Source organism: Salinibacter altiplanensis, assembly GCF_002894645.1.
Taxonomy (GTDB): Bacteria; Bacteroidota; Rhodothermia; order Rhodothermales; family Salinibacteraceae; genus Salinibacter; species Salinibacter altiplanensis.
The window spans coordinates 1-115,343 of record NZ_NCQY01000030.1; the positions used below are offsets into that span (position 1 = coordinate 1).

General features: G+C 63.4%; 100 protein-coding genes (1 of these 100 running past the window's edge). 54 read left to right on the forward strand and 46 right to left on the reverse strand.

What is annotated here, in order from left to right; translation table 11 throughout:
- The 7 genes from B7R93_RS12045 to rplI form a co-directional block, all read left to right on the forward strand.
- Positions 1 to 982: hypothetical protein (locus B7R93_RS12045; RefSeq protein WP_232798385.1), on the forward strand; the 982-nt coding region annotated here is incomplete at its 5' end.
- 546 nt (positions 983 to 1,528) lie between these two features.
- Positions 1,529 to 6,385, forward strand: coding sequence for an ATP-binding protein (locus B7R93_RS15365; RefSeq protein ID WP_232798387.1), 4,857 nt, complete (start codon positions 1,529 to 1,531; stop codon positions 6,383 to 6,385).
- Between the two features lie 600 nt (positions 6,386 to 6,985).
- Complete coding sequence (locus tag B7R93_RS16365; protein ID WP_103021539.1) at positions 6,986 to 7,240, forward strand: helix-turn-helix domain-containing protein; 255 nt, start codon at positions 6,986 to 6,988, stop codon at positions 7,238 to 7,240.
- 504 nt (positions 7,241 to 7,744) lie between these two features.
- A complete protein-coding gene (gene prfA, locus B7R93_RS12075; RefSeq protein WP_103021018.1) occupies positions 7,745 to 8,818 on the forward strand; it encodes a peptide chain release factor 1 in 1,074 nt (357 codons plus the stop codon).
- 207 nt (positions 8,819 to 9,025) lie between these two features.
- Entirely contained in the window at positions 9,026 to 9,406 is a 381-nt protein-coding gene (gene rpsF, locus B7R93_RS12080; RefSeq protein WP_103021019.1) for a 30S ribosomal protein S6, read from the forward strand.
- A gap of 54 nt (positions 9,407 to 9,460) precedes the next feature.
- Positions 9,461 to 9,673: a 30S ribosomal protein S18 gene (gene rpsR / locus B7R93_RS12085; RefSeq protein ID WP_103021020.1), complete on the forward strand. Its 213-nt coding sequence runs from the start codon at positions 9,461 to 9,463 to the stop codon at positions 9,671 to 9,673.
- Between the two features lie 54 nt (positions 9,674 to 9,727).
- Positions 9,728 to 10,177 (forward strand): 50S ribosomal protein L9, encoded by a 450-nt coding sequence (gene rplI / locus B7R93_RS12090; protein ID WP_103021021.1) that lies wholly within the window; start codon positions 9,728 to 9,730, stop codon positions 10,175 to 10,177.
- Positions 10,178 to 11,132: 955 nt separating this feature from the next.
- Here the strand turns inward: rplI and B7R93_RS12095 are convergent.
- From B7R93_RS12095 to B7R93_RS12110, 4 genes are all read right to left on the reverse strand, one after another.
- A complete protein-coding gene (locus tag B7R93_RS12095; protein WP_103021022.1) occupies positions 11,133 to 12,281 on the reverse strand; it encodes a trans-sulfuration enzyme family protein in 1,149 nt (382 codons plus the stop codon).
- 21 nt (positions 12,282 to 12,302) lie between these two features.
- On the reverse strand, positions 12,303 to 13,988 hold the full coding sequence (gene dnaA, locus B7R93_RS12100) for a chromosomal replication initiator protein DnaA (protein ID WP_103021023.1): 1,686 nt from the start codon (positions 13,986 to 13,988) through the stop codon (positions 12,303 to 12,305).
- 279 nt (positions 13,989 to 14,267) lie between these two features.
- A complete protein-coding gene (gene hppD, locus B7R93_RS12105; RefSeq protein WP_103021024.1) occupies positions 14,268 to 15,413 on the reverse strand; it encodes a 4-hydroxyphenylpyruvate dioxygenase in 1,146 nt (381 codons plus the stop codon).
- Positions 15,414 to 15,516: 103 nt separating this feature from the next.
- On the reverse strand, positions 15,517 to 16,218 hold the full coding sequence (locus B7R93_RS12110) for an energy transducer TonB (RefSeq protein ID WP_103021025.1): 702 nt from the start codon (positions 16,216 to 16,218) through the stop codon (positions 15,517 to 15,519).
- 346 nt (positions 16,219 to 16,564) lie between these two features.
- On the opposite strand from B7R93_RS12110, the gene B7R93_RS12115 reads away from it, so the two are divergent.
- The 3 genes from B7R93_RS12115 (at position 16,565) to B7R93_RS12125 (ending at position 19,495) form a co-directional block, all read left to right on the forward strand.
- A complete protein-coding gene (locus tag B7R93_RS12115) occupies positions 16,565 to 17,572 on the forward strand; it encodes an MDR family oxidoreductase (RefSeq protein WP_103021026.1) in 1,008 nt (335 codons plus the stop codon).
- Positions 17,573 to 17,695: 123 nt separating this feature from the next.
- Positions 17,696 to 18,901, forward strand: coding sequence for an NAD(P)/FAD-dependent oxidoreductase (locus tag B7R93_RS12120; protein WP_103021027.1), 1,206 nt, complete (start codon positions 17,696 to 17,698; stop codon positions 18,899 to 18,901).
- Between the two features lie 114 nt (positions 18,902 to 19,015).
- Positions 19,016 to 19,495 (forward strand): DUF4174 domain-containing protein, encoded by a 480-nt coding sequence (locus B7R93_RS12125; protein WP_103021028.1) that lies wholly within the window; start codon positions 19,016 to 19,018, stop codon positions 19,493 to 19,495.
- A gap of 3 nt (positions 19,496 to 19,498) precedes the next feature.
- On the opposite strand, the gene B7R93_RS12130 is transcribed toward B7R93_RS12125, so the two are convergent.
- Positions 19,499 to 22,690, reverse strand: a complete 3,192-nt coding sequence (locus B7R93_RS12130; RefSeq protein WP_103021029.1) for a M1 family metallopeptidase — start codon at positions 22,688 to 22,690, stop codon at positions 19,499 to 19,501.
- A 198-nt stretch (positions 22,691 to 22,888) separates the two neighbouring features.
- Between B7R93_RS12130 and B7R93_RS12135 the strand changes: the two genes are divergently transcribed.
- The 3 genes from B7R93_RS12135 (at position 22,889) to B7R93_RS12145 (ending at position 25,328) form a co-directional block, all read left to right on the forward strand.
- Positions 22,889 to 23,191, forward strand: coding sequence for an HU family DNA-binding protein (locus B7R93_RS12135; protein ID WP_103021030.1), 303 nt, complete (start codon positions 22,889 to 22,891; stop codon positions 23,189 to 23,191).
- A gap of 47 nt (positions 23,192 to 23,238) precedes the next feature.
- Positions 23,239 to 24,546 carry a zinc ribbon domain-containing protein gene (locus B7R93_RS12140; protein WP_103021031.1) on the forward strand — a complete coding sequence of 436 codons (1,308 nt, stop codon included), beginning with the start codon at positions 23,239 to 23,241 and terminating at the stop codon, positions 24,544 to 24,546.
- 107 nt (positions 24,547 to 24,653) lie between these two features.
- Entirely contained in the window at positions 24,654 to 25,328 is a 675-nt protein-coding gene (locus B7R93_RS12145) for a TPM domain-containing protein (protein WP_103021032.1), read from the forward strand.
- A 179-nt stretch (positions 25,329 to 25,507) separates the two neighbouring features.
- Here the strand turns inward: B7R93_RS12145 and B7R93_RS12150 are convergent, their stop codons facing one another.
- The 8 genes from B7R93_RS12150 to sufB all read right to left on the reverse strand — a co-directional run bounded on the left by B7R93_RS12150 (position 25,508) and on the right by sufB (position 33,886).
- Entirely contained in the window at positions 25,508 to 25,924 is a 417-nt protein-coding gene (locus B7R93_RS12150) for a VOC family protein (protein ID WP_103021033.1), read from the reverse strand.
- A 29-nt stretch (positions 25,925 to 25,953) separates the two neighbouring features.
- Positions 25,954 to 27,540: a sigma 54-interacting transcriptional regulator gene (locus B7R93_RS12155; protein ID WP_103021034.1), complete on the reverse strand. Its 1,587-nt coding sequence runs from the start codon at positions 27,538 to 27,540 to the stop codon at positions 25,954 to 25,956.
- Between the two features lie 76 nt (positions 27,541 to 27,616).
- Complete coding sequence (locus tag B7R93_RS12160; protein ID WP_423815908.1) at positions 27,617 to 28,027, reverse strand: SUF system Fe-S cluster assembly protein; 411 nt, start codon at positions 28,025 to 28,027, stop codon at positions 27,617 to 27,619.
- A gap of 189 nt (positions 28,028 to 28,216) precedes the next feature.
- Positions 28,217 to 28,642 (reverse strand): SufE family protein, encoded by a 426-nt coding sequence (locus B7R93_RS12165; RefSeq protein ID WP_103021036.1) that lies wholly within the window; start codon positions 28,640 to 28,642, stop codon positions 28,217 to 28,219.
- Between the two features lie 97 nt (positions 28,643 to 28,739).
- Positions 28,740 to 29,996 carry an aminotransferase class V-fold PLP-dependent enzyme gene (locus B7R93_RS12170; RefSeq protein WP_103021037.1) on the reverse strand — a complete coding sequence of 419 codons (1,257 nt, stop codon included), beginning with the start codon at positions 29,994 to 29,996 and terminating at the stop codon, positions 28,740 to 28,742.
- A gap of 79 nt (positions 29,997 to 30,075) precedes the next feature.
- Positions 30,076 to 31,416: a Fe-S cluster assembly protein SufD gene (sufD, locus tag B7R93_RS12175; RefSeq protein WP_103021038.1), complete on the reverse strand. Its 1,341-nt coding sequence runs from the start codon at positions 31,414 to 31,416 to the stop codon at positions 30,076 to 30,078.
- 87 nt (positions 31,417 to 31,503) lie between these two features.
- Positions 31,504 to 32,274 (reverse strand): Fe-S cluster assembly ATPase SufC, encoded by a 771-nt coding sequence (gene sufC / locus B7R93_RS12180; RefSeq protein ID WP_103021039.1) that lies wholly within the window; start codon positions 32,272 to 32,274, stop codon positions 31,504 to 31,506.
- A 148-nt stretch (positions 32,275 to 32,422) separates the two neighbouring features.
- A complete protein-coding gene (gene sufB, locus B7R93_RS12185) occupies positions 32,423 to 33,886 on the reverse strand; it encodes a Fe-S cluster assembly protein SufB (protein WP_103021040.1) in 1,464 nt (487 codons plus the stop codon).
- A 320-nt stretch (positions 33,887 to 34,206) separates the two neighbouring features.
- On the opposite strand from sufB, the gene B7R93_RS12190 reads away from it, so the two are divergent.
- Positions 34,207 to 34,539, forward strand: coding sequence for a HesB/IscA family protein (locus tag B7R93_RS12190; RefSeq protein WP_103021041.1), 333 nt, complete (start codon positions 34,207 to 34,209; stop codon positions 34,537 to 34,539).
- A gap of 121 nt (positions 34,540 to 34,660) precedes the next feature.
- Positions 34,661 to 35,056: a hypothetical protein gene (locus tag B7R93_RS12195; RefSeq protein WP_103021042.1), complete on the forward strand. Its 396-nt coding sequence runs from the start codon at positions 34,661 to 34,663 to the stop codon at positions 35,054 to 35,056.
- A gap of 56 nt (positions 35,057 to 35,112) precedes the next feature.
- On the opposite strand, the gene B7R93_RS12200 is transcribed toward B7R93_RS12195, so the two are convergent.
- From B7R93_RS12200 to B7R93_RS12220, 5 genes are all read right to left on the reverse strand, one after another.
- Positions 35,113 to 35,616: a DUF192 domain-containing protein gene (locus tag B7R93_RS12200; protein WP_103021043.1), complete on the reverse strand. Its 504-nt coding sequence runs from the start codon at positions 35,614 to 35,616 to the stop codon at positions 35,113 to 35,115.
- A 37-nt stretch (positions 35,617 to 35,653) separates the two neighbouring features.
- Complete coding sequence (locus B7R93_RS12205) at positions 35,654 to 36,133, reverse strand: DUF192 domain-containing protein (RefSeq protein WP_103021044.1); 480 nt, start codon at positions 36,131 to 36,133, stop codon at positions 35,654 to 35,656.
- 18 nt (positions 36,134 to 36,151) lie between these two features.
- Entirely contained in the window at positions 36,152 to 36,619 is a 468-nt protein-coding gene (locus B7R93_RS12210; protein ID WP_103021045.1) for a GNAT family N-acetyltransferase, read from the reverse strand.
- A gap of 104 nt (positions 36,620 to 36,723) precedes the next feature.
- On the reverse strand, positions 36,724 to 37,836 hold the full coding sequence (locus B7R93_RS12215; protein ID WP_103021046.1) for a coproporphyrinogen-III oxidase family protein: 1,113 nt from the start codon (positions 37,834 to 37,836) through the stop codon (positions 36,724 to 36,726).
- A gap of 10 nt (positions 37,837 to 37,846) precedes the next feature.
- A complete protein-coding gene (locus B7R93_RS12220) occupies positions 37,847 to 38,857 on the reverse strand; it encodes a hypothetical protein (protein WP_232798388.1) in 1,011 nt (336 codons plus the stop codon).
- A gap of 118 nt (positions 38,858 to 38,975) precedes the next feature.
- Here B7R93_RS12220 and B7R93_RS12225 point away from each other — a divergent pair, with 118 nt between their 5' ends.
- Entirely contained in the window at positions 38,976 to 40,154 is a 1,179-nt protein-coding gene (locus tag B7R93_RS12225; RefSeq protein ID WP_103021047.1) for a DNA double-strand break repair nuclease NurA, read from the forward strand.
- Positions 40,155 to 40,211: 57 nt separating this feature from the next.
- Here B7R93_RS12225 and B7R93_RS12230 read toward each other — a convergent pair whose 3' ends face one another.
- Positions 40,212 to 41,507 (reverse strand): SWIM zinc finger family protein, encoded by a 1,296-nt coding sequence (locus B7R93_RS12230; protein ID WP_157942292.1) that lies wholly within the window; start codon positions 41,505 to 41,507, stop codon positions 40,212 to 40,214.
- A gap of 149 nt (positions 41,508 to 41,656) precedes the next feature.
- On the opposite strand from B7R93_RS12230, the gene B7R93_RS12235 reads away from it, so the two are divergent.
- A complete protein-coding gene (locus B7R93_RS12235; RefSeq protein ID WP_103021049.1) occupies positions 41,657 to 42,772 on the forward strand; it encodes a type III polyketide synthase in 1,116 nt (371 codons plus the stop codon).
- Between the two features lie 33 nt (positions 42,773 to 42,805).
- On the opposite strand, the gene B7R93_RS12240 is transcribed toward B7R93_RS12235, so the two are convergent.
- The 6 genes from B7R93_RS12240 to B7R93_RS12265 form a co-directional block, all read right to left on the reverse strand.
- Complete coding sequence (locus B7R93_RS12240; RefSeq protein WP_103021050.1) at positions 42,806 to 45,328, reverse strand: lamin tail domain-containing protein; 2,523 nt, start codon at positions 45,326 to 45,328, stop codon at positions 42,806 to 42,808.
- A 99-nt stretch (positions 45,329 to 45,427) separates the two neighbouring features.
- Positions 45,428 to 46,723, reverse strand: a complete 1,296-nt coding sequence (locus B7R93_RS12245; RefSeq protein WP_103021051.1) for a M20 family metallopeptidase — start codon at positions 46,721 to 46,723, stop codon at positions 45,428 to 45,430.
- 133 nt (positions 46,724 to 46,856) lie between these two features.
- The gene (locus tag B7R93_RS12250; protein ID WP_103021052.1) at positions 46,857 to 49,013 is read right to left on the reverse strand and encodes a vWA domain-containing protein; all 2,157 of its coding nucleotides are present in this window, start codon (positions 49,011 to 49,013) and stop codon (positions 46,857 to 46,859) included.
- 13 nt (positions 49,014 to 49,026) lie between these two features.
- The gene (locus tag B7R93_RS12255) at positions 49,027 to 50,640 is read right to left on the reverse strand and encodes a S8 family serine peptidase (RefSeq protein WP_232798390.1); all 1,614 of its coding nucleotides are present in this window, start codon (positions 50,638 to 50,640) and stop codon (positions 49,027 to 49,029) included.
- Between the two features lie 43 nt (positions 50,641 to 50,683).
- A complete protein-coding gene (locus B7R93_RS12260) occupies positions 50,684 to 51,637 on the reverse strand; it encodes a calcium/sodium antiporter (protein WP_103021054.1) in 954 nt (317 codons plus the stop codon).
- A 219-nt stretch (positions 51,638 to 51,856) separates the two neighbouring features.
- Entirely contained in the window at positions 51,857 to 52,660 is an 804-nt protein-coding gene (locus B7R93_RS12265; RefSeq protein WP_232798391.1) for a cytidine deaminase, read from the reverse strand.
- 328 nt (positions 52,661 to 52,988) lie between these two features.
- On the opposite strand from B7R93_RS12265, the gene B7R93_RS12270 reads away from it, so the two are divergent.
- The 6 genes from B7R93_RS12270 to B7R93_RS12300 all read left to right on the forward strand — a co-directional run bounded on the left by B7R93_RS12270 (position 52,989) and on the right by B7R93_RS12300 (position 58,445).
- The gene (locus B7R93_RS12270) at positions 52,989 to 53,333 is read left to right on the forward strand and encodes a hypothetical protein (protein ID WP_103021055.1); all 345 of its coding nucleotides are present in this window, start codon (positions 52,989 to 52,991) and stop codon (positions 53,331 to 53,333) included.
- 219 nt (positions 53,334 to 53,552) lie between these two features.
- Complete coding sequence (locus tag B7R93_RS12275; RefSeq protein ID WP_103021056.1) at positions 53,553 to 53,933, forward strand: hypothetical protein; 381 nt, start codon at positions 53,553 to 53,555, stop codon at positions 53,931 to 53,933.
- A gap of 1,342 nt (positions 53,934 to 55,275) precedes the next feature.
- Entirely contained in the window at positions 55,276 to 55,440 is a 165-nt protein-coding gene (locus B7R93_RS12285; protein ID WP_157942294.1) for a hypothetical protein, read from the forward strand.
- 498 nt (positions 55,441 to 55,938) lie between these two features.
- Positions 55,939 to 56,826, forward strand: a complete 888-nt coding sequence (gene panC, locus B7R93_RS12290; RefSeq protein ID WP_103021058.1) for a pantoate--beta-alanine ligase — start codon at positions 55,939 to 55,941, stop codon at positions 56,824 to 56,826.
- A gap of 39 nt (positions 56,827 to 56,865) precedes the next feature.
- The gene (gene panD, locus B7R93_RS12295) at positions 56,866 to 57,306 is read left to right on the forward strand and encodes an aspartate 1-decarboxylase (RefSeq protein ID WP_103021059.1); all 441 of its coding nucleotides are present in this window, start codon (positions 56,866 to 56,868) and stop codon (positions 57,304 to 57,306) included.
- Positions 57,307 to 57,590: 284 nt separating this feature from the next.
- Entirely contained in the window at positions 57,591 to 58,445 is an 855-nt protein-coding gene (locus B7R93_RS12300; RefSeq protein ID WP_103021060.1) for a 3-hydroxyacyl-CoA dehydrogenase family protein, read from the forward strand.
- 87 nt (positions 58,446 to 58,532) lie between these two features.
- On the opposite strand, the gene B7R93_RS12305 is transcribed toward B7R93_RS12300, so the two are convergent.
- Entirely contained in the window at positions 58,533 to 59,495 is a 963-nt protein-coding gene (locus B7R93_RS12305; protein WP_103021061.1) for a PhoH family protein, read from the reverse strand.
- Between the two features lie 127 nt (positions 59,496 to 59,622).
- Between B7R93_RS12305 and dapF the strand changes: the two genes are divergently transcribed.
- Positions 59,623 to 60,459, forward strand: coding sequence for a diaminopimelate epimerase (gene dapF / locus B7R93_RS12310; protein ID WP_232798393.1), 837 nt, complete (start codon positions 59,623 to 59,625; stop codon positions 60,457 to 60,459).
- A 31-nt stretch (positions 60,460 to 60,490) separates the two neighbouring features.
- On the opposite strand, the gene B7R93_RS12315 is transcribed toward dapF, so the two are convergent.
- On the reverse strand, positions 60,491 to 62,566 hold the full coding sequence (locus B7R93_RS12315; RefSeq protein ID WP_103021062.1) for a peptidyl-prolyl cis-trans isomerase: 2,076 nt from the start codon (positions 62,564 to 62,566) through the stop codon (positions 60,491 to 60,493).
- A 248-nt stretch (positions 62,567 to 62,814) separates the two neighbouring features.
- On the opposite strand from B7R93_RS12315, the gene B7R93_RS12320 reads away from it, so the two are divergent.
- The gene (locus B7R93_RS12320) at positions 62,815 to 63,726 is read left to right on the forward strand and encodes a M90 family metallopeptidase (protein ID WP_103021063.1); all 912 of its coding nucleotides are present in this window, start codon (positions 62,815 to 62,817) and stop codon (positions 63,724 to 63,726) included.
- On the opposite strand, the gene B7R93_RS12325 is transcribed toward B7R93_RS12320, so the two are convergent.
- The 3 genes from B7R93_RS12325 to rplU all read right to left on the reverse strand — a co-directional run bounded on the left by B7R93_RS12325 (position 63,719) and on the right by rplU (position 65,784).
- Positions 63,719 to 64,960 carry an aminotransferase class V-fold PLP-dependent enzyme gene (locus B7R93_RS12325; RefSeq protein WP_103021064.1) on the reverse strand — a complete coding sequence of 414 codons (1,242 nt, stop codon included), beginning with the start codon at positions 64,958 to 64,960 and terminating at the stop codon, positions 63,719 to 63,721. The genes B7R93_RS12320 and B7R93_RS12325 overlap by 8 nt on opposite strands.
- A gap of 103 nt (positions 64,961 to 65,063) precedes the next feature.
- Positions 65,064 to 65,324 (reverse strand): 50S ribosomal protein L27, encoded by a 261-nt coding sequence (gene rpmA / locus B7R93_RS12330; protein ID WP_011404169.1) that lies wholly within the window; start codon positions 65,322 to 65,324, stop codon positions 65,064 to 65,066.
- Between the two features lie 49 nt (positions 65,325 to 65,373).
- Complete coding sequence (gene rplU, locus B7R93_RS12335) at positions 65,374 to 65,784, reverse strand: 50S ribosomal protein L21 (protein WP_103021065.1); 411 nt, start codon at positions 65,782 to 65,784, stop codon at positions 65,374 to 65,376.
- Between the two features lie 135 nt (positions 65,785 to 65,919).
- On the opposite strand from rplU, the gene B7R93_RS12340 reads away from it, so the two are divergent.
- Together B7R93_RS12340 and B7R93_RS12345 are read left to right on the forward strand one after the other, a co-directional pair.
- Positions 65,920 to 66,582 (forward strand): fumarylacetoacetate hydrolase family protein, encoded by a 663-nt coding sequence (locus tag B7R93_RS12340; protein ID WP_103021066.1) that lies wholly within the window; start codon positions 65,920 to 65,922, stop codon positions 66,580 to 66,582.
- Positions 66,583 to 66,633: 51 nt separating this feature from the next.
- Positions 66,634 to 67,239, forward strand: a complete 606-nt coding sequence (locus B7R93_RS12345) for a pyridoxamine 5'-phosphate oxidase family protein (protein WP_103021067.1) — start codon at positions 66,634 to 66,636, stop codon at positions 67,237 to 67,239.
- A gap of 9 nt (positions 67,240 to 67,248) precedes the next feature.
- Here B7R93_RS12345 and B7R93_RS12350 read toward each other — a convergent pair whose 3' ends face one another.
- From B7R93_RS12350 to cruF, 9 genes are all read right to left on the reverse strand, one after another.
- Entirely contained in the window at positions 67,249 to 68,295 is a 1,047-nt protein-coding gene (locus B7R93_RS12350; RefSeq protein WP_103021068.1) for a threonine aldolase family protein, read from the reverse strand.
- A gap of 41 nt (positions 68,296 to 68,336) precedes the next feature.
- Entirely contained in the window at positions 68,337 to 68,816 is a 480-nt protein-coding gene (gene greA / locus B7R93_RS12355) for a transcription elongation factor GreA (protein ID WP_103021069.1), read from the reverse strand.
- A 188-nt stretch (positions 68,817 to 69,004) separates the two neighbouring features.
- On the reverse strand, positions 69,005 to 69,934 hold the full coding sequence (locus tag B7R93_RS12360; protein WP_103021070.1) for a S66 peptidase family protein: 930 nt from the start codon (positions 69,932 to 69,934) through the stop codon (positions 69,005 to 69,007).
- 51 nt (positions 69,935 to 69,985) lie between these two features.
- Complete coding sequence (locus B7R93_RS12365) at positions 69,986 to 70,276, reverse strand: LapA family protein (protein ID WP_103021071.1); 291 nt, start codon at positions 70,274 to 70,276, stop codon at positions 69,986 to 69,988.
- Between the two features lie 67 nt (positions 70,277 to 70,343).
- Positions 70,344 to 71,465 carry a glycosyltransferase family 2 protein gene (locus tag B7R93_RS12370; RefSeq protein ID WP_103021072.1) on the reverse strand — a complete coding sequence of 374 codons (1,122 nt, stop codon included), beginning with the start codon at positions 71,463 to 71,465 and terminating at the stop codon, positions 70,344 to 70,346.
- A gap of 30 nt (positions 71,466 to 71,495) precedes the next feature.
- On the reverse strand, positions 71,496 to 72,119 hold the full coding sequence (locus B7R93_RS12375) for a hypothetical protein (RefSeq protein ID WP_103021073.1): 624 nt from the start codon (positions 72,117 to 72,119) through the stop codon (positions 71,496 to 71,498).
- 6 nt (positions 72,120 to 72,125) lie between these two features.
- Positions 72,126 to 72,803 carry an acyltransferase gene (locus tag B7R93_RS12380; RefSeq protein ID WP_103021540.1) on the reverse strand — a complete coding sequence of 226 codons (678 nt, stop codon included), beginning with the start codon at positions 72,801 to 72,803 and terminating at the stop codon, positions 72,126 to 72,128.
- A 26-nt stretch (positions 72,804 to 72,829) separates the two neighbouring features.
- On the reverse strand, positions 72,830 to 73,744 hold the full coding sequence (locus B7R93_RS12385) for a phytoene/squalene synthase family protein (RefSeq protein WP_103021074.1): 915 nt from the start codon (positions 73,742 to 73,744) through the stop codon (positions 72,830 to 72,832).
- A 36-nt stretch (positions 73,745 to 73,780) separates the two neighbouring features.
- Positions 73,781 to 74,650: a bisanhydrobacterioruberin hydratase CruF gene (gene cruF / locus B7R93_RS12390; protein WP_103021075.1), complete on the reverse strand. Its 870-nt coding sequence runs from the start codon at positions 74,648 to 74,650 to the stop codon at positions 73,781 to 73,783.
- 182 nt (positions 74,651 to 74,832) lie between these two features.
- Between cruF and B7R93_RS12395 the strand changes: the two genes are divergently transcribed.
- The 3 genes from B7R93_RS12395 to B7R93_RS12405 all read left to right on the forward strand — a co-directional run bounded on the left by B7R93_RS12395 (position 74,833) and on the right by B7R93_RS12405 (position 76,511).
- Complete coding sequence (locus B7R93_RS12395; RefSeq protein ID WP_232798395.1) at positions 74,833 to 75,522, forward strand: WbqC family protein; 690 nt, start codon at positions 74,833 to 74,835, stop codon at positions 75,520 to 75,522.
- Between the two features lie 92 nt (positions 75,523 to 75,614).
- Positions 75,615 to 76,172, forward strand: a complete 558-nt coding sequence (gene dcd, locus B7R93_RS12400; RefSeq protein WP_103021076.1) for a dCTP deaminase — start codon at positions 75,615 to 75,617, stop codon at positions 76,170 to 76,172.
- Between the two features lie 48 nt (positions 76,173 to 76,220).
- Positions 76,221 to 76,511 carry a hypothetical protein gene (locus tag B7R93_RS12405; RefSeq protein ID WP_103021077.1) on the forward strand — a complete coding sequence of 97 codons (291 nt, stop codon included), beginning with the start codon at positions 76,221 to 76,223 and terminating at the stop codon, positions 76,509 to 76,511.
- A 10-nt stretch (positions 76,512 to 76,521) separates the two neighbouring features.
- Here B7R93_RS12405 and B7R93_RS12410 read toward each other — a convergent pair whose 3' ends face one another.
- Positions 76,522 to 77,448, reverse strand: a complete 927-nt coding sequence (locus B7R93_RS12410; protein WP_103021541.1) for a dihydrodipicolinate synthase family protein — start codon at positions 77,446 to 77,448, stop codon at positions 76,522 to 76,524.
- A gap of 66 nt (positions 77,449 to 77,514) precedes the next feature.
- Entirely contained in the window at positions 77,515 to 78,345 is an 831-nt protein-coding gene (locus B7R93_RS12415) for a ZIP family metal transporter (protein WP_103021078.1), read from the reverse strand.
- A gap of 254 nt (positions 78,346 to 78,599) precedes the next feature.
- Here B7R93_RS12415 and B7R93_RS12420 point away from each other — a divergent pair, with 254 nt between their 5' ends.
- Both B7R93_RS12420 and B7R93_RS12425 read left to right on the forward strand, forming a co-directional pair.
- The gene (locus B7R93_RS12420; RefSeq protein ID WP_232798399.1) at positions 78,600 to 78,944 is read left to right on the forward strand and encodes a hypothetical protein; all 345 of its coding nucleotides are present in this window, start codon (positions 78,600 to 78,602) and stop codon (positions 78,942 to 78,944) included.
- Positions 78,945 to 79,104: 160 nt separating this feature from the next.
- A complete protein-coding gene (locus tag B7R93_RS12425; RefSeq protein WP_103021079.1) occupies positions 79,105 to 79,650 on the forward strand; it encodes a hypothetical protein in 546 nt (181 codons plus the stop codon).
- A gap of 92 nt (positions 79,651 to 79,742) precedes the next feature.
- Here B7R93_RS12425 and B7R93_RS12430 read toward each other — a convergent pair whose 3' ends face one another.
- Entirely contained in the window at positions 79,743 to 80,486 is a 744-nt protein-coding gene (locus B7R93_RS12430; RefSeq protein WP_103021080.1) for an ATP-dependent Clp protease proteolytic subunit, read from the reverse strand.
- 225 nt (positions 80,487 to 80,711) lie between these two features.
- On the opposite strand from B7R93_RS12430, the gene B7R93_RS12435 reads away from it, so the two are divergent.
- From B7R93_RS12435 to B7R93_RS12485, 11 genes are all read left to right on the forward strand, one after another.
- A complete protein-coding gene (locus B7R93_RS12435; RefSeq protein ID WP_232798401.1) occupies positions 80,712 to 81,644 on the forward strand; it encodes a 5'-nucleotidase, lipoprotein e(P4) family in 933 nt (310 codons plus the stop codon).
- Position 81,645: 1 nt separating this feature from the next.
- Positions 81,646 to 83,343 carry a DEDD exonuclease domain-containing protein gene (locus B7R93_RS12440; RefSeq protein ID WP_103021082.1) on the forward strand — a complete coding sequence of 566 codons (1,698 nt, stop codon included), beginning with the start codon at positions 81,646 to 81,648 and terminating at the stop codon, positions 83,341 to 83,343.
- A 548-nt stretch (positions 83,344 to 83,891) separates the two neighbouring features.
- Positions 83,892 to 84,869 carry a tetratricopeptide repeat protein gene (locus tag B7R93_RS12445; RefSeq protein ID WP_198598675.1) on the forward strand — a complete coding sequence of 326 codons (978 nt, stop codon included), beginning with the start codon at positions 83,892 to 83,894 and terminating at the stop codon, positions 84,867 to 84,869.
- Between the two features lie 10 nt (positions 84,870 to 84,879).
- Entirely contained in the window at positions 84,880 to 87,714 is a 2,835-nt protein-coding gene (locus B7R93_RS12450) for an FG-GAP-like repeat-containing protein (RefSeq protein ID WP_198598676.1), read from the forward strand.
- A 97-nt stretch (positions 87,715 to 87,811) separates the two neighbouring features.
- Positions 87,812 to 89,548 carry a hypothetical protein gene (locus B7R93_RS12455; protein ID WP_157942295.1) on the forward strand — a complete coding sequence of 579 codons (1,737 nt, stop codon included), beginning with the start codon at positions 87,812 to 87,814 and terminating at the stop codon, positions 89,546 to 89,548.
- Positions 89,549 to 89,560: 12 nt separating this feature from the next.
- Positions 89,561 to 91,171 (forward strand): MotA/TolQ/ExbB proton channel family protein, encoded by a 1,611-nt coding sequence (locus tag B7R93_RS12460; protein WP_103021086.1) that lies wholly within the window; start codon positions 89,561 to 89,563, stop codon positions 91,169 to 91,171.
- 156 nt (positions 91,172 to 91,327) lie between these two features.
- Complete coding sequence (locus tag B7R93_RS12465; protein ID WP_103021087.1) at positions 91,328 to 91,714, forward strand: ExbD/TolR family protein; 387 nt, start codon at positions 91,328 to 91,330, stop codon at positions 91,712 to 91,714.
- Positions 91,715 to 91,733: 19 nt separating this feature from the next.
- Positions 91,734 to 92,153, forward strand: a complete 420-nt coding sequence (locus B7R93_RS16370; RefSeq protein ID WP_103021088.1) for a biopolymer transporter ExbD — start codon at positions 91,734 to 91,736, stop codon at positions 92,151 to 92,153.
- A 48-nt stretch (positions 92,154 to 92,201) separates the two neighbouring features.
- Positions 92,202 to 93,242 (forward strand): hypothetical protein, encoded by a 1,041-nt coding sequence (locus B7R93_RS12475; RefSeq protein WP_232798402.1) that lies wholly within the window; start codon positions 92,202 to 92,204, stop codon positions 93,240 to 93,242.
- Between the two features lie 21 nt (positions 93,243 to 93,263).
- A complete protein-coding gene (locus B7R93_RS12480; RefSeq protein WP_157942297.1) occupies positions 93,264 to 94,793 on the forward strand; it encodes a tetratricopeptide repeat protein in 1,530 nt (509 codons plus the stop codon).
- A 20-nt stretch (positions 94,794 to 94,813) separates the two neighbouring features.
- Positions 94,814 to 95,647, forward strand: a complete 834-nt coding sequence (locus tag B7R93_RS12485) for a hypothetical protein (RefSeq protein ID WP_157942298.1) — start codon at positions 94,814 to 94,816, stop codon at positions 95,645 to 95,647.
- Positions 95,648 to 95,740: 93 nt separating this feature from the next.
- Here the strand turns inward: B7R93_RS12485 and B7R93_RS12490 are convergent, their stop codons facing one another.
- Complete coding sequence (locus B7R93_RS12490) at positions 95,741 to 97,480, reverse strand: SUMF1/EgtB/PvdO family nonheme iron enzyme (protein ID WP_103021092.1); 1,740 nt, start codon at positions 97,478 to 97,480, stop codon at positions 95,741 to 95,743.
- 503 nt (positions 97,481 to 97,983) lie between these two features.
- Here B7R93_RS12490 and B7R93_RS12495 point away from each other — a divergent pair.
- The 8 genes from B7R93_RS12495 (at position 97,984) to B7R93_RS12530 (ending at position 107,142) form a co-directional block, all read left to right on the forward strand.
- On the forward strand, positions 97,984 to 99,657 hold the full coding sequence (locus B7R93_RS12495; protein WP_103021093.1) for a Ppx/GppA phosphatase family protein: 1,674 nt from the start codon (positions 97,984 to 97,986) through the stop codon (positions 99,655 to 99,657).
- Positions 99,658 to 99,850: 193 nt separating this feature from the next.
- Positions 99,851 to 100,360 carry an NADH-quinone oxidoreductase subunit J gene (locus tag B7R93_RS12500; protein WP_103021094.1) on the forward strand — a complete coding sequence of 170 codons (510 nt, stop codon included), beginning with the start codon at positions 99,851 to 99,853 and terminating at the stop codon, positions 100,358 to 100,360.
- Between the two features lie 92 nt (positions 100,361 to 100,452).
- The gene (nuoK, locus tag B7R93_RS12505; protein WP_103021095.1) at positions 100,453 to 100,758 is read left to right on the forward strand and encodes an NADH-quinone oxidoreductase subunit NuoK; all 306 of its coding nucleotides are present in this window, start codon (positions 100,453 to 100,455) and stop codon (positions 100,756 to 100,758) included.
- A gap of 55 nt (positions 100,759 to 100,813) precedes the next feature.
- The gene (nuoL, locus tag B7R93_RS12510) at positions 100,814 to 102,811 is read left to right on the forward strand and encodes an NADH-quinone oxidoreductase subunit L (protein ID WP_103021096.1); all 1,998 of its coding nucleotides are present in this window, start codon (positions 100,814 to 100,816) and stop codon (positions 102,809 to 102,811) included.
- A gap of 121 nt (positions 102,812 to 102,932) precedes the next feature.
- Positions 102,933 to 104,567 carry a complex I subunit 4 family protein gene (locus B7R93_RS12515; RefSeq protein ID WP_103021097.1) on the forward strand — a complete coding sequence of 545 codons (1,635 nt, stop codon included), beginning with the start codon at positions 102,933 to 102,935 and terminating at the stop codon, positions 104,565 to 104,567.
- A 92-nt stretch (positions 104,568 to 104,659) separates the two neighbouring features.
- Positions 104,660 to 104,950, forward strand: a complete 291-nt coding sequence (locus B7R93_RS12520; RefSeq protein WP_103021542.1) for a 4a-hydroxytetrahydrobiopterin dehydratase — start codon at positions 104,660 to 104,662, stop codon at positions 104,948 to 104,950.
- An 83-nt stretch (positions 104,951 to 105,033) separates the two neighbouring features.
- Entirely contained in the window at positions 105,034 to 106,533 is a 1,500-nt protein-coding gene (locus tag B7R93_RS12525; protein WP_103021098.1) for an NADH-quinone oxidoreductase subunit N, read from the forward strand.
- A gap of 54 nt (positions 106,534 to 106,587) precedes the next feature.
- Positions 106,588 to 107,142, forward strand: a complete 555-nt coding sequence (locus B7R93_RS12530) for a hypothetical protein (protein ID WP_103021099.1) — start codon at positions 106,588 to 106,590, stop codon at positions 107,140 to 107,142.
- A gap of 24 nt (positions 107,143 to 107,166) precedes the next feature.
- Here B7R93_RS12530 and B7R93_RS12535 read toward each other — a convergent pair whose 3' ends face one another.
- Positions 107,167 to 108,846: a sigma 54-interacting transcriptional regulator gene (locus B7R93_RS12535; RefSeq protein WP_103021100.1), complete on the reverse strand. Its 1,680-nt coding sequence runs from the start codon at positions 108,844 to 108,846 to the stop codon at positions 107,167 to 107,169.
- A 3-nt stretch (positions 108,847 to 108,849) separates the two neighbouring features.
- Positions 108,850 to 110,160 carry a sensor histidine kinase gene (locus B7R93_RS12540; protein ID WP_232798403.1) on the reverse strand — a complete coding sequence of 437 codons (1,311 nt, stop codon included), beginning with the start codon at positions 110,158 to 110,160 and terminating at the stop codon, positions 108,850 to 108,852.
- Between the two features lie 410 nt (positions 110,161 to 110,570).
- Here B7R93_RS12540 and B7R93_RS12545 point away from each other — a divergent pair, with 410 nt between their 5' ends.
- From B7R93_RS12545 to B7R93_RS12555, 3 genes are all read left to right on the forward strand, one after another.
- Positions 110,571 to 111,803: a hypothetical protein gene (locus B7R93_RS12545; RefSeq protein ID WP_232798404.1), complete on the forward strand. Its 1,233-nt coding sequence runs from the start codon at positions 110,571 to 110,573 to the stop codon at positions 111,801 to 111,803.
- Positions 111,804 to 112,002: 199 nt separating this feature from the next.
- Positions 112,003 to 112,524: a hypothetical protein gene (locus tag B7R93_RS12550; protein WP_232798405.1), complete on the forward strand. Its 522-nt coding sequence runs from the start codon at positions 112,003 to 112,005 to the stop codon at positions 112,522 to 112,524.
- 44 nt (positions 112,525 to 112,568) lie between these two features.
- Positions 112,569 to 114,596 carry a T9SS type A sorting domain-containing protein gene (locus B7R93_RS12555; protein WP_157942299.1) on the forward strand — a complete coding sequence of 676 codons (2,028 nt, stop codon included), beginning with the start codon at positions 112,569 to 112,571 and terminating at the stop codon, positions 114,594 to 114,596.
- A gap of 19 nt (positions 114,597 to 114,615) precedes the next feature.
- Here the strand turns inward: B7R93_RS12555 and B7R93_RS12560 are convergent, their stop codons facing one another.
- On the reverse strand, positions 114,616 to 115,343 hold the final stretch of the coding sequence (locus B7R93_RS12560) for a serine/threonine-protein kinase (RefSeq protein WP_103021103.1). It continues 1,177 nt past the right edge of the window; 728 of the gene's 1,905 nt are visible here — the last part of the coding sequence; its start codon lies beyond the right edge, outside the window; its stop codon occupies positions 114,616 to 114,618.

A 115,343-nucleotide genomic window follows, 5' to 3' on the forward strand; every position in this document is an offset into this window, starting at 1 on the left:
CCAACGTCAGTTAGTCGACCCACCAGTCCAACTTTTCGGGCGCACCTCACCCGGAAAGTATCGAATTGAACGGGTTGAATTTGAACTTGCGAATCACAAAGCGAATGGAGAAGATTGGGATCCGCTTCCTCCATCTCCCGACCCCATGGTTCAACTGTACCGAAATGGAGAGTTTGTAGCGACAGTGGGTGGGCGGGACAACCGTACCAGCGTCACGTTCGAGTCGGGGCGATCCATTGTGATCAACCCAAATACGGAGCTGTCCTTCCGGGTCGTTGATGAGGATGTGAGTCAGCACGACTTTGCAGGGACGGCATCCACTCGATACGAACAGCTCACACAGAAGAAACCGGGAGAGCGAATTCCGTTGTCTACGGATGATCAGGTACAGTTGGCGTGGGTAACGCTCACTCCGATCAAGCAATTTGGCCCCGACCCTTCTTCGAATGAAGAGCAGACGCCGGCAGAGATTACCGAATTGTATGAGAGTCCGAATGGGGTTTTCCAGATTGGTCAGCCCGAAGGATGGAGGAAACGTTACCGGGCCGACTGGACGGAGGAGGGACGGTATCACGTCCAGTTTATGATGAACCCAGAATCTGCTGAGAAGGCAGAGCTTGATGGATACCTCTCCGAGGGCGTGCGACTCAATCTGTGGATGATGCCTGAAGGGCGGCGCACGAATGTCCAAGTACAGAAGTGGGCTCCCGTCTCAATCCGGGGGTTACTCGATGCGAACAAAGGGTTTACCATGGTGGACTCCTCAACCGTCGAGGTTGGGGAGGGACAGGGCATCGTCTACACGATGACCGGGAATAGTCCTGTGGTTTCAGAACCGGAGAAGACGCAGATCCTCTATCTGGCAACGCCTCGGTATACGGGCAGGATCAGTTTTGTGAGTCCGGAACGGACGTGGGAGGTGAAGAAGCCCCTGTTCGAGGAATTACTGGGGAGCTTCCAGATTGATAGCTTACCTCAATAATAAGTACTACAAGTAGTCTCGTTTTAATTGTAAAAAGTTTAACATATAAGCGAGCATTTTGTGACATTAAAAGCACATATCAATAGTTTAACAAAACATTTTCATATGGTGAGTAAAAATGCAACTCCTAAACAATCGGGAGGGGGCGGATACATCTTTGAGAATGAGGTTGTTGCGTACTTTCTCATTCATCTATTAGCGGGTCGCTCTCCGGTAGAGCACCTTCCTGGTCTTATTGAGCGAGTTGAAGCTCAGAAACCAGCCGAAATATGGCACCTTGACGATCTACTTTTGAAGCTGAAGTCTCGGGGTAGGGCTTACCATGTAGCCTTCTCGATCAAAAGTAATCAGCAATTTAACAGTCAGGGGTTTCCTTCCGACTTTATTCAGAAAGCCTGGAAGCAATTTCTTAGGCACAGTTCCTCGGCGTTTAATCCGCATGACGATTTCCTTGGTCTTATTACATCCCCCCTCGATGCAGACTACAGGGAGGACGTATACGATCTGCTCCGGCGATCTCGCGAGCAATCTCCCCAGCAACTGGCTATGGAGCTTGATCTTGAGGGACGTGCGAATGATCGACTGCGTACACTATTCGAAAGTGCTTCTTGTCCACCCGATTTGGCAGACGAGTACGACATTACTGAAAGCGACATCGGGCGTCTTCTTGCTCGAATCGTTTGGATGCCATTCGACTTCGAGGCAGAACCTTCTAACCGTCGCAAAGAAGGAAAGCAACTGAGCCAAGACGCTATCGAAAGTGGATCACCTGAGGACGGTACGGACCTTTGGAGCGCACTCTGCAGCATTGGGAATGATCTTCGTGCGGCCGCTGGTGTAATTGACCGTGAGGAACTTGTCGGGAGAGTACGGCCCTCGTTCCACTTAACAGATTTCCCTGACCATCAAGCTGACTGGAAGAAACTGGATCGCTTTACAGCCGAAGCGCTCGACCAAATCCCACATACGATTGGTTCGGAGGCGATTGGGGAGGTAAAGCTTCCACGTAAAGAAGAACGAGACGCCATAGCAGAAGGCTTTGAAGAGACATCAATACTTGGACTTGTAGGTGCCTCAGGAACAGGAAAGACCGTAATCGCCCGAGCGGAAGCCGAGGCCACCCTGGAAGACGGGCGGGTACTCTGGTTCAATTCTGAGCACCTCCAAACTGCTGGCATTATTGAATGGGAGTCAAGACTTGACTTGTCACACTCCCTCGGAGAATTGATTCGAGCAAATCCTAACCGTAATGGTCTGCTAGTTCTGGACGGACTTGACCAGTTGTATGGTGACGGTGGATTTGCGCGGGCCGCGCAACTGATCTCCATGACTGCCCCCTCTGATCCAAGCTCCCCATGGAGGGTTTTAATTACTTGCCAGCCCGAGGACTGGAAGCGAGTCTTAGAAAGACTACTGGAGTTCGAAGTACCAGTCCGATCTGTGGAACGCGTGCCGATTCAAAAACCCAGCCTAGAAGAACTCGATTCTGTTTGGGAGACATTCCCATCACTTCGTCCCCTGCGATCCCGACGCCATCTTACTCCAGTATTGCTTCGACCGAAAATTCTCGATTGGCTCACCCGTCGTTCACAGATCGAGGTTGATTTATCGCAGGTTGGAGAGTCTGATCTCGTGCATTGGTTCTGGAAGAAGGAAATTACGAATCCGGAAGGGGGATACGTTCGATCTGCTACGGCCATTCAGTTGGCCATCCTGCAGGCTGACAGACTCAAATCATCAATTGCAGAAGCGACTCTCTCAGAAGAGTTATCAGGCACCCACCTGTCCGCTCTCGAAGATTTGGAATCCGACAGCATCGTTGTAAGAAGAGGTAAAAATATTGCGTTCGAACATGACCTCTACGGGGATTGGGCACGATTTAAAGCTCTGTCCAGCAGAGTTGAGGGAGGAAATCTGGCTTCCTTCCTCGATGGGCGTATAGGACCAATGTGGTATCGGCCGCTCCGGCTCCTGGGACTCTCTCTTCTCGAACAGAACGATGATACTGGACGCTGGAAGGCTGTTTTCGATAGTGTAGGCGAAGAAATACAAGACGGAGGAAGTGCAATCGCCCAGGATTTACTCCTGGAGTCAGTGGCGTTCGTAACGAAGCCCGATAGCTCACTTGATGAGCTCTGGACACTTTTGACTGAGAATGACGGAGAGCTATTGGATCGTCTTATAAAACAGCTGCTGTTCTCAGCTACTATCCCTGATCCAAGATTGATATCCGCCGTTGTTGAGTCGGAAGAAGACCTAGAGATCTTTGCTGCTGTAACCAACCGGATACCATACGCGCCCTATTGGATTCGCATACTCGCACTGTTACATGAACACCGTTTTGAGATTCCAGACGGGGCTCAAGGTTCTGTTGCTCAAGCAATTGGGAAGTGGTTGCAGTACACTCCTGAAGACTTTCCGCTTCGTGACGAAGCCGCTGAGATTGCAGTCATCCTGGGAGAGAAACTACTCCAGGATAAAGAGAAAAAGAAAATCCTATACCAAAGCAGCGAGATGGGGAAATCAATTTATCGAGCTGTTCTGGCGTCGGGTAAAGAGCAACCCGATAAGGTCTGTCAAATTCTCCTTGAAGCAGCAGGTCGACGAGCACAGAGATTTCGTCCTGATCCCCCTTCAGAGGAAGAACTTGAACAACGACGTGAACAGGTATCCAGCTTCCCGGCCACACTCGTTGGGGCTCGCGGACCTCGTCTTCCACCTTGGCCGGACGGTCCCGCATTCCGACCAGATGGAGCCCTGCAGGATGTGGTTTTAGAGACAGACGCCCTTCACTCATTCATCCAGACTCATCCAAAGTACGCCCAAGAGCTTCTACTCGCTCTCTTGATTAAAGAGCCAGAGAAGCAATCTCCGCTATCAGGTAGCACCTCCCCTGTAACAGCTCACAAACTGAAAAATCCCAATAACTGGCACCCAGCCTTCTATCACCATGGTCCCTTTCGATCGTTTCTATACTTATCTGAGAGAAGTGCTGTAGATACAATTCTGCGTCTCGTTGGTCACGCTACGGAAAGGCACGTTGAGTGGCGCACTCGGGACATGGCAGAGCAGTTTGGAGAATCTCAGAAAGAAATTTCTACGCCACGGCTTCCGATTTTAACGGAAGGAGAAGTGCAAGAGTGTCTGGGAAGCACACAGATCGCAAGATGGAATCGTGGAATGGGAATGGGTAGCACTGTCGTCCAGTGTGCTTTGATGGCACTAGAAAAGTACCTTTACGAGCGGATCGAGGCCGGTGAAGATCCCACTCCTCTCATCGAGAAAATTCTGAGCGAGTCAAGATCAGTTCCAGTTCTGGGCTTACTTATCTCGATTGGTCGAAAAAAGCCGGAGTTATTTCGTAACTTGCTACTTCCTCTTCTGACTAATCCAAGCTTGCTTGTAAACTACAGCACTCCCACTCAATCAGCCTGGCAGATTTCGCGATTGAGTCTTTCCGAACACCTACAGCAGGAATTCGAAGAGTGGCATCAGCACGAGCATCGGAACTTCAGTCTTCTTGCTATCGCCCGATACTTGTTTATTTCAGATACGGATGTTCGGACGATGCTCGAAGAGGTGCGTGAGAGATGGGAGAACAGTGATGAGGACTGGAGTGCTTCTGAAGGCCTAGCGGCTCAGTTTGATTGGGACAACTATAGTCGAGTGACTGACGACGAAGGGAACGAAGGATACATGTACGAACCGCCTCAACATCTGGAGGAACGAGCTAAGGAATCAAGAGAAGAGAGTGAGGTCGAAGCTCGGGCAATTTCGATTCCAATGGAATGTAGGTCCTTGCTTGATGGAGAGGAGGCCACTGATGGCGAGACATTAGATGACCTCTGGACGCGACTCCAAGAATTAGAGGAGAAGCAACTCCCGAACGAACACGACCCCATAATCAGTCTCGAAGATAGTCAATGTGGCGTTGCTGCTGTCATGATATGCAGGGGGGAAGAGTGGCTTGAGGATTATCCAGAACGAGAGGAGTGGGCAAAAAGCACTATCCTCTCCACTGGCGAGAGTGTCGAGTTAGAGGACCGTCTATATGGAGGGCCCACTGAAATGGAGTACCAATCTTTCATAGCGGGGACTCTACCAGTGCTTTGGAGTAGAAATCCGTCTGATTCAAGGGTGCGGAATGTCGTTGCCCGTTTCTTAGTTCAGGGTCATTCGCAGATAGTCAAGAAAATGGTCACTTCAGCCAAGTCCCTTCGGGGGCAACTTGGAGAAGATTTTGTTCGGCTCATTCGGGTAATCCAGAGACGTGCTCGATGGATAGAAAAGATGCGCCAGGTCGAAAGGAAGGCTCGTGGTTCCTCCATTACCGGCCAGATCGACGAGGAAACTCAAGCGGAGGTGAAAATGCGTCGGGAGGAGCTGTCGGCAGAGATGGAGACTCTCAAACAAGAGTTCATTGATCAAGAGTTGGAGCCAGATCTCCCTCGCATTCGAGATTTGCTTCTGCCTGTCGAGTCGCGGGAGCAGAAATCTAGTCACTCTGGAAGAGACTATCCGGTCCTCAACCTTGACGATGGCCTACTTACCGCAGCCTATTCTGGTTTACCAATCGACCCACGCAATATAGCTCCAGACGAACGAGACTGGACTGAGGATTGGCTTTACGCAATACAAGACACCGTACGTCCCCTTACACTTCCAGAAGACGAGTCACCTAAGGATATCGGAGATGCCACCCCTGCATGGGATCGACTCGTGATGGAAAGTGCTGCTCTCCTAGTTCTAAAGGCTGATTCCTCATCACAAGCAAAAGAGTTTTGGGAACCAATTCTGAATCTTGGTCCAACTGCCTCAAACCGAGTTTCGTGGTTTCTAAGGGATTGGACTAATTACGGCTTAGCCCAGACAGATCAGACGGACGTCGTTGAGACGTGGCGTGACATGATCTTGTACGCCCTTGACCATCCTCGCTGGTCTTTCAAAATGGACCGCGTAAGATTCAGCCGAGGAGAGGTTTGGCGTGCACTATTCGGTTTTCAACATCTAAGTGCAGATGTCTGGTCTTCCGATCTCCGCTCATTTGTACGAACTCTGAAACCATTCCTTCAATCTTGGTCTGAGTCGCACCTCCGTCTCCCACGCAATGCCCGAAAGCTTGCGGCTTTTCTTAAAATGCCTGCTGCGAAACCGATCATATTGAACGGTATCATTTGGATTGCGGATGTAGACGAAAGCGAAGACGAATGGTTTTGGGAAGACGATACCGACGATCGCATCGCCAGTCTTCTCGTCCATGCTTGGCAAGAAGCTGAGGATCGCCTTCGCTCGCAAGAGGAGGCCTTTTCGGCCTTTAATGATCTTCTGGGCAAACTAACAGCGCGACAACTGCCAGTTGCATTAGAACTCGCGGAACGGGTAGGAGGACATTCAGAATCATGAGGTGCTCAACCTTCTGATCAGTAGCATCAGCTATCGGTTACAGCTCTCTGGAAAGCCTTGTGGGTTTTTCGGAGACGCTAGACAGAGAGTCCGCGAGTAGCTGAACCTCTTTTTGAAGAGGAGGGTCGTTAGGGATAGAATCTCCGGAGTTTGAGGACGATATATTTGAGGAATAATTTTCCTCCTGGGATTGAGGGTTTTGGTGCCACTCGCAGGTATAGGTGTCTATTGACCGGGATTTGCGCACTTCTTTCCGCGCGGTGAACTCCTTCGGCTCTCCGCAAACTTCGCATTCATGAACTGTCGAAAGCGCAACGCAGGAAGCCCGCACGACTGAAAGAATCTGTTTCCACGTGAGTCGATAGTCGGACGCGATGTCGAAGACCGATTCTAGAAAGTGGCCTTGGTCGTCGACAGCGTAGTATCGCTTGCAGAGTTTGCGTAGGTTAACGTTTTCGGTCAGAAATATGAGATTGATCATAACACTCGGTGCGTGCGGGTTGGTGGGAGTAGACCACCAAGATACGCAATAAGCGGCAAAAGTATAACTCATAGTTCGTAGACCCTGACCGGAGGTGTAGGAGATATTGGGGCATGCCCATGTCCCAAAAACACATTGATGGTTCGGGGCAGCCGATAGAGGCCTTTGGAACGGTCCTCCGTCGGCACCGACGTGCCCGTGACCTTTCTCAGCAGAAGCTGGGGGAACGATGCGGGTTGACGCAGGAATATATCAGCGGCATCGAGTGTGGGAAGCGTAATCCCACACTCCAAACCATCTGGCGTCTCGCAGAAGGAATGGAGGAGTCCCCAGGAGTCCTTTTGCTTGAGGCCGAGAAAGAATTGAACGCTTAGTGAGCCCCGAAGACCGATTCCTGCAGATCTGGTGAAAAGCCCCCCTCCCCAAGGCCTCAGTTGTAGACTTTATTGTCTGGCGGATCTGGCGTCCGAACCGGATGCCGTATTCTCAGTTGTGAACTTTGAGAGGTAGGCACCCCTCTGGATCGGCTGGAATCGTTGGTGTGAGTTGTAAGCTTTGTTGTCCGCCCACACCTCGTGTTTCCACCCAACAAAGCCGGCCCGCAGACACAGAGTTTGCACCCGCGATCTCGGATTGGCAATACGGCATCGCGGAAAAGAGACCACAAAAACACTCTCCGGACACAGCCACCGGAGTAGATGTGCACCGGCGATCGGGGTGAGAACAGGCAGAATGAACCACTGCTGCGGTGTACACCGGGGCATTCTTGATGCCTCCGTCGATGAGGACGATGCGCCGCTGGGGACTGCGTCGGACGAACTCGACGCCTGTGCCTCCGTACGGGTCACCGGAATAGCCCAGTCAAATTTCTCTCCTCCATGATCGAACGCGAGAAGCTCGACAAGGTCAAGCATCGTTTTAAAGAGGTCGAGAGCCTCATGGCAGACCCGGAGGTGGCGAACGATCCGGACCGGATGCGCGAGCTGGGGCAGGAGCACAGTCGGCTCGAAGAGGTCGTGGAGGCGATCGACCGGTACGAGCGGCTTCTGGACGAGCGGGGCGAGCTCGAAGAAATGATCCGGGACGAGAGCGGAGACATGGAAGCCCTGGCCAAAGAGGAGCTCGAACAACTCGAAGAGAAGCTGCCAGCGGTGGAGGAGGACCTGAAGCAAAAGCTCATTCCGAAGGACCCGGAGGAAGAAAAGAATGCCATTGTGGAGATCCGCGCCGGGGCTGGGGGGGACGAGGCGTCCCTCTTCGCCGGGGACCTGTTCCGGCTCTACACGCAGTATGCGAAGCAGCAGGGCTGGGCCTACGAGCTCATCGACGCGTCGCCGGGCACCCAAGGGGGATTTCGGGAGGTCATTTTTGCCGTCAAGGGCGAGGACGTGTACGGAACGCTCAAATATGAGGCGGGGGTGCACCGGGTGCAGCGTGTGCCCGAGACCGAGTCGAGTGGCCGCATTCACACGTCCGCGGCTACGGTGGCGGTATTGCCGGAGGCCGAAGAGGTGGACGTGGACATCAACCCGAGCAACCTTACCATCGAGACGTTCAAGGCCACCGGGCCCGGCGGGCAGTCCGTGAACACGACCGACTCGGCGGTGCGCATCAAACATGCACCGTCGGGCGTGGAGGTATCGTGTCAGGACGAAAAGAGCCAGCACAAGAACCGCGCAAAGGCCATGCGGGTCCTGCGCTCCCGGGTCTACGAAAAGAAGCGGGAGGAACAGCGGGCCGAGCGGGAAGAGGCGCGCCGGTCCATGGTGGGCAGTGGGGATCGGTCGGCCAAGATCCGGACCTACAACTTTCCCCAGGACCGCGTGACCGATCATCGACTGGAGGGGGACCAGAAGAACCACTCCCTTCAGCCCATCATCGAAGGAGGAATCGACCCCATCATTGGTGCCCTTCGCGCCGAAGAACACGCAGAGAAGCTGGCAAACCTGTAGGCAGCCGCCGCGTCGAGGCCGCGTGCACGCCTCGTCGAGGCCCGTGCGGAATCCTCACCCTGTTTTCAAGGCGTCTGTGCGACCTCCTCGGGATGCGGTCGTACATACATACTGCGATTTTCCCTGCTCCTCTGCACACCGAAGCTCATGGGGTGTTCTACGAGGGGCATGTTTTAACTCCATCCCAAAGGGACCCAAGCACACGACATGGCACAAAAGTATCAGTACGAGCTTACGTACGTCATCAGTGGGGTCGTCAAGCAAAACCAGGTGGACGACATTGTCCGCAAGGTGAACCACCTCATCGAGAGCAACGACGGAGACGTACTCGAGGTCGATGAGTGGGGCAACCAACGCCTCGCCTATGAGATCGACCGCAAGCGTAGCGGCTACTACGTGAACATGTATTTCCAGGCTCCGGGCGAGCTCATTTCGCGCCTCGAACGGGAGCTGGACATCAACGACGACGTGCTACGCTACCTCACCCTGCGCATGGACGCGAAGATGCAGCGTCACTACGAGCAGCGCAAGAAGCGCCGCGCGCAGGAGGCCGCCGAAGAAGAAGCGGCAGACGAGTCCGACGAGTAACGTCTTCTCCCCCTTGCCTTCCCGAGTTTCTCGAATTTGAGCTTTCGATGACCCATGGCTGATCAAAACGACGTCGACTACGAGCACCTCGAATACGTGGACTACAAGGACACCGAGTTCCTGGAGCAGTTCATCAACAACCAGGGCAAGATTTTGCCACGCCGCGTGACGGGAGTGCCCGCTCGTGTGCAGCGCCAGATCACGAAGGCGGTCAAGCGTGCCCGACACCTCTCCCTCATGCCGTACGTGTCCGAGTCGGTTCGGTAACTGACCCGGACGAACTGTCTCCACCATTTCCGACCGACTTGACCCGATTGCATCATGCAGATTATTCTCCTCAACGATGTGGACCACCTTGGCGAAAAAGGAGAGGTCCACGACGTCGCCGACGGATACGGCCGAAACTATTTGATTCCACAAGGGCTCGCCCGGGTCGCCACCGACGGGGCCATTCGCCAGTTGCGCGACGAGCAGCAGCAACAGGCCCGGAAAGAGGCCGCTAAGCAGGAGCAGGTCGAAGAGCTCAAGGACGAGCTCGAAGACATGCAGGTGGTCTTTACCGCGAAAGTGGGCGAGGACAACCGCATCTTTGGGACCGTCACGACTCAGCAGATTGCGGTGGAGCTCTCCAACCGAGGCTTTGACATCGACCGCCGCGACATCGAACTCGACGAAGACATCCGATTCGTCGGGGCCTACACGGCCTCCATCGATCTGGGCCACGGGGTTGAAGCAACTCTGGACATCCAGGTCATTCCGGAGTCCGGATGACTGAATTCGAGACAGGGCCTTGCAGGGAGGGACGCCCCCACTGGCATGAGCGTGGGGGCTTCCTTCCACTGCCCTCGTAGACGCTTCGTTGCCCTGGTCCCTGGGGCAATTCCTGCATTTGGCGTGGTGAGGCGCCCCTCGCGCCGAAACGCCTCGTCCAACAGCTCTCTGCCGCGACTGCTCATCCGTCGCTCAAATCCATCACCAGGGGAGTCCTGCGTCTGCATTTAGGAACATGGGCGAATTGCACTTGGTCATGCACACCGTCTGCTCCACGCCTTGAGAGTGCCGTTCGGCGTCGAGCACGAGGCTCTCGTTGGTCCAGTGCGTTGGTCCAGTGCGTTGGTCAAGTGGGTGATCCCGATGGCTTGGGAGGCCCTCACCAGGCGGCGCAAATGATCCTCATCAGTTGTCCCCCGCCTCTTGTAGTCGCTACGGTTCCCGGACGCCCCCAAAGTCGCAGAGCCAGAAGTAATGGCGGGGAGCGTAGTTCTCAACATTGGGGAAAACGCCTTACTGGGAGGCACGCAGGTGCTAAGCCTTTCTGCCCGATGGTCGCGCTACACTCTCGGTGACAAGGGGTGTTTATTCCGTTATTGCACTTTCTAAACCATCGACACGTCGTGGGTCGTCCAAAAGACATCCTCGGTCGGAGAACTAGGGAGGGCGAGACACGCGTGTCGGTCCACGAAGTCAACCTGGACACGCATCCTGGTGCAGTTCGTCATCGCCCACCGTGGGCCGTGTCTCATTGGAAAATGAGCCCGTCGGGAGCGTCGACAATCGGATGAGAGGGATCATCGGGGCCTTCTCGCTCAGGATGTCGACCGAGCCATGGGCAGAACATCGCCGGACTGACTGAGTGCGGCGCCGCTGAGCCCGGGTGTGAGAACAGCGAAAGCACGCCCGTGACGCCTCGTGGCACGAGAGATCGGGAAAGTGACGGAAGGATAATCTACCCGCTCAGACTGGCATCGAGGGCCGCGACGAAGTCCGCCACGAGGTCGTCGGTGCCTTCAAGCCCCACGGACACCCGCACAAACTGCTCAGTGATGCCCATGGCCCGCCGATCCGCCGGGTCTACGTCCTTGTGGGACGTGTGTATGGGCTGAGTCACGAGCGTTTCGACGCCGCCGAGGCTCGGGGCACGAAGGGGAAGAGAGAGCGTGTCGAAGAACTGGTTGACATCAGCCTGTGGGGCAAGCACGAGGCTGACCATGCCCCCATAGCCATCAAGCAGGGCCTGGGCCCGACCGTGATTGGTGTGAGAGGCAAGACTGGGATGGTGCACCTGCCCGACGCCGTTGTGATCCGCCAACGCCGACGCGAGGGCCTGGGCCGTCGCATTTTGCTTGCGTACTCGCACCCCCAGTGTCTTGAGACTCCGGTGCAGAAGAGCACAGGCATGGGGATCGAGCATTCCCCCAAGCAACTTCGTTGTCTGACGCACGTCCTGCAGGTGCTCCGACGACCCAGCCACCACGCCCGCGGCCAAGTCCGAGTGCCCCCCAAGGTATTTGGTGGCCGAGTGGACGACCACATCGAAGCCCAAAGAAGCCGGACGAAGGTTTACCGGAGAGGCGAACGTGTTGTCGAGAATCGTCGTGAGCTCGTGCTTCTCCGCGAGGTCGACCATTCCCCTCAAGTCCGGAATCCCAAGACAGGGATTGGTGATGGATTCTCCGTAGAGCACCTTCGTGTTTGGCTGCACGGCCGCCCTCCACGCATCGGGGGAGTCCGTGGAGACGAGTGTGTGGGTGATCCCGAATTGGGGAAGCAGGTCGCTAAAAAGAGCGAGCGTGCCACCGTAGAGACTGTGCGGGGCAACGAGGTGATCGCCTGCCTCCAGCACACTCAAGAGAGCAGACGAAATGGCGGCCATCCCGCTTGCTGTTACGAGGGCCTTCTCCGTCTGGGTGAGGGCCGCAAGCTTGCCGTGAAGGGCCTCGTGGTTCGGCGAGTTGTTGTACCGGACGTATCGGGGCGGGGCGTCCGGATCGGGGTGGGTGTACGTGGCCGTCTGGAAGACCGGCATTGACACCGCCCCCTCAATTCGCGGGGTCGGCTCGCCGGCGTGAATGGACTGAGTGTCAAGCGTAGACATGGCCGGGAGAACACGACGCCGTTAGAGACTCGAAGACAGCGACCGATTCTGAAGGCTGGACTGCAACGCCGAAATGTCGTCCTGCAACTCGGGATCGGATTCCAGGGCCTCTTCAATCTTTCGGTAGGCGTGGATCACGGTGGAGTGATCGCGTCCGCCGAAGCGGGAGCCGATGTGGTCGTACGACTCGTCGGTCAGTTCGCGGCAAAGATACATGGCAATCTGACGGGCCTGCGCCACGGTCTGCTTGCGGGATCGGGAGAGCAGATCGCCCTTCTCGAGACGAAAGTGCTCGGCTACTTGCTCGAGAATGTCATCTGCGTTCAACGAGTCCGCGCCCTCGTCGGTGTGCTCGCGCAGGAAGCGACGGGCCGTATCGAGGTCGAGCTTCTGATCGTCGAGCTGAACGAGGGCCGTGAGGCGGGTAAGGGCCCCTTCCAGTTGACGCACGTTCGAGTCGATGCGCTGGGCGATCAGCTCCAGCACGTCGGGGGACACGGCGATGTCTTGTCGGGCAGCCTTCCGCTGGAGGATGGCAATCCGGGTCTCAAGGTCGGGGCGCTGGATGTCGGCACTCAGGCCCCACTGGAAGCGGGACAGCAGCCGCTCCTCAATGCCCGGAATTTCTGCGGGGGGACGGTCGGCACAGAGAAAGATCTGCTTGCCGTTCTGGTGAAGATCGTTGAAGATGTGAAAGAACTCCTCCTGGGTCTTTTCCTTCTCGCCGAAGAATTGAACGTCGTCGACGATGAGCAGGTCGGCCTGCCGGTAGTAGCTCGAAAACGCGGCGATTCGATTCTCGCGGACCGACTGCACGAATTGGCTCGTGAAGCGGTCGCTGGACACGTAGAGCACCCGCTTGGCGGTATTGTGCTCCAGGGCGTAATTGGCGACGGCCTGGGCCAGGTGTGTTTTGCCGAGGCCCACACCGCCGTACACCAAGAGCGGGTTGTAGTTGGTACTGCCGGGCTCCTGGGCGACGGCGAAGGCGGCGCTCCGGGCAAGGCGGTTCCCATCGCCCTCCACAAACTCGTCGAACGTGTACTCGGGACGAAGGTGCTGCTTCGCCTGCTCGTAAAGGGCCGACCGCTCGTCTGGAGACCCTGCGTCGGCCTGAGGCGGAGGGGCGGACGGGGCCTCCGTGGCGGAGCCCTCCGAGGCGCCTGTGATGTTTGAAGACGACGAGCGGGACGTGGCCGAGTCGGGAGGGGACGAAGTCGTGCCCGACGTTGGGGCGTCCGGAGACGCGGACGGATTGGCCGATTCTCTTCCCGCGGGCTCAGAGGTCGAGACCGGCTCCGACGGAGGGGGAGAAGGCCGGGTGCTTTGATCGTCGGGTGGTGCGGAGGAGGGCCGGTCCTCCAGGGACGAACGCGCGTTCGGATCGTCATCAGAAGGTGCAGAAGAGTCGGCCCCGGTGGAGATCTCGTCGGGACGCTCCTCCTTCGGAACCACCTGATAGGCCACGTCCGTCGGCTCCCCAACGGCCTCGCTCACCGCCTGTCGGATGGAGCGCTGAAACCGACTGCGGAGGTACTGAATCCCAAACGGCGTGGGGACCTGCAAGGTCAAGGTGGGAGAACCTTCATCCGTGGCCAGGTCGAGCGGCTGGATCGGGTCCAGCCAGTTCTGAACCGTCCGCTCCGGAAGCGTTTCGCGGAGATCGCGAAGCGCAGTGCGCCAGGCATCGGAGGCGGACGGGACCATAGGGTGAGAAGAGGACCGTGCGTTAGCGGCGACAGAGAAGCGGCGCCGGAGGAGGCTTAAATCGGCACTTGCACAACGTAGACCTCAGCTGCTCAGAACGCAAACGGGTGCTGAGAAAATTTAAAGAGCTGCGGTCTCGCGCCGCTAACGGTCCCTCCGAAAAATTTGCCCCGAATGGTCTTCGATCGGGCCCCCCTGATGGGAGATGGGCCAGCCTGCACGACCATGAACGTGAGGAAGGCAGGCAAAGAATTCTGGGGCCAGGAGCCCCTGACGAAACTACAGATTGCCCCGACGCTCCTGCTCCCGCTCCATCGCCTTGAACAAGGCCTTGAAGTTGCCGGCCCCGAACGAACGGGCCCCCTCCCGCTGAATAATCTCGAAGAACACGGTGGGACGGTCCTGGACCGGCTTGGTAAAGATCTGGAGCAGGTAGCCGTCCGGGTCGCGGTCCACGAGGATGCCGAGTTCTTCGAGGTCGTCGATGGACTCGTCGATGGCCCCCACGCGCTCGGTGAGCACCTCCCGGTCGTAGTACGTATCTGGGACGTGCAGAAACTCAACGCCGCGGCGACGAAGCTCGTGCACGGACGCGATGATGTCGTCGGCCGCGAGGGCAATGTGCTGCACGCCGGCCCCCCGATAGAACTCGAGGTACTCTTCGATCTGGCTCTTCTTTTTGCCCTCCGCGGGTTCGTTGATTGGAAATTTGATCTTTTCGTCTCCGTTGGCCATCACCTTTGACATCAGGGCCGAGTACTCGGTCGAGATGTCTTGGTCGGTGAAGTGGAGCATGTTGTAAAAGCCCATCGTCTCGGCGTAGTAGTCCACGTACGTGTCCATATCTCCCTCGTGGACGTTGCCCACGCAGTGGTCTACGTACTGCAATCCCGCCGGGGCCGGCGAAGTCCAGAACGCGTTCTCCCAACGTTCGAAGCCAGGGAGGAAGAGGCCGTCGTAGTCCGACCGCTCGACGAAAGTATGCACCGTGTCCCCGTACGTGGCAATCGTGGCGGTAATGACACGCCCGTGTTCGCTCTCGTGGACCGTAGGCTCCTGGACGGGTGGGGCCCCCCGCTTCGTCGTTTCTTCGAATGAGGAGGCCGCGTCGTCGACCCCGAGTGCGATGTTTTTCACGCCGTCCCCGTGCCGGCGGACGTGCTCGCTGATGTGCGAGTCCGGCCCGAGGGGGGACGTCATGACGAACCGAATGTCGTTCTGAGTCAGCAGGTAGCTGACCCGGTCCTCGTGCCCTGTCTCGGGGCCCAGGTAGCCCTGAATCTGAAACCCGAACAGATGCGCATAGTAGTGAGCCGCCTGTTTGGCGTTGCCGACGTAGAACTCAATGTGGTCGGTGCCATTGATCGGGAGAAAATCCTCGGGGGTTTCAACGTCGGGGCGAGGAGCAGCGGTCGAGTCGGCCATGGTACACGGGAAAGTTGTAGAGGGGTAGGTCCGGAAGCGCTTTCGAGCAGGGAGGATTGTCGTTACTTTTTCGTAGAACAAACGTTTCGAGGGATCGCATGGATTAAGGGGAGGTCGAAGAGGTCTGGGCCGTAGTGGTGGGGGCGGAAATTCTAAAACGAACGGGAAGACGCAGTCGAATCGGAACGGGGTCCCCGTCGACCTTCGCCGGAATGAATTCAACCGATCGAACTCCGTCCACAGCGGCAGAGTCGCACAGCGGATGGAGGGACTTTGCCACCTCAATGTCCGTCACACTCCCACTGGGCTCAACGAGAAACTCGAGTTCCAATCGCCCCTCAATGCCCTGTGTCCGGGCCTTCTTCGGGTACGTGATGTTGAGATACAAGCTGCCCTTCCCCCCGACGATCTGTGGGGGACGATCCGTAGCGCCGAGCGTGGTCGCATACCGTGCCTCTCTCCGATCCGCTTTCGGGGCCGACGTGTCGGGTCCGGCATTATCGTCGTCCGGGGAGGTCTTCGGGCTAGATTGAGCGCCCGGCGTCGCGCTGGTGGATGGAGCGGTGCCGGTGGGTGGGGGAGGATGCTCAAGAGACTCCTCTATGTCCGTGTCGGAAGAGGTCTCCGAGGCCACGTCACCAAGCACAATTCGGTCGGCGGATGCGTTGGTCGTCCATCCAACCTGCGAAGCGGGATGCTGGAGCGGAAGGTGAACCAGGGCAATCAAGAGGGAGAGGCTGGCCACCAGCCCAAGCATACACCGGATCGGATAAGCAATGCCCCCAACGTCCGTGGTCGTGTCCATGGCGGGCGCGGCGACTACACGAAAGCGTACACTGTATATTCATACGAACAAAAAGAAAATTGATTCCTTCTGGTCGATGAATTGGTTCTGTGGAAGACGTAGAATTTGCTTCGGTCTTGCGTCGAATAGGGGAGGCAAACATCAAGGAGCTCAATACTCGCGTGAAGGTGGGGGCTCTGGGGAGGCGTCCGTGGAACCCAACCGTCGATTTGCCGCCCGTCGCGGCTGGTCGTGGGCGCCGTGAGCCCCCACTCGGAACAGGTTCGGGGGGCGGCGGGACCAAATCAGAGCGTTCGGTGTGGCATGAGGGGCGTCGATCTCTCATCTGACCACGTATTTTGTTCTTATGTTTTCGGCCCTCGTGCTCGACGACACACCGGGAGAAGTTCAGGCCCAGGTCCGGCGGCTCCATCCCGATGACCTTCCGGAGGCTGAATCCGAGGAGGTGCACCTCGAAGTCCTGTACTCAAGCCTGAATTACAAGGACGGGCTGGCGGTGACGGGCAGCGGGCAGGTGATCCGTGGAGACTATCCCATCGTGCCGGGCATCGACCTCGTCGGGCGTGTTCTCGACACGGCCCACGATGAATTCGAAGAAGGGGATTGCGTCATTGGAACCGGGTGGCAGTTGGGCGAGGTGGACTGGGGGGGATACAGTCAGGAAGCCAGGGTATCGGGGCGCAAGCTCGTCCCGCTTCCCGATGGGCTGTCCCCGCCCCAGGCCATGATTGCCGGCACGGCCGGCTTCACCGCGATGCTCTCGGTCATGGCGCTTGAGGAGCACGGCGTATCCCCAGGGGGGGGAGAGGTGCTCGTAACGGGGGCGTCGGGCGGGGCGGGCAGCATTGCCGTTGCGCTGCTGGGGGCCCTTGGGCACGAGGTCGTCGCTTCTACGGGAAGTGAGGGGGCGCACGCCTACCTCCGCTCGCTCGGGGCGACCCGAATTGTGCACCGTCGTGCGTTCGAGGAGGGCCCGAGCCGTCCCGTGGAGTCGGGGGAGTGGGCGGGGGCGATCGACGCGGTGGGCGGGGACACGCTCGCGACCCTCATCGCTCAGTTGAAGCGGCATGGCAGTGTGGCGTCGTTCGGAAATGCGGGGGGGCACGAACTGCGGACAACGGTCCTCCCGTTTATCCTCCGGGGGGTCAACCTCCTGGGGATTGATTCGAATACGTGTCCCAACGACCGTCGTCGGACGGCCTGGAACCGGCTCACAGATCTGCTTTCCGACGCACACTTTGACCGCATCCACGCCCGCACGATTGCGCTCGACGACATCCCGGCGGCCAGTCGATCCCTTCTTGCCGGGGAGGTGCAGGGACGAATTCTCGTGGATGTGCAGAGGGACGAATAGACGAGAGCCCATCGCAATCCATCGCCGTCTAAATCGAGTGGGTGTTGTCTCCGTACCAACCCACCCGGTAGGCGCCAACTCAATGTCGCAACGTCTTTCTCGGCAGCAGCCCGAACCGATTGCATGACGGTCTCCATCTGGCAACAGGCCCACCAAGAGCAGGAAACGGCCTACGATGTTGTCGTGGTCGGGGGAGGCATCGTCGGGTGCTCCACGGCCTACTGGCTGGGGCAGCGGGCCCCGTCGCTCGACGTTGCCCTGCTGGAGGCCCGGACGTTGGGGGCGGAGGCGAGCGGACGAAATGCTGGGTTCGTGTTGCAGGGGACACACGCCGACTACCGCACGGACATGGAACAGTACGGAGAACAAACGGCCCGCCGACTGTGGCAGTTCACACGGAAAAACCGGGACCTTCTCGCAGCGGAGCTGCACAGAACCGCGTTTTCGTGGCGGGCCGACGGCAGTCTCGTGGCGGCCGGGACCGAAACGGAAGACAAACGGCTGCGGGCCAGCCTCCCGCCCCTCCGTACGGCCGGGGCGCCGGCCGTTCACCTTGACGCGGAGGAGACCAATGCCCGAATCGGGGCCGCGGGGTTTCACGGCGGCCTGTTCGTAACCACAGGGGCCGCTGTCAATCCACTCCACCTCGTCCAGCATGTGGCCGCGGAGAGTGGCGCCGACGTGCACACGCAGCACCCGGTCGACCACGTGCGCTGGCGCGGCACAGGAGCGGTTCTGGAGACGCCCGATCGGCACTTCCGGGCGCCCCGTGTGGTGTTCGCCCTCGGGCCGGCGTTGCCGGCGCTCGTCCCCGAAGCGTCCCCCTATGTCCGATCGGTGCGGGCGCAGATGCTGGCGACGACCCCGGCCAATTCGGTGCGCATCCCGGTGCCGGTGTACTCGCACCGCGGCGGGTTTTACGTGCGGCAACGAGACGACCGGCGTTTGCTTGTTGGGGGCGGGCGCCACTCGCACCGCGAGGCCGAGGAGACGAGCACCGATGCCACGACCCCGGCGGTGCAGGCGACCATCGAACGGTACCTGCATACTCACTTTCCGTGGAGCCAGTCGCTCGCCGTTGAACACCGCTGGAGTGGAACCATGGGCTTTTCGCCGGACGGCCGGCCCGTCGTGGGGCGGGTCCCCGGGCACCCGGACGGTGTTTTCGCCACCGGGTTTACGGGCCACGGCATGGGCTACGGCTTTCGGATGGGGCGCCTGTTGGCGGACATGACGTGTGGAGACGACGCGCCGGAGGCCCTCGACTTGTTTGCTGCTGCCCGCTTCAACGACTCCGTCGACAAACGGTCAGGGACCGCCTCGAACTGATTTCGGACCCCAGGGGTCTGCCTGGCGGGGCCGCACGCCCGGCCTCACTGCCGGAGATGAACCTCGTAGACCAGGGGAGGATGTCCCCGCATCCAACGACAACGCCTTCGTTCGATGCGACAGCTGATCCTTGCCTGCGTCTTTTTGTTGCTGCCTACCGTGGTCGTGACCACCCCCGCCGACACGATTGACTTCCGCCTCGAGGATCATCGGTGGGAGCACCGACTGCTGTTCGTGTTTGCACCGTCCGACACCAATGAAGCGCTGGCCCAGCAGGAGGACGTCGCTGAGGGCCACGACCCGGGATTTCGGGAGCGCGACCTTCTGGTGCTGACTGTGGTGGGCCAGAGCCAAGGCACGCAGCGAGCGGCCCCTGGAGCCGAGCCGCAGCCCCTCATGGCGGCAGCGGCCCGGGGGCTGCGCGAGCGATTCGATGTGCTCAGGGGGGCGTTTCGGGTCGTCCTCGCGGGCAAAGACGGTACCGAGAAGTGCCGCGGCGCAGAGCCGTTCCCCGTGCGCTCCCTTTTCGACACCATCGACGCCATGCCCATGCGGCAGCGCGAGATGCGGGAGCAGGACGGCGGGGGCGAGTAGCACCTACAGCTCCACCCCAATCCGCCAGCGGAAGTCGAACTCGTCGGTGCTGTCCTCAATGAAACCCGGATCGCTGGCCCAGAGGGGGAACTTGGCCACCACGTCGAGCCCCTGCAGGAAATCCGACTGGGCCGTCCACCGGTCGAGGTGGGGAATCTCGGAGATGCTGTAGCGGGCCCCAATTCCGGCATCGGCCTTCAGGTTGTCCGCGGCAAATCCAGAGAGGAATGCGCCCTCATTCCACGTCGTGCCGATCCCCGAGAAGGCAGAGAGGCGCAGCGGCGAGAGGGCGTTCACGGACGGGAACGGGGAGCCGCCGAGTGAGAGCCGACCGGCCGTGATGTTTTCGCCACTGAGGCCGAGGCGGCCATTAGTGGCCCGAAGATACGCGACCGGGCCCGCTGGCCCGAAGCCGACGAGGTGGCCGTCCGACACGGGCTGCTCAAAGGCCGCACTCGCCTGCCGATACGTGTCGCTTCGCCACTGTGCCTCCAGCGATCGTCCGCCCAGGACGAAGCGCTTGTGGGGGAGCAGACCGTCGGCCCCGAGGCCGAACTGAAGGTTTGCTTGGCCCGTCAGAGCGCCTAAGTCCGCCGTCTTCTGGGCAGTCAGCGACACGCGGGAGGCCTGGTCGAAGGGGCCCGAACGCACGTCGCTGTCGAACGAGCGGAGCGTGCCCCCGAGCTCTGCAACGGCCGACACCCGATCCCCCCCACGCGCTCTTGTGTAGTTGAGCCGGGCGGAGACGGCGTGCGATTGGCCCCACGGATTGAGAATCTGATCCCGAGTGCCAAGTGCATTTCCCTGGGCGTCCCGGAGTTCGACGTACGGAGTTCGTGAGAGCCCGAAGGCCCGGTCGCTCGGATTCAGTTGATGCACTGCCGAGAGTCGGAGCCGCTCCGACCGGTCGGCAAGGGGGGAGGATAGAGGGAGTTGGAGGGCCAGTTGATTTTCAAGCACGCCGAGGCGCTTGGCAGCGGAAAGCCTTACTGTCGATCGAGGACTGAAAGCCGGGACTGGGTGTTCGTAGCTGAATTCGTAATCGATCCCCTCAAACCAGGATCCTCCGTCGTTGTCGGAGGGCAGCCTTGGGTTAGGAGCGGGGAGGTCTGGATCTTGTAACACAGGGTCGTCCCCCCCGGAAAACAGCACCTCAGGCCAGAGGGTGACCGTGCCGCGGAGTTGTCGCTCGCCCCGAAAGTACTGCCCGCGCACCTGCACGCCGCCCCCCAATCCGAAGTCGTAGGCGTAGCCGGCCAGCGGGCGCACGCCCACTTCGTAGTGCGACCAGCGCGACTGCGGGGCACGGAGGAACCGCGTGTTGAGCGGCAGGGACGTGGAGTTGTTGAGGCGATTCACGTCCGGCGTCTCGCCGTTGGGGTCAATCACGGCCTTCTCCACGCGGCTGTCCACCGTTACCGACACGGTGTTTTTCGGCGCGACCCAGGGCCACGGCTCGGTCACGATCCAGTCGTCGGGGACCGGCTTGTGCCCATGCATCGACGCCAGGGGCACGTTGAGCCACTGTGTGGAGCCGTCGGCCAGGGTGAGCTTCACGTCCTGCGGCAGGCGAAGGGAGCCCTCTCGCTCAAGGGTAAGGTCGACCTCTACGCCCTCGCCGGTTCGCTGCTGATCGAGGTCCGCGATTGCGTCGTCGACCGTCCGGGTCGATTCGGTCACCTGCTGGAAATACCAGTCGAGCATCAGGCCGCTCTCCTGCTCGGCGAACAGCTCCAGATCGAACGGGTCGGGGTGCATCCCCTCGCGCTCCCGGAAGTAGCGCTTCAGCCACCGGTCGCGCTGCGCGTCGCCGATGACGTAGCCCAGCATGTCCACCATCATCTGTCCGCCGGGGTACGAGGTGATGCCGTACGCGGTGTTGGTCGAGAACCAGTCGGCCGGGGTGCTGAACGGCTCGGCCAGTCCCAGCTTCTGCATCGTGACGACGCTCTGGCGGGCGCCGGTGTGGTTGGCCGGCTGTCCGGCGAGGTGGGCCATGCCCTCCGTGGTCGCGTAGCTGGTAAAGCCCTCGTCCATCCAGGCGTAGTCAGCCTCGTTGCTGCCGAGGGCCGAGTAGTACCACATGTGGGCAAACTCGTGGACCGTGGTGCCGAGGATGGACCGGTAGCTGCTCTTTTCCTCAAACGCGGGCCCGTCGTGGCTGCTGACAGCCGTAAACATCGGGTACTCCATGCCGCCATCGCCCCCCTGTGCGACGGTCATCTGTGGGTACGCGTAGTCGCCATACTCTTGGCTAAAGAATGCCGTGAGGTCGGGCATGTTGTCACGCAGTGGGCGCCACTGCTCGGCCACCTCGGGTTTGTAAAGAATGTGGTGCGTGGTGCCGTCCGCCGTGACCTTGTCGTGGATGTAGTCCGGATCGGCCGCCCAGGCGAAGTTGTGGACGTCCTCGGCCCGGAAGTGCCACGTGAGCGTGTCCGCGTCCGGGCGGCCGTCCGACGGGCGCCACGTGCCGGTGCCCTCGATGTCATAGCCGTGCCCGACCTCCTCCGGATTCTGGAGGACGCCCGTCGCGCCGAGCGTGTACTCGGCGGGAAGGGTGATCTCAACGTCGAATTCGCCGTACGGCGCGTAGTATTCGCGGTTGATGTAGTAGTTGGCGTGCCAGCCCCGCTCGTCGTACTCCGCCACCTTGGGGTACCACTGCGTCATGGTATAGTCGATCTCGTCCCCGCGGCTGTCGCGGCCGCTCCGGCGCGTCTGGAGGGGCACCTGGGAGCGGTAGTCCATGACGAACGTGGTGGACGCGCCGGGCGGGATCGGGGCGGCGAGATCCACCCGCAGAACCGTATCGTTGACCTCGTAGGAAACCGGCGTGCCGTCCTGCGTCAGCGACTCCACCGTGTGCCGTCCCTGCTCGTCCGGGGTCAGGTTGAAGATGCGGGGCACCGTGCGGCCGTCCGGATCGGGCAGGTGTCGGTTCCGCTCCGCCATCATCGACTGCGGCTGGAAGGCGTTGAAGTAGAGGTGGTAGTAGACCGTGCGGAGGGTATCCGGCGAATTGTTGGTGTAGGTCAGCCGCTGATGACCGTCGACCTGATGCGTCTCCGGATTCAGGCGAATGTCCATCTCGTAGTCGACATGCTGCTGCCACTGGCTCGGCGACTGGCCGAGGGCCAGGGAGGGGCTGCACAGGAGAAGAGCGAAGAGCAGAGTGGAGAGGCGAGCGTGCATCGAGAAGAATCGTCGGTCCAAAGAAGGAAGACTCTAGGCTTCGGCGTCGGCACTATCGTTCGCCCCAGCCCCCTGAATGTTTCTCGACGAGAGAACGAACAGCGCGAAGATTCTCGGGGCTTTCCGAATCACGAATTCGGCGGCGGCGTTCGGGATCCCCACACACTCGACCTCCACGGATCCGTTTCCGGGTTTCTCATGTCCATGACCAAAGCAGACCTCATCGATCAGATTGCTGAGGGGACCGGCCTCACGAAAATCGAGACGCGGGCGGTCGTAGAGGGCTTCATGACGGCGGTGCGCGGGGCGATGAAGGAGGGCCGGCGCATCGAGCTCCGCGAGTTTGGGGTGTTTGAGGTCCAGCACCGAGCGCCCCGAACCGGGCGCAATCCACAGACCAACGAGCCGGTCGAGATTGAGGATCGGTACAAGCCGGTGTTTCGCCCCTCGGATAAGCTGAGCGACGCCGTGGATGCGGCTCACAAATCTGACGAAGAGTAGTCACGGCGGTTCTCTTCCTGTTGGGTCGCACTGTTTTTCTGCCGATTATGTCCGATTCCACTCGCCCCTGTCCCTCGTGCGGTGCCCGCGTGCCGGCCTCGTCCAATCGCTGTGATCTGTGCGGAACCGCTGTCGACGAATCGGGCGCGGAGGCCGAAGCAGATGGAGCGGAGGCAGAAGCGACCGAGACCGAAACCGACCGAGCCCAGGAGACGTCGTCGGATTTTGACAGCACCGATGCCGAGCCGGACGAACAGCCCTCCGTCTTCTGCAACCAGTGTGGGTGGGAAAACCCGCCGGGCGCGCGGTTCTGCAGCCAGTGCGGCGAAGAGCTTCAGGATCTCTCCGGGGCGAATGCCCCGGACGGAACGCGACCGATCACGGCGGACCTCCCCACCAATGCTTCCGAAGGAACGAGCAACGAGAGCCCTGCCCCCAACGGGCCTTCATCCCCGGAGGAGGCGGAACGGGCGATGGGGCGGCAAATCGCGATGCTCGTGGGAGGAGCCCTTGCGCTCGTGGTTGGGCTTTTCTTCGCGACGCAGTGGAGCGCGCAATACGAATGGGGCGGAGAGGCGTCCGAGGGCGCGTCGTCCGCCCCGGCCGGGAATGAGGCGTCTCCCTCCGGTGCAGCCGGCGGATCGCCGCCCATGCAGTCCGGGGAGAGGAGGACAGGAGAAGAGCTGACAGACCTTCAAACCCTTCTCGAGGAGACGGGCACGTCGTCGGTCGGGGGGGCGATGGCGGGACAGATCGACTCATTGGAGACTGCGATCGAACAAGCCTCCGGCTCGGGCAAGCGAGCGGCCCAGTCGGAGCTGGTCAATCTTCTGATTGGGGTGGGACAGCCGGGCCGGGCGGCAGTGGTGCAGAACGACATTGCGGACGCCACCGGGGCCGCGGACGCCCAGCGTCGCGCCGCCGATCTCCTGTACCGCTGGATGCAACAGCTGCAGAGAGAGGAACAGCGGCAACAAGTTCTCGAAGTGGCCCGGCACGCGGCACAGGCCTACCGGACGGTCGTGGACCAGCGTCCCGATGACCTCGACGCTCGAACACGAATGGGGGAGGCCTACCTCCTGACGAATCGCCCGATGCGCGGCATCAAGGCCATCAACGCGGTGCTCGACGACGACTCGACGTTCGTCCCGGCGCGGTTTCAGAAGGGCCTCGCGCTCCTGCAGATCAACCGCCTGGATCAGGCCACGGCGGCGTTTGAGCAGGTGAAGGAATTCGCCGGGGAGGGATCGCCCTTCACGCGTCAGGCCGACCAGGCTCTCAAGATCATCGAGAAACAGCGGCGGCAGTCGTCCTCCGGCACGTCGTCCGAATCGGGCGGCGCTGGTGCCCCGTAGAGGAGAGCGGTTCGTCCTGGGACCGACCGTGGGGATATGCTTCTGGGGACGGCCCTCGTTCTGTGCCCTCACTCACGCCTATCCAGTTCTAGATTTTGTGGTGGACCATGGACACGATGATTGACCGTCTCGATCAAGATCGCATTCGGGACGCCGTGGGCCGCGCGGAGGAGCGGACGGCCGGCGAGATTGTGCCGGTGGTCGTGCCACGCAGTGACGACTACGAAGTAGCGGTGTGGCGGGGCATTGGGGCGGCGATGCTTTTTGTCCTAACGGGGGTGTTGCTCACACTCCAGTTTTACGATGGGTGGGGCCTCGGGTGGCTCTTCGCCCCGTGGGGCGTGGCCCTGTCGGTCCTCGTGGCCGGAACGACGGGAGGCCTTCTCGCGCGATATGTCTACCCCTTGCAGCGAGTGTTGGCCGGGAGTGATCGTCTCGACGAGACGGTGCACCGGCGGGCCCTGCAGGCCTTCATCGAAGAAGAGGTGTTTGACACCCGAGACCGAACCGGAATCCTGGTCTTCGTGTCTCTTCGAGAGCACCGGATCGAGGTGCTTGGGGATACCGGCATCAATCAACAGGTGGAGCCCGGTGACTGGGCCGAGGTCGTTGCTCGCATCCAACGCGGAATCCAAAACGACAACCTGACGAATGGCCTCGTGGAGGCCGTTGAGATGTGTGGCGACCTCCTGGAACGAAGGGGGGTGGACATCCGCCCGGACGACGAGAATGAGCTCACGGACAGTGTCCGAACGCCCAGGCAAGAGTCGAACGACGACTGAGGCAAGCCTTCGGCGTCTGTTTCAATTCGCCTTCCGGGGCATCCCAGAGAAAATTTCCTCGTGGGGACGCTACAAGTGGTCTTGGCCGGCCGCCACTCTCTCCTTCCCCGATGGGCGCGGAGGGCACTTCTTCGACGGCCCTCAGCTCATCGGTGCTCGCTTCCCCCATCCGGGACAGACTATCCTTTCTCAATTTCGAGCACCAGCCCGTCGGCGTCCCGGGCAAAAAGCCGTCCCTCTACTTCTTCGTAGGGATGGTCGGCCGCGTCGAGGCGAGAGCGGAGCGAGTGCCATTCGCGGGACGGCAGAGAAAACCCGAGGTGATGAATGCCGCCTCGTCCCGGCACGGACGGGTGTTTCATCTCCTCCATCTCGATCAGCTCCACGACATCCCCCCCGCGGTCGTCGGCAAGCAGAGCGCGCTGCCGGCCGGCACGCACGGGGTCGTCTTCCACGGTTCGCAGCGAGAGCCCGATGAGGTCGACGTAGAAGGAGACGGCCGCGTCGAGGTCCGTAGTCATGACCGATGCATGGTCGAGCTGGACATCCACTGCGGGTGTCGCATCCGTACTGGGGGAGGAAGGGTCGGCAGGCATGGGGGGGAGAATGCAAGGAAGAGTGTCGGTCAGGACGCAGGAGTCGGCTCCGAGGTTGTCTGGAAGGCGGACGCATCGACGCCGAGCCGCTTCATCTTCTTGTAGAGCCCCTGCCGGGTTAGGCCCAGCACGTCCGCCGAGGCGGTCACCTGTCCGTCACAGGCCTGAAGCACCCGTTCGATAATGGCCTTTTCAGTGCGGGAAAGCACGTCGCTGAGGGTCCGGTCGGGCTCTAGGATGGCGTCAGGGGGATCCGGAGAGGGCTGAGTCGTGGCATGGTCTCGTGCGTGTTCGACGATGGTATCGAGGAGCATGTCGAGCGTGATCGTTGGGGCCGGTTCGCTCTGCACGTGCACTAGGGCCCGTTCGATCTCGTTGCGGAGCTGCCGCACGTTGCCCGGCCAGTTGTAGCGGAGCAGGGCCTCCATCGCCGGTTGTGTAATGGAGACGAGGGACGAGCCCTCCGGGCGCATCTGGTTCAGGAAGTGACGGGCGAGCAGTGGAATGTCGGGGCGTCGCTCGCGGAGGGGCGGAACGTGGAGAGTGATCACGCGCAGACGGTTGCGCAGTGCCGAGCGGAAGCGGCCTTCGTCTACACGGGCGCCGAGGTCGGCAGTTGTCGTGGCGACAACGCGGACGTCCGCCGGCTCCCCATCAGCCTCGCCCGCCGTCGGAGCGGCCTCCGCATCGAGGAGATCGAGCAATGAGGACTGCAGGGAAGGGGGGAGGGCGTCGACGTCTTCGATGACGAGTGTTCCGCCGTCGGCGGCCTGCACAGCGCCAGGGCGAGACGAACCCTCGGCCCCGAACAGTTGCGCTTCCAACGACTCACCGGCCTGCGTCGGGTCGCACGAGATGTGTTTGATGGGGCCGTCGGCCCGGGGGCTCGTCGCGTGAACCGTGCGCGCCACGAGACGCTTTCCGGCACCGCCCTCCCCGGTGATGAGCACAGGACTTTGGCTCGGCTGAATCTGCTGGATCGTCTCGGCCACGGCCTGCATCTCACGGCTCTCCGCCACAAACCCGTCAACGACTGTTGACGGATCCGTTCCCGCAGCGGGCGGCGTCTCTTCGTCGGGGCCCGCTGCGGGGGACCGGCGCCGAAGCTCGTGGAGCCACTGCTCTGCCTGCGTGTCCTGAAGGCGGTCGAGGAGCCCGGATGCGTCATCAAGCACACGGTGCAGAAGGCCGTACTCCCCGAGGGCGTCGTAGGCCTCGGCCTGCCCCAACAGGGCCCAGCTGCGACCCACCGGGTCACAGATCGAGGCGAAGAGCTCCTGGCTCTCTTTCAGCAGGCGCAGTCCCTGGGTTGCCTCGTCCACCGCCTCGGAGCGACGCACATGGGCCCAGCCGCGCCAGAGTGCCACGTCGGCCCGGACGCACGTGCACAGGTCCGATACCTCGTCGGCCGCTGGGAGCAGGTCGAGCGCCCGATCCGGATGGTTGCGATGGGTCGCCTCAACACGGGCCAGCACTCCCCGGAGCAGAATCTGCCCTGTGCTGGCGGCCGGGGCCGTCACTGGAGTGAGCAACGGCTCCACCATGTCGGCCACGTCCTCTGCCCGCCCGTCGGCCAGAAGGGTGGTGGCCATCGCAATGGTGCGTGCGTGATCCATCGGCGGGAGACAATCTGTGAGCATCAACGTGCGACCCGAAGCAAATCCGAGCCTCGGCCCGGACGCTCGACGCTGACTACATAAAGCCGAGTTCGAGGCGGGCCTCCTCCGACATCATCTGGGGAGCGAAGGGCGGCTCGAAGGTCATCTCCAGGTTTACACTCTCGACGCCCTCCGTGTCGCGCACGGCGTCTTCCGCCTGGCCGGGCAGAACGCCCGCGGCGGGGCAGTTCGGCGCCGTGAGGGTCATCAGCACGTCCACGTGGCCGTCCTCGCCCATTTCCAAGTGGTAGATCAGCCCGAGGTCGTAAATGTTGACCGGAATCTCTGGGTCATAGATCTCGCGGAGCGACTCTACGACTCGCTGATACAGCTCGTCGTCCGGCGTATCCTGGATGTGATCCGGAACGGTTTCCGGAAGCTCAATCTCGGACTGTTCTTTGTCGTCGGGGATGTCGGTGGCACCTCCGCCACCGCCACCGGGCATGCCGCCCATGCCACCCATACCGCCCATTCCGCCGGGCATTGCACCTGAAGGACTCATGTCGTAGTTGGAGGGTTGGGAACGTTTTTTGAGTGAAGCGGGTCGCCGTCGGGGGGGGGATGCGATGAGGGACTCGTGAGCCGTGAGGGTCTGCTGCGTCACGCTTCCACGGTCACTCCTCAGGCATCACGTTTACGTCTCACGAGCACGCTCCTGCACAGTCTCAATCATGGCCTTGAGCCCATTATTTCGTTGTGAGCTCAGGTGCTCGTGGAGGCCGATGTCGTCGAGGAAGTCGAAGTCCGCGTCCGCGACGGCCTCAGGGGGCTGCTCGTTGATCACGCGAATGATGAGCGCGGCCAACCCCTTCGTAATTTTCGCGTTGCTGTCCCCCTGCACGCACAGGGCCGTGTCGGTCTCGTCGAGTTCTGTCTCAATCCAGACATCCGACTGGCAGCCATGAACGTAGTTTTCGTCGGTCTTCTTTTCCTCCTCAAGCAGCGGGATGTCGTCGCCAAGCTCGATGAGGTACTCGTATCGGCTCATCCAGTCGTCAAAGAGCGAAAACTCATCGACGATCTGCTGCGCACGATCCGAAACAGTGTCCGTGGCGGGCATGAGGGCAAGCAGAAATGATGGAAAAAACGCGTCTTAACTCGTTCGTGTGTGGGGGCTCCCGCGTGCGGTGGTTTCGACGGGACCGTGGCCGGGAGGATCAGCCGAACATCCGTCGCACTTTCTGGAGGCCCTCCACCAGCCGGTCTACGTCTTCATGAGTGTTGTAGGCCGCAAATGAGGCACGGATGGTGCCGGGGAGGCCGTATCGCTCCAGGAGCGGCTGCGTGCAGTGATGTCCGGTTCGCACGGCGACGCCCTCACGGTCGAGCACCGTTCCGGCGTCGTACGGGTGAATGTCATCGAAGACGAACGAGAGAACGCTCGTCTTGTCGGGCGCGGTGCCCACGATCTGGGTGCCCTCGACATTCTGCACGCGCTCGGTGGCGCAGCGGAGCACGTCGTCCTCGTGGGTCTGCACGGCCTCCCAATCCAGGTCCTCAAGGTACTCGACAGCGGTGCCAAGGCCAATTGCATCGGCGATGTTCGGCGTGCCGGCCTCAAACTTGTGGGGCACCCCGTCGTAGGTCGACCCGTCGAACGAGACCTGATCGATCATGTCCCCGCCGCCCTGGTAGGGCGGCATTGCCTCAAGGTGCTCGCGCTTCCCGTACAAAACCCCGATGCCGGTGGGTCCGAAGACCTTGTGCCCCGAGAACACAAAAAAGTCGGCGTCGAGTGCCTGCACGTCGACGGGCATGTGCGGGGCCGACTGCGCCCCATCTACGACGACGGGCACCCCTTCGGCGTGGGCCACGTCGATGACGTCTGCCATCGGGTTGATGGTGCCCAGCGTGTTGGAGACGTGGCTGATGGCGACGAGTGCGGTGTCGTCGGTGAGCATCTCCGGAAGCAGGTCCATCCGGAGTTCGCCGCGGTCCGTGACGGGCAGCACCTCGATCGACGCTCCCACCTGCTCGGCCAGCATCTGCCAGGGCACGATGTTGGAGTGGTGCTCCATCTCCGTAAGAAGGATCTCGTCGCCCGCCTCCACCACCATGCGGCCGAAGGTGGAAGACACGAGATTGAGGCCCTCCGTTGTGCCCCGCGTAAAGATGATCTGGTCGGGGTCCGGCGCATTGAGGAAGTGCGCCAGCGATTCCCGAGCGGATTCGTACGCTTCCGTGGCGTCCTGGCTGAGCCGGTGGACGCCCCGGTGCACGTTGCTGTTCTCCTCGCGGTAGAACCCATCCAGCCGCTCGATTACGGGGGTCGGCTTCTGCGAGGTGGCCGCGTTGTCGAGGTAGGCGAGGGGTGTGTCCTCGTACACGTCCTGCCTGAGTGCGGGAAAGTCCGCACGGAGCGCCTCCACGTCGAACGAGGCCGTTTCGGATGTTGGATGCGTCGTCGCGGGCATGACGAATTGGGGGAAGGTGTAGGAGTAATGGGGGGCGTGTGATCGATGGTGCCCTCACACGGCCGCTCCCTCCGCGGGATCACTCGAAGTAGCTGCCGAAGCGCCGCCGAATCTTGTCCGTGATGTAGCTGCGGAGGGGGGCGATCTTGTATTCGCTCAACACCTCGTCGGTAAAGGCCTGCAGCATGAGGATGTGGGCCCGGCGTTCGGAAAGGCCCCGCGAGCGGAGGTAGAAGACGCCCTCCTCGTCCACCTGGCCGGTGGTCGCGCCGTGGCTGCAGACCACGTCGTCGGCGTAGATTTCAAGCTCCGGCTTCGTGTAGATGTTCGCGTCGGTGGTCAGCACGATCGTATCGTTCTGCTGGTAGGCGTCGATCCGCTGAGAGCCGCGCGTCACCAGCACTTTGCCGTTGAAGACGGCGGTCGACTCGTCGTTGAGAACGTGCTTGTACAGCTCATTGCTGTTGCAGTCCGGCTGCACGTGGTTCATCTGCGTGTGATTGTCCACGTGCATCTCGCCCTTGCCGATGCAGAGGCCGTAGAGGTTCGACTCGCAAAAGGAGCCGTTCACCTCAACCGTGGCGTTGTTGCGCACCACGTCTCCACTAAAGGTAATCGTGTTGGTCGAGTACACGCTGTCGTCCTTCTGCTGGCCGGCGCGCGTGTGGACCTGTGAGGCGTGCGGCCCTTCGTCCTGCACCAGATAGTGCTTCAGGTTGGCCCGCTCGCCGACGAAGGCTTCACTCACCGTGTTCGTGAACGTCTGAGCGTCGGTCAGGGAATGCTGGGTCTCGACGATCTTGGCGATGGCCCCATCCTCGACCACGAACAGGTGACGCGGCTGCAGAAACAGGGACTCTGGGCCGGCTGTGACGTGGAGGAAGAAGATGGGCTTTTCGACGACCGTGCCGGAGGGGACGTACACGAAGGCACCGTCCTGCACGAACGCGGTGTTGAGGGCCGTGAGCGCCTCGTTCTCAAAGTCGGCGTACTGGCCGTAGTGTTCTTCGACGAGGCTGGGGTGCTCCTCGCCGGCCTGGGCGAGGCTGCTGAGCACAACGCCCGACGGCAGGTCGCCGATGTCGGAGAGCGACGCGTCGACGCGACCGTTGACGAGCACGACCCGGTGGGCATCCATCTCGTCGATCGTGAACGGCGCGACGTCGCTCGGGTCGAGCGAAGGCCCCTCCGGGGCCAGCGGGAGGGTGTAAGGCCGGTCGATGGTCTTTGCGATGTTCGTGTACTTCCAGGCCTCCAGATCGTTGGTCGGGATGCCGAGCTGGGCGAAGCGCTCGATGGCGTCCTCACGCTGCTGGGCAATCGAGGCATTCGTTCCGTTGAGGGCCTGGCCGTGATTCACCTCGAAGGCCGAGATAAACCGGTCCTCGGGGCGAACGTCGGTGTCAAGGGTGGTGGTCATGATGGAGGAGTAGTTGAGGAACGGAGACAGAGAGGAGGCTAGGGGGGGACCCCGAGCGCACCATTGCGCCCAGGGATCCCGGGGCCGCTACGCCGCGGCGGCGACCTCTTCGCGAATCCACTCGTAGCCGTGCTCCTCCAGCGTTTCGGCGAGGTCCTTGTCGCCGGAGCGTGCAATCTGACCGTCCATCATGACGTGTATGCGGTCGGGGACGATGTACTGCAGAATGCGCTCGTAGTGGGTAATGACCAGAAAGCCCCGGCTTCCATCGCGGAGCTTGTTGACGCCGTTGGCCACGCTTTGCAGCGCGTCGATGTCAAGCCCCGAGTCGGTCTCGTCGAGAATGGCGAGGCGCGGCTCCAGCATCGCGAGCTGAAAGATCTCGTTCCGCTTCTTCTCTCCGCCGGAGAAGCCCTCGTTGACCGACCGCTTCGTGAGGTCGGCGTCGAGGCCCAGCATGTCGGCCCGCTCGCGCATCTGCTGGAGAAATTCGGTGGAGGAGAGCTCCTCCTGGCCGCGTGCCTCCCGGACGGAGTTGACGGCCTCTTTCAGAAAGTTGGTCATGCTTACGCCGGGAAGCTCCACCGGGTACTGGAAGGCAAGGAAGACGCCCGCCTCCGCGCGCTCCTCGGGCTCCAGCTCCAAAAGGTCCTCACCGTCGTAGCGAATGCTGCCCTCCAGGACCTCGTACTCCTCGCGCCCAGCGAGGACGGAGGCGAGGGTGCTCTTGCCGGAGCCGTTGGGGCCCATGATGGCGTGCAGGGCACCCGTGTCCAGGGTCAAATCGACTCCATTGAGAATGCGAATGTCCTCGTCCTCGACGCCGACGTGTAGGTTTTCAATTTCCAGAAGTGCCATATCTTGACCGTGTATGAGTGGTGCAGTGGAAGAAGAATGTTGTCGTGCGCAGAAAAAGCCAGGGCCTGGGGCCCGGAGCAGAAGAGAACCGGGAGCGTGGACGGAACGGACCGTCGCACGCTTCCGGGCGGCTTCTGCTTTTGCGATGCTACCCGACACTGCCTTCGAGCTCGATGTCGAGGAGTTCCTTCGCCTCCACGGCAAACTCCATCGGAAGCTCTTGGAGGACCTCCTGGCAGAAGCCATTGACGATCAACTTGAGGGCTTCCTCCTCGCCGAGGCCGCGCTGGTGGCAGTAGAACATCTGGTCCTCGCCGACCTTCGAGGTGGTCGCCTCGTGCTCGATCTGCGCCGAGGGGTTGTTGCTTTCAATGTACGGGTAGGTGTGCGCCCCGCAGTCCGGCCCGAGCAGCATCGAGTCGCACTGGGAGAAGTTGCGGGCGTTGTCGGCGTTCTTGCTCACCTTCACCTGGCCGCGGTAGCTGTTGTCCGCGACATCGGCCGAGATGCCCTTCGAGATGATGGTGCTCTTCGTATTCTTGCCGATGTGCTGCATCTTCGTGCCTGTGTCGGCCTGCTGGTGCCCCTTGGTGAAGGCGACCGAGTAAAACTCGCCGACCGAGTCGTCCCCGGCGAGAATGACAGACGGGTACTTCTGCGTCACGGCCGAACCGGTCTCCAGCTGCGTCCAGCTGATCTTGGAGTTGTCGCCCTTGCAGAGGCCTCGCTTCGTGACCAGGTTGTAGACGCCGCCCTCCCCCGTGTCCGGGTCGCCCGGATACCAGTTCTGAATGGTGGAGTACTTGATCTCGGCGTCCTCGTGGGCGACCAACTCGACGACCGCCGCGTGCAGCTGGTTCTCCTTGCGCATCGGGGCGGTGCAGCCCTCCAGGTAGCTCACGTAGGCGCCGGGCTCGGCGACGATCAGCGTGCGCTCAAACTGGCCGGTGCCCGCCTCGTTGATGCGGAAGTAGGTGGACAGCTCCATCGGGCAGGTGACGCCCTCTGGCACGTACACGAACGATCCGTCGCTAAAGACCGCCGAGTTGATCGCGGCGTACAGGTTGTCGGTGTAGGGGACGACCGTGCCCATGTACTCGCGCACGATCTCGGGGTGCTCCTTCGCGGCCTCGCCGAAGGACTTGAAGATCACGCCCTTCTCCTTCAGCTTCTCCTTGAACGTAGTGGCCACGGAGACGCTGTCCATCACGGCGTCGACGGCCACGCCGGTCAGGGCCTTTTGCTCCTCCAGCGGAATGCCGAGCCGCTCGAACGTTTCCAGGATTTCGTCCGGCACCTCGTCGATGCTGTCGTAGCTGGCCGTCTCCTTCGGGGCGGAGAAGTAGCTGATCTCGTCGAACTTGGGCGCCTCGTAGTCCAGGTGGGCCCAGTCGATGGTTTCTCCCCCGTCGATTCGGTCGCGGGCGTGACGGAATGCCTTCAGCCGCCACTCCAGAAGCCACTCCGGCTCGTCCTTGCGGTGGGCGATGTAGCGGACGACATCCTCGGTCAGGCCGTCAGGCGCCGTTTCCGCGTCGATGTCAGTGTAGAAGCCGTGCTTGTAGTCCTCGCTGGCCTTTCCTTCTAGATACTGAGTCTCAGACGTGCTCATAAGCAGTCCCTTGGGGTGTCGTGCGTGATCCGGTGCGGGGGGCATCGGCGTCCCAGGCGAGGCGTCGGACCTGAGTGTAAACCGATGTTTACGCTGCTTTTTCTGTGTCAACGTGCGGTTACAACAGGGGGGCCAGAGGGTCGTTCCCCCGGGTGCTGAGGCCGTTACATTTTTATAGGAAGTTGGCGGTCGACCACAGAGCACGGAAATGAGATTGGTGCAACAGGGGGCGTTGGAAAGAAAAGAGGACGGAGAAACTTTCGATTTGGGCCTGTGGTACGGGACGACCCGTCATCTAGTGGACTCGTTTTGCTCTCGCTATGACCCTTTCAATCACGGATCGGGCCCTCGATCAGATAGAGTCAGTCGCGTCGGACGAAGAGGTGGACCTGGGCGAGACCCTTCTTCGCGTGGCGGTGGTGCCGGGCGGCTGTTCCGGGCTGACGTACGACCTCGGGTGGGAGACGACCGTCAAAGAGGACGACGACGTGGAGGAGCACAACGGGGTGCCGGTGGTCTTCGACAAGAAGACCCGGCTCTACCTCGACGGCTCGGAGCTCGACTTCACGCACGGTCTTAATGGGGACGGCTTTCACTTCTCCAATCCCCAGGCCTCTCGGGAGTGTGCGTGCGGCGAGTCGTTCGGGGTGTAGAAGCGGTCAGGGGTCCGTCAGCAAGGCAGCGATCTTGAGTGGTCATCTGGCACGGAGATGCGTGTAGGACAGGTGAGTCTGAACCGTCCGTGTCCTTGAGTCGCCCACGCCCTCGTCTGCCATGTCCCGCCCCTTCACCGCCGTGGCAATGATGTGCCTGCTCGCATGGGGCTGTTCGCTCGTCGGGTCCGACGACGCGGCCCAAAGCGTAGAGTGGGTGGATTTTGAACAGTTCGCGTCGGACACCACGGCGCTGCGTGGGGAATGGGAGTGGCGGCGCACCGTGTGTTGTTTCGGGGACCTCGGAGTGTCCACGCCGAGATCAATGGGGAGAACCGAGACGGTTCTGTTCACGGACCGTGACACCGTGGAGGTCTACCGCGACGGACGGCTCAAGCGCCAGGCAACCTACGGCGCGTACCTTGAGAACGCGCAGTGGGGCGTTCGGGCGGACACCTTCGCAATCAGTCGCGCGTTTCTGGACGGCCCCGAGTCGGTGTACGTCCGATTGGACTGACGCGTCGTGCCAGAACTCGGCCCGGTCCCAACTCAAGAGGCGCACCGCTGGCTGTCTTATTCCAGTCGTCGCCACCGAATGCGGTCGCCCTCCAGCAGCCCCTGCGAGTCGGCAAACCCGGCGGGCACCTCCACCACGAACCGGGCCGGCGCGTCGGACTCGTAGCGCTCGTTGGAGAAGGGGGTGGTGTACTTGGCGATGTTGACGATCTGCGAGTCTGCATCGACGAAGACAATGTCGAGTGCGACCGGTGTATTCGACATCCAGAAGCTCTGCGGCCGCTCCTCGTCGAAGGGGAAGAGCATCCCGCTCCGGTCGTTGGGGAAGCCCGTGCGCTGCATCATGCCCCGCTCGCGTGCCGAGTCGGTGTCGGCGATTTCGAGGTCGATGGTAACCGTCGAGTCGCCGTCCTGGATGAACGCCAGGCGGCCTTCTGTGGTGAAGGGAATCGTCTCCGTGGTGTCGGCCTCGGTCGATTCGGACGAGTCGGGGGCACCGCAGGCGAGTCCGCTCAGAAGCAGGAGCCCGGCCGAGAGCGTGAGTCCAAAGAGGCGTCGCATGAGGAGAGGGGAGGGAAAATGAGGAAGAGTGGACGGGTCAGTCGGTGGGTGTCCACCGGACCCGGGTACTGTCCGTGAGGCCGAAGCGGTTGCCGAAGCCGGCACGGACCTCGACGACGAACTTTCGGGGGGCCGCTGGCTCTATGGATTCCTCTGAGAAGGGGGTCGTCCGGCGGGCAATGTTGATGACCTGCGAGTCGGGGGCCACGAACACGATGTCGAGGGGAAGCGGGGTGTTCTTCATCCACATGCCCCCTTCGTCCACCGAGTCGAAGACAAAGAGCATGCCCCGATCGTATCCCAGCGAGCGCTGCCGCATCAGTCCCCGTTTGCGCTCGGCGTCCGTGTCGGCAATGTCTACGCCAATCGTCCGGAGCGTATCTGCGTCTGGAGTGAGGAAGGAAAGAGTGCCCTCGACTTCGAATCCATCCGTTGAGGGCTCTGCGCTCTCGTCCGCACAACCGGAGAAGGGAAGCGGGCCGAGGGCCAGGACCAGTAGGAGAGAGGCAAGACGCATGCGAGTGCAAGGGGACGATTAGAGAGCACGTTCCATATACACGGCCTCCGGAAGCGGGTTGTGATAGTACGCATCCCGTTCCTCAAACCCAAGAGACCGGTAGAGGCGCCGTGCAGCGGTCATGGAAGCCACCGTGTCGAGGCGCATCGTGTCGTAGCCCAGCGTTCGGGCATTCTCCATGATCGCCGACGCCAGTCTCCGGCCGAGTCCCTGCCCCCGATGCGCCGGCCGCACGTACAGGCGTTTCATCTCACAGACGCCCTCCTCGTCCAGCGGCTGGACGGCCACGACGCCTACGGGCCTCTCTGGCACGTCCGCCAGCAGGATGGCCCCGTCCGGCGGGGCGTACGGTCCGGGGAGAGCGTCCATCTCTGCCTCAAACTCCTGAAAGTCGAGATCGAAGTCCAGGCCGTCGACGTACGCCCGAAACAGGCGACGGGCGGCGTCCAGATCGGCCTCGGTCTCGGCGCGGCGAAGTGTAGGCATTGAGGCGACTGTGGAGGGCACCTTTGCGAAGGGACGGCGACTCTACGAGGCGGGGAGTGCGCGCCTTTCTTCTATGAAGCGAGCCCAAGCGGACCTGGCACACCTCAAATCCCACGAACCAGCCGGCGTGTGATGGCGTCGGTGAGAAGGCGGCCGCGGTCCGTCAGGCGCACGCAGTCCGGGTCGTCGTGGATCAAACCCTGTTCGCGGAGGCGCTCCAGCGTGTCGGGCTTGCGGGCTCGCAGGGCGAGGTCGTATCGGTCAGCCAGGGTGTTCAGGTTCAGTCCTTCCTGTGTGCGGAGACGAAGGAGAACGTATTCGCGGGCGAGGGCCGATGTCTCCAGCGTCTCGGTCCGGGCGACAGGGGAGACGCCGTTTTGAAGCCGCTCTACGTACGTCGACAGGTCCGCGACGTTCGCCCACCGCCGTGCCGTTGAGGGGGCGGCCCGGGGGGGCCACCAGAAGCTTTCCGCGCCGGGGCCGAGGCCCAGGACGGAGCCGTGAGCGTAGACGTGTTCTTGGTGGCCGGAGCGGTGGCCGGGCCGGGCGAAGTGGGTGAGCTCGTAGGGCTCGTAGCCCTTGGCCCGGAGGAAGGAGAGGGCGAAGGCCAACTGGTCGGCGCGCTTGTCTGGGGCGCCCGTCGTCATCTCGTGGAGCGTGAGGTGGGGAATGTCCAACATTACGGCCCGGTGGAGGCTCGCTTTCCAGGCGGTCCGCGACTGGCCCTCATCGCCGAACAGCAGGTCCACCGAGACATCGTCGAACCCGGCCCCTCGGATTCGTTGAAGGGTCCGAGCGAGGTCGTTGGGGGAGTGCGCCGCCCCTGCCCCGGATGGGTCGGTCCCGGCGACCGAAAGGCCCTCAACGCTCAGACGCGGGACGCCCCAGCGGCGAAGGGTTGCCAGGTACGCCGGGGACGCGTCGGCGGGATGCAGCTCGACGGTCACTTCCTCGAGGCCGGAAGGGTCAACGGTGCGGGCCAGGGCCTCCACGAGCGGCCGCAGTGCCGCCGGCGGACAGAGCGACGGCCGCCCCCCGCCCACGTAAAGCGTGCGGAGCTTTGCGTCCGCGAGAAGCGAATCGGAATACTGGCTGATCTCCTGGGCCAGGGCGGTCGCGTAGGCAGACGCGCCGGGTGCCGGGTCACACGTGGTGTACGCGTCGTCGTAGGGGCGAGGTGCCTCCCGGAACGGTACGTGAATGTATAGGCCAGCCACGGCAGGGGGGTTATTCAGAAGAGGTGGCAAGGGGCGCCGATTCTTTCCAGCGCTGGATTTCGACGTGGTCCTTGATCACGTCCAGCGATTGGAGCACGACCGACCGGGCGAGTTGGTTCAGGCGCTGGTCGTATTTCGGGCTCATCAGAGCGTCCGCCGAAACCGAAGTGACCTGTGTGATCGCCTGGTCGTTGTCGAAGGAGCAGACGTCGGTCACCATCTGGTTAACAACACTGAATACGATGTCGCTGATGGCGTTTTCCAGCAATGTAGCCACGGGGCGCCCCACGCCCGGCAGTGCGGCGATTGTGCTGATCTCGCGATTCCGATCCACGGCGTCCTCGATGACCGAATCGAGGTACTCGTGAAAGTCCTCCTGCTGCTGCTCATAGGCAACCGCCGTGGCCTCCTGCAAGCGGTGCGTCACCGCCTCGATCAGGGCCTCTCGCTGTGGCGCAATTACCTCGCGTCCGATCCGCCGGGTCACCGCCTGGCTCGAGCGAATCTCCGTCTGCAGGCCCTCGATGATGCGGACCGTCACGCGGTCGCTGATCTCCTCCAGCACGATGTCGCGGTATTTCTCGAACGTCTTGTAGAAATACGTCTCCCGGAGATCGACCAGGCCCGTCCGCTGCAGCTTCGGAATCATGGCCACGAGCCGCAAGAGGCGGAGCGACCGCAGCGACCCGACCGGAATGCAGCCGAGCACGTCGTACCAGTGCACGAACGGGTAGAAGAACCAGCGGTGGTAGCGCTGCCGGTAGATGGCCAGGCCCCAGCGCACGAGGATTTCGACGACGAAGATCGAGACGAACGCGAGGTCGTACAGCAGGAAATGCTGGTGGATCGTCTGGTCGTACCAGGTGTATAGCACCGGGGCGTAGTTCTGCATTTGCGTCTGGACGACCGGGCTGGCGAAGCCCCAGTCCACGATGAGGAGGGCGAGGTTGGCGACGATGAGGACCATCATCGCCAGGTCCACGGTGAGGCCCAGGGTTTCGCGCGCTGATCGGTCGGCCATGGGGAGAAGAAGGGAGTGCATCCAACGTTGAGGGTGAGCGCCCCGCACAAAGCGGCATCCCCAATATCCGGCATGCGCGGCAGAATCTCGAAGTGACTGTATCCAACCCCCTGAAGAGATGCTCGACCTTCGACAGCTTCGAGACCAGCTGGACACATTTACGGAGTTCCAGACCGACCGGACGAGCCGTCGAACCGCGCAGCGGGACCGGTGCGAGGCCCTGCTCCGCGTCGGCCACGAGAACTGGAAGGCGGTGCGGGAGGCGGTCGCCACCGCGCAGCCCCGTCGGTTGGTCGCACAGATGCGCGAGCCGCCCGCCGCCGTGCACGCCCCCCCGGAGCGCCCGTCTCCCATCACGGTGGTGGCGACCGACGGCTCACAGATCTACCCGGCCCGCCACGTGGAGCCGCCCTTCTTTTTGCTGAACGTGAGTCAGGTTGCCTTCCAGTACGGCACCACAGAGGACGCGCGCCTCGACGCGGTGCCGAGGCTTCACTTCCGGGAGGAGGTCGATGATCGCTTCGACGCCCGGGTGGAGACGATCACCACCGAGCTGGTCTCGGCCCTTCGGGACGAATTGGAACTGGAGCATCTTCTCGACGCGGCAGTGTCGGCTCAGGTGCAGGATCGCCCCCTCGTGGCCCTGGCCGACGGGACCCTTATTCGGTGGATGGTGCGGGGCATGGACCACGAGGCCCTCGAAGACGAACTGATTGCCCGATATACGGAGCACCTCGAAGACATCCGGGACGCAGGCCTCGCGCTGGCGTCCTACGTGAGCATGCCGGCCAGCACCGAGGTCGTCAACCTGCTTCGGTTCGTGGGGGGCGACCTTGACCCTGATCCTCCGGTCGACGCGTCTGAGGTTGCGCCTGAGCCGAAGCTCGACGGTGTGCTCGACCGCCACGTGCTGGACGCGGTGCTCGCTCCGGGGGAGCGATCGGCCGTCTTCGGGTCGGCCTCGCACATTCAGGGCGAATACCCGGCCGGTACGGACATCTCGTTTTTCTACGTGAAGGTGCCGGGGCCGGCCGGGGGCGAAATCGGGCGTGTGGAAGTGCCCCGATGGGTGGCCGAGACCTCAGCGTTTATGGATCGCGTGCACGCTACAGTTCTCCAGGAGTGCCGAAAGGGCGACGGCTATCCGCTCGCCTTGTCGGAGGCACATGAGCGGGCCGTGGTGCGGGCCTCAGAGCGGGAGGCATTCTTTCGCCTCATGGAGCGACGTCTTCGAACGGCTGGCCTGGGCCCGGTTGGATCGCGCAAGCGACGCTCGAAGCAACGGCCCCGCGTCTAGGTAGCACGCCGACGGTCGCCTCCACCCACCAGGGGGCCATGCCCCAGGCAAGACGGCTCATAACAGCCCCGCCTGCTCAAATTCGTCGCGGGCTGCGGGAAGCCGATGCAGTTCCTCGTCGTAGAGCGCCCCCAGTACATCCGACCAGCGGTCGGGGTCGGCCCGGTCGCACAGGACCTTCACGCGCTCTTTGTAGATGTCTAGGGCCGCCTCCGGATGGGAGGCCTCGACCGCCTCGGCATCGAGTGCCTTCTCCCTGCGGCCCCCTGACAACAGGCGCCCCACGAGGTCCTCAGTGCGTCCGGTGTCTCGGTAAATTTGAAGGGCCGTCTCCTCGTCGAGCGAGTCGGCGCGAAGGTCTAACAAAAAGCCGCCCAGCGCTTTGCGCTTCCAGGCCTGAGGTGAGGCATCAGATGACCCAAGGACAATCACGCGGCGGCCGTCTGTGGAACCGTCCATCCCGGGCAGACGAGCGCGCACCCATTTAGAAATCTGTCTTCGCTCCGGGGGGCGGGAGGCGTCCAGGAGAATCTGTTTGGCAGCGTCGCCGAGGCCGTCCCCGTCGGGGGCAAGGTCCGTCACGTACGCTTCGAAGAGGGTTCGGAGAATATCTTCGCGGAGATCGAGGGCATCCACGTCCGCGAGTGCGTCTCCGAGCCGCTCGGTGCAGGTCTGGACGAAACTGGCCAGATGCCCGGAGCTTTCCGGGAGGTTCGGGTAGTGCTCACATCCAACATCGGTCAACAGGCGATACACGGTTGCGGCGTCGTCTCGTCGCCCCTGTGCAGCCAAGTTATCCCCGAGGGAGAGGTATGGCTGAATGTCATCCACAGCCTTCGTCCTTGGATCCGTGTCGTGCTCGTGGCTCGGGGCGGCGGCCTGGAATGCCGCCTTGATGTCCCCACGCAACGGGGCGGGATCGAGGGGGGCGTTGGCCTGAGCGGACGCGGTAACGAGGCGTTCGAGGTCCGGGTGTCGATCGATCATCCGCAGGAGGAGATCCACGAGCTCCCCTTTTGGTCGCTGCCGGAGGGTTTTTCCCAGGGAGGCCTGCGTGGAGAACGCCTCTGCCGACTCCACCCACGTCGGCAGCAGGGCCACGACGTGCTTGCAGTACCCGCCCCCGCCCATCGGACAAGAGCACTCCGCGTCCGAAATCCCTGCTGTGTCCAGCGTGGCTTCGATGTGGTATGGCTGGGGCTGAGAGCCCCGACACTCGGCTTTGAGGATGTGTCCCACCCGCCGAGGATGCTGGATGCGATCGTGACGGAAGTAGGTGTCCCCCCGATCAAAAAAACGCTGCTCGGTCCAGTTGCGAACGTCGCCGCGGGAGAGAGCGGGAAGGTCGGGCACAAGGCGCAGTCGGTCTTCGGGGGGACAGGCTGGCAGGTTGGATGGTGGATAAACCAGTTGTGACGCGATAGTGCCAACTCCCACACGGGTCACGCGTTTGCCCGAAATGGTTTCCGCTTCTGCTCCTCCTTGATTGTCCAGCGCTTCTCATGCACACCGTCATCGAGTCGATTGCCACCGGCAACCCATCCCTCCGTACCCCCCAGACGGAGGCGGCCGAGTTCATGCAGCAGATTGATCGTTTGCCCGAGCCGCTGCGGGCCCGGCTGCCGGCACTCTACGAGCAATCGGCCATCGACTACCGGTACTCGTGTGTGGACGACTACGGCGAAGACAATCCGGGGGCTTTTACTTTTTTTCCAGAGAACTGGTCGCTCGACCCGGCCCCGTCCACCAAGGAGCGCAACGAAAAGTACCGGGAGGCCGCCATTCCGCTCGCGGAAGACGTCGCGGGCCGGGCCCTCGACGCGGCCGATACAGAGGCGGACGACATCACGCACGTGGTGGCCGTGAGTTGCACCGGCTTCTTCGCCCCGGGGCTCGACATTGAGCTCGTAAAGCGGCTGGGCCTGCCCGCAGACACCGAGCGCACGTTCATCGGCTTCATGGGATGCTACGCGGCGTTCAATGCCCTGCGGGTGGCCCACAGCTTTTGCCAGAGCCAGCCCGACGCCCGAGTGCTGGTCGCATGTACGGAGCTGTGCACGCTCCACTTCCAGGTCGACGACACCCTGGAAAGCGTCGTCGTCAACTCCCTGTTCTCGGATGGCGCGGCGGCCACGGTGCTCTCTGCACGGACGGACCGGGAGGCCCGCGGCCGGATGACCTACGTCGACGGTCAGAGCCGCCTGGACGACGACTCGATGGAGGACATGACCTGGGCGATTGGCAACACCGGCTTCCTGATGGGGCTCTCGTCGCGGGTGCCAGACGTGATCGCCGACCACCTGCCGGGCTACGTCGATGGGCTTCTGGGCGCCAACGACCGGGCCCCCGAAGACCTGGACTTCTGGGCCGTTCATCCGGGGGGGCGGGCCGTCGTGGAGCGGGCGCAGGACGTCCTTGGCCTCGCCCCAAGCGATGTGCAGCCGAGCCTGGAGGTCCTCCGGCGGTACGGCAACATGAGCTCGCCGACCATCCTGTTTGTCCTGAAGCGGATCTTTGAGCAGGCCGCCCAGAGAGACGGTGCGCCGCCCGATCGGGGGGTGGCCATGGCCTTTGGGCCGGGCCTCACGATCGAAGGGGCGCTTTTCGAGCGCGCATAGCCCCGGTTGGGAATGGGAACGACCGGCTGCGAGTCAGTTCAGGGGGCGGCCCACCACGACCGTTTCCTTGAGCTCGGTGGTGGTGCCGTCGTCGGCCTGGACCGCCTCGAGCAGGACCACGTAGGGGCCGACGCGTACCCGATCGCCTGCATCGTCGCGCCCGTTCCACACCAGCTCGTCACTACGGCCAGAAAGCCGGGCCTGTTCAAGGGTGCGCACGCGGCGGCCTCGGGCGTCGAAGATCCGAGCCCGGACGAGGCTTGGGCGGGCGGACAGGGTGTATTGGATGCGGGTGGCTCCATCCCGCTCGATGGAGAAGGGGCTGGGGCGGATGTCAATCCCGGGGGCGGCGGGCGTGTCGTCTGGGGGAGCTAGGGACACGTCGTTTGGGGCCCCCGGCGTGCCGCCCGCAGACGCTGTACTGCTCGTCCAGTTGTCTCCCTTGCTGGCGTTGGCGGTCGGGCTGATGCGCTCCAGTGCGCTGCCTTTCGGATCTGCGAGACCGGCGGCGTGCCAGTCGGGGGTGTACGAGAGATCTGCAACGACGGTGCTGTCGCGGCGGTGTACCCGAACGCGATCGCCGTCGTTGCGAAGGCCCAGTGTGGAGCCGCGCACAGGGAGGTAGCCCACCGCGTCTGATGCCAGCGGCGCGTTGGGAAAGGCAGCGGCTAGCTGAGACGACTCGGGAGAGGCGGCGTCCTTCGGGGCGGCCGCCACGATGGCGAACCCCCCGGGTGCGAGGCGCCGTCGCCGTCCGACCCGCAGCGTATCCGCCGTGCCGTTTTCCGTGGGCCGGTCGGTCAGCGCCAGTCCGCTGAGCGTCAGGGGATGGTCGGCGAGACTCCGAAGCTCCACGTATTCCACCTGATTGGGCCGATCGTCAAAGTCGTCGGCCAACGGATTGAACATGAGTTCATTGACGATCAATGTGACGGGATGGGGACGCCGGGCGAAGGGCAGGGAGGCCCGGTCGCGCCGATTGCCCACCCGGTCGCGCACATCGGTGACGACGACGGCCTCGGCCGTTGGGGCCTCCGCAAGCGACAGACGCACGACGCTGTCGGCCTGGACGCGGGTTTCCACGACCGTGGATCCATCGAGCTGGAACGCCTCCGGTGGGGTGCTGGCCGAGCGAATCGGTTCATTGAAGGTGACCGCGGCGGCCAGAGAGTCCACCTGCTCGGCGAACGTGGGCTGTGGGGGGGCAGTGTCGGGCGCGTAGCGACTGTTCTGCGCGCCGGGCGTTGCCCCGTTCGGGGCGGTGGACGAGGCGAAATTCGACGCATCGTCCGAGGGGCCGCGCGGGTCGATGCGCTCCAGCGACCGGCCGTCGCGTCCCCCCCACGAGGGGACGAAGGACACGGCGTCAATCTCGGTGTCGGAGGGGGCGTGCCGCAGGACGATCGTGTCCCCGCCGTTGTTGAGGGCGTCCCATCCCTCCGGGAAAATAAATTCCACACCGGGATAGGCGTCGGCGAACGCGTCTGCATCCCGCACGAGCACGACATACTGGCCGGGGCGAAACAGCGTTTGCGGCGGGGCGGCCGGGGCAAAGTCTCGGGCCTCGTCGGCGTAGCGGAAGGCGCCCAGGTCGAAGGTCTTGTCCGAGCGGTTGTACAATTCGAAAAACTCGTTCGACGCGGGCGAGGGGGCGTACAGAAGCTCGGAAACCACCACGTCGCCGGGGGCTGGCGTGTCGGGGACGACATAGGAGAACGAGACGGTGCCGTCGTCCTGCACGTTGCCTCGCAGATCGGCGATGCCGGTGACGACGAGAACGTACTCGCCGGTGGAGAGGGATCGCGACAACGTGCAGTGAACCTGCGTGGGAACGTCGTCGTCGACCTGGGTCCCGGTGACGGAGGGAGTCCCGGCCGAGTCGAACTGGAACGCCTCGGGGGCGACGGTAGCGGGATCCACGGGTTCGGAAAAGACCACCGTCAGCGAGTCTCCACGTTGGGGGGGAATGACACGGACGAGGGAAGGGGGCGTCTCGTCGGGGGCGTACACGCTGTTTTTCGTGCCGGGGGTGGCGCCGGATGCGGCCTCCGACGACGCAAAGTTTGTCCCCGTGTCCGACGGCCCGCCCGGGTCGATTCGTTCCAGGGATCGGCCACCGCTTCCCCCCCACGATGGGTCGTACGGCACGGAATCGAGGGAGGTGCCGGAAGGGGCATGGCGGAGGTAAACCGTGTCGCCACTGTTGTTGAGGGTCGGCCATCGTGCCGGTGCCAGAAAGGGCACGCTCGGGTACGCGGCCGTGAAGGCTCCGGGAGCACGGACCAGCACGATGTAGTCCCCGCCATCGAGTGTGGTGTCGGTGGTCGTCACCGGCTCGTATGACCGATTGGCGTCTGCGACGGCAAGCTCGTCGAGCGCAACAGGGTTCTCGGACCGGTTGTGGAGCTCTACAAACTCATTCGTCGGGGGCGACGGGGCGTACAGGATCTCGTTGATTACTACGTCGCCGAGGGACGGCTGTGCGGGGACGGCCTGAGGCCTGAGGGCAATCCCGAGCACGAAAAAGACAATGGCGCTCCATAGAAGTGGACGCATGGGCCCATGGTGGTCCAGACCAGAAGGAGCAGAGCACTTGTTGGAAGATTTGAATAGAACATAATGATAGGGCGGGCTCTGATCAAGCCCGGGCGGAACTCAGTGGGCCACCTCGGAGGAGCCGTTGTCCGTTGATGTGAGATGGGAGGCGGGGTGGGCACCCTTTAGCCCCTCCCGGTTGAGGTGGTTCAGTAGCACCCGAGCCATCAGGCGCGACGTGGGGGCGAGGGGGGTCTCATCGAGATCGAACCGGTGGTGATGGAGGGGATAGCTGGTCTCCGGTCCAGACGCCGTGCCGACCCGAACGAAGCCCCCGGAGACGTGCTTCAGGTAGTGGGCAAAGTCTTCGCCCCCCATGCTCGACTCTGGAATCTGGTAGACTGCCTCCTCCCCAAACGCATCCCGAATGGTCGCCTCCACGTTTGCAATGGCCGCCTCGTCGTTGATGACGGGTGGGGACCCGTCGTCAAAGTCCAGCTCCACGTGTGCACCGTGGAGCGTTTCCATCCGTTCGGCGATCTGGTGCATGCGGTTGCGGATCGTCTCGCGGTCGTTCGGCGATACGGTGCGCAGGGTGCCGCCGAGGGAGGCCTGTTCCGGAATGACGTTGTGGGCCTCGCTGCCGTCGAGCATGGTGACGGTCAAGACGCTCGGGGTGCGGGCGTCGGTGATGCGTCCCGCCAGTTGGTAAAACTGATTCATCAGCTGCGAGGCGATCCAGACGGTGTCGACGCCCTTGTGGGGCCGGGCCGAGTGGCCCGTCCCTTCCTGGCGGATTCGAACTTCGAATCGGTCGGAGGAGGCCGTGGCGGGGCCGGTGATGAGGCCGTAGCGTCCCACCTCCAAGGTGGGGTCGACGTGCACCGCGTACACGGCGTCGAGGTCTTCGAGGATGCCTCCACGGATCATGAGGGGGGCGCCACTGGGAAGGCCCTCCTCGTTGGGTTGAAAGAAGACGCGCGCCCGTCCCTGCAGTTGCTCGCGGTTGTTGTGAAGCACCAGGGCGACCCCGATGGCGATGGCTGTGTGGGCGTCGTGACCACACAGGTGGGCGACGTTGGGCGTTTGCGAGCGATAAGGCACCTGCTTCTGGTCCTGCGTGGGAAGGGCGTCGATGTCGGCCCGGTAGCCCACGGCCCCACCGGAGCCCTCGCCTTCAATGTCGACGTACAGTCCCGTGCCGGCGATGGGGCCGTGCACGTCGAGCCCATACCCCTCGAGCGTCTCCCGGATAAAGCGGGACGTGTTGTGTTCCTCCATCCCTACCTCCGGATGCTGGTGGAGGTAGCGGCGTACTCCCACGAGCACCTGCGCCAAAGACTGGGTCTCGTCGGTGACGTTGGCGATGGGGGCAGGGAGGTGGGAGCGATCAACGGGGGAGATGGAGGAGAGCATTCGGGGCCGCAAGATTCATGTGTAACGTCAGCGATTAGGCTTGTCTCGGTGGTGCAAGAGAAGCCAATGGTATAAGAAAAGCTAGGGTTGATCAACGAAATGGGCCCCGAAGAGATTCGGGAGAAATGGTCTTTCAGGTGAGTCCGAGAAATTTTCGCAGCGTCCATTCGCTGGCCAGGAGGGTGAGAATGGCGATCAGGAAGAGTGAGGTGCGCCAGAGCTCGGTCTCCGAGGACTGTTGGACCACCTCGCTGGAAAAAGAATCCTGCCTGGACAAGTCGGCCGGCAGCTGGTCGGCCGTCCGGGACGTATAGGCTGCTCCGCCCGCGCGGGTGGCCAGCTGGCGCATGAAGACGGGATCGGCGCGCGGTGCCTGGTACTCGATCCGAAGGGGAGCCACGGAGAATTCGCCTTGGTCCGTGCCCAGAGGGGCCCCGTCGAGCTGGGCTTGGGCCTCGTACCGGTACGTCCCCTCCGGCAGCGTCCCAATCTCAAGTGTGTATCGACCCTGCCCCGTCGGATCCATGGTGTAGGGAGACTCGGTACCGGTGGAGTCGGTGACCACTATGTCCACCGCCGCCTCCGACACCGGCTGCATGCTCTCGTCGTACACCTGTCCGGTGAAAGAAACGGCCTCGGTTCCGCCAAAGGTAGAGGCGGTGGGGCGGACGCGCACTGGCGAGTCGTTGTCCTCGGTACGTGCCCACCGGAGCAGGTTGGAGGCCAGGCCGGGCCAGAGCGGATCGGCTGCCCGGAGCGCCGAGGGCAGAAGGGCCCATCGCCACACCCCACTTCCCAAAAACGCGGCGGTTCGCAGGCCTGCACGGCGACGGAGGACCAGCAGGGGAGCGGATGTCGTGGCGGCGGTCCCAAGCACCTGGGCGTCCGGAGAGGGGGACCATGCGGACGTGGGGATTTGAAGGGGCGGGAGGCGCTCAAACAACTCCTGCTCGGCGCCTTCGATGCGATAGACGGGATGCTGTCGGGCGCTTTCCACGACGTCGAAGGAGGCCTCCGTCCCCCCCGAGCCCGTGGTCGTGGGACGGGCCGGCAGAACCGAATCGAAGTGTTCGTTCCAGGCAGTGAGATCGGTCTGGCGGTCAAGAAAGAAGAGGGCCGGGGTGCCGTCCTCCACGAGCGCAGCGACACGCTGCACTGTGTCGTCGGGCACGGAGGGGCTCGGAAAGCCGGCGAGTACCACCACGTCGAAGCCCGATAGGTCGTCCGGCAGCGGGCCTTCGAGGAATGTCCCGTCAGGGGTCGAGACGCGGGCTGTAACCTCTGTGTCGGCGGTCTGCTCGTAGACGCGGCGAAGGGCACTCACGTTGGGGGAGGGAGCTGCGCCGAGCACGAGCACCCGTCGCTTCCGTTCTAGAACCCGGAGCGATGCCGACTGTGCGTTGTTACGGGTCGTCACTTCGCCGGACTGTTCGGGGACCCGCACGGTCAGTTGCTGGAGGCCGGCCCGCTCGGGCGCGAAGGTGAGGTTCACCGAGGCCTCGCCGGTGCCGCTTGGCAGGCGTACCTGGCGCTGATCGAGCGTGCGGCCGGACTGCTCAAGGGTCACGGGAATCGGCCCGCCGGGGCCTCCCGTGACACTGAGGGTAACGCGGACGGGCACCGACGAATCGAGGTAGGCCCGCTCGTTGGTCGTGACGCTCTGTACCCGGAGGTCGCGCGGCCGGGTGGTGTCGCCGACGGTGACGGTGTGGACGGGAACGGGCGATCGATCGGCTGCCCGCAGGGGATTTTGTCCAGTGTTGTGCTGCCCGTCAGAGACGAGCACGATTCCGTCCAGGTTTTCGTCCCGCAGCGCTTGGGGAACCCTTTGGAGGCTGCTCGTGAGGTCGGTACGAGCGCCGTCGAAGCGCAACGAGTCGGCGATCGACCCGGAGAGGGGCCGTGACGCCTCCCCGAGGGAAAAAAAGCGCGTCGTTCCTGGCGTTTCCTTGTCCCGGAGAGCGTCTACGACGGGGCGGACGGCCGTTCGAGCCGTCGTGGGGCGGGCAGTGGAGGTGTCTCCGGCCGTGACCACCTGCATGCTCTGGGTGTCGTCTACGAGGACGGCCAGAACCGGTGGGCGCTCGCGCGACTGAAATTGCTGCAGAACCGGCTCGAACAGAAGAAAGCAGATGAGGGCGAGGGCGAGGAAGCGAAGTCCCCCTAGCAGCACGCGCCACGTCGCAGTGAGCGAAGGGACGGTCGACCGGTAGGTCCAGTACGTGAGGCCTCCCGCCACCGCCACGCACAAGAGAAGGAGCCAGGGCGAGTACCCGAAGGAGAACGCCATGCCGACGAAGAACTTACTTGGAGATCGTGACGCGGCCCACGGCCCGGCGGCCCTGGTCTGATGTCACTACGTATCGGTACAGGCCGGGCGGGAGGCCATCGACATCAACGGCAAGGCGGTTGGGGCCCGGGTGCCCCGCCCGTTCAACATGGCGCACCCGTCGTCCGAGTGGGGTGTGTAGGGCAAGCCGGAAGGTCGTCGTGTGGACAGGGGCGGAAACCGGGATGATGAGGGAAGAGTCATCGGTGGCCCGGTACGGCGTTGAGGCCTCCAGAGTGGGCGGTGCCGTGCGGCGTGCCTGCCACTCGGCGTGTCGGACGGCGGCCTCGGCGTTTACGATGCCCCAGCCACGCGTAGTATCGGGGGCGTGGGCCTGAGAGGCGGTCGTTCGAAGAAGCGTCCGAACCTGGATCGGGCCCAGCGTGGGGTTGATCTGCAGCATTTGGGCGACGATTCCGGTGACCTGGGGACTGGCGAAGGAGGTGCCGCTGACCCGAGCGTACTGATCGTTCTCCCACGCGGCCGGCACCTTCTCCCCCTGTACCACCACGTCCGGCTTGCGGCGGCCGTCCGCTGTGGGGCCGCGGGCACTGAAGGTGGCAACCGACGAGTCGGGGGCGATGGCGCCCACCGCGATGGCCGAGTCGGCGTCGGCGGGCGTGTTGACGTAGAACCAACAGCCCTTGGGAGCGTCGCAGCCGCTGTTGCCGGCACTGACCACTACCGTTACGCCCCGCCGGGCGGCTTCGTCCACCGCCCGCGTGGTGAGGGCCGTATCCCCGTCCAGGTCATCAGGGGAGTAGCTGCGCTGGCCGTCGTCAAAGCGAGTGTAGCCGATCGAGGCGTTTACCACGTCCACCCCCTGGCGCGTGAGCCATTCGAGGCCCGCCACGAAGTTGTCCTCCTCCACGTTGCGCTCGTACTGGGTAAATTCTGTCGTCGCCCCCCACACGGTGGCCCCGTGGGCCGGCCCCACGAGCGAGCCTGGATCGTAGCCGGCGGCCACGGACACGACGCTAGCCCCGTGGGTCCCCCCCTGTTGTCCAGCCGTCACGTCCCGGAGCCCCCCGAGCCGATCATTCGCTCGCAGGTGCGAAAACACCGGGTGGCGAAGACCGGCGTAGTTCGCGTCCAGAAAGCCGACGTCCACGCCGCGCCCGTTCAGCCCTCGGGCCAGTGGAGAGAGGGCGTTGATGCGGGACAAGGGCCCGGCCGCAGCCCCTGGGGCCGGCGGCGACGGGTCGGGGGCCCCGAAGGAGTGGCCGAGGGGGCGAAGCGAGGCCACCGGGCGCGTCTTCTGGACAAAGGGAAGTCCCGCCACCGCGGCACGGGTGTCGGGGGAGAGCCACGCGGAGACGGCGTGAAGCCAGCGGCTCCGCACGAGGGGCCGGACTCCGAGGGCCCGAAGGCGGTCGAGAAATGCCGGCGCTACCGGACGTGCGGAAGAGGAGGCACGAGCGGGTGCGGCTTCTGAGGGACGGTTCGTCAGAAGGATCCAGTATTTGTCCGCGGACGTGCTATCGACGGAAAGGGCCTTGGCTGGCTGTACGGTACACAGTGCCCCCACCGAGACCGCAATGGCCAAGAGGCAGAGCGTCTGGGCGGACCAAGCCGAGACCTGAGACAAGAGCCCCGCGGGCAGAATGTCCCCGCGAGTGGGCGAGCGTGACTCACACATACAAGAACACCATAAACCCCAGAAAGGCAACCACCATGAATGCCCCTTTCATCCGAGTAATTCTTTGATCCCACCAGGTCAATGGCACCACCAGGGCACAGAACCCAATCATGACAGGAAAGTGCAGGCGGATCGTTTCCGGATCGACCGTAATGGGCTCGGCGATGGCCAGCGTGCCCACGACGAACAGCACATTCAGAAGATTGCTCCCGATGACGTTGCCCACGGTCATGTCGACCTCCTGCTTTAGGGTGCCCACCATGGAGGCCGCCAGCTCGGGGAGGCTTGTGCCAATCGCCACCACCGTCAGGCCAATCACGACATGGTCGATGTTCAGGACATCCGAGATCGCAAGGGCGTTGTCGACCATTAGATGCGCCCCGAGCGTGAGCCCCCCCATGCCGCCCATCACGTAAACCGTCTTGGCCAGGGCGGAGAGCTCAGGGTCGGCGGCGTCAAGTTCGCCCTCCATGCTTTCGAGAACGGTGCCCCTCGTGGTCTGGTGGGCGTCGTAGAACACGTAGGCCGCGAGCCCTGAGAGCAGGATCACCATCACGATGCCGTCCCTGGCGCCGATCACGCCGTCGAGGGCGCAGAGATAAAAGAGGACCATTACGCCGAGCATCACGGGGTACTCGCGCCGCAGCACTTCGGGCGTGACGGCGAGGGGCAACACCACGGCACACGCCCCAAGGATGAGGGCCACGTTGCTAATGTTGGAGCCGATGATGTTGCCGATGGCAAGTGGGGACTCCCCCGAGATCAACGCAAACACGTTGACCAGATACTCCGGCATTGACGTTCCGAGGGCGACCACCGTCAGTCCCAGGATGACGGGGCGAATTCCGTACTGTAGGGCAATGCTGGAGGCGCCCTGAATGAGGCCCTCGGCGCCCAGGTAGAGCAGCAGCAGGCCGACGAAGAAGAGAAAAACGTATAGGATCATGCAGGGCTGCTCGGGTGAATCGCCGGCCGCAGCGAAGAGTCCGCCGACGGATTGGTGGTTGGTTCGGCGGTCAGGTCGTGTGGGGCCAACGGGGCGTCGGGCCCCGTCCGTCGAGGAGACTCATCCGCCGGCCCGGCCGGTCGTAGTGCAGACATGCCACAGGCATAGCTCCGTCGCGGCGTCGAGCTCAGTCGAGGGAAGTGGGTCCCTTCTAAGGCCCTACGAGACGTCGAGCAGGGCTTGTCCCCGGAACGACCCTGGCAGTAAGGCCGAGACACTGGAGCGCTCATGGGGCGCGCTGTGTCGATCCATCCAAAGCGTCGCTTCCGGGGCGAGTTCCGCGAGAAGCTGGCGGCAGGCCCCGCACGGTGTAGCGTCGGGGTCGTCGCGGCACGTGAGGTAGAGACGGTGCGGCGTCGGGAGTGCGTACGACTGCACGGTGCCAAGGGCGTTGCGCTCCGCGCAGAGGATGCGAGCCCAGTCCGGGTGCTCCACGTTGACGCCCGGTACGCAGAGGGTGTCCTGAATGTCGAAAAGGGCACCCACTGGGTACCCGGATGCGGGCACGTGGGCCCGCTGAGCCACACGGCGAACGGCTTGAATGCCCTCTTCCGCCTCGCCGATGGAAGCGTTGAGACTGGGAGGGTGGCGAGCCTTCATGGAGGGCAGCGATCCGCCCCCCCCTGCACCTTGAACCCAGGCGTCGTCGGCGCACGGCTCGAAGGGGCCCTGGGGCAGATCTTCGACGTACAGGGCTTCTTCCCGACGGAAGGAGCGCGAGAGCACGAAGGCCGCAATCGATGCGCTGCGTTCGAGGGCGACGGCTGTGGTGTAGGCGTTGAGCAGGGCCGGGATCGTGAGTGAGTACGAGGCACTCTCCACGCGCACCCCAGGGATCCATCGACCGTCGTCCAAGAGGAGCACCGCTGCCGTAGGGGTTTCGGAGAACGGCACGTAGGCACGGGACAGCAGATCCTCCGCCCGGCTGCGGAGGGAATCGAGGGTGGAAGCGCGTGGGGACATGGGCGGAGAGGTTGTCCGGAATTGGCAAATCGGGCCGGGGCGAATCGGTGGGAACAGAGGGAGGTTCCCTCCTGAGAATCTGTTTCGGTTTTGGATTGAATGGGGAAAAGCATCGATGAGCCGAAGATCGGCGCAGGGTCGAGGGCTGTGGGGGAACGACCGCCCGAGAGCGGGGGCGATTTGCCGGCCCTCGCTGCTGGTCGGTGCCCCGAGACGCAAATTGAAACAGGCTCCGAAGGAGGAAGCGGTCCGAGGTGACCTTTCGGTCGAACCGGCTGGTGCTTACACTTGGTAAAACCGCTCCTGTTGTAACACGCTGCCGTCCCACATGCCCGACGAGCCAACCGAGCTAGCCGTAGGTGAGAGCTTCGTGACCTCCGAAACGGGAGATGCCCTTCGGGTGGAAACGACCCGTAGCGAAGAACACCTCTTTACCACCACGTACCGGGACGCCGAGACCGGCACCCTCCGGCTGGCCCTGCAGGTAGACATCACGACTGGCGCCGCAGCCATCGACCCCCGGAGCTACGACGCCGACTTTTGGACGCTCGTGGTGGAGGGGCTTCCCCGGCCCGACCTGGATCTGCAATCGGCTCTTGCGTCGGTCGACGATCCCGGCATTGAGGTGGATACAGAACGGCGCGAGCTTCACGTCCAGGCTGAGAAAGACTGACCGCTGGTGTGGCGGAGCAATTTTGCTGGTGTAACGTACGCCCTGTTCCCGTACAGACAACAGCCCCGATCCTTCACTCCCTTTTCCGGTCCGGCAAACATCTTCTGGGGCAGCATCGGTCGGGAGGCTCCGACACAGACGGATTGCCTGCCAGGGCGCCCCGAGGGCGTGTTGATGAGGGCGTGTTGATTCAAACACCCCGACAGATACCTCTTCGCCGTGAATCGACTCCCGCGCAGTATCCTCCTCGCGGTTCTGCTTGTCTTGATCGCGGTGCCGACCGCCGAGGCACAAACGCTGAAGCACGACTTTCAGGAAGAAGGGCAGGAGTACACAGTATATCTCCGCATCGAAGACCAATGGATCGAAACGTGGCGTGTCGGCGAAGAGGGAAATTGCATGATGTATCCGTCGTCGGTCCGGTACGACAGTGATAAGATTCGTTTCCGTGAAGGAACCGAGTGGGTGGTGGAGCGGGTCGACGCACAGACGATGGACATTACGTTTCCGGAGGGACGGACCATCACCTACGAGGAAACCCAACGTGATCCTGCCGTTGTCTGCGACGCCCTCGAGGAGACCCCCGACGACGAGACGTGAAGTGAGGAAAATCTCATTCAACCTCGTGTGCGGAGAGCCACGACTGACGATCAGGGCTGCGTCCCCTCCACTATGAGCTCCGCACTTCCCCTTCGTCGGAGTCCTCTGGCGTTTCAGGGGGTTGGAGCAGCGTCCAGAGGATGTACATGGCGCCGAAGCCGAGGCCGAAGACGAGAACGATTCCGAGTGTGATGGCTACGAGGCTAATGAAGGCCAGTGTCATGGCATCTGTGGTATGGGAAGAGAATTCTTCGCGGTGTGCAGGTACGGCGGGCCTTCGGAGAGCCAACGTTTCCTGAAGGAGCAGCGGAGAGCATCATTTGTCCGTGGCATGTTCCGCTCCATTTTAGGAGGTACCGTCAATGTAGGAGTCTCCGATGGTGCCGGTGCCCACTCGTACGTCGCGTGAGCCTTCTGGGCACTGATCTTGGCGGCGATGAACTGCTTTCAGGCCTTCGCCAAGGACTGCTCCCGCTTGTTGAGTACGAAAAGCGTCCCCTTCCCCTGCACGAAGCGGCGCTGCTCCGCCCGCCGAAGCCTCTGGGCAAGGCGCACGTAGCGCCGGGCCGATTCTGCCCGACGCTGGGCTTGAGAGAAAGAGACCAGGGCGGATTCGACATCCGCCCCCGCATGGCCCGCCGAGCAACATCCCGTTTGAGTTTCAGGCTGCGAATTCGCTGAGACATAACCTTCACAAGCAATCTCCAAATTCATGCCCTCTCAAATTGATCTGAGCCGACGATGTGGGAGCCGGGACGTGACGGCATCGTAAGGAACGGGGCCTTCAATGGCCCCCGATTCTTTGGTTGCAGCATTTGTCCTGCCGGTCATCCACTCGTGCGCTTCGGAAGGGGAGGCGACGAACCGGGGGGCACACGTGTTGGGCCGGTGTTCGACGGGGCTGCTGTGATGGGGGCTCCGAACCACATCCCGTCGCGTGCTTATACATGAATCTCCAATTTGCCGGGGTGGCGGAATTGGTAGACGCAACGGACTTATTGAATGAGTGCCAGGGCGGAAACGCCCCGCGTAGAACTGCTCAACGTCAGGGAAGCCTTTCACCTGGTAATCCTGAGCCAAGCCCGACCCTGGGAAGGTGCAGAGACTTGACGGGCAGCACCTACGTCCAGCCGGATATGGTGAAGAGAAAGTCCAGGCCACGCACCCACCAATGAAAATTGGAGTGGTACGAAAATCCGTTGGGCCCTGTGGCCCGTGTGGGTTCAAGTCCCACCCCCGGTACCGTTTTGTGCACCGCAGAGTGCCCATGACCGGGCCCGTGCGGGAGAGGAGCGCGAGGGAGGCAGAAGCTGCTGGGCCCCTCATCGGCTCGGCCTCCGAGTTGGCCGAGCACACCGTTCTACGGCATATTCTCATCGATTCGGGGCCAAGCTGGCTCAATCACGACTCCGCTGATCTCATTGCTACGGTCGAAGTCGGTCTCCAGACCGGAAAGAAACTCTTCGGTGGCGGCCTGACCGGCGGCGATGTCGAGGGGAAAGAGTGATGAAGGAGCACGCCACGCAGAAGATGACGAAGGACAAGGGGAGGGCCCCGTGTCGCGGCCTCGAACGTGCGGGCGCAGGCCCCAAGCGACTCGTTCCCTGAATTGGGTGCCTCGGTGGCATGGAGGCAGGGGCGGGCAAAACGAGCGTCCAGCTCGGGGCCCACCGTCAAAGTGCTCCGCTTCGATTGTGGCCGTCACGTGGGCCGGTACGCCCCGACGGAGGGCCGTGAAGTAGCTGGCATGGCTCTGCTAGGGGCGTGCCTCTCCGAAGGTCTGATTGAGCTTTCCGAGAACAGCGACAATCGATCGGGACACGGGTGGGCACTGGCTCCTGGGCAATGGACTGTTCGACAGGAGGTTCATTTCCGAAACACCTGTTCTGTAACGGGACGACCGGTCGTTGTGGGCGCGACACGAGGGCACGAACCAGATGGGCGTGGTTCCGTAGTCCCGTGCGGCATTCGCTTGGAGTCTCGTAGATTGATTTGACGCACCCCGATGGAACTGCTCCGCACCGTTGACGCCATGCAGGCCCAGGCCGACACGGCCCGGGCCGCTGGGCAAACCCTCGCCCTCGTCCCGACCCTGGGGGCCCTGCACGAAGGACACCTGGCCCTCGTACGCCGGGCCTTGACGGAGGCCGATCACGTGACCGTCTCTGTCTTCGTCAATCCCACCCAGTTCGGGCCGGGCGAAGACTACGGCGACTACCCGCGCGACCTGGAGGGCGACCGGGAGACGCTGGCGGCGCTCGACGTAGATGCGATGTTCGCCCCGTCGGTGGAGGAGATGTACCCGTACGCCGACGACGAGGCCCTCTCCGGCCCCCTCGCCTGGGTAAATGTGGAGCGACTCGACGAGCACCTCTGCGGGGCGTACCGGGAGGGCCACTTTCGGGGCGTCACTACCGTTGTCAGCAAACTCTTTCACGCTTGTAAGCCCGATGTGGCCGTTTTTGGCCGAAAGGACGCGCAGCAGTACGTCATTCTGCAACGTCTCGTGGAGGACCTGCTCTTCGACGTCGATATCGTGGGGGTGCCCACCGTGCGGGAGTCCGACGGCCTCGCGCAATCGTCCCGCAACGAGTACCTCGACCCCGATGAGCGTGAGCAAGCACCGGTGCTGTACGAGGCCGTAACCGCCGCCGAAGAGGCCATCGAAGGGGGGGAACAGGCGGCCGAAGGTGTTGTTGGAGCGATGGAAAACGCGCTCGCGGCGGCCCCCGACGCGGATGTGCAGTACGCGGAGGTGGTGGACGCCCACACCCTCCAGCCCGTCGATCGCCTCGTGCCTGGGCAGGAGGTGCTGGCTGCCGTCGCCGTTTTCTTCGGCGAAACGCGTCTTATCGACAATACCTTCGCGCAGGTGCCGCCGGCCCAGGCGTAGGACCGGGCGCCATGCTTCTTGTGCAACCCCTCCCCACCCATGAACCTTTCGATGCTCAGGGCAAAGCTCCACCGGCTTCGTGTCACGGAGGCCGATCTGTACTACGAGGGGTCAATTACCGTCGATGAGGAGCTGCTGGACGCCGCCGGCATGCTGCCTTATGAAAAGGTGCAGGTGGTCAACGTGAACAACGGCAGCCGGCTTGAGACCTACACGATTCCGGGAGAGGCGGGCGAGCGCACGGTGTGCCTGAACGGCCCGGCGGCCCGGCTCGCGGCTCCGGGGGACGAGGTCATTGTGATCGCGTACGCCGAGCTCACACCGTCGGAGGCCCGTGAGCATCACCCGCGCGTGGTGCACGTCGACGAGAGCAACGACGTGACGAAAACCCGAACCCTCGACGTCGGGACAGGACTGGACGGAGACCTTGCGCCGGAAGGAATGGAAGATGTTCTCATCGCCGGTGGGTCCCAGCCGTGACGATTCGTTGCTGAATCCCCCGAAAGAAGGGCGATCTTCGGTCGTCGTGTGGTCCTTTCCGCCGTCCTCTTGAGACTGTCCACCCCACTCGACGGGCATCTTATATATCCGTTATTGCAATAAAAATTTTGGGGCCATGTTTTGCTGGAGGCCTCAAGGGTACGGTGTGTGCGCAGTGCAGCGTCGAATTCCTACCCGAAATTCGTCCCGGGGCCTCGACAAGGCGACGGCGCGGGCCTAAATTCTGTTTGCACACCGTATCCCTCATAGATTTTTGTCCCAGCATGTCCGTGCACACCACTGCGGTCGTGGGGGCCGGCACGATGGGCAACGGCATCGCCCATGCCTTCGCCCTTCACGGCTACGATGCGACCCTCATCGACCTCGACGAATCGCTCCTCAATGACGCTCGGTCAACGATTGAGGGGAATCTATCACGCCAGGTCCAAAACGATGTGATCGCGCCGGCAGAGAAGGCCGATGCCCTTGACCGGCTTTCATTTACCCCCGACACACCGGAGGGCATTGCTTCCGCCGACCTCGTCGTGGAGGCGGTGCCGGAGGCACAGGAGGTGAAGTCGGAGGTCTTCGGCACGCTCGACGAGCACGCGCCTGCCGAGGCAATCCTTGCCTCCAACACGTCGTCGATCTCGATCACCTGGATTGCCGACCAGACCACCCGACCGGATCGGGTCATCGGGATGCACTTTTTCAACCCGGTGCCGATGATGACCCTCATCGAGGTAGTGCGGGGGCAGCGCACCAGCGACGCCACCTTCGATACGGTGGCCGGCGTCGCGGACGAGCTCGACAAGAACCCCGTGGAAGTAGAAGACTACCCGGGCTTCGTGTCGAATCGCGTCCTCATGCCCATGATCAACGAGGCGGTGTTCTGCGTCATGGAGGGCGTGGCCGACCCTGAAGACATCGACACGGTCATGGAGCTGGGGATGAATCACCCGATGGGCCCTCTCACACTGGCGGACTTCATTGGGCTGGACGTGTGTCTACACATCCTGGAGGTGCTTCACGAGGAGCTGGGCGACGACAAGTACCGCCCGTGCCCGCTCCTCCGCCGGAAGGTGACGGCCGGCCAGCTGGGGCGCAAGACAGGAGAGGGGTTCTTCGAGTACGACTGACGACGCCCTGGCCTTCATGGAAGCGAGGCTGTTTGGGCCCGGGGGGGAGCAGAAGGGGGCTTTCGATCCGGGCCCCCTGTTTCCGAATCACTCGTCGTGCTCCTCGTAAGCGGCGATGATGTCGCGCACCAGGCGGTGCCGAGCTACGTCTTCGCGTTCCAGGTAAACAAATTCGATTCCGTCGATGCCCTTGAGGATATGCTGGACCTGGATCAGGCCGCTCGCGTCTCGGTCCTGAAGGTCCGTCTGGGTAATGTCGCCCGTCACGACGGCTCGGCTGTGGGGCCCAAGCCGAGTCAGAAACATCTTCATCTGGCTCGTGGTGGCGTTCTGCGCCTCGTCGAGAATGACGAATGAGGACTTGAGGGTCCGGCCTCGCATGTAGGCGAGGGGGACCACCTCCACCCGGTCCTGTTCCAGCGACTCGGCCAGCTCGTCGCGGGGCATCATCTCCCCGAGGGCGTCGTAGAGAGGACGGAGGTACGGCGCGACCTTCTCGTAGAAGTCGCCCGGGAGAAACCCGAGCTCTTCGCCGGCCTCCACGGCGGGGCGAGAGAGGACGATTTTGTCCACCTCGTGGTTGTTGAGGGCGGCGACGGCCAGCGCTACGGCCACGTATGTCTTTCCAGTGCCAGCGGGCCCAATTGCAAACACCACGTCGTTGGTCGTGGCGGACTGGACCAGGTGCTCCTGGTTGGCGGAGCGAGGCTTGATGATCTCACCATCAGGGGTGGTGAGGATCAGATCGCGCTGGCCGGGGGCCTCGTGTGGGGGGGCGCCTCCTGGGTCGTCCGAGTCGAACAGGGCAAGAACCGTGTCCACGTCCTCCTCGGTAAGGTGCTCGTTGCGCTCCAGAAGTGTCATCATCTCACTGAAGACCCGTTCGACCTTTTCCAGCGCCTCCGGCTCGCCCCTGAGGTGAATTTCCGAGCCCCGGGCGGCAATCTGGGTCTCCGGGAAGGCATCTTCGATCTTTCGAAGGTACGTGTCGTTGAAGCCGAACAGCAAGAGCGGATCGGCACCGTCAATGCTCAGTTGTTTTTCGGGCAACGGGGTTCAGGGGGGTGATGAGCGTAGAGTGTGAGGGAAATTGGATGGGACTTACGGGGGGCGGCGCCAATCGTGCCGAGGACGGATCGGGGATCACGAGCTGCACATGATCGAGACGAGGGACTGAATGGTTTCGTTTACCAAGATGCACGGGACGGGGAACGATTTCATTGTCTTTGACAACCGGTCGCTCCGGCTTGACCCAGACGAACTATCGACCTGTGCGGCTACGTGGTGCCCTCGTCGCCGTGGGGTAGGGGCGGACGGGCTTCTCGCTCTTGATGTCCCCGAAACGTCGGCAGCCGACTACCGGATGCACTACGTGAATGCCGATGGGTCGCGTGCAACCATGTGTGGAAACGGCGCACGTTGTCTCTTTCGGTTTGCGCGACGCGCCGGATTTCAGAATGACACGCTGGCGTTTGAGACCGATGCGGGCCTGTACCGGGCCGCCACGGTGCCGGAGGGCGATCCCGTGGACGTGCGTCTGTTCGTGCCGGACGTTACCGATCTGCAGGCGGACGTGGCGCTCGACCGGTCGGTGCCGGAGGGCGTCCGGGAACTTTATTTTGCCCATACGGGCACCGAGCACCTGGTGGCCGTGGTCGACGATCTCGACGCCGTGCCGGTCCGGAAGTGGGGCCGTCGACTTCGACACGATCCCAGCCTGGCTCCATCTGGGGCCAACGTGAATTTCGTGGAGCCGAAGGAGGGGCACGACCTTGAGCTCCGTACCTACGAGAAAGGAGTGGAGGCCGAAACGCCGTCCTGCGGCACCGGGGTTCTCGCCGGGGGGGCCATCGCCGAGCGGTTCTTCCCCCCCAAATCCGACTCGGCCTTCCGGGTCCACACGCCGGGCGGCATGCTCTCTGTAGGGCGGACTGTGGACGAGACCTTGTATCTGCAAGGCCCGGCGGTGTCGGTGTTCGAGGGACGTGTCGAACGCCCGGAGGCCGGACCATAGCTGGTCCAGCCTCCGGCGCTGCCCGGGCAGACTACCGCAGCTGGGTGCGGTTGTCTTCGATTGAGGCGTCTTCTTTGAGGGCCGCGATCCAGTCGGACGACACTTGCTGGCGGCGTTGCTTGAGCAGTTGCTGGCGCAGTTGCTGGCGCTTCTGGTCCGTCAGTGGGGGCGGAGAGGTCTTCTGCGTGGTTTGTACGACGAAGGCCGCGTTGGCGCCCGCCACCACGCCAGAGGTTTCGCCCTCGTCGAGTCCAAAGACAGTGCCGACGAACTGCGGCTCTTGGCCGAGCCCGGGCACGGTGCTGGTGGAGTAGGTGATGTCCGACTGCGTGCGACGCTCCGTGTTGAGGACCTCCGGCAGGGCGTCAAATGAGTTCTGGGCGAGGGCCCGTTCCATGCGCCGGGTCTGGACCGCGCGCTTCTTCTGAAGCTCCACCTGCGGACGGATTTGTGCCTTGACCTCGCTGAACGAGCGGTAGCCCTCAGGGGTGACGTTCGTCACCTCCGCCACCACGAACTTGTTACTCAACTCGATGACGTCGCTGATCGCGCCGTTGGAGGCGGACTCCAAGAACTGAGACAGGGCGGCGCTTTGGCCGATGCCGGGGACGGAGGACTGGTCGGTCTCTACCTGCACCTCCTCCACGGACAGACCTAGGCGCTGCGCCTCTTCTGCGAACCCGCCTTCCTCCTCGGCGAAGTAGGCGAGATCGCCCAACTGGCTCTCCTTGTCGGAGAGGGTCGCCTGGCTCGGGCTCAGGTTGTAGGCCAGGTCGGTCACCCGAACGGCCTGCTCGGCACGGGCTTCGACTCGAATGAGGTGGTAGCCAAATTCGGACCGAATGGGGCCGACGAGGCTCCCGGGCTCGGCCCCGAAGGCCGCCTCCTCAAACGCGTCCACCATGCTGCCACGGGCAAACCAGCCCAAATCGCCGCCGTCGGAGGCGGACCCATCGTCTGAGTACCGCCGGGCCAGCTCGGCGAATGAAGCCGCACCGGACTCGACGCTGTCCCGTATTGCCTGCAGCCGACCAGCCTGTTCGGGGTCCGCCTGGTTGGTCTCCAAGAGAATGTGACGGGCGTGGAGGAAGTCGTTCTCGGCGGGGCGGGTGCCGCGAATCTTGAGGAGATGCGCCTGACCGCCACCAAAGACCGGGCCGACAATCCGTCCGGGCTCGGGAGCGGCGTACACCGAGTCGGCGATGCGGGCGCTCATCTGGTCCGGGGTGCGATATGCCCTGGAGAAGTCTTGATCCGAGGCGTTGTTGAGCAGGAAAAGGGAGTCATTCTCGGTGGCCCTGAAGTCTGTGCGCAGGTCGTTCAGGTCGCCCGCGATCCCGGACGAGTCCTCCGCCGTGGCTTCTTTCGAGGTCGTCGCGTACTGTAGCGTGACCGTCTTTTCGCGCTTGTAGTCCTCGCGGTTGTTGTCGTAGTAGTCGCGGAGGTCGGACTCCGTGACCGTGATGGAGTCGTCGGGGACGCGGGCGTACCGAAGGCCGACGTACTGGGCGGAGGCGGAAGCATTCTGGCGGCGGTAGTGGTCTTCGATGTCTGCCTCCGACACCTGAATTGTAGACTGGACGAGGGAGCTCATTTTTTGCTGTCGCCGCTGTCGCCGCAGAAACTCCTCCAGCTTGATCCACTGGGTGCGGGCCTCAGGGTTGGAGGCCATGTTCTGCAGCAGCTGATAGTTAATCTGCCCGGTCGAGTCGGCAAACTGCCGACGGATAACGGGATGCGGATTCTCGCCGAACACCATTTCTTCGACCTCGGAGTCGGTGACCGAGATGCCCAGCCGCTCCATCTCCTGCTGGAGAAGCTCCTGGTTGATGACCTGGTTGTAGGCCTGCTCCCGCACCCGGCTTTCCATCTGAGGATTCATGTCCCCACCCAGCTGCTGTTGAAACCGCTGGCGCTGACGCTTGAGAATGCGCTGGTAGTCCTCATTCTGAACCGGAGTGCCATTGACGGTGGCCACATTCCGGGTTGTCTGGTTCATGGCCGAAAAGACATCGGAATCCTGGAGGGTCCAGATGATCCCAAACGAAAGGACAAGAATCCAAAGAATCACTCCGGTGTTCTGCCGGAGCTTGTTCATCGCGCCCATGGAGACGTGAGGGTGTTGGTGAGGAAGACGTGTTCCGTGAATCGGTCCTGATCAGAAGCCCAAAGACTCCTGCACTGTACCTTATTCCGTAACAGATTGTTCGCGCTGGAGACGGAATCGGCACGGGGGAGCCACCGGAACGACCCGATGGCCCCTAGGCACATCGACTGGGGGGACGCGTTATTGCCATTCCCCGTGCCCCCCGAAGTCTCGAAGGGGGGCCAGTGCCCGCAGGTCCTTCCGTCCCCATGCGCATCGTCCGACGTTCCTCCATGTTCACGACGGGGCTTCTGGCCCTGATCTTCGGCGGTGGGGGCGCGGTGGTCGGGCACGAAGTGACTTCGGTGGGGCCGGCGCTGGGGCTCGCCCCGGCAGCGGTGGTGCTCGTGGTGGGGCTTTGGCGCCCGTGGCGGCGCTGGCGAGTGGCACAGACGGATCTCTTGCCTGCGCACAGGCAGTGGATCCAAGAACGGGTGCCCCTCTACCAAAAACTAGATTCGGCGGGCCGGGCCCGGTTTGAGCGCGATGTACAATTCGCCCTGGACGAGTATTCCTTCGAGGGCGTTCAAGGGGTTACGGGGACCGACCCGCTGCGACTCAGTGTCGCCGCGGGGATCGCGGTGCTGCTGCACGGACGGCCCTCCTGGGAGCTTCCGGGGAGTCGGTCGGTGCTGTTCTACCCGGAGCGGTTCGACGAGACCTATCACGGAAACATCACGGCCCGCTACGACGGGATGGCCCATCAGCAGGGGCCCCTCATCCTCACGGTCGCCGCGGTGCGGCGCAGCTGGGAGGAGCCGGGCGACGGAAACAACGTGGTCCTTCACGAGCTGGCCCATCTCTTCGATTTTGACAACGAAGGGGCGGACGGCGTGCCCTCCCTCGTTGATCCGGGGTCGGCCCCCGACTGGCAGGCGTTGGTGCGGGAAGAGATGCGTCGGATTCGAGAGGGGCGGTCGCTGTTGCGGCCGTACGGGGCGGAGGCGCCGTCGGAGTTCTTCGCCGTGGCGGTGGAGCACTTCTTTGAGCAGCCGGTCCCCATGGCCCGTCGGCACGACGAGTTGTTCCGGGCCCTGGTCTCGTTTTTCCGGGTGGACCCCCGCACCGGAGCGGTGGGCGCCGCGGCCGTGGAGGCCGTGGTGGAAGCGGGGGCTACGTAACCGGGCCGGTCGCATCGACGGCACAGGAGCGGTAGGCGCCCGATGTGAGGGCGTTGCCGATCAGATCGAAGGCCCGGTCGATCTCGTCCCTGGTGTTCCAGACGAACGGGGCCATGCGGAGAACTTCGTTGCGACGACTGTCGGTGTAGACGTGCTGCTGCTTGAGGTGGGCCGCAAGGTGTTCGGCCTCCGGCACCTCCAAAAGCACCATCGCACTGCGTTCGTCGGGGGCGCGAGGGGAGCGCAGGGGCACGTCGAGGGCATCGGCCCGTTCGATGGCGTGGGCGGTCAGCGCGAGCGAGTGGCTGCGGACGGCGTCCAGGCCCAGGTCGAGCAGCAGGCGAACGCCCTCCACGGCGTGGTACATGGGAGCCACGGGGGTCGTCCCGCCCAAAAACCGCCGGCGCACGTCGGGGTGTGGGGTCGGCTCGGTCCGAAACTCGAAGGGCGCCGCGTTTCCGAACCAACCGGTGAGCCGCGGGGTGAGCTCCAGTCCGTCCCGCAGGTACAGAAACGTGTTTCCCGCCGAGCCGGACGCCTCTTTCAGCAGCCCCCCGACGTAGAGGTCACAGCCGAGGTCCGTCACGTCGATCGGGCGGGTGGCGGCGGCGTGGTAGCCGTCCAGGAGGAACAGCGCGTCGTGTCGTTCTGCCCGCTCCGCGACCGACTGCAGGAACGAATCCGGGAGGCAGGCCCCGGTCGTGAACCCGACGTGGCTGAGGGCCACGAGAGCGGTGTCGGGGCCGATGGCGTCGAGCAAGGCCGAGCGGTCGACGCGGTGGTCGTCGGTGGGGGGAACGACGTGTGGGGTGAGGTCGCGAAGGTCACTCCACCGCTGCACGCTGTGCAGAACGGAGGGAAAGGCGGTCTCGGGGACGAGCACTTCGTCCCCGCGGGCGGCCCCCTCGGGACTGGAGAGGAGGCACTGGACCGTCCAGTGCACGCTCGGCTGCAGGATGCAGGTTTCCGAAGGCGCACCGAGCAGAGGGGCGACGAATTCATCGCCGAGGTAGGTCGGCAGGGTCCACCAGCCAACCGGGTCGTCCGCGCCGGGGCGCCAGTGGTTGGGGACCTCGTTCCAGGCGTCCACCCCACGCTGACGCCAGTCCTCCGTAAACTGCTCCATCATGTGGGGCACCCGCTCGGGCTGAAGGCCGTGGGTGAAGGACCGAAATTCCACCACGTCGGGCTCGTCCGGGAAGCGGTACGCGGAGGGAATGGGCGGGGTCGACATGACGAGACGGGGGCACTGGCCTCAAGGGAGCCTCAAATGCAAAAAGCTCCTGCCGCACAGGGGCGAGAGGAGCTTCTTGCGGGGCAAAATGGGAGAAGAGGACCTACGCCTCCTCCGGAACCACGTGGACGTACTTGCGGTCGCCGCCGCTCCGGGCGAACTTGACGACGCCGTGGTCCTTCGCGAAGAGCGTATCGTCGCTGCCGCGGCCCACGTTGTGGCCGGGGTGGAACTTGGTGCCGCGCTGGCGGACAATGATGCTGCCCGCGTGCACGTGCTCACCGCCATACGACTTTACGCCGAGATAACTGGGGTTGGAGTCACGGGTGTTTTCCGTCGACCCCATGGCTTTTTTGTGTGCCATGACAACCTCGTGGAGGGTTGGTTCAACAAACTGGTGTAGGGGAAAAGGGTTACGCCTCGGCCGGTTCGGCGTCCGGGTCTTCATCGGTCTCCGCGTCCGACGTCTCAGCAGACGCCTCTTCGTCGTCGGAGGACGCGGTGCCGTCTACGTCCAACGATTCGATCTCGATTTGGGTGTACTGCTGCCGGTGCCCCCGCTTAACGCGATACCGTTTGCGCCGTTTCTTCTTGAACACGATCACCTTGTCGCCCTTTACGTGCTCCAGCACGCGGGCGGTGGCGGTGGTGTCCTCGACGGTCGGCGTGCCGAGGGTGACATCCCCGTCGCCGTCGGACACGAGAAGCACCCGGTCCAGGGTCAGTTCCTGACCGGCATCCGCATCCGAGTGGTAGGGGACGTATAGGGTGTCGCCCTCTTGAACTTTGAACTGTTTGTCTTTGACGTCAACAACTGCGTACATAAGGCGTCTCTGCTTTGGAGCGCCGGATTGAGTACCGACGCGAGAGTGACCGGATTTCCAGTGAGTGTCGGCACCTAGCCACGCAGTGTCCGCCCATCCGTTCCCGATCATCATTGACAACCCCTTCCGTTTCGCATGAAGATCTCTCTTCCCAGCCGTTCGACGCCGGTGTCCGTCGGCAAGCTTCTCTGCATCGGTCGCAACTACGCCGACCACGCCGCCGAGATGGACCGGGACGTGCCGGACGAGCCAATGGTGTTTCTGAAGCCGCCGTCGGCCCTCGTCCGGGCGGGGGCATCGGTGGAGCTGCCGCCGCAGTCCCAAGACGTACACCACGAGGTCGAATTGGTAGCGGTGATCGGGCGTGGGGGCAAACACATCCCCCGGACGGCGGCGCTGGGCCACGTTGCCGGCTATGCCGTGGGGCTCGACATGACGGCGCGCGATTTGCAGGTCGAAGCCAAAGAGCGACGTCATCCTTGGTCGGTGGCGAAGGGGTTCGACACCTTTGCGCCCCTCGGGCCCGTTCAGCCCGCAGAGGCCGTAGGCGACGTACAAGACCTGACCCTGCGGCTGGCGGTGAATGGAGAGACGCGTCAAGAGGCCAGCACCCAACACCAGATTTTCTCAGTGCGGGAGCTCGTGCACTACTGCTCGCAGATTTTCACCCTGTCGCCGGGCGACTTGTTGTACACCGGCACACCGTCTGGGGTCGGCCCGGTGCGGGCGGGCGATCGACTAGAGGCCTCCGCGACCGGGCTCGACTCGCTCAGCGTCCCGGTCAAGCGGGCTGAGTAGGTCCGCCGTCCGGTTCGAGTTTGCTCCGATACACCGCCCCGATTCCCAAAGATGTCCGCTCTCCGCTACACTGATCTCGACGCCGTGCACGCCCACGTCTGGGAGGATTTCGAAACCGCCGCCGAGGACCCGGGCCATCCGTACCGCCAGCTTAACTTTGCCACGGTGTACGACGAAACGCCGGACCTCCGGACGGTGGTGCTCCGTGCAGCGGACGCCGACGCGCGAGCGCTCCAGTTTCACTCGGACCGCCGGTCGCGGAAGGTCGAGGCCCTCCGGAAGAATGACCGCATCGCGTGGCACGTCTGGGACACGGAGTCGCTGGAACAGGTTCGCCTGTACGGCGCGGCCACCGTGCACCTGGACGATGACGTGGCCGCGGCGCTGTGGGCGTCTCAGTCGCCCGGATCCCTGTCCGTGTATCCGCGCCCCACGGCGCCGGGCACGCCCATCGAGGGCCCCGAGGACGGGCTCCGACCGGACGTGGCGACTGATCCGGTCACCGAAGAGGACGTAGCGAGCGGCCGGCAGTACTTTGCTGCCATCCGCACGGTGATTGACCGTGTGGAGTGGTTGCACCTCCATCCGGATGGTCACTACCGCGCCCGATTCGACTACGGGGCGGATGAGGTGGAGGCCACCTGGGTCGTGCCCTAGAGCAAGGCCTCAAGACGTGGGCGCGGGGGCCCGGTCGGCGTAGGCGTGAAGGACGTTCACCGCCTGTTCGATAGCTTCCATGGAGACATCGCGGTGGGTCGTCGCACGAATGGTCGACGGCCCGAAGGCCTTCACCAGAACGCCCTGGTCGCGGAGGTGCGTCACAACCTCGTCGGCGGTGTCGTCGGGAACTTCGAACATCACGATGTTCGTCTCTACCGCGTCGAGATCAATCGCGAACGAGGGGCACTCGGCGATCCCCTCCGCGAGCTGCCGGGCCTTCTCGTGGTCTCGCGTCAGCTCCGGGCGGTGGTGGTCGAGGGCGTAGAGCCCGGCTGCGGCGAGGATGCCGGCCTGCCGCATGCCGCCCCCGAACTGTTTGCGGGCCCGGCGGGCGTCGTCAATCAGCGGGGCTGGCCCGGCCACGACCGAGCCTACCGGTGCGCCCAGGCCTTTCGACAGGGCGACCCAGGTGAGGTCGGCGGGGGCGACGAGGGCGTTCTCCGGCACGTCGAGGGCCGTGGCCGCATTCCAGAGCCGGGCCCCGTCCAAGTGAACCGCAAGGTCGTGCTTCCGGGCGACTGCCGCGAGGGCCTGACTCCGCTCCAGGGAGTACACCACCCCGCCGGCCTTGTTGGCGGTGTTTTCGATCGACAGGACCCGGGTTCGGGGCATCACGTCGGCCTCGGGGCGCACGGCGGCCTCCACCTGAGAGGGCTTGAGTCGGCCGCGGTCGCCAGGGAGGGGGTGCAGCTGGACGCCCGAGAGGAGCCCGGCGGCGCCGGTCTCGTAGTTGAAGACGTGACTCCCGCGCTCCAAGATTACCTCGTCGCCCGGGTCGGTGAGGACGTGGAGGCAGAGTTGGTTCGCCATCGTGCCGGAGGGAACGAACAGGGCGGCCTCTGTGCCCAGCCGACCCGCCACCCGCGTCTGCAACTGGTTTACAGTCGGGTCCTCGCCGTAGACGTCGTCGCCGACCTCGGCCTCGTACATGGCGGTTCGCATGCCGTCCGAGGGGCGCGTGACGGTGTCGCTCCGAAGATCGATGGGGGACATGGGCACAAGAGTGACGCTCGAGAGAACCGGCAAGGCGAGAACTACCGAGAGATGTCCTTGATCTTGAAGCGGACCGTGCCGGCCGGTACGTCGATCGAGACCTCATCGCCTTCTTCTTGGGCCAACAGGCCCTCCCCAATGGGACTGTCGACGGAGATCTTGTTTTCGGAAATGTTGGCCTCCTCTTCCGACACGAGCGTAAAGGTTTGTTCGTCGCCGGTGTCTAGGTTTTCGACGCTGACGTCGGACAGGATGTAGGCTTTGCTGTCGTCGACGGTGGATTCGTCGACGATCCGGGCCCGCGCGATGGTGTCTTCGATCTGCTTAATGCGGGCCTCGAGCTTGCCTTGCTCTTCCTTCGCGGCGTCGTACTCGGCGTTTTCGGACAGGTCGCCCTTGGCCCGGGCCTCGGCAATTTCGTCGGCGATGCGGGAGCGCTCCTCCGTCTTGAGCTGGTGGAGCTCCTCTTTCAACTCTTCGAGGCCCTCCTCGGTCATGTAAACGGTCTCTTCGTCAGCCATGCTGCTAGGATCCATTGATGCAAGGATGCGCGAACGCAGGCGCCCCACACCTGTCAAAAAAGGAACGCCACGGCCGGAAGCGGCAGCGGCGTCTCGGGGTGCTTTCTAAGAGTGGTCTGGGTTGTTCGGATGTGCACGGCAAAGGTTCCCCCTCTGTGCCCATGGCTGCCCTCCTCGTTCCCAACGGGTTACAGATTCACGAGTGGGGCCTCGGCCTCGAGTGCCGCGTGCGTCGGGGTGGCACGAAGGTGTACAGGGACACCGAGGGGGAGCGAGCATCGAGGCAGGTGATGGCCGTAGGACAGTCCACTGACGACGGGGTAGGGCCGGTCGCCTAGATGGTCCTGGAAGACCTCCGAGAGAGACAAGGTGGGCGTGTGGGAATCCAGAGAGCCCGTCGTAAAGCTCCCGAGGACGACGCCCGCCACGGCGTCCATTACGCCGGCCTGCTGAAGGTGCGTGAGCATGCGGTCGACCCGGTACGGGGCCTCGGCGACCTCCTCGAGCACGAGCACAGCGCCCTCGAAGTCGGGGACGAAGGGGGTGCCAAGAAGGCGTGTCAAAACCGTCAGGTTGCCCCCGAGCAACGGCCCGGACGCCGCGCCGTGTGCGAGGGCCGTCAGGGACGTGTCGAAGCCGTCCCCGAAGGTCGGCGTGTCCCCCTCGGCCCAGTTTTGAAACGAGGCCAGGGTGGCGTCGTCGGCCTGTGCCCACTCAGTGATCACGGGGCCGGACAGGCCCGGCCAGCTCGCCTTCGCGTACAATGCAAGGTGGAGGGCCGTCACGTCACTGTAGCCCACGAGGAGGGTGGGGTGTTGACGGGCGAGACTCCAGTCGATCCTGGGAAGGAGTCGGAGGCTTCCGTACCCGCCCCGGACGCAAATGAGTGCGCGAATGTCAGGGTCTTCGATCGCAGAATGCAGTGCGGCGACGCGGTCCCTGTCCGGGGCGGCCAGATAGCCCCGCTCTGAACCTGGCGTCCAGGCCCACTGCACGTCGTAGGTGGCCCGAAGGCAGTCCAGGCCGGCGCGGTAGGCATCCGCAGAACAAGGGGGGCTGGCGGGGGCCACGACGGCGACGGGGGCGCCGGGAGTTAGCGGTGGGGGGCGACGGAGCACGGGCGTGGAACGGATTGCTCGAAGGGCTCTCTGGCGTTGTGTCTCCGGGCTCTACTTCTCTGTGCTCCCCGACCCGCTAGGCGGTACCGACGGGCTGGAGGTAGAGCCCGTATCCTGCTCCTTCTGCAGTTCTTTTAGCTGGCGCCGGGTGCGCAGCTGTTTGGGAAGGGTGCTCAGGAGCCCCACGAGCACGCCGAAGCCAAAGGTGAGAATCAAAATCAGGGCGGTCGATCCCTGCGTCTGAAAGACGAGAAGATTCACGTCCATTGTCTGTGGGTTCTGCAGTGCAAAGACGACCGCGAGGATGGCGAGAATCAGCGAAAAGACCAGGCCGAGGCGCATGGCGGGGGAAGGGATTGGAAGGGGGAACCGATCACACCAAGAACGTAACGCCCAAACGATCGTCTGTCTACCGGTTCATTGGGGCGGGAGACGCCTCATCGCGGGCGGAGCTCGGGACCGAACGCCCCTTCCACCGGACCCGGTCGTTCCAGTGGTGCACGGCCGAGTCGATCTGCAGCATTAACCCAAGGAGATATGAAAGCGGGGCGAGCACGGTGATGTAGAGAGGCATGCCGCTGGCCCGGTCGGTGACGGCTTTGAGCCCGTACAGAGACACGAGAAACCAGACCGAAAGCAATGGGGCGACCAGCCAACTCAGGAGAAATCCCCCGTACATCACCGCAAACCGAGACGGGGTGCCACCGAGCAGGAGGTACGCGTTCTTTCGAAATCCGCGCCAGGCCTCCCCAAACCCGTCGTACATGTGTATGGACACGAGATCCTGCACGTCTAGAAGCGTAGGGGCGTGGCCCTGTCGTTTTAGGTAGCGGCCAATCGCGACGTCCTCGAGCACTGCATTCTTGACCTGGGCATGGGGCTCGTGGCAGTGGTACACGTCTCGGTCGACCAGCCAGCACTGCCCGTTGAGGGCACTCAGCGCCGGCAGTTGGGTCCGAGGCACGAGGGGCCAGGGCAGGCTGCTGAGGAGCGCGTGGGGGACGAGACTGACGAGCAAGAGGGCGGCTCCTCGGAGTCGTGGAAATCCGGAGGATACTTGGGTCCGACTGCTGCGATGCCGAGCGACCAGTTGGCGGAGGGCGTCGGGCCGGCGCAACTCGGCGTCGGCATCCAAGAACAGGTAGCACGCGCCGGAGGCCTCACGCGTGCACTGGTACAGCGCGTGCACCTTGCCCACCCACCCGTCCGGTGGATCCGTTCCGCGAAGCGGGGTAAGCCGGGAACTCTCGGCCGTCGAGAGCACCTCCCACGTATCGTCTTCCGACCCGTCGTCCCAGACCAGAATTTCCAGGTCGGGATAGTTCTGATTCTTGAGGGTGGGCAGCAGCCGACGCAAGTTGTCGGCCTCGTTGCGGGCCGGGATGCAGACCGAGAGCGACGGATGTGAATCCGCCGAGGGAGAGGGCTGACGTCGCAGGTACGCAAGGTTCAGTGCCAACACCCCCCAGAGCCCAGCGTGCACGGACGCGGCGGGGAGGACTAGCAGTAGGAAAAGGGACTCAGCCGTCATGAGGACACCAAAGCAAGCGGAACGGAGCGACTACACGTCGGGGGGCGACTCCAAAAATTGTCGGTAGAGAGGGCCGGGGTTTTGGCGCAGGAGCCGTTCGAAGAGGGCCTGGGCCTCGTCCGGCCGATCTGCCTCGCGAAGGGCCAGCCATCGCCACATGTGGGCCTCTGTCTCGGTAATGGCTTCGGCCTCGCTCGTCTCCACGATCTTGGCCAGACGGGAAAACCGGCTGACAGCGGCCGCCGGGTCCTTTCCGGCAATCGCGGGACGAAAGAGCAGAGACTGGCCCTCCACGAGCAACACGAAAGGCGCCCGGGGGGCTTGGGCCTTCGCCTGCTCCAGCAGGCTCGTCGATCGCCGCCCATACCTCACGGCGGAAAAGATGGAGGCCTCGCCGGCCCGATATGCCCAGAGGCCTGAGAGCAGTGCATGCTCCCGAGCGGTCCCATCCGAGAGAGACGAGGGAAGATCGTCCAGAACAGAGGCATCTTCGGTGAGGGGATAGAGGCGATACCGGACGAGCAGACTGTCGGCCCGAGAGGAGGCCTGGCCCAGAAGGGTGCGGAGGCGATCGGCGTCTCGCTGTGCATAGGCCGCCTGGGTGGCTTCGGCGAAGGGGGACGACAGCATGGAAAGGAGGAGAAGGACGACCATGGGGCGCTACAGGTAGCGCTCAAAGAAGGACGAAGTGAACGAAAAGTCCCACCATTCCTTCAGGCTTCGGCGCCCCTGCAGGAGCGTCTTGGTGGGACGGTTCGGAAGCGTCTGGAGACGCTGCCAGAGCTGTCGAAGGCGATGGTGTTCGTGCCCATCGGCCTCGTGGGGCGTACCGCCGGTGAGAAAGGCCGTCGGGGCGGCTTCGTTCCGCCAGGTTACGTGGACGGCGTAGGGCCACCATGTGGCGGAAGGGTAGAGACGGGCAATGCGCGTCACTGCGTCGGCCCGGAAGGCCTGGACGCCGTCCTCCGGGGGGTGAAGCGTTCCCGCTGGGTAATACACGAGAACGGTGTCGGGGTGGGCCCGAAACCGACGGGCCGTGCGGCGAATTGTGGCGGCGCGGCGGACCGCGTCGTCCGGAGGGAACGGCTGGGCGCCCACCGCGGCGAAGAACGGAAACCGGTCCCACTCTTCCATCCAGAGCGTGGGGCGCCGCCCGAGGTGGGCGCGGAACAGCAGCCACGCAAGGTGTCCGTCGTAGAAGTGGTGGTGGTTGGCGTAGGCGATGACGGGGCCATCGGGCACCTCGGGGAGCGTCCCCCCGACCCAGCACACGCGCCGGAAGGCGTGGCGAAGGTCCCAGCGCAGGAGGGCCGATACGAGTCGACGAACAGGAGCCACCACGGAGAGAACACTTCAGGAGACGCTCAGGGTGCGTCCGAGACCAGGCGATGCTTTCGGCGTTCGTAGCCGTCGTGGAGCAGGAGAAAGAGCTTTCGACGAAGCGACACGTACGCTCGCTGGCTCAGATTGTCGTAGTCATTGGCGCGCACTTCGTTCATGATTTCCCGGTACATCCGGGCGGCGGCCCGAATGCCGTATCGGCTGCGGAAGGGGAGGGACGCCACCCCCTCAAAGCTTTCCACGTACCGTTGCTCGGCCGCCTCCATCGCCGCCTCCAACAACTCGGGGTACCCGTCGGGCACCTCGGCCTTGCGCAGGGCCTTCACCGATACGTCGTGCTCGTCAAGCCAGCGCTCGGGGAGATATACCCGATCGAGCTCGTTGAGGTCTTCCCCGACGTCCCGCACGATGTTGGTGATCTGCATTGCGACGCCGAGCTTTCGAGCGGTGGGCTCCAGCGCGTCGTGCCGGGCCGGGCTGGCGAGAAAGGGGAGCATCATGGCCCCCACGCTCCCGCCCACGAGGTTCGAGTACGCGACCAGGTCCGCCTCCGAGACGACTGGTCGTCCTTCCAGGTCCCAAAGGGCGCCTTCGATCAGTTCGTACATCGGGCCCCGCGGCAGGGCGGACTGTTCGTGGACCTCCGCCAGACGGCGCCATAGCACCGTCTCGGAGGGCGGCCGTCCTGCCAGCGTGTCGTCCAGCCGGTCGCGCACCTGCTTGACCTCCCGCAGGGCCCGCTTGCGCCCCACCTCCAGTACCCGCTGATCCGCGATCGAATCGACCCGGCGGCAGTACAGGTAGAGGGTAGCGACGGACATCTGTACCGAGCGGGGCAGGAGGTACGCCGCTAGGGAGAAGGTACGGGAGTGGTACCGGAACGACTCCCAAATCCACTCATCTTCGTCGGCACGGGTGTCGAGGGAGAGGGTTGGCATGGGGGCGTCCTAGGTGACGAGACGAGAGCGGACGGGCTACCCACGAAGAAGCGAGACGGATCGCTTCAGTGAAACCGGGTTGTAGCGCCACAACAGGAGAAAGGGAACTGCGGCCGCCAGGCCCCCGATCAAGGCTGGCAGGTATACGTCGCGGAGTAGGCAAATTGAAAGGGGGAAGATGCAGTTCAGGGCGTATACCCATGGTCCCCATTCGCTCTGAATGGAGACGCCTTGCCCAATGTATTCGTAGCCGAGGAGAATCACGAACGTGACTCCGGCCCAGCCGGCCCAGTTGGAGAGGGGCATTCCGAAGAAGGCGCCGTCGACCCCGTACTCCCAGAAGGGGAATGCCTGGTTCATCGCCGGGTCCAGCGAGACGTCCCAGAGCACCATGAAGAGGGTCCCCAACAGCAATGCCCCGACCCGCTGCGTGGTGACGCGACGGGCAAGATCGAGGGAGACGATCGACATTGCAAACCAGGACGGCGGAATGAAGTACGGGACGTGGCCGGCGATCTTGGGGCCCAGCCACTGGGTGTACTGGTATTCACCGAAGGGAAGGGGAATGCTCCCGACGGTCAGCCATCCAGTGGTCCCGATCAGTTCGCTTGCGCCTCCAACGAGACATCCCCAGGCGGCGATTAGGCTCATCCGTTTCCAGCCCAGTGCGGGGCCGTACATCAACAGAGGGAGCAGTGCCAGCAGGGTCATGAACGTCCAGGTGGGCGTCTTCACGAGCTTCGTGTAGATCGGCCCAAAGAAGGCCATGGAAGAGGGGACGAGGCGAAGCAGTAGCATGCCCGCCACGCTGAACGAGATGGCCCCCACGAACAACCAGAACGCGAATCGGAAGAGAAGATCGTAGTTGCCCTCCAGGGTGGGGGGGGAGGGATCCGAGGTCGACATGGAAAGGCAGTCGGACAGGTTGGTGGGACGAGCACGTGGTGCTGGCGGGCAGAGACCCGGCCCCCGTGAGGTCGTGCGGGAAGGACCAGAAAGGCCGACGAAGTCTGCGGGGAACGAGGACCATCCCCCTCAATGGCACGTCAGAGTTGGCGAATCAGAGCCCAAACACGACGTCGCGGATCATGATCGCCGTGCAACCGCCAGAGTACTTTCCTCGGCTGGAGTACATGGCAATCATTCAGCAGGTGGACCACTTCGTTCTGGGCAACACGTTCCCGTATCGCCAGCAATCGTTCCAGAACCGTAGCAAACTTCGAAGTCCGCAGGGCTGGCACTGGATTACAATTCCCGTTTTCGGCAACCGGGACGGAGCCCCGATGCCGGCGGTCAAGTTCAAGACCGGCGGACGGTGGCGAGAAAAACACTGGCGGTCGTTCCTTTACAACTACCGCACGACAATGTACTTCGAGCACTTCAAGGCGACGTTCCGTCCCTTTTTCGAACAGGCCTGGAAGCGCCTCAGCCCGTGCGCCAGTCGATCGGTCGAGCTGCTGACGGAACTCTTCGGCCTACAGACTCCCATTACGCGGGCATCGGCTCTGGATGGGGCTCCCGAGACGACCGTGGATGTGGCCCGGGTGCTCGGCGCGGAAACGCTGCTCGCTCCGTCCGGGCGTGTCCCCGAGTCTCTGCCCGAAGGCACCGACCTACAGGTGGTCGAATACGACCACCCCACCTACCGACAGAACTTTGAAGATTTCGAGCCCGGGATGTCCGCGGCGGATCTTGTGTTTAACTACGGCCCGGAGGCCCGCCGCATTCTCGCCAAGGGCTGCGCCACGCGTGCCGACGGGTCCTTCTCGGAGCAGTAGCATACCGAGGACGGGGGACGGTTGACCTCGGCCCCAGTTCCGGATACCTTTCAGTCTCGCTTTTGCTATTTTTTCTACGACTCGCTGCGTCCATGATTCTTCCCGACCATCACATTCGCACCCTGGCAACCGAGCACGACATGATCGATCCGTTCGTCGACGAGCAGGTGCGGGAGGGCGTGGTCAGCTATGGGCTCAGCTCCTTCGGGTACGACATGCGGGTGGCGGGCGAGTTTCGTGTCTTCACGCCGAACGTCCACAACAGCGTGGTGGACCCAAAACGGATCGACGAGCGCGCTCTGGTTGAGCACGAGGCGGACGATCACATCCTTATCCCCCCCAACTCCTACGTCCTGGGCCGCTCGATCGAATACTTTCGGATGCCCCCGGACACGCTGGGACTCGTGCTCGGCAAGTCCACCTACGCGCGGTCGGGCATCATTGTCAATGTAACGCCGTTGGAGCCCGGCTGGGAGGGGCACGTGACCATTGAAATTGGGAATGGCACGCCGCTTCCCGCCAAGGTGTACGCCGAGGAGGGCGTGGCGCAAGTCGTCTTCTTGCGCGGGGAGACCCCAGAGGTGTCATACGAGGAGAAACAAGGCAAATATCAAAACCAGGAGGGCATTACGCTCCCTCGGCTTGAGTAGCACTTGAGCACCCCTTCGGGCGTTTGCGAATGATTCTTCTTGACCGTCATGGCCGACGACACGTTTGATCACTCGGGGGCCTCTCGCTCCTGGCGCAAATGGGTGGCGGCGGGGCTCTTCCTCCTCTTCTTTGGGGGGCTCGTGAGAGAGGTTCTCAATCCGTACCGGGGCCAGCGCTTCGAAAAGATTCCGCACGGTGATCACGTGCACTACGTCCCGAGAGACCGGAACCCCGACGTGTCGGTCAGCCGGTTCCCAACCCGCAAGCCGGAGGCCGACGAGCGGATCACGCCGGATGGGCAGGTGGTGCCGCGTAAAGACACGGGACGTACCCCATAGCCCCAGCGGGTCACCCCTTTGAGCCGGGCAGGGGAACGGCCTCTTCGAGCCGGTCCGCAATTTCCGCCACGACGCCTTTCTTCGCGTCGGTGAGCGGCGCCAGGGGCGGTCGCACTGTGGCCCAGGCAGGCGTGTCGAGGCGTCGGGACAGCAGAAACTTGAGGGCCGGAGTGGTTGGAAGGGAGGCAAACGCGGTCCGGAAATCCGTCAGTGCGTCCTGCACAGGCGCAGGGGCTTCGTTCTCCTGCCACTGTGTTCGCACCTCGGCGGCCAGGGCGGCTGTCACATTGGCCGTGGCGGAGATGCACCCGGCACCGCCGGTCCTCAGAACGCGGAGCAGCAGACGCTCTGTGCCGGAAAAGACCTGTAGGTCGGAAAACTGGCGGCAGAGGGCCGCGGTGTGGCTCCACTCGCCGCTTGAATCCTTGATGCCGGCAATTTGGTCGGGGTATCTACTCTGTAGCTCCTGAATCACAGAGAAGGGAATTGGGACGCCCGATAGCTCGGGGAAGTGGTAAAAGTAAAGCCGAAGGTCGACGTCTCCAACGCGTTGAATGAGATGATCGTAAAACCGAACGAGGCCGTCGTCCGAGATTTCACGGAGGTGGACTGGGGGAAGGACCAGCGTGCCCCCAACTCCCTGCCGTGTGGCTTCGCGGGTCAGTTCGACGGCATCGGGAAGGGCCGAGGCCCCCGTCCCGATCAGCAACCGGTCGGGTGGGATTTGGGAGGACAAGACGGCTTCGAGGCCGTTCAGGCGCTCGCCGACCGACAGAGAAAGCCCCTCGCCCGTCGTGCCAAAAAGCAACACCGCGTTGCAGCCATGATCGAGGAGCCACTGCGTGTGTCTGGCAAAAGAATCGTGGGCGAGGGACAGGTCTGGGCGGAAGGGCGTAAGGCCGGCGGCGAGAACGCCAGAAGGCAGGCGAGCCGACATGGACAAGAGAAACATTGTCGAACGGCAGTGAGAGGGGGGCGGCCCGAGCGAAGCGCCGGCGTGCCATCAGCCCAGGCCCACGTCCAGCATCATCATTACCGCAAATCCTCCCATGACCCCGAGGGTGGCAAGGTCGGTGTTGCTGTGGCGCTGCGATTCGGGAATGAGTTCCTCGACCACGACGTAGACCATGGCGCCGGCGGCGAAGGCGAGGGCGTAGGGAAGAAGCGGGCGAACGCTCACGACGGCCAGGGCCCCGGCCACGGCAGAGACCGGCTCCACGACCCCGGACAGCTGTCCGTACCAGAAGCTCCGCCCCCGCGAGAGGCCCTCGCCTCGCAGAGGCATGGCCACGGCAACCCCCTCGGGAAAATTCTGTAGTCCGATCCCGAGAGCCAGGGCCAAGGCCCCTGTGAGGGTCGCTCCTGTGGCCACCTCCAGATCAATGGCGGCCGCCCCGAATGTAACCCCCACGGCGAGACCTTCGGGGATGTTGTGAAGCGTGATCGCAAGAACCAGAAGGGTGGCTCGGCGCCAGGAGGTGGAGGGGCCTTCGGCGTCCGCCCGTCGGGCCCCGGGATGAAGGTGGGGGAGGAGGGCGTCGGACAGGCGAAGAAACACACCGCCCGCGAGAAATCCGATCGTCGGGGGGACCCATTCCGTCACGCCCTGCGCCGCGGCCATCTCGATGGATGGGGCCAGCAAAGACCAGAAGCTGGCGGCAATCATCACGCCGGCCGCGAATCCCATCATCGCGTCGAGGAGTCGCTGGTTTACACGCCGGGTAAAAAGAACCAGGGAGGCCCCGAGGGCCGTGATTCCCCAGGTGAACCCCCCGGCCAACAGCGACTGGAGGACGGGCGACAATTGTTCAAACCAGGGACGGAATGGGGGCACAGATGAAGAAGGAGGGCCTTCGCGACGTGAGAGGAGATTGTCTAGGGGGCAGACGTGTGAGAACACATCGGGTCCAGCAATGATCGACTCCGCAGGAGGATCCGTGGCGGGCCTCGCAACTTCCAAAAGTCCCCGACGTACGGACCGCCCAGGCGGACTGCAACTCAGAATGCCCGCGTCACGGATCTGCGAAATGCGTTCCGGGGATGGGCACTCTTCCTTTTTTGCCTTCTAGCAATGTCTTTTCCTCTACGATGAGCACGCTTCCCGACGGCGAGTACCTTCTTACCAAGGTCCAGTGGCGACGGCAGGACCGAGATGGGGCCTATCGTCCCCTACACGGATTTACCACGGGGCAGCTGGTCGCCGAGGGCGGACGCGTGCAGGCACAGGCCCGCTTCAACGATCAATTTTTGTCCAACCGGTTCAGCGATCTGGAGGGGGAGGGCACGCCTGTCGCGCTGCGGGTACAGGTGCTAGAACGGGAGGACACCTACACGCTTCGCTGTGCCGGTCCCGTTCTTGACCGGGCAGGGGCCTCGTACCAGCTGCAGGTCAGCGGCGAGGTGTCCGGCGCCGAGACCGTGTCGCTGAATTAGCGACCCTGCAAAAAAGAGATGCCCCCACAGGCCCGACTCCCACCCTGTCGGCTCTCGATGCTGGTGCACAACTGGTCTGGTTTTTGTACCTTGGGCGAGACAGGAGGGGCCCCTTGGAAGCTTTAGACGTGGACCGCCAGCGCAGTCGATTTGCCTTCGGATGAGATATGACGTTCGAATTGCGTACGGGGGGCTCGGAGTAGCAGGAGCCCTTGCCCTTACGCTCTGGCTCGGTGCTTCGAACAGTGAGGCGGCGATGTTCCTCCTTGGCGTGCTGGAATGGCTTCCCGTTGACCGGCCTGTGCTCCTGAACAAGATCGAGGCCGTCGGCATTTTTGCCATCGGTTGTGGGGTTGGGGCCATTGCCTGGCTTCTCACAGGGCGGAGGGCCATCCAGTACCTGGGAGTGCGGGCGCCCCGGGCTTGGCGCCTGTGGCGACGGGACGTCTTGACGAGTCTCGCCCCTGTGCTCAAATACACCCTCATGGGGCTCCTGATGGGGGCATTGGGAGGCGTTCTCGCACAGTACCTCTGGGGGCTCTGGACGAGTGCCTACAGTGCGGGTCTGGTGGTCGGGGCTGTCGTGGGAACGATCGACTCCGTCACGCGGCCGCAACAAAACCCCCGGCTGAATTTTTTAGAGGCGAACCAGCGGTACATCAACGACGAGAAGGTATCGGTCTTCACGGAGACCGAAAAGCCGTAGCGACGTGGGTTTGGGGCGTCGCAGAAGGCAAATAAAATGCCCATCCCCGGCGGCAGCCGGAGACGGGCACATCGCCGACAGAAATCGGGCCTCTACTCCTCCTCCGAATTGTCGGTGTCGTCGGCTTCTCCGTTGGTGTGGACGGACTTGAGGGCGTCGAGATTGTCTTCGTTCATCACTTTGTCCACGAGCCCGTAATCTTGTGCCTCCTCCGCACTTAACCAGTGATTGCGATCTGCGTCCGCCTCGATCTGGTCGATGTCCTTGCCGGTATGGAACGACAGGATCTGGTACAGGCGCTTCTTGAGCCAGGCCATCTCCTTCGCCTGAATCTCAATGTCGGAGGCCTGGCCTTCGGTCCCCCCCATCGGCTGGTGCATCATCACACGGGAGTTGGGAAGGCACGCCCGCTGTCCGTCCTCGCCTCCGGCAAGCAGTACCGATCCCATCGATGCGGCCAGGCCCACACACGTGGTGGAGATGGGAGCACCCACATACTGCATGGTGTCGTACACGCCCAGCCCGCTGTAGATGACTCCCCCCGGAGAGTTGATGTAGATGTTGATCGGTTGGTTGGACCCCTCGCTCTCCAGGTAGAGGAGCTGAGCCACGGTGAGGTTGGCAATCTGGTCGTTGATCGGCGTGCCAATGAACACGATTCGCTCCTTCAGCAGGCGACTGAAGATGTCGTAGGCCCGTTCGCCGCGGGTGGTCTGTTCCACGACCTTGGGGACGAGGCCGGACTGCGGCTGGTCGCCGAGGCCGCCCTGAAAAATACTGCTGGGCAGCGACGTCATGCTCTTGCTGAACTGAAGAAAGTCGTCGGGATCAGGCATAGAAGGCGTCGGGAAGATCAGGGAGAACCTCGCGTCATTGTGCACCTCCTAACGGCCACATCGTTCCTTTGGCGGGCGGCTCAAGGCCCCCGTGGTGTAATCTCACCGGAAGAAGTCGGGGTGGGGTTGCCCCTGGAGGACACTCCAGATATGTTGTGTGTGGTTGTCTTGCCGATCCGCACGGCAAGATCGCCGCGCCGTCTCTGGAATTGATTGTGCCATCCTGTGTCCCGACGCGCCGCGTGGTTTGCGCTCGCATTCGTGTTCGTTCTGACCGGTTGTCAGACCCTTCGGTCCGGCCCCCCCACCGAGGACCCGTCTGCTCTCCGGGCCCGTATCGATTCGCTGGAAGCCCGGGCCGACAGCCTCGCCCGGACGGCGACCCTCCGCAACCCGCTCCTGAACAGCACGCTCTGGGCCCAGACCGCGGTCGAGTACGAGGGAACGGCCCGACAGGCGTACCGAGTGGCGGAGATCATGATGCGGCGCGCGCTGGCCGACAGCCTGTGGACCGCTTCGGTCGAACAGGCGAATCGAGGCGGAAACGCCTACAGCGAGAAGCCCCCGGCCGTGGTGCTCGACGTCGACGAGACGGTGCTCGACAACAGTCCCTACCAGGCCCGCCTCGTTCGTGACGACGCTGCGTACGACGCAGAAAGCTGGGCGAACTGGGTTCGGGAGGAACAGGCCGACCCGGTGCCGGGGGCCCGTGCCTTCACGCAGGCGGCCACAGCCCAGGGCGTACAGGTGATTTACCTGACCAACCGGGATGCGTCTTTGGAGGCGGCCACCCGCACCAACTTGCGAAATCTTGGCTTTCCGGTGGACGACGCCCCGGACGTCGTGCTCACCCAGGGCGAACAGGCGGGCTGGACCCCGAAGAAAGCACGCCGCCAGTGGGTCGCCGAGCGATACCGCATTCTTCTGCTCGTAGGCGACAACTTCGGGGACTTTGTGGCGGCGGCAGACACAAGCGTGTCGGCTCGCCGTGTGAAGGCCCGGTCTTTCCGAAAATATTGGGGCACCCGCTGGATCGTCCTCCCGAATCCGCAATACGGATCCTGGGAGGCCGCGCTGTACGATTTTGAGTACGGCCTGCCGCCCCGCTCCCGTCTTGAGGCCAAGCATGAACACCTGACCCCGAAGCGCTCCCAATAGCATGACCATTGCCGACGCAACGTTCGTGGTGACCGATCTGGAGACGACCGGCACCACGCCGGACGACGATCGGATCATGGAGGTTGGGGCGGTCAAGGTGCAGGACGGAACGGTGATCGACCGGTTTCAGCAGCTCGTCAACCCCCAGGAGTCTGTGCCGGGGCGCATCACGAAGATGACCGGAATCACGACGGGGATGGTCTTCGAGGCGCCGCCCGTCAAAGACGTTCTCCCGGACTACCGCGCCTTTTTGGGGGACGGCATTCTCGTGGCGCACAACGCCTCGTTCGACGTGTCTTTTTTGAACGCCGAGCTGCGGCGGATCGGGGACGAGACGCTTTCCAACGACACGCTCTGTACCGTTCGTCTGGCCCGCCGGCTGCTGCCGGGACTCGACTCGAAGGGCCTCGGCCGGCTCGCGCAGTTCTACGACATCGACGTAGACGGGCGACACCGGGCCCTTGGGGACGCGGAGGCGACCAGCGTGGTGCTGCGACGGTTCGTCAGCCAGCTGGCCTTCGAGCACGAGGTCGAGACCGTCGAGGCCCTGCTGCGCTTTCAGCACCAGAGCTACCAGACGGTGCGGGAGGTGCCGGGGCACATCGAGTCGATCCGGGACGAGGTCCTCCCGGACGTCCCGGACGCGCCGGGCGTGTACGTGATGAAAAACAGCTCGGGGACTCCTCTCTACATCGGCAAGGCCAAGCGCCTGCCCGATCGCCTCCGCAGCCACTTCACGGCGGTCGAGTCGAGCGGCGCCCGCAAGCGAAAGATGCTCCAGAAGGTGCGGTCGGTGGACTGGACGACGACCGATACCGAGCTGGAGGCCATCCTCTTGGAGTCGCGCCGCATCAAGGCGGAAAAGCCCCGCTACAACCGCGCGCAGCGGCGCTACTACAACCGTCCCTTCCTCCGCCTGGATACGGCCCACGAGTACCCGACGATTTCCTGGACCCGCCGGCTGGAGGCGGACGGCGCCGAGTACTACGGCCCGGTGCGCAACACCGAGCAGGCGGAGATGGTGGTGGACGTGGTCGGTCGGTTCTTTCAGCTCCGCGAGTGCGACGACGAGCGCCTGCACCTCGGCCAGCGGTGCCTCTACGCCGACATGGACCGGTGCACCGTGCCGTGCGAGACGGAGGACCCGGAGGCATACGCCACGGTGGTCGAGCGCGTGCAGGCCTTCCTTACGGGACAGGACCAGCGCGTGCTCGACGAGATGCAGGCCCGGATGCAACGGGCCTCCGACGACCTCAAGTTCGAGAAGGCCGCCGAGCTTCGGGACACGCGGGAGCAATTGGAGCGCATCCTGGAGAAGCAGCGGGTGGCGGCGGCGCCGGTGCGAGAGCACCACGCGGCGTTGGTGCATCGCGCGCCCAAGCGGCCGGACCGGGCGGACGTGATCCTGGTGCGCTTTGGGCGGTTTGAGGAGTCCATCGTGTGCCCCCTACCGCTGTCGCCGGAGCAGCGGACCCACCTGCGCGAGCGCTGCCGGTCAGTCTTCGACGCAGACACCGATCCGCCCACGACGTTCTCCAAGCGAGACGCGACCGAAATTCGCCTGCTCTCGCACTGGGTATACGCACACCGGGAGGAGCTGCGGGCCATCCGGTGGAATTCAGGGGCATCCCGTGAAGGAATGATGGCGGCCATCGAGTCTGCCATTCCTGGCCAAGTTGCAGACCGTCCGGGTTCGTAGTGGAAGAGACACGGTGGCCGGTGATGATCTCGTGGAAACGGGGACTCGGGCAGACCTGTCGCCCCTTCGTTTAGAACCTGTTTGGATTCTGGGTCGGATGGGGGGCGAGCATCGATGCGTCGAACATCGGTGCAGGGGGGAGGACTGTAGTGGAACGACTGCCCGAGACCGGAGGCGATTTGTAGACCATCGCTGTGGGGCGGCGCCCCGAGACATAAATTGACATAAATTGAAGCAGGTTCCTCGAACCCACAGGGACTCGAACCCACAGGGATGGGTGGGGCGAGGCCTGCCGGGCCTGCATACGTAAAGGCCGACTGCGCACCGGCGAGGCCCCTCAGTTTGGGGGTTCTTTACATTTCCCCTTCAGCAGGACGACGGTGTCGTGAGGAAGCACTACTGGTTGCTCTCGCAGATGCGACCATACAAGGCACACGATGCCTCACCGTTGCCCCCAAGTCCTGACGCTGGAGTTTGTTCGTGGTATGCGAGAAACTGCGCCCAAGCGCCTGGTTTTTTGTTTGCTCCTCGCGATTGGGGGAGCTGCCATGGGCTGCGAAAGTGACCTCGCGCGCCGTGTTGGCAAGTACGAGCAGACGCGGGACTATGAATCGGCGGCCCAACTTCTTCAGCGCGCCACCCAGCGCAATTCCCAAGACGCCGAGGCCCATTTCTTGCTCGGGCGCGTCCAAGTGCGGCGGGGGGCGTACGAAGACGCGGTGGCGGCCTTGGAGACATCGAGAGAGCTCTCGCCCCGCTTTGAAGAGCAGATCGAGTTTCTGCGAGAAAAGCACGGCCGAGAGGAGTTTCAGGAGGGAAGAGAGGCCGACCAGTCTGGATCCTATCAGGCCGCCGTACAGCATTATCGGAATGCAACGCTCCTTCTTCCGGACGACGCGGCCGCGCACCGGGCCCTCGGGCATGCCCTCGTGCAGGCCGACCAGGCCGCCGAGGCCGAGAAGGCCTATCAGGAGGCCCTAGACTTGGAGCCGGACGCGGAGACCCTCAACAATCTTGCGGCCCTCGCCTTCCGACGAGGCGCCTACGCCGAGACGGTACGGTACTCCCAGCGAGCTCTCGGGCTTGACCCCGAAACGGCTCGTCAGTCCCGTCCCGAAGTGGTCGAACGGTTGGCCTACGCGCACCTTCGACTGGATCAATTCTCAGCGGCGAAAGAGCGGTTCCGGGAGGCTCTGAGTACGACTCCCTCAGAAGAACTGCGGCGAGACTTCGCCTTTGCCTTGCACCAGCGAGGAGAGTACGAGGAGGCACGATCGCAGTTGGAGACGCTTGCCGCCGCCCAAACTCCGGACCGCTCGGTCCTCCACGCGCTGGGAGACACATATCTTGCGCTCGGAAAGCATCATGCCGCGACAGAGACATATCGTCGTCTGTACCAGCAACACCCGGAGGACGAAGATGCCCTTCAGAGTTTGATTATTGCCTATCACAACCTAGATCAGGACGAGGAGGCACAAAAATACACCGACCAGCTCAAAGAACTGACGGATGACGACAACAGGTAGTTGCCATCTGATGCGCGGATCCCTCTTGGTGTACCTCGCCGGTGGACTCGTTCTTGGTCTGATTCTTTCGCTCCCAGAAACGGGCCATGCTCAGTCGTCGGGGATACAAGGCGTAGAGCCGGACGCAAACTCCATTGTGGCTCAGGCGACCGATACGATTGCCGTTGCCTTCGACAGTCCCATCACGGTGTCTGCCAATACCGACACCCTTCGCGTATTCGGCAGCCGGTTTGGTCGCCACGAAGGAACCATCCAGGTCTCGGGGACGCCGGCAGACTCACTCCTGTTCATTTCCGATTGCCCCTTTCGCCCTGGAGAGACGGTCACGGTCACTGTGCCCAGAGATGTTAGCAGCACAGGAGGAGTCCCCAGGAACCCGTATACCTGGCAGTTTACGGTGCGGACGGAGTACGGAACGGGGAGGTTTATGCAGACGGCCTCTGTCTCCTTCGGCCAGGGACGTCAGGACCAAGCCGTCGCCAAGCTTGGATCCGTCGAAATTCCGTCTGCCCCTTTTGCCGCCGAGTTCAACCGTCCACTGGACAACGCCGACCCGGGAGACCTTCGGACCGACGTGGCCTTTGTCAACCAGAAAGCAGAAGAGGTTCAGGTCCTGTTTGGGCCCAATCTCAACCGGTCGAGTTCAGTCTCCGTTTCTGTTCCTGGGGCAACAACACTGACGGGGGGAGACCTCAACGATGATGGGTTGCCCGACTTGGTGACCGTCAGCAGCTTTTCGGATAGTCTGACCGTCCTTTCGAACCAGGGAGGCACGTTTCAGGAGGCCGAGCGCTTCTCGACCGGATCCCGGCCTGCGGACGTGGCCATCGCGGACCTGGACGGCGACGGGGCACAGGACCTTGCGGTCTCGCTCTTCGGGGAGGATGAAGTGCACGTATACCTGAACGCGGACGACGGCACCGCCGCGTTTGAGCGTTCGGCGATCAAGATCCCTGTGGGAGCCGCCCCGACGAGCCTGACTGCCCGAGACATCGATCGGGACGGCAACTTGGATATACTGGTGGGGAGTGCGGGAGAAGAGCAGATTTCTGTTCTCGAGAATGAGGTCAACGGGGCGGGCGGATTTTCCCAAGCCGCCACGATTGATCTCGGGTTCGTGCCGGCATCCATTGCTGCAAATGACGTGAGCGGGGGGAGGGACGGGCGTGTGGACTTGATCGTCAGTGGACAGGGGAGGGGAGAGGTGGTTCTCTTCGAAAATGATCCCGCAAATTCCTTCGGGTTCCGCGATTCGACTTCGCTTCCGTCGGCCCCGGACGGGCCGGCGCTCGGAACGGCGTTGGCCGACGTGAACGCAGGGGCCGCATCCGACCATGAACTTGACCTGATCAGTTCGTACCGGTCCAGCAACGAGGTGCAGGTCCTGCGCAACTCAAACAATGGGTACGAGACCTCCCCTTCTGTGCTTTCGACGAGCAGTGCGCCGGTCGGGATCGTGGGGCTGGACGTTGAACGGGACGGAAGTCAGGACCTTGCGGTCGTTGGCCCCCGTGGCACGACGCTGAATCTGTTCACCAACCAGGGGGGGCGTCCGGGCCCGGTTGCGCTTACCCCGAATCCTCCCCTTAGCTTCGGTGGGGTGTGCGTTGACGAGGAGGGCGTTGACAGTGTGGAGGTCGAAAACGTCAGCAATTCTGAGGTCGTACTTCGGAAGTCGTCCATTCCCCCAGGGTTTGCCGTGGGAGACGCCCTTTCTCTCCCGGTGACGCTGCGACCCGGAGAGGCCAGGGACGTTCCCATCGTGTTCTCCCCGGAGGATATTCGAGAATACGACGAGCGGTTGGTGCTCGAGGCGAACGAGCAGACGCAATTTTGCGGCCGGGACACGCCGCCCGTACCGCTTCCCATCAAGGTGGAGGGCACCGGGCAGGGCATCGAGGGATCGGCGAGCCCGCAGACCCTCGAATTCGGCGAGGTCATTGAAGGAAATGCCTCGTCCAAATCATTTACCATCCAGAATACAGGGAATGACGACGCCGACATCCAGGGGATTCAAGGGCTGGACGGCACCCCGTTTGAGGTCACTGACGCCCCCTCGTCGGTCTCCGGAAGCGGGGAGGAACAAGTGACCGTCCGGTTCGCGCCGACAGCGCCCAATTCGTCCTTCAAAGAGACCGTCCGGGTGACGCTGGAGAGCAGCAGCTGTGACCAGCAAGAAACGGTACAGGTGGTGCTCAGGGGATCCTCGCGTCCCCCACGTCCCGATCTTGTGGCGGAGGAGGTCTTTTTCGTAGACGAGGAAGAGTCGAGCCCCGTGCGGGTCTCCGATACCTTAGGCGTCCAGTGCAGGTATAGCAATCAGGGGGGCACTCGCGTCGACAACTCGTTCGAGTGGCAGATTCGTCGGGACGGTACCTCCCTGGACGCAGGAACGGATACCGGTTTGGCTGTGGGGGAAACTCGAGAGACGTCGACCGTCGAGGTGGTATTCTCCGAAGAAGGGCCCACCGAGATTACCTGTGAGGTGGACACGGACGACCTGATCACCGAGCAGGTCGAAGACAACAACACGGCCCCGCTGTCCCTCACAGTGGAGTTGCCCGACCAGTTGCCCGTTCAGCCAAACCCGTTCACCCCCAATGGGGACTGTTGCAACAACGTGGTCGAGTTTAGGGTGAAGGAGTTCGGGTTGGACCAGCCCGCCGTAGAGATTTACACCCTTGAGGGGCGGCTCGTCCGGACTCTCAGGCAGATGGAGGGGGGAGCGCTGAAGTGGGACGGACGGGACGATGGCGGGGAACGGTTGCCTCCAGGGGCCTACCTGTATGTGGTTCAGGATGGGGGACAAGATGTAGCGTCGGGCGATGTTGTCCTGGCCCGCTAAGCCGAGCCTCCCTGTCCAGATGAGCACCGCGTCTTCCGAAACCGCACTCTGCAGTAGGATGACCTCCGTTTCTTCATTGCGCCAAGCTTCTTTCCTCGTGGCCGCTCTACTCGTGTCCGCGTGGGGCACGCCCACATTTGGGCAGCAGTTTATCACGGGGCCGTCCACGGGCCTTGATGATCCAAAGTCCATGCTTCAGAATCCAGCCACGATTTCTTTCCATCGTCCGCAGGTTGCTCTGGGCATCAAGGCCCACCAGGTCGGAGTGGGAAGCGAGTCGGGAGTTCCGTTGCGCGAAGGGTTCGTGGGCGGGTCCACACCGTTTCTCATCGGGGATCGGATTGGGGTGGGCGGCACCGTTCGATACTTCGACTCGCCCATTTTTAAGAAGGGGGCCTTCGGAGCGAGTGTAACCGGCCGCATCTTCCGCTTCTTGTCCATCGGGGCGCGGGTCTCGGCGCTGAATCTATCGTACAATCAGTCGGAGTTTGTTGGGGTTGGGGAAGATCCCGTAATTGGGGGAGGGGCCGGCAAGACGACGTGGACGAGCACGGTGGGGCTCTTTGCCAAGCCCCTCCCGAACCTGAATCTTGCGGTCGGTGGCCGAAACTTGAATCGTCCCAATCTGGCGCTTGGTGGAGACAGCTTCCAGGCGCAGCCCGAATTCTTCGGGGGCGCCTCGTACGGGGTTGGGGCCGTGAGGGCCCGTGCCGAGGTTACAAACTCCCGGTACGGGCTTGACGCGCGCCTTGGGATCGAGGCGTACTCGACCGACGGGTCGTTCATCCGAGTCGGCAGCGATGCCGGCTTCAACAACGGTCGCATTGAGGGACAGCTGCACGTCAGCGGCCCTCTGAGTGTGAACTACCAGTACAACGTCCCCACGTCGGATTTGCGGGGAGCATCAACTGGGTCCCATCAATTTACGGTGCTCTACGAGTTTGGGCGGACCCCGGAACTGCCCGAGAGGCCGTCGGCTCCGTCGATGGTGATGGAGGCCAACCGATCGGCGGTCGAGTCCTCGCCGGAGCCAAGACTGCGAGTCGCCTCGGGCCATCAGATTCTTCAGCACCTTGAGAAGCGCGTCGAGCGGAAAATCGATGTGCCCCAGGCCGTGCTCCAAAACGTGTCCCGGGAGGCCCTGGGGCGACTGGACAGCACCATCGCCTCCCATCGGGGGCGCACGAGGGGACGGCCCGCCGACGACATTCCGGAGAACATCGAGGTGATGGATGTGCTTTCGGCGGAGTACGATTCGACCCTTTCGCGGGTCGGGCGCCGCTTGCAGGACGGCACGCCGTCTACCCTTGATGTTTTGCAGAAAGACCAAGACAGCGTCAAGGCGTACGGCCTTTACAACCGCGTGCGGGCCGAGACGGGGGTGTCGTCCGACCAGGTCCGTGTGGTGAATCCCGCCAACAGTCCGACGCCCCAATCCCGAAACCGCCAAGCCCTTCCCCGCGAGGAGTCCCGGTCGGTTCTTAATCCTGAGAGCACGACGCTGACCCTCCTCTACCCCTACCTGTCGGACGAGAATGGCGTGTGGACGCTGACCGTGGAGGACGGGGCCGGAGAGGTCGTACGAACGTTTCGGGGATCGGGCTCGCCGACACAACAGATCGAATGGGCCTGGACCGATGAGCAGGGCGAACCTCTCGACCAGGGGGTCTACCGGTACCAGCTTGCATGGGAAGGCCCGAGTGGTACCTACAAGTCGGAGCGGCAGAAATTCACGGTTCAGAAGACCGTTCGAAAGGTCACGATTGAGGTGACTGAGAATCCGAAGGGAGTCGACGCCCCGTCGGATGCCCTCGAACTTCGAATTGACAAGTAACGTCGCACACCCATGATTCGACACCGCGCACGGCGCCTCTGGCTTCGATCCGGGATTTTCCTCGTGACCCTTGGGGGCATTCTGGGACTTGTCCCGCCGACCTTCGCACAGCAGGCTGCGGATACTACGTCGGCCGCCGCGGACACTGGGTTGGGATCCGGCGACGGGTTTCTGCTCTGGGACCTGATCGGGGAGGCGGGGGGCTTCCAGTACCCGATTTTCGGGCTCCTTGGGATTGGCCTGTTTCTGATTAGTGCCAAGCTCTACGAACTGTACAGCGACCGACGGGCGGCTCAGGAGCTGGAGGAGGCCTCCCTGGAGGGCATGGAGATGAACCGCATCGCCATGCTGGTCGCGAATCAGAAGAAGAGCATGCTTGCCGACCTGCAGGCGACGATGCTGAATGTGTTTCAGACCACGAAGGATGCGGGCACGCTCCACGAAGAGATCGCCAACTTCATACAGTTCCAGAGAGAGCGATTCGGCACTTTCAAACAGCGCATTGACTTTCTTGCGGACACGGCCGGCGCCGTGGGGCTCTTGGGGACGGTGTGGGGGATTCTTCGCGTGTTTACGGGCGGAGGAATCGACGACGAGCAACGGGTCCTTGCCGGGATGGGCATTGCCCTCGTCTCGACGCTGCTGGGCCTCGTCGTGAGCATCACGTTGAATCTGATCTCGACAGAGGTGTATAGCTTCTTCGACAATCGGCTCGACCAAATTGAGGACAAGGCCGATGAGCTCCGCTTCCGGCTTCTGGAGCTGGGGCTGAGTCAGAATGGGACGGCGGCGTCGGGGGCCGAGTCTTCCGCGGAAGTGCCTCCGGCGGAGGCGCGGGCCTCTGGGTCCCAATCCACTCAGTCGGGCCGCCCCGATCCTCAGGCTCAGGCACCGGCGGCGATCCCTCCCGAAGACGAATTCGCGTCGGAGCGAGGATCCGGGGCCGGGCAGCCGGTCGCGGAGCATACAGATTCCCCCGTTGTCGCTACGGAGCCAACCCCGAAGCAATTGGACGTTGCTGAGTTGTCCGAGGCCGTCCCCGTCGCTTCGTCCCTCACGGACATCTCGGTGAAACTTCAGGGCGGAGACGGAGAGCCCGTTGCGGACGAGGTGGTCCAGATCGAGGTAGAGGACGGAAGCGGACACCTTGAGGACGGTCGGTCACAAATCACCCGGCGGACTGGAAACGATGGAACGCTCACCTTTGATTGGTGCCTCCCGGAGGCCCCCGGCCCCTGCAGCGCCGTTGCGGATGTTCCGTCTGCCGATGCGTCGGGAACGACGGTTCACCTCAGCGTCCGGGCCCACCCGGGCGCCCCGAAGCGGTACGCACAGGGGGGCAACAATCAGGGAGCCGAAGTTGGGAGTCCTTTGCCGAAGCCGCTTAGCGTGAGAATTTTTGACGCCTACAACAACCCCGTTCCGGACCACCAGGTCAAGTTTCAGGTGGAGTCGGGGGAGGGCCGATTTGACAGGGGGAAGGCCTCCGTCGCCGTGCCCACGAATGAGTCGGGGGAGGCGGCCGCAACGTTTTGGGTCGGGGAGAAGCCCGGCCTGAATACCGTGTCTGCAGTGGTTGGCGACGAGAAGGTGAGCTTCCAGGCGATGGCGCTTGAGCAGTAGCCCCACGCCGCCTGCGATGTCCGAGCTGTGACTGGGGGGGAGGCACTGTGGGCAGTGGGCACTGGACGAGACGTGTTGTTGAGATGAAAACTCACTGAGGGACGGCATTCAGTGGGTGTTTTCCGGTGCATGATTGAAAAACAATGAGATCGAGCTATGGGCCAGGCCGGATACATCCTTCGGTTCGTCGATATCGTGCTCATCTTGCTGTTTGGGATGATCAGTGTCTCTCGCATCGATCCCAGTGACATACAGCCCCCAGAGAGCACAGAGACCCCGGACAAGCCGATCGTCCGGGAGCGTGTTCTCTTCGTGGGGATCCAGACGAACGGGACACTCCAGGTTGGGGAGGAAAATCGAATGCTTCACTCCCTCCCGGAATTGACGGGATTTCTTCGGGAAAAGATTGACCAATTTGGTCGGCCTTCCCTGAAAGTCCGAGTCCGCAGTAGCCACAGGGCCCCGATGCAGTATCTGATGCAGGTCGCCGCGCTCTGTGACGAAATGGGCCTTCGCAAATCCATAGAGGTCGAGACAAAATAGCCCCCACGGGCTCACTGCCATGCAAAATACTGGCTTTCTGGTGCGGTTTATAGACATCGGGCTTATAATCCTATTCGGGTTCATATGGGTAAGCGATATCAGCACGTTTTCTCACATAGAGATGTCCGGGGACGATCAGCAGAACCAGTCGGAGCAAACCGAAGAGGTCACAATTCTGCGCGTACAAGCCCGAAAGGGAGGAACCTACAACGTCGTAAATCGCGAGACGGATGCTGTTGAGTGCAGCCGTGTTGATAAATCGGGCCTGGAAGGCTGCCTTCGTCGAGCACGGGAGAACGTTTCGCAGAGAGGACGGCGGGCGGTTGTGCTCATTGAGCCCAGCCAAGAGTCAGCCGTCCAGCACACCGTCGACGTGCTCGACATTTGCCAACGCCTGGGGATCCCGAAGAACATCCACAAAAAGCCCCTTCAATTGTAGATCATGATTTCGCCGGACCCCCGCAATGACAAATCTCGGCAGAGGAGGGTGGCGGCCTTCACGACGATGGGTGTGGTGGCCCTTGCCGCGCTTTTCGTCGGGGTCGTAAGCGTCCCGGACTTCACGAGCCCGCAGGAGCAATTCCGGAAACTCGACCCACAGCGGTTTGCCGATCTGGACATGAATTCCGAACCGGAGCCCGAACAGGAGTCTGAAAGCGAGTCGGAGTCGCAGGAAGAAGAGAACCCCGAGGAAGCCGAGCAAGACGCCGAGCCCGAGAAGGCCCCGGAGCGCGTGGAGGCCCCCGACCTCTCTTCGGATGGGCTCAACGTGGATCCTTCCCCCTCAGAAACCCCGAACGAGACCAGCCGCAATCCCGATCAGTCGGAGACCTCGGGGGGGAATGCTTCGGTGGCGGTGGAGCGGAACGAGGTGGGGGAGGCGGGGGGCGCCCAGACCTTCGATGATCCCAGCACGGCGGCCCTTCCGAGCGGGGAGAGCGGGAGCGCCACCAGTGGATCGGAAGGAACGGACATCGCACTTGCGGAGGGCTCTGGGTCGGGAGAAGGAGATGCCTCGGGAGACGACTTCGGGGGCGGGGGCGAGGTGGCCGCTGGGAGCGAGGGACAGGCGGGCGGCGAGAGCGGGTCCTCGGTGGAGGTGTCCCTGAAAGACGTCAGCCAGGAAGATTATGGCAACCTCGAGGTCAACAAGCTGATTCAGTGGATGAAGAATCATCCCGCTGAACTGCCACCTGGTGTTCAACAGCTGGTTCAGTACCGGGCCGACCATCTGTCTTCCAAGCTTCGCTCCATTGAGGCAGAAGGAGAAAGATACGAATTGTACCTGATGTGCAAGGAGAGCCTGAAGGAGGTGCACATCGTTTTGGTGAAAGACGAGCGAGCGCAGTATCTGGTGGACCGTTCCTTTCAGAAGCAGAGCCGAAAGTTTCGGGCCGGTCCTGTGAGACGAAGTGAGGACAGCATCGTCGGGGTCCGAACGGAAGGGCGCCCCCGGGGAAAAGAGGCGGAGCGGTTCTATGATGTGTTCCTCTCGTGGTGGAAACGGGCGAAAAAAGACGTAGAATAAAAATTAGGCATGCTCTGAGGTATGAATCGATTTGTTTATTCCTTCCTTGTCGGAGTCTTGTTGATTGGGTGCGGGTCGAGCAGCCCTACGACGACCTCTACGCCCCGTTCTGCCTCGGAGAACTCAGCCGCGGCGGCCTTGAGCGTGTCGGTGCCCCCCGGGGTGGACACGAGCACGGCGCGACGAGCGGACTCCCTGGCCGACCGGTCCTTTGTCTCATTGGACAAGCAGCGGCGGGCGAGCGCGAGGGCGCGGGAGGGGCAGTCGCTCGTGCAGATCAGCGACTCCCTGTGGAGGTATTTGGAGATGGGCAGTGACACGACGGAGGTCGACAGTGTCAGTCAGAAAAAGCGAAATGCGGCCATCCGGGCGTACAACCGCGGGGCCGATTCGCTACAGAAATACCTGAAGGTCACGAAGGCGGCCGACCTCGACAGCACCCGGCTGCGTCAGCTCCAAACAGACCTCCTCAACGGGGCCCAGTCGGCCTTCGAGGAGGCGATTCAATTGAACCCCTACGATGATGCCACACGGAACCGACTGGCCCAGATTTACCAACGTCGAGCCGAGCGCCTCGGGGAGGAAGAGGCCTACCAGCAAGCGATTGACATTTACGAAAAGCTCGTTCGGCTCCGAAAAGACCAGCCGGCCCCGTTCCTCAACCTCGCGAACGCCTACTACGAGACAGGCGCGTACGGGCAGGCCGCGGAGAACTATCGCCAGGCCCGAGACACGTACCTCGAATCGGTCGAACTGTCCCTCGATGGTGATCGACGGGTGGACACTACGCGTGTCTTCCAGTACGCCCTTGCGGAGGCGGATGCGCACCGTTATGCGCGAAATACCGACCCTGCTCTCCAGGGGTATCGGCGGGCGTTGAAATACGCCAGCACGTCCGAGCAGAGGGAGACCGCGAAGGGCTGGGTGGGCTGGGTAACCTGGGACGACGGAAACATCGACGCCAGCTTTGCGCGCGATTCTCTCTCTGCCCTTGCGGGCCGTGGGAAGTATGCCGCGGCGGTCCAGGGCTTTCGGACATTGAAGCCCCGTCTTCAAACGCAGTCCGCCCGCGACGAAATCGACTGGCGTCTTGCCCAGGCTGAATATCAGAATGAACAACGAGCCCGGGCCGCTGATCGGCTGCAGTCTCTGTTTCAACGGACCGAAGTGGATGCGAATGGCGCCCCGGTTGACTCCACCTATCAGCAGTATTTCGACACGTACGGCACGGTTTGCCTGAACTTGGGTCGGCAAAAGCGGAGCGAGGATCTACGTACGGCCCTGACGTACTTTCAACAGTCCGCCGAGGTCCCCTGGGAGCGCCAGCCCCTCGCTCAGTTGGAGGCCGGAAAGCTGCTTCGCAACAACGTTGAGAAGTCCGTACAGTACCTGGAGCGAGCCGCGGACGAGCCGGACGTGCTTGCGACGGAGGACAAACTGGACCTTTACCGAAATCTGGTCAAGCAGCACCGGCGCCTCGGGAATCGGCAGAAGGCCCTACAATATCAAAAAGTCTTTCAAAAGATCAGAAAACGAGCGGCCGCTAGCTGATGAACGTCACAAGAGAAGCCATGACGAGCATTCCACGCTATGTACTGGTCTGCATCGCCCTCGGATGGATGGGGATGGGGTGGGGAGGGAAGGCCCTCGGGCAAGCACAACGGGCCGACTTTACCCAGGTCACGCGACCGGTGGCACAGCTTTCCGATCGGGCTGCGATCGACGAATTTCTCACCGAGCTGATCATCACCCCACAGATTCCTCAGGACTCCATCCGGAGGGTGGAGGTCATCGACGTGACCGGAAATGGATATGGCCCGGACGACCTGGTCGTGGTGTATCCGAGCGGAGAAACCTTCAACATCGACCCCTCGCTGGTAACTGGACGGGTTCAGGACATCATGAGGAGCTGGCGCCTGGAATCGGAATTTCAGTACGACGGTGCCAACGCCCCCGCGGAAACGTTTCGCCCGGACACAGTCCAGACGGACACCACAGGTGCAAATCCGCCTGGGCCTCCATCCCCCCCGCCGGAGAGGGCCAAGAATGGCATCATGGCCGATGTGCTTGAAACGGTGCAGCGCAACTACCGGGGAGAAGCCGTAAGTCTCCTGCTGGAGAAGACGGCCAGCGGATTTACCTTCGAGATGTGGGACTACGACGAGCAGGCGCTGCGACACCAAGCCCCCCCGGGAGGGCCCTCCGACACCGTCCGGACACGGGATCTGGTGTATGTCGTTCGGAGTGACTCGGTGATCTACGACGTCGTGTACATCAACCGAACCGTCGAAGAAACCGAGTACATTCCTCAAGGGCCTACATCAGCGCTTCCTGGAGAGAAGGAGCGGGAGGGGGCGGCAACAGCGGGCCCGTCTTCGAGAGCGGCAACGCCGCGACGGCCTTGATTCCAGAAGAACCGCGCATGGTGAGCGGGCGAAGGCATGATGGAGACGTGGGAGGAAGTACTTCGGGGATCAGCTCCCCCGGACTCGTCGGGGTCAACTTGGCGGAGCGTCATTGATCGGCCGGACGACCCGGAAGCCAATGTTGTTGGCGCGGTATGTCGGGGAGGCTCGGTTGCGGGTCGGGAGCCAGCAGGCGTCGTTGTACCAACTTCCACCACGGCATACCCGGAGCTCTCCCGAACTAGGGCCTCGGGGGTCTTCCTCGGAGCTCCTCTGATAATATTCGGGACTGTACCAGTCTTGTGTCCATTCCCAAACATTTCCCTGTACGTCGTACAGCCCCCACTCATTGGGCGCCTTCTGACCCACAGGGTGCGTCCCTCCGCTCGCATTTTCGGCGTACCACGTCGTTTCTGCCCAGTCGCCCGGCAGTTTGGCGGCCGTCCCCCCTGCACGAGCGGCGTACTCCCACTCCGCTTCCGTGGGAAGTCGTCCGCCCGCCCATTCCGCGAAGGCCTGTGCGTCGTTCCAGCTGACGTTGACAACGGGGTGCTCGTCCGACTGCTCGATCCCAGGGTTCCGCCACGTGAGGCCCGGTGTGCGGAGGCTATCGCGGCTCGATGCCCGCCAGGCCCCGTTGAGCCGTTCGGCGTCGGTCTCGTAGCCCGTGGCCTCTACGAACATCCGAAATTGGCGAACCGTGACTTCGTGGGCACTCATCCGAAACGGAGTCGTAATTTTGACTTGATGAGACGGGCGGGCGTCGGCACTGCCTCGGTCCGACCCCATCACGAATGATCCTCTCGTGATCCGCGCCCATTGTATGTCGAGGTCCGACGGGGTGGGGGCCGGGGACTCTACCCTCACATGCGCCGCCGCCTCGTCGGTTTTTCCCCGCGGGTCGGCGACCGTATACCGGAGGGTATCGGTTCCCGTGAAGCCATCGGCGGGAGTGTAGGTGACCCGGGTGCTGTCGGACGATACGCTCAGTTTGCCGTTGGACACAGAGGGTACGTCTGTGAGGTGGAGCGGGAGGGAGTCCGGACTCGTGTCGTTGGACAAAATGTTGATCGTGACGGCCTTCCCTGCCGGTGTCTGTGCCTGATCGGCCTTTGCCCGGGGGGCGTCCGGCACGGCTTTGACTCGCACGCTGGTTCGAATGCTGTCTACGCGCTGGGGATACCGCAGGACGTAGCGAAAGTGGTCCCGGCCCGCGAAGTCAGGGAGGGGCCGGTACGTGACGGCGCTGCTGTCGGCAGAAAAGCGCAGCGATCCGTGGGCCGGGGGATCGAGAAGCGACACGGACACCGCGGCGTCCGGGGAAGCAGCGAGCTGTATGTCCGCGGCGGTATCCTCCTGGGTTACGACTAGGTCCGACGTTCGAGAGGCTCCTACGATCTCGCGAGTGCGGTCGACAACGACATCGGCCCATTGTGGGCGGAGGCTGTACACGCCGAGGCCCACGATGAGGAGGGCCAGAAGCCCCAACCCAAAGCGTCTCGTTCTGCCTTGGTCGTTCGAGCCGGGACGGGTCTCCGGGTCCCCGGGCCGAATAATTGTCGGGGCCGATTCCTTTGGGGGGGACGGGGAAGCTCCCGAATCCGTCGCGGGGATGGTGACATGGGTCTTCGCGTCCGTCTGGATACGTACGGTCTGTTCCCAGTGCGGGCCGACGTCACGTTCAGCCTCCAGGTCGTAGGAGTCGGGCAGCAGCTCCACCGTCTCCACGTCGCCTTTTTCGAGTGACGCCAACGGGTCCCCGTCGAGCAGCACCTCGCACGACACGTCTGCTTCGATTCGCAGGTGGCCGGTTCCAGAAATAGAAGCAGTCATACGAGTACGGATAGCTAGAGCTGCCTAAAGCCCAACGTGCACTGTCGGATTGCCGATTGTGGTGTGCCCCTCATCTACGTCTGTTGCCGATCAGAGGGGGACCGAGAACGGTGTGATGCCCCCTGCAGCACGACAAAAATTCTGCAGCCCGAGTCATCCTGAGGCTGACGCCTGTCAGCCGAAGGATCTCTCCGAATATGGCGGAGACAAGCCGGCGCAGCACTGCCAACGAAATCCGTTTCCGCCAACATTGAGGGGGGGCGCCACTCCCTCTCGAATTTTTGTCGTGTAGTGTGACGACGCACACGAAGAATAAGATATGAATAGGGAGCTACCAATCCCAACTGGAACGAGCCCCGGCAGAGCATCGGCGCAGCCTGGGCCAGGGATCACAGGGACGGCTGCAACGAACCGGCGTTGCGGGGATGCATATACATCATCGGGTTTCCCACCAGCGGGGGACTTGCGTCCACGAGCTCGCTTTTGCACCCCAATCCGCATCCATGTCCGCTTCCCACGAGCGCGCCGCCTGTACTCTCCTTCCGGAAACCACCTACGGGGCCACCGAGGCGGCGTCGCCGGTCCGGGTTTGTGTAATCGATCTTGGAACCAACTCCTTCCACGCCATCATCGTGGATGCCCACCCGAACGGCAGCTATCAGGTGGTGGACCGGCTGAAAGAGATGGTGCGCCTCGGCGAGCACGGGCTCGACGCCAATCGCCTGCCGGAGGACGCAATGGCGCGGGGACTGGATGCCCTCACCCGCATCAAGCTACTGGCTGACGGGTGGGACACGCGCGAGTACCTGGCGTTTGCCACGAGTGCCATCCGGGAGGCGAGCAACGGCGGGACCTTCATCGAGCGAGCCCGCGAAGAGCTGGGGCTTCGCATCCGGCCCATCAGTGGAGAGCAGGAGGCGAGGCTGATCTTTCAAGGGGTCAGTCGGACCGAAGAGTTTACCGAGCCTACGCTGGTGATGGACATCGGGGGCGGATCGGTCGAGTTCATCGTCGTGGACGACGACACGCCGGTCTACAGCACGAGCCTGAAGCTTGGGGCGGCCCGCATGACCGAGCAGTTCGTGACGACGGATCCGATGTCGGAAGACGAACAGGCGCGTCTGCGGGCGCACTTCAAGGGCATGCTGGAAGGGGTGGTGACGGCGTGTCGGGAGCACGGTGTGGGCCGAGTCGTGGGGTCTTCCGGCACCATGAAAAGCCTGGCCCGAGTGACCCTGGCGCAGGCGGACATTCCGGACCGATCGCCGTTTCAGGCGGCGTTTCCGATCCCGGATGTGCGCTCGTCCCTTCGCGGGGTGATGCAAGCCACGGCCGAAGAGCGAAGAACCCACCCGGCCATCGAGCCGCGACGGGTCGACCAGATTGGGGCGGGGGCCGTGTTGCTCGATACGGTCTGTGCAGGGTTGCCCTCGCTGCGTCACTTCGCGGTCTCGCCGAATGCCCTACGGGAAGGGATGGTGGTTCACTTCCTGGATGCAAACTACGACCGCCTCCAGCGCATGGCTCCATTCCGGGATCCCCGGCGCCGCAGCGTGCACGAAATGGCCTACCGGTTTCAGTGGGAGGAGGAGCACGCCCAGCATGTGGCGGCCACGGCGACATTCCTGTTCGACGTGTGCCGCCCGCTCTACGACGGGCCTGCGAGCGATGTGGAGCTTCTGGAGTATGCGGCCCTCCTGCACGATGTTGGCTATCTTGTCACGCACGATAAGCACCACGAACACTCCCGATATCTCATCGAGCACGCCGACCTCCAGGGCTTCCGGGCCGAAGAGGTGGCGATCATGGCCCTGGTTGCCCGGTACCATCGTGGCGCGGCACCGGCCCCCTCGCATGAACGCTATGGCCGCCTGCCGCCGCGGCGTCGGCGTCGCGTACGCCAGCTTGCGGCCCTCCTGCGCGTCGCGGAGAACCTGGATCGGAGCCACTTTCAGAACGTGGTGGCGCTGCGTACGTCCCTCACCGACGCGGCGCTGCATGTGCTTGCCGCCACGAAAGCGGATCCCCAGCTCGAGGTGTGGGCCGCCGAGGAGCACGGGGCCCTCTTTGAAGAGGCGTTCGACCGAGCCCTGCACGTGGCGCCCACCGAGATTCCGGTCCACGCGAATGGACAACGGGCCGTCTCCCAAATCCCCGAGCATTCTCTCCGGGCGTAGGGACGGAGGCGCTGCACGCGGAGGGGGGGCAGGTTCAATTCATGCATGATTAACCACCCCGTATCTTGCCCCTACGTCGGTGCCGCGTTACTTTGCGCCCGGTGGACAATCACGGATTCGTTCCATTCCGCTCGGAGGCGCTCTCCGGGCCTTTTCGCACAGGACGGTTTTCTCCGCTAGGACGCTAGGGCTTATGGCCGCACCCTCCATGTTCTTTTTGCTGGCGACCGTCGCGGTAGCTGCCGCGCTCGGGATGCTCATTGCCCGCAATCCGGTGTCGAGCGCCCTCTGGTTGGTGCTCAACCTTTTTTGTATCGCCGGCTTGTACCTGACGTTGAATGCGTCGTTCATCGGCGTCATCCAGATTCTCGTCTACGCCGGGGCAATCATGGTCCTCTTCCTCTTCGTGATCATGCTGCTAAACCTGTCGGCCCTGCCCGGGCTGGAGGAAATTGAGTGGAGCAGCGTCGGGGGCTTCGCGGTCGGACTCGCCCTGCTGAGCCAGTTGTTGTACGTGGTGGCCCTGCAGTTTGAGCTTGGGATGGATCCGGTAGGGGCGGAGGCCGCGGCGGAGGTCGGAAGCGCGGCGAGCCTGGGCGAGATTTTGTTCACCCGCTACGCCCTTCACCTGCAGGTGGCGGGCATTCTGTTGTTGGCCGCTACTGTCGGGGCCGTCCTGCTTGCCCAGCGCCGTTTTCAGTAGCCGCGGCCGTGTGGAGGGGGAGCGTTCCGGCCCTCTGCCACGACGTGCCCGCCGCACGCGACATCCCGCACTCCAGTATCGACCCTTTTGCTATGGACGTTGCTCCCAACTGGTACCTGGCCCTAAGTGCCGTGCTCTTTACCATCGGCACGTTCGGGGTCCTTTTCCGCCGGAATGCGATCGTGGTGCTGATGTCGGTGGAGCTGATGCTGAACGCGGTCAACCTCACGCTGGTCACGTTTAGCCAGTCGATGGGGGACCCGAGCGGCCAGTTGCTCGTCTTCTTCTCGATTGCGGTGGCGGCCGCCGAGGCTGCGGTGGGCCTCGCGATCGTGATTGCCATCTTCCGGAGCAAGGTGACGGTGGACATCACGGAGATCAACCTCTTCAAGCACTAGTCGCCGCGCCACGTCTTTGTTGCGCCCGTTTTGACCATCGGACCTTGTCGCGTTGATGACTTCTGCCGATCTGCTTCGTCTCGTTCTTCTTCTGCCGCTCGCTGGGGCGGTCCTGAACGGCGTGGCGCCGCTCTTTCTGAAACACCTTCGCACCCGGGAGACGCTCCTGGGGACGATTGGGACGGCGGTCGTGGCGATCCCGTTCGTCCTGACGGTCTACCTGTTCGTGACCTTCGGCGGCGATCCCATCGTGGCGGACTACTTCACCTGGATGGCGGCGGGGGACCTGGACCTGTCGTTTGCCTACCGGGTGGACCAGCTCTCGCTTCTGATGACGTTGGTCGTGACGGGCGTCGGGGGCGTCATTCATCTCTACTCGATCGGGTACATGCACGGAGATGATGGGTACTGGCGATTCTTCGCCTACCTCAACCTCTTCATCTTCGCCATGCTCAACCTCGTGCTGGCGAACAACCTGCCCGTGCTGTTTCTGGGGTGGGAGGGGGTGGGGCTGTGCTCGTACCTGCTGATCGGGTTCTGGTACACGGACCTCCGCAACAGCGCCGCCGCCAACAAGGCGTTCATTGTGAATCGGGTGGGCGACGTTGCCTTCCTGGTGGCCATGTTCTTGGTCTTTCGGGAGCTCGGCTCGCTGAGCTTCGACGTGCTGCTCGCGGAGGGGCCCAATCTTCCGGAGGCGACGCTCAACTGGATCGTCTTCCTGCTCTTCGTGGGGGCGACGGGCAAGAGCGCGCAGATTCCGCTCTTCGTGTGGCTGCCGGACGCGATGGCCGGCCCCACGCCGGTGTCCGCCCTGATCCACGCCGCCACGATGGTGACGAGTGGGCTCTACCTGCTGGCCCGCCTCTCGGCGCTCGTGCTGGGCGCGCCGGTCGTCATGATGATTGTCGCCATCGTGGGGGCGGCCACGGCCCTGATGGCGGCCACGATTGCCGTCGCGCAGGACGACATCAAGCGCGTCTTGGCGTACTCCACGGTCTCGCAGCTGGGCTATATGTTCATGGCGGCGGGGGTAGGCGCGTTTTTCGTGGCCATCTTCCACGTCGTCACGCACGCCTTCTTCAAGGCTTGTCTCTTCCTCGGTGCCGGCAGCGTGATTCACGGAATGGAGGAGGTCGAGCACGGCCTGGAGGAGCAGGGGCGGGACCCGAGCGACTTTGACCCGCAGGACATGCGCACGATGGGGGGGCTCGCCGAGTATATGCCTGCCACGCGCACGACCTACCTGCTCGCCACGCTGGCGATCTCGGGCATTCCGCTCACTGCCGGGTTCTTCTCGAAGGACGAGATCCTATTTAAGGCCTTCGAATACGGCTACGACGGCTCCACCTACGCGATGGCGGTGTGGGTCGTGGGGATCTTGACGGCCGTGCTCACGGCGTTCTACATGATGCGCTCCTACGTGCTCACCTTTGAGGGAGAGCCCCGCTGGCCGCTCTCCGACCAGTTGGCGCCCCACGAGTCGCCGTCCACGATGACGGGGGCGCTCTGGACGCTCGGCCTCCTTTCCCTGGTCGGCGGCTTCATCGGGCTGCCCGCTGTCGTTCAGGGGGGCGATTGGAACTGGATCCACCACTACCTCGGCGCGAAGTACGGCGGGCCGGTGGCGGAGGCGTCGGTGCAGGGACACGTGCCCCTGGCGCTGGAGTGGGGGCTCATCCTGCTGAGCTCGGTCATCGCCCTCGGCACGGTGTACTACGCCTGGCGCGTCTACTTGACGCAGGGGCTGGGGTACGACGCCGCCCTCAAACGACGGCTCCGGGGCGTCTACCAGACCTGGACGGACAAGTACTACTGGGATGAGTTCTACAACGAGGTGGTCGTGGACTCCCTCATCAACGGGGTGGCCCGCAAGGGCCTGGCGGCGTTCGACACGACCGTGGTGGACGGGGCCGTAAACGGGGTGGCCGACACCGCCCAGAACGCGAGTGGCCTGCTCCGTCGGGTCCAGACGGGCCTCGTCCAAAACTATGCCCTGGCGCTGACCGTCGGGGCCGCGCTTCTGATTGGGCTGATGCTGTACGGCGTGTGAAGAGGCCCCTTGACCGGACAGGTGCTCCTCGTGGGGCGATGGGGGCGTCCTGTGCGGCCGTTGAGTGTGTACTGATTTCCCCGGTGATTTCTTGTTTGCCGATTAGGCACTGCCACGATTGATGAACATTCCCCATCTCACATCCCTCGTCATCTTCCTGCCGGCCCTCGGGGCGGTCCTCACGCTTGCTCTGCGGCGAGCCTCCGCGATCCGGTGGACGGCCCTGGCGACCACGCTCGCCACGTTTCTGCTCTCGATCGGGCTCTTTGTGGGGTACGACCCGTCGGTGAGCACGGCCCTGGCCCCGCAGCTGGCAGACGTGTGGGCGGGGTGGCTGCCGGACGGCTACGACATCAAGTATTTCGTCGGCATTGACGGGCTGAGCCTGCTGCTCGTGATGCTGACGACCCTCCTGGGGCCCATCGTCGTGCTGTCGTCCTGGACCTACATCGGCGAGAAGCACAAGGGCTACTACGCGCTGCTCTTGCTTCTGCAGACGGGCATCACGGGGGTCTTCACGAGCTTCGACCTCTTTCTCTTCTACATCTTCTTCGAGCTGACCCTCATCCCGATGTACTTCATCATCGGCATCTGGGGGGGCACGGAGCGCATCTACGCGGCGGTCAAGTTTGTGATCTACACGCTCGTGGGGTCGCTCCTGATGCTGGTGGGCATCCTGTACCTGGGCTACGCGGCGGGCGATGCCGTCAACAACGGCGTGTTCACGACCGACTGGTACACGCTTTTGGAGTACAACATTCCGCTGGCGGTGCAGGGCTGGCTCTTCGCGGTGTTCGCCTTCTCGTTCGCGATCAAGGTGCCGCTCTTTCCGTTGCACACCTGGCTGCCGGACGCCCACGTGCAGGCCCCCACCGGCGGCTCGGTCATCCTGGCCGGGGTGCTGCTGAAGATGGGCACGTACGGCCTGCTGCGCTTCTGCCTGCCGCTCTTCCCGAACGTGGCGCAGAGCTCCGCCGGCCTCTTTGCGGTGATCGCCATCATCGGCATCATCTACGGGGCGCTGGTGGCCCGCGTCCAGGACGACGCGAAGAGCCTCGTGGCGTACTCGTCCATCAGTCACCTCGGGTTCGTCGTCCTCGGGCTGTTTGCTTTCACGACGGAGGCGATGCAGGGGGCCGTGATCCAGATGGTCAACCACGGCCTCTCGACTGGGGCCCTCTTTCTGCTGGTGGGGATGCTCTACGAACGGCGCCACACCCGCCTGATGGACGACTACGGCGGGCTGGCGACGTCTGTGCCGGTGCTTACGACCCTGATGGTAATTAGCGTGCTCGCCTCGGCCGGGCTGCCGGGCCTGAACGGCTTCGTGGGCGAGTTTCTGATCCTGCTCGGGTCCTTCAAGAGTCCCGTGATTGACAGTCCGGTGCTCATTGCCTTCGCGACGACCGGCGTCATCCTGGCGGCGATGTACCTGCTCCACATGGTCTACCGCACCTTCTTCGGCGAGCTCACCAACGAAGCGAACGCGCAGATGGCGGACCTGAATGGGCGCGAGTTTGGGCTGATGGTGCCGCTCATCGTGCTCATGTTCGTTCTCGGATTCTTCCCGAGCCCGTTCCTACGGCAGACGGCCCCGACCACCGAATTTCTCCTGGAGACGGTGGAGGAAAAACGGGCTGCAGTGGAGCGCATGGAGGCCAACGACGCCGCCACGGCGGAGGAACCGACACAGGTGCCGACGGCCCCGCCCGAGGGCCAGGAAGTGTCCATTGACGTCCCGTCGACTTCGCCCTGAACCGGTCCTGGCGGTCGTTCCGTTTGTGACGCGTGGTGCCTCTTTCGGAGACGGGTCCCTTCATTCTCTTTTCGAAGTGTCAGCTTGAACGTATGCCTTCACGCGAGCCCCTTGCCGACGACGCAATCGACGACGCCCTGGCGGACCTGGACGGATGGTCCCACGCTGACGACAAACTCCAGAAGACGTATGAGTTTGCCGACTTTCGGGAGGCCATCAGCTTCATCGTGCGCCTCTCCTTCTGCGCCGAGGAGATGATGCACCATCCCGAGCTGGAAAACGTCTACAACACCGTGTCCGTCGCCCTTACGACCCACGATGCGGGGGGGCAGGTGACGGAGATGGACGTGGCGCTTGCCTCCGAAATCGAGGCACTCGCGTAGGTGTTGGCATTGGTGCGGGGAGGAGCGGCCGCCGTGGGACGGTGGCGGGCCATTTTTGAGCAATGAACGGTTTGGTTTTGCCTATGGATTTGTCGACTGCATTCCCGACGCTCGTGACCGATCTGCCGGCTGCCTTTTCCATGTCGGTCGTGGGGCTGGTCGGACTTGCGATGATCGTCCTCGATGCGTTCCGCAACGACCACCCGGCCATTCCCTGGCTCGGGGTGGCGGCGCTCGGCGTCTCTGCGGCCTGGGAGGCCACGCATCTTGGGGCCCCTCAGAGCACGGTGTTCTTCGAAACCCTCCGAACCGGGGGCTTCGTGGCGTTCATCAACCTTATCATCCTGCTTACGGGCCTGGCCACGATCCTCCTCTCGGTGCCGTACCTGAACCAGTTGCGGTACGACTACGGGGAGGTCTACGCGCTGATCATGTTCTCTACGGTCGGCATGATCATGCTCGGCTCGGCCAACAACATGGTCAGCATTTTCCTCGGGCTCGAGACGATGTCGGTCTGCCTCTACGTCCTGACCGGATTCATTCGGGAGGACGAAGGGGCGGTGGAGAGTGCCCTCAAGTATTTTCTGCTCGGGGCGTTCTCAACCGGCTTCTTTCTGTACGGCATCGCGCTCATGTACGGGGCCACGGGGACGATGGCGCTGCCGGCGATGGCGGCGGCGGAACTCGGGACGCTCTCGACGCGGCTTCTGTTCTGGGGCGGCTTCGCGCTGTTCCTGGTGGGCTTCTTCTTCAAGGTGAGCGCGGCGCCCTTCCACATGTGGACCCCGGATGTGTATCAGGGGGCCCCCACGCCCCTCACCGGATACATGTCGACGGCGACGAAGGCCGCGGCGTTCGCCGCCCTCATCCTGGTGCTGGTCCACGCCGTGCCGGGTGGAGAGTGGCAATTGTCCGTGGCCGCGGTGGCGGTGCTGACGATGGTGATCGGGAACGTGATGGCGCTGGCCCAGACCAACGTCAAGCGTCTGCTTGCGTACTCGTCCATCGCGCACGCCGGGTACGTGCTCGTCGGGCTCTCGGCGGGAACGTCGGCCGGATACGCCGGCGCCCTGTTCTATCTGCTGGTCTACGCGGTGATGAACATCGGGGCCTTCGGCGTGATGTCGATGCTGGAGTGGGACGGGAAGGAGGGGCGGGAGCAGACCTTGTCGTCGCTGGCGGGCATCGCCAACGACCGCCCCGTCCTGGGCAGCACGATGGGCATCTTCATGCTGAGCCTGATCGGCTTCCCCCCGCTTGGCGGCTTCGCGGGCAAGTACTTCGTGTTTGCCCCGGCCGTCGACGCCGGACTCACCTGGCTCGTCGTGATCGGTGTGCTCATGAGTGCCCTGAGCGCCTACTACTACCTGCGTGTCGTGTACGTCTTCTGGATGCAGTCGGCCGACGACGTGGAGGCGACCGACCCGGTGCGGGCGGCCGCGTTCCCCCGGGCCACGGTGGCGGCGACGGGCACGCTCGTGGTGTGCGCGGTGGCGCTGGTCGTGCTTGGGGTCTTCTTCGGCGGCGTCCTCGAAACCACGCTGGGCTTTTTCGAGTCCACCGCGATGGCCACGGCGCCCTGAGAATTTCCTCTAGAGCGACCTACGCGCGCTGTCCTCAATCGACCCTCTTTGCCAATGGAGGCGCTGCTTCGCGACCGGCTGCCGCACGCCCCGCAGATGGGGCTGTTCGTGGCGCCGAACCTGCCGTCGGGCCGGCTCGACAAGGCCCGCTCCGACTACGCGACTGAGGTGGGGCCCGACGAGGTGCTGGCCCTGTACGACGCGACCCTGAGTGGCACGGGGGGCGACGGTGCTGTCTTTGCCCACGACCGGTTTGTCTTCCAGAACAACGACCTGCAGGCGATCCAGACGGTGCGCTACCCAGACCTCGTGGGGGTGGAGGCGCAGAGCCGCTGGTTTGGGCTGGGCGGCAAGGTGGTGGCCCTCACGGTCAACCGGGGACGGGCCACCTTTGAGCTAACGATGGACTTTTCGGGCACGCCGAAGGCCGCGTCCTACGTTGCCGATTTCCTGGACACGGCCATGGTGCGCGACATCGACTTCGCGCCGCCGGCAGAGCCGGACACGACGGACGTTGCGGCCGTGCGGGACTCCTTGGAGCGCCTCCGGGCCGAGCAGAAACTGACGGAGGCCGACTTCGAGCGCCTCCTGGCGGCGCTCGACGATTGAACAGAGGGGCCTGTCCCGTCTCGATCACTCGATGTCGTACTCGTCGAGGCGGCGGTACAGGGTCGCCCGACTGATCCCGAGCAGCTCGGCGGCCTCGGTGCGGTTGCCGTCGGTTTGCTCGAGGGCCGCCCGGATGCGTTCGGCTTCCTCGGAGGCCGACGGGGCGGAGGGGGACGCGTCCCGAATCTCGGGGGGAAGGTCGCCCGCCCGGAGCACATCGCCGGACGCGCGGATGAGGGCCGCCTCCAGTGCATTTTGCAGTTCGCGCACGTTGCCCGGCCAGTCGTAGTTGAGCAGGCGGCGGAGGGCCTCGTTGCCGACGCGGTCGACCTCCGCCCCCGTGCGGGCCCGGATTTCACGAAGGAAGGTGCGCACCAGAAGGGGCAGATCGGACCGGCGCTCGCGGAGGGGCGGGAGGGGGACGCGGGCGATCCGAATCCGGTACAGCAGGTCTTGTCGAAACCGGTTGGCCTCCACCTCGTCGTCGAGGGTTCGGTGCGTGGCGGCCACGATGCGGACGTCGACCGGGCGGGCCTCTGTCTCCCCGAGCCGCGTGACGGCCTCTTCTTCGAGCACCCGCAAGAGCTGCCGCTGCACGTCGAGCGGGATGTCGCCGATCTCGTCGAGGAAAAGCGTGCCCCCGTCGGCTGCCTCGAAGTACCCCTCTCGGTCCTCGGTCGCCCCCGTGAAGGCGCCCTTCCGGTGCCCGAAGAGGCGGCTGCCGGCAAGGTCGGGGTTGAGGGCGGCGCAGTTGACGGTGACGAACGGACCGTTTGCCCGCGGGCTCTCGTCGTGGATGGCCCGGGCGGCGAGCTCCTTCCCACTGCCCGTCTCGCCCTGGATGAGTACCGTGGTCTTAACCTCGGCGACGGACCGAATCTGCTCGTAGGCGTCCTGCATCGGGGCACTCTTGCCGACGAGGTCGTGGAACTGAGACCGGTCGTCCAGCATGCGCCGGAGCTCATGGACCTCCGTCACGTCGTAGAACACTAGGATGTGACGCTCGTCGTCGCGCGGGTCGTCGCGCACGTCGATCTCGACGCGGTATGACGTGCCATCGTCGTGGGCAAGGGGGGCGGTGATGGGCTCGTCGGCGTCGGCCGTGCCCTCCATCCGGGGCCGGAGTGCCTCCAGGGTTTCGTCGTCGACGGGGAGGAGATCGGCCCACGAGGTGCCGATGGCCGCCTCGGACGAGACCCCAAGCAGGCGGGCGGCCGGGTCGCTTAAGAACCGAAGGTGCCCCGTCGCGTCGATGAGGGCCGTGCCCTGGCGAAGCCCGTTTAGGAGCTGGCGGAGGTCGTCGTGGGCCCGCTCTACGCGGTGCTGCAGGGCGTGGGTCTGCAGGGCCACCTCCACCGCGGCGTAGATCTCCCGTTCGTTGAACGGCTTCACGACGTAGCCGAACGGTGTCGTGTCGGTCGCCCGCTGAAGGGTCTCGTCGTCGCTGTAGGCGGTGACGAACACCACGGGAAGGGGATGATTCCCCCGAATGGTGCGGGCCGCCTCCACGCCGTCCATCGGGCCGTCGAGGTGCACGTCCATCAGCACCAGGTCGAGATCGGTCTCGTCTGCCCGGTCGATCGCCGCGGCGCCGGTCATCACGTGGGCCACGATGGTGTAGCCGAGCTCCTCCAGGTGATCCTCCAGCTCCATGGCGACGGCGAACTCGTCCTCCACGATCAGGATGCGGGGTGGGGGCGGCATGAATCAGTTGGACGGATTCGTGGGGAACGCGATCGTAACGGTTACGCCGTCGTCGAGGTCGGTGGAGAGGGTGCCCCGAAGCTGACGCGTCAGCCCGTGGACCAGCCGGAGCCCGAGGCGTCCGTTCTCGTCGAGCCCGTCCGCGCCGCGGCCATCGTCCGCCACGGTCAGCCGCGCGGTGCCCTCGTCGGCGCGGAACGTAACGGCGACGGTGCCGGACCGGCCCTCCGGAAAGGCGTGCTCGAGGGCGTTTGTGACAAGCTCGTTTACGATGAGGCCGGACGGAATGGCCTGATCCACGGAGAGTGGCTGGGTGTCGGCCGCCAGGGTGCGATCGATGTGGGCGGTCCGGTGCGACCGGAAGAGGTCATCCAGAAGCCCCTCAAGGTACGCGTCAAACTCGATCCGCGCCAGGTCGTCGGACTGGTAAAGCTGCTCGTGGATGGACGCCATGGAGCGGATGCGGTCCTGCGTCTCCGTGAACCGATCCTCGATTGCCGGGCTTTCCACGTCGCGGGCCTGGGCGTTCAGCAGGCTTGAAATGACCTGTAGGTTGTTTTTGACGCGGTGGTGGATCTCGTGGAGAAGAACCTCCTTTTCCTCCAGGGAGCGCCGCAGCTTCTCTTCGGCGGCCTTTCGCTCCGAGATGTCCTGCGCCACGCACACGAGCGTGCCCTGCGTGGCGTCTGCTCGCTCCAGGGCCGACCGGGAGACGAGGACGGTCCGTTCGGGGCCGTCCGTGGGGGTGAGGGTGCATTCGACTGGGCCCTCGGCGGAGGACGCCAACGGATCTATGTCGAAGTGATTGCCGAGCGCCGTTCCGCGCAGGGCCGATGCCGAGCGGCCAAGGGCCTGTGCGGCGGCCGCGTTGGCCCGGCGGATGCGCCCGTCGGTGTCGACCACGAACAACAGCTCCGCCATGGAGTCGAGTACGGCCTGCAGGTAGTCCCGCGAGACCGTCTGCTGGCTGAGCGTGGTGGTCATTTGGTCCAAAGCCCGGGCCAGTCGCCGGAGTTCATCGTCCGGGTCGACCGAGACCTGAGCGTCAAGGCGACCCGTGCGGACCTGCTCCACGGCGTCCTGGAGGACCTGGAGGGACTGCCGGAACGATGCGAGCAGCCAATGCCCCGCAGCCGCGGCCCCGAGCGCAAGGACGCCCGTGACGCCGCCGACGAGCCAGAGGCTCCGGCGGAGCAGGGTGTCGAGCTCGGGGGCTTCGGCCAGAAACGGTGTCGCTCCGACCTGCACGTACCAGAGGGCCAGCCCCGCGACGCTTCCCATCACCACGGTCCCGAGGGCGAGACCAATCACCACCAATAAAATCCTACGCCGGAAAGACATATTGGCCAATGGGTTGCGTAAGATCGCGTCGGTCCTATTCAAATCACGGGCCAGTTGGTCCGCCCCCGTCCCCATTTCAGGACGTCCGCAGCAGGAAACACGAACGCTTCGCCCGCAGGCATCGTCTCGTGAACGAGAGCGAGGTGTCTCACGCGACACACCGGTGAAACACGAGCCGCCCAATCCCGACACACAGTCCCTTCACAGCCCACCCAAGGTCGCAGAATCAGTCCCACTTTGACTGTCTAAAAAAGCGATTCTGTTTATCTTTAATGAAGGTTTGTGGAGAAAATGTGAAGTGGTGCGGGTCTTGATCATCGTACAGGGTGACACGCCTGCACGAAGGCAATCCACGATCCACACACCAAACTGAAGGCATGCCCATGTCCCTCTCCCGCTTCCATTCCAACGAGTCCTTCTTGCATCTCATACGCCATCTTGGCGGACTCCTGGTCCTCGGGGGGCTCGCGTTGGGCCTCGTGGCCTGCGACGGAAGCACGGTGGCGGGACCGGACGGGTCCGAGGCCGACGCGCCCGTCTCGATGGCTTTCTCGGACGGCACCGCGTCCGACGGCACTGCGTCGACGCGCAAGGCCGCATCGGGTCAGCGAACCCTCATTGACCCAGACGGCAATCAGCTCCGTCTCGACCGGGTAGAGATGGTCGTCCGTGAGATTGAACTGGACCGCGCCAACGGCGATGAGAATTGCGCCCCAGAGAATCGTCCAGACGCGGACGAGGACGGTTGCGCCGAGGTCGAGTCCGGCCCCGTTCTCGTCTCGCTTCCGCTGGACGGAGATGCGCCCGCCGTGGTCGTCGATACGACGTTGCCTACTGGACGCTGGGAGGAAGTCGAGTTTGACGTACACAAGCCCGAGGCGGAGTCCTCAACGCCCGGCTTTCTGGAGGGGACGGACTTTCCGCTGGAGACGAGCATTCGGGTTCAAGGACGCTATACACCGGCCGGCGCGGCGGCCCAAGACTTCACGTACACGAGTGATCTCAACGCCGAGCGGGAACTTGCGTTCGAACCGCCCTTGGAGGTCACCGCGGACAACACCAATAACGTCACGTTCTCGGTGAACGTCGATGCCTGGTTTCGGCGGGCCGACAGTACGCTGGTCAACCCGGCACGAGTGACCGATGAGAGCTCCTTCGGGGAGGTTGTGGAGGAGAACATCGAGTCTTCCATTGAGGGCTTCGAGGACGATGACCGAGACGGGAGGGACGATGAAGAAGAAAATGAAGAAGACGAAGAGGACGAAGAGGAGGACGAAAACGAGATTGAGATTGAGACGGCCCTTGAGAACGTCGGCCCGGATTCGGACGCCACCGGCGAAGTGAAGTTCGAGAAGGATGCCAACGAGACGGAGTTCAAGGTTGAGGTCGAAGACCTGACGACGGGCACCTACGACGTCGTGGTCGCCGATACGACGCGCGGGGAGCTCGACGTCACGGGTGACGAGGGCGAAGCGGAGGTTGAATTCCGCCGTCCGTCGGAGGAGGGCCATCCCCCGCTCGACTTCGACCCGCGTGGTCAGCGTGTCGTGGTGCAACGGAACGGCAGCTCGTACCTGGAGGGGACCATGCCTACCACGGGCGATCAGGACGAGTAGGCGGACAAGCGATCAAGAACGCGGCCTCTCCCGAAAAGGATGCGCTCGACCGAAGGAGAGGCCCCTAGGCGCCTTCACAGATCAGCACTGCGGGGGTTGCAACCCTCCCCCCAGTGTTCTGTATAGCCCCTTGGTTCGCTCGAAGTGCTTCCCGGCTTTCTCAACTGAATGCATGCGCCGGATTGGTTTACTCCCTGCCTTGGGCTGGCTGATCATGGGGGGAGCGTTGCTTTTGGGCAGCGCGTCTGGGGTCCAGGCTCAGACGCCGACCTCCTGTGATACCAGCTTCGCACAGGCGCAAGAGGCATATTACGCCGCAGAATTCGAGGCCGCCGTGGCTCGTCTTCGGCCCTGTGCGCAGGAGCGAACGCTGCCGGACTCGGTGCGAACCCGCATGTACCGGCTGCTCGGTTTCGTGTATCTTGGTCAAAACGACGAGACCGCGGCCCGGCGGGCCGTCGAAAGCCTGCTCGACCTGCAGCCAGAGTATGCGCCGGATCCTGCGCAGGACCGGCCTGACTTTGTTGCTCTCGTGGAGCAGGCGAAGAAGCGACGGCGGGCCCGGGCCGAGGCCCAGGAGGATGAGAACCGCCGCTGGCTCCGGTGGACCCTCGGGGCCGCGGCGGCCGCCCTCGGCACGGCCGCGGTGCTTTTGATCGGGGGCGACGACTCGGGCGATGGGTCTGAGCCTCTATCCCCGCCGCCACCGCCCCCGGAGTAGACCAATTGCATCATGTTGCCATGCGCCCATGCATTGACCCTCAAATGACTGGTCGGCTGCTCATTTTTTTAGGGCTGGTTGTTCCCCTCGGGGCCGTAGCGCAGGTCCCCGATGGCCTTGAGGTTGCCCCGGGCAACCAGGAGAATACGTTGACCTGGGACGCCCCAACGGGGCTAGATGACGACGAGACGGTGGTGTGCTACGGGCTGTACCGGGACACGGCGGAGATCCCCTCCACCGACCCGGAGGAGCAATCCGAAAAACGGATTGAGGGGGTGGGGGCAACCGAGGGGACTCCTCCGACCTACACTGATACCGGCCTGTCGGAGGGGCAAGAATATTACTATCGGGTGGCGGCCGAGGTCGTCGAGACGGAAGACCTTCCTGCTTCGTGCGGGGACGCGGTTACGAAGGTTTCGTCACTATCGAATGAGGGGTCGGCCACCCCGCTATTCCTCGAGCTCACCGAGCCGTCCCCGCCGGCCGCCCCTGACCCGGTCGACGCAGGCACGGCCGTTGATGTGACGGTGGATGTGAGAAGCCTGCCGTCCGAGGCAGACGTGCAGCTCCGGTACCGAGAGGGAGGAGAGTCGACGTTCGTCCAAAAAGAAATGCAAGGGGATGAGGAGCGCACGAGGACCATTCCTGAGTCTCGCGTTACCCTTCGCGGACTCGAATACGTTGTTGAGGTCCGAGGTGGAGATACGACCCTGGCACAGGCCCCGACCAGTGGTCCGACGTCGATCCGGGTCGAGGGAGAGGTGACTCCCCCCCAGCAAGCTAGCGGTATGTACCGGATCGTGTCGGTTCCAACCCAGCTTGATGATTCAGGTCTGTCAAACGTATTCGGGCCGCTGCTCCCGTACGACCCGTCGGAGTGGCGGCTCTTCTCGATTGGCCCCAGCGGCCTCACGGCAGATGGCGGCTACGTGGAGCAAAATGACGTGGAAAGAGCGTCCCTGGAGACGGGCGAAGCACTGTGGTTTATCCGTGCGTCTGATGAGTCCGATGAGGCCCTGGCTTCGCTCAACGGCACGTCGATTCCCGTAGACCAGCCTCACGAGAGTGGACTGGACGAGGGCTGGAACCTAATTGGCAACCCATTTGCGTTCGACGTGCCGATGAGCCAGGTCCGTGTCGAGAACACAGCCGGAACGCTCGAAGACGTGCTCGGCTACGACGGGGAGGATTTCGTCAACCAGAAGGACGGCGTGCTGGAGCCCTACCGGGGATACCTTGTCTACCTCTCCGGTGGGCAGAACGGAACGCTCGTCGTTGACCCGAGCCCAGAAGAACTGTCCGCCCTCACCTCGTCGGCACGGGCCCCGGACCCGCGGTGGGCGGTCGACCTGTCGGCCCGGGTGGGACAGGCGCGCGATGCGATGAACACGTTCGGGACGGCCCCGAACGCAACGGACGGCGTGGAGGCAGCAGACGGGCGGGAGCCCCCGCCCATCGGCGATTACGTCTCCCTCAGCTTTCGCGCCCCGTCGCAGGAGGGCGAGCTCTGGCGTGACATGCGCTCGACGGGCGGCGGTCTCCGCACCTGGACGGCCAACGTTCGGACCAACGTGTCCGGGTTGATCACCATAAGTGCATCGGACGTCTCGTCGGTGCCCGACGATCAGTCGGTGTGGCTCGTGGACCCGGCGCTGGACCAAGCCCAAAACCTGCGGGAGTCGCCGACGTACCGCTTTCCGGCGCCCGAGGAGGGCGACGCCCGGTCCCTTCGGGTTCTCGTCGGGCCCCCCGCGGCGGTGCAGCGGCGACTGGGGCGAGATGCGGATCGGCCGGAGCGCGTCGAGCTCCTGCCTAGCGTGCCCCACCCAGTGCGCAGCCATGCCACCTTCCGATACCAGGTCCCCGAGCGCACCCGAGCCACCCTGGAGCTGTACGATCTGCTGGGGCGGCGCGTGGCTACGCTCATTGACGACAAGTCCGTCGGCCCCGGCACCCACACCCACGCGTGGACCCGCCAGAACACCGGGGGGGCCCTCTCCAGTGGGGCCTACCTGCTTCGCCTGCAGGCCGGAGGCGTCACGCGGACCCGTCGCCTCGTCATCATGCAGTAGCCATTGGGGCGAGAGCGGTTCATTCGGGCCTCGGGGCCAACTCGAATACGAGCGGCGTGTCCATGCCCGGTTCGATCCGGACCGTGCGTTCGGCCGGGGCGCGGCCCTCCTTCGCGACGCGGATGACGCGCTCCCCCACCCGAAGCGTCAGGCGCTGTGGGGTGTATCCGACCGTGTCGCCGTCCACCGTGACGGTGGCATTGGGGAGCGGAGGGCCGTCTGGCGCACGGGCCGTGACCGCGCTCTCGACACGCTCGGTGAAGTCGACCGTGCGCTCGTATGTCTCTCCCGGATCGAGCGTTACCTCCATCGCCCAGCGGCCAAGACTGGACGTGACTGTGACCTGGTGGGGGCCCGGCGACAACGAATCGACCACGAGCCCGTCCGCTCCGGGGGATCGGGGGGCTCCGTCGATGCGCACCTCGCCGTCGGGACGGGCGCCCAGCCGCACCACGGCGGGCCGAGGGAGAAGCGTCGACGACACGACGGCGGTGTCGTTCCCCGCCACCGACACGGTCGTCTCCTGGGCGCGGTGGTCGTCCCGGTCCAGAAGGAGCCGATACGTGCCGGGCGCCAGGTCGTTGACCGTCAAGGGCGTGCGCCCAACCGTCTGCCCGTCGAGGCGTGCCGTCGCCCCGTCCGGGTCCGACCGGATCGTAACGGTCCCTGTCGCTGGCTCGGGGGAGGAAGATGGCTCATCGTTCGGGGCGGAGGCTTCGGGGGACGTTGCCCCGGACGTGTCGCCGG

Bases quoted from the DNA above. Each gene is read 5' to 3' on its own strand.
- B7R93_RS12200 (WP_103021043.1), bottom strand. From the start codon at position 35,616: ATGCGACGCCTCTTTGGACTCACGCTCTCGGCCGGGCTCCTGCTTCTG.
- B7R93_RS12410 (WP_103021541.1), bottom strand. From the start codon at position 77,448: ATGTCGGCTCGCCTGCCTTCTGGCGTTCTCGCCGCCGGCCTTACGCCC.
- B7R93_RS12135 (WP_103021030.1), top strand. From the start codon at position 22,889: ATGTCCATGACCAAAGCAGACCTCATCGATCAGATTGCTGAGGGGACC.
- nuoL (WP_103021096.1), top strand. From the start codon at position 100,814: ATGACTTCTGCCGATCTGCTTCGTCTCGTTCTTCTTCTGCCGCTCGCT.
- B7R93_RS12465 (WP_103021087.1), top strand. From the start codon at position 91,328: ATGGGCCAGGCCGGATACATCCTTCGGTTCGTCGATATCGTGCTCATC.
- hppD (WP_103021024.1), bottom strand. From the start codon at position 15,413: ATGGCCGACTCGACCGCTGCTCCTCGCCCCGACGTTGAAACCCCCGAG.
- B7R93_RS12195 (WP_103021042.1), top strand. From the start codon at position 34,661: ATGTCCCGCCCCTTCACCGCCGTGGCAATGATGTGCCTGCTCGCATGG.
- B7R93_RS12460 (WP_103021086.1), top strand. From the start codon at position 89,561: ATGATTCGACACCGCGCACGGCGCCTCTGGCTTCGATCCGGGATTTTC.
- B7R93_RS12160 (WP_423815908.1), bottom strand. From the start codon at position 28,027: ATGCCCGGTGGCGGTGGCGGAGGTGCCACCGACATCCCCGACGACAAA.
- B7R93_RS12155 (WP_103021034.1), bottom strand. From the start codon at position 27,540: ATGGATCACGCACGCACCATTGCGATGGCCACCACCCTTCTGGCCGAC.
- dnaA (WP_103021023.1), bottom strand. From the start codon at position 13,988: ATGGTCCCGTCCGCCTCCGATGCCTGGCGCACTGCGCTTCGCGATCTC.
- B7R93_RS12395 (WP_232798395.1), top strand. From the start codon at position 74,833: ATGATCGCCGTGCAACCGCCAGAGTACTTTCCTCGGCTGGAGTACATG.
- B7R93_RS12385 (WP_103021074.1), bottom strand. From the start codon at position 73,744: ATGCCAACCCTCTCCCTCGACACCCGTGCCGACGAAGATGAGTGGATT.
- cruF (WP_103021075.1), bottom strand. From the start codon at position 74,650: ATGTCGACCTCGGATCCCTCCCCCCCCACCCTGGAGGGCAACTACGAT.
- B7R93_RS12530 (WP_103021099.1), top strand. From the start codon at position 106,588: ATGGAGGCGCTGCTTCGCGACCGGCTGCCGCACGCCCCGCAGATGGGG.
- B7R93_RS12170 (WP_103021037.1), bottom strand. From the start codon at position 29,996: ATGCCCGCGACGACGCATCCAACATCCGAAACGGCCTCGTTCGACGTG.
- B7R93_RS12150 (WP_103021033.1), bottom strand. From the start codon at position 25,924: ATGCCTGCCGACCCTTCCTCCCCCAGTACGGATGCGACACCCGCAGTG.
- B7R93_RS12485 (WP_157942298.1), top strand. From the start codon at position 94,814: ATGACGAGCATTCCACGCTATGTACTGGTCTGCATCGCCCTCGGATGG.
- B7R93_RS12250 (WP_103021052.1), bottom strand. From the start codon at position 49,013: ATGGCGTTCTCCTTCGGGTACTCGCCCTGGCTCCTTCTCTTGTGCGTG.
- B7R93_RS12125 (WP_103021028.1), top strand. From the start codon at position 19,016: ATGCGACAGCTGATCCTTGCCTGCGTCTTTTTGTTGCTGCCTACCGTG.
- B7R93_RS12315 (WP_103021062.1), bottom strand. From the start codon at position 62,566: ATGGGCGCGATGAACAAGCTCCGGCAGAACACCGGAGTGATTCTTTGG.
- B7R93_RS12240 (WP_103021050.1), bottom strand. From the start codon at position 45,328: ATGCGTCCACTTCTATGGAGCGCCATTGTCTTTTTCGTGCTCGGGATT.
- B7R93_RS12205 (WP_103021044.1), bottom strand. From the start codon at position 36,133: ATGCGTCTTGCCTCTCTCCTACTGGTCCTGGCCCTCGGCCCGCTTCCC.
- B7R93_RS12225 (WP_103021047.1), top strand. From the start codon at position 38,976: ATGCTCGACCTTCGACAGCTTCGAGACCAGCTGGACACATTTACGGAG.
- B7R93_RS12115 (WP_103021026.1), top strand. From the start codon at position 16,565: ATGTTTTCGGCCCTCGTGCTCGACGACACACCGGGAGAAGTTCAGGCC.
- panD (WP_103021059.1), top strand. From the start codon at position 56,866: ATGAACCTTTCGATGCTCAGGGCAAAGCTCCACCGGCTTCGTGTCACG.
- B7R93_RS15365 (WP_232798387.1), top strand. From the start codon at position 1,529: ATGGAGCTTGATCTTGAGGGACGTGCGAATGATCGACTGCGTACACTA.
- B7R93_RS12235 (WP_103021049.1), top strand. From the start codon at position 41,657: ATGCACACCGTCATCGAGTCGATTGCCACCGGCAACCCATCCCTCCGT.
- B7R93_RS12430 (WP_103021080.1), bottom strand. From the start codon at position 80,486: ATGCCTGATCCCGACGACTTTCTTCAGTTCAGCAAGAGCATGACGTCG.
- rplI (WP_103021021.1), top strand. From the start codon at position 9,728: ATGCAGATTATTCTCCTCAACGATGTGGACCACCTTGGCGAAAAAGGA.
- prfA (WP_103021018.1), top strand. From the start codon at position 7,745: ATGATCGAACGCGAGAAGCTCGACAAGGTCAAGCATCGTTTTAAAGAG.
- B7R93_RS12120 (WP_103021027.1), top strand. From the start codon at position 17,696: ATGACGGTCTCCATCTGGCAACAGGCCCACCAAGAGCAGGAAACGGCC.
- B7R93_RS12370 (WP_103021072.1), bottom strand. From the start codon at position 71,465: ATGACGGCTGAGTCCCTTTTCCTACTGCTAGTCCTCCCCGCCGCGTCC.
- B7R93_RS12365 (WP_103021071.1), bottom strand. From the start codon at position 70,276: ATGCGCCTCGGCCTGGTCTTTTCGCTGATTCTCGCCATCCTCGCGGTC.
- B7R93_RS12245 (WP_103021051.1), bottom strand. From the start codon at position 46,723: ATGCTCTCCTCCATCTCCCCCGTTGATCGCTCCCACCTCCCTGCCCCC.
- B7R93_RS12145 (WP_103021032.1), top strand. From the start codon at position 24,654: ATGGACACGATGATTGACCGTCTCGATCAAGATCGCATTCGGGACGCC.
- sufD (WP_103021038.1), bottom strand. From the start codon at position 31,416: ATGACCACCACCCTTGACACCGACGTTCGCCCCGAGGACCGGTTTATC.
- B7R93_RS12440 (WP_103021082.1), top strand. From the start codon at position 81,646: ATGACCATTGCCGACGCAACGTTCGTGGTGACCGATCTGGAGACGACC.
- B7R93_RS12265 (WP_232798391.1), bottom strand. From the start codon at position 52,660: ATGTCCCCACGCGCTTCCACCCTCGATTCCCTCCGCAGCCGGGCGGAG.
- B7R93_RS12425 (WP_103021079.1), top strand. From the start codon at position 79,105: ATGAGATATGACGTTCGAATTGCGTACGGGGGGCTCGGAGTAGCAGGA.
- B7R93_RS12110 (WP_103021025.1), bottom strand. From the start codon at position 16,218: ATGGACACGACCACGGACGTTGGGGGCATTGCTTATCCGATCCGGTGT.
- rplU (WP_103021065.1), bottom strand. From the start codon at position 65,784: ATGTACGCAGTTGTTGACGTCAAAGACAAACAGTTCAAAGTTCAAGAG.
- sufB (WP_103021040.1), bottom strand. From the start codon at position 33,886: ATGAGCACGTCTGAGACTCAGTATCTAGAAGGAAAGGCCAGCGAGGAC.
- B7R93_RS12140 (WP_103021031.1), top strand. From the start codon at position 23,239: ATGTCCGATTCCACTCGCCCCTGTCCCTCGTGCGGTGCCCGCGTGCCG.
- B7R93_RS12130 (WP_103021029.1), bottom strand. From the start codon at position 22,690: ATGCACGCTCGCCTCTCCACTCTGCTCTTCGCTCTTCTCCTGTGCAGC.
- panC (WP_103021058.1), top strand. From the start codon at position 55,939: ATGGAACTGCTCCGCACCGTTGACGCCATGCAGGCCCAGGCCGACACG.
- B7R93_RS12450 (WP_198598676.1), top strand. From the start codon at position 84,880: ATGCGCGGATCCCTCTTGGTGTACCTCGCCGGTGGACTCGTTCTTGGT.
- B7R93_RS12325 (WP_103021064.1), bottom strand. From the start codon at position 64,960: ATGTCGACCCCGCCCATTCCCTCCGCGTACCGCTTCCCGGACGAGCCC.
- B7R93_RS12300 (WP_103021060.1), top strand. From the start codon at position 57,591: ATGTCCGTGCACACCACTGCGGTCGTGGGGGCCGGCACGATGGGCAAC.
- dapF (WP_232798393.1), top strand. From the start codon at position 59,623: ATGGTTTCGTTTACCAAGATGCACGGGACGGGGAACGATTTCATTGTC.
- B7R93_RS12545 (WP_232798404.1), top strand. From the start codon at position 110,571: ATGTCCCTCTCCCGCTTCCATTCCAACGAGTCCTTCTTGCATCTCATA.
- B7R93_RS12480 (WP_157942297.1), top strand. From the start codon at position 93,264: ATGAATCGATTTGTTTATTCCTTCCTTGTCGGAGTCTTGTTGATTGGG.
- B7R93_RS16370 (WP_103021088.1), top strand. From the start codon at position 91,734: ATGCAAAATACTGGCTTTCTGGTGCGGTTTATAGACATCGGGCTTATA.
- B7R93_RS12500 (WP_103021094.1), top strand. From the start codon at position 99,851: ATGGCCGCACCCTCCATGTTCTTTTTGCTGGCGACCGTCGCGGTAGCT.
- B7R93_RS12495 (WP_103021093.1), top strand. From the start codon at position 97,984: ATGTCCGCTTCCCACGAGCGCGCCGCCTGTACTCTCCTTCCGGAAACC.
- B7R93_RS12490 (WP_103021092.1), bottom strand. From the start codon at position 97,480: ATGACTGCTTCTATTTCTGGAACCGGCCACCTGCGAATCGAAGCAGAC.
- rpmA (WP_011404169.1), bottom strand. From the start codon at position 65,324: ATGGCACACAAAAAAGCCATGGGGTCGACGGAAAACACCCGTGACTCC.
- B7R93_RS12095 (WP_103021022.1), bottom strand. From the start codon at position 12,281: ATGTCTACGCTTGACACTCAGTCCATTCACGCCGGCGAGCCGACCCCG.
- greA (WP_103021069.1), bottom strand. From the start codon at position 68,816: ATGGCTGACGAAGAGACCGTTTACATGACCGAGGAGGGCCTCGAAGAG.
- B7R93_RS12340 (WP_103021066.1), top strand. From the start codon at position 65,920: ATGAAGATCTCTCTTCCCAGCCGTTCGACGCCGGTGTCCGTCGGCAAG.
- B7R93_RS12190 (WP_103021041.1), top strand. From the start codon at position 34,207: ATGACCCTTTCAATCACGGATCGGGCCCTCGATCAGATAGAGTCAGTC.
- B7R93_RS12525 (WP_103021098.1), top strand. From the start codon at position 105,034: ATGGATTTGTCGACTGCATTCCCGACGCTCGTGACCGATCTGCCGGCT.
- B7R93_RS12210 (WP_103021045.1), bottom strand. From the start codon at position 36,619: ATGCCTACACTTCGCCGCGCCGAGACCGAGGCCGATCTGGACGCCGCC.
- nuoK (WP_103021095.1), top strand. From the start codon at position 100,453: ATGGACGTTGCTCCCAACTGGTACCTGGCCCTAAGTGCCGTGCTCTTT.
- sufC (WP_103021039.1), bottom strand. From the start codon at position 32,274: ATGGCACTTCTGGAAATTGAAAACCTACACGTCGGCGTCGAGGACGAG.
- B7R93_RS12350 (WP_103021068.1), bottom strand. From the start codon at position 68,295: ATGTCCCCCATCGATCTTCGGAGCGACACCGTCACGCGCCCCTCGGAC.
- rpsF (WP_103021019.1), top strand. From the start codon at position 9,026: ATGGCACAAAAGTATCAGTACGAGCTTACGTACGTCATCAGTGGGGTC.
- B7R93_RS12520 (WP_103021542.1), top strand. From the start codon at position 104,660: ATGCCTTCACGCGAGCCCCTTGCCGACGACGCAATCGACGACGCCCTG.
- B7R93_RS12165 (WP_103021036.1), bottom strand. From the start codon at position 28,642: ATGCCCGCCACGGACACTGTTTCGGATCGTGCGCAGCAGATCGTCGAT.
- B7R93_RS12405 (WP_103021077.1), top strand. From the start codon at position 76,221: ATGGCCGACGACACGTTTGATCACTCGGGGGCCTCTCGCTCCTGGCGC.
- B7R93_RS12320 (WP_103021063.1), top strand. From the start codon at position 62,815: ATGCGCATCGTCCGACGTTCCTCCATGTTCACGACGGGGCTTCTGGCC.
- dcd (WP_103021076.1), top strand. From the start codon at position 75,615: ATGATTCTTCCCGACCATCACATTCGCACCCTGGCAACCGAGCACGAC.
- B7R93_RS12220 (WP_232798388.1), bottom strand. From the start codon at position 38,857: ATGGCCGACCGATCAGCGCGCGAAACCCTGGGCCTCACCGTGGACCTG.
- B7R93_RS12515 (WP_103021097.1), top strand. From the start codon at position 102,933: ATGAACATTCCCCATCTCACATCCCTCGTCATCTTCCTGCCGGCCCTC.
- B7R93_RS12375 (WP_103021073.1), bottom strand. From the start codon at position 72,119: ATGGTCGTCCTTCTCCTCCTTTCCATGCTGTCGTCCCCCTTCGCCGAA.
- B7R93_RS12260 (WP_103021054.1), bottom strand. From the start codon at position 51,637: ATGATCCTATACGTTTTTCTCTTCTTCGTCGGCCTGCTGCTGCTCTAC.
- B7R93_RS12445 (WP_198598675.1), top strand. From the start codon at position 83,892: ATGGGCTGCGAAAGTGACCTCGCGCGCCGTGTTGGCAAGTACGAGCAG.
- B7R93_RS12555 (WP_157942299.1), top strand. From the start codon at position 112,569: ATGACTGGTCGGCTGCTCATTTTTTTAGGGCTGGTTGTTCCCCTCGGG.
- B7R93_RS16365 (WP_103021539.1), top strand. From the start codon at position 6,986: ATGTCCCAAAAACACATTGATGGTTCGGGGCAGCCGATAGAGGCCTTT.
- B7R93_RS12535 (WP_103021100.1), bottom strand. From the start codon at position 108,846: ATGCCGCCCCCACCCCGCATCCTGATCGTGGAGGACGAGTTCGCCGTC.
- B7R93_RS12270 (WP_103021055.1), top strand. From the start codon at position 52,989: ATGCCCGACGAGCCAACCGAGCTAGCCGTAGGTGAGAGCTTCGTGACC.
- B7R93_RS12420 (WP_232798399.1), top strand. From the start codon at position 78,600: ATGAGCACGCTTCCCGACGGCGAGTACCTTCTTACCAAGGTCCAGTGG.
- B7R93_RS12345 (WP_103021067.1), top strand. From the start codon at position 66,634: ATGTCCGCTCTCCGCTACACTGATCTCGACGCCGTGCACGCCCACGTC.
- rpsR (WP_103021020.1), top strand. From the start codon at position 9,461: ATGGCTGATCAAAACGACGTCGACTACGAGCACCTCGAATACGTGGAC.